Source organism: Streptomyces sp. NPDC005483 (assembly GCF_040606035.1).
In the GTDB taxonomy this organism is placed as follows: domain Bacteria; phylum Actinomycetota; class Actinomycetes; order Streptomycetales; family Streptomycetaceae; genus Streptomyces.
Genome location: NZ_JBEXEA010000018.1, coordinates 70,189 through 182,390, shown reverse-complemented (window position 1 = coordinate 182,390; position 112,202 = coordinate 70,189). Strand labels below are relative to the sequence as shown.

The 112,202-nt window shown below is 70.4% G+C and carries 108 protein-coding genes, 2 tRNA genes, 1 other RNA gene and 3 pseudogenes (1 of these 114 running past the window's edge); 76 read left to right on the top strand and 38 right to left on the bottom strand.

From position 1 onward, the window contains the following. Together prfB and ABZT06_RS31520 are read left to right on the top strand one after the other, a co-directional pair. A protein-coding gene (prfB, locus tag ABZT06_RS31525; RefSeq protein WP_355748469.1) for a peptide chain release factor 2 crosses the window boundary here: on the top strand, positions 1-18 show its final stretch. It extends 1,089 nt beyond the left edge of the window; only the last 18 of its 1,107 coding nucleotides appear in the window; the start codon falls outside the window, past its left edge; it ends in the stop codon at positions 16-18. Between the two features lie 292 nt (positions 19-310). Next, complete coding sequence (locus ABZT06_RS31520; protein WP_355748466.1) at positions 311-988, top strand: hypothetical protein; 678 nt, start codon at positions 311-313, stop codon at positions 986-988. 102 nt (positions 989-1,090) lie between these two features. On the opposite strand, the gene ABZT06_RS31515 is transcribed toward ABZT06_RS31520, so the two are convergent. Further along, positions 1,091-1,282, bottom strand: coding sequence for a hypothetical protein (locus tag ABZT06_RS31515; RefSeq protein ID WP_355748463.1), 192 nt, complete (start codon positions 1,280-1,282; stop codon positions 1,091-1,093). Between the two features lie 236 nt (positions 1,283-1,518). Here ABZT06_RS31515 and ftsE point away from each other — a divergent pair, with 236 nt between their 5' ends. The 6 genes from ftsE (at position 1,519) to ABZT06_RS31485 (ending at position 6,295) form a co-directional block, all read left to right on the top strand. Further along, positions 1,519-2,208 (top strand): cell division ATP-binding protein FtsE, encoded by a 690-nt coding sequence (gene ftsE / locus ABZT06_RS31510; protein ID WP_057610798.1) that lies wholly within the window; start codon positions 1,519-1,521, stop codon positions 2,206-2,208. 42 nt (positions 2,209-2,250) lie between these two features. Continuing rightward, a complete protein-coding gene (gene ftsX / locus ABZT06_RS31505; RefSeq protein WP_031050043.1) occupies positions 2,251-3,168 on the top strand; it encodes a permease-like cell division protein FtsX in 918 nt (305 codons plus the stop codon). Between the two features lie 68 nt (positions 3,169-3,236). After that, on the top strand, positions 3,237-4,406 hold the full coding sequence (locus tag ABZT06_RS31500) for a S41 family peptidase (RefSeq protein ID WP_355748459.1): 1,170 nt from the start codon (positions 3,237-3,239) through the stop codon (positions 4,404-4,406). Between the two features lie 166 nt (positions 4,407-4,572). Beyond that, a complete protein-coding gene (smpB, locus tag ABZT06_RS31495; protein WP_007382420.1) occupies positions 4,573-5,115 on the top strand; it encodes an SsrA-binding protein SmpB in 543 nt (180 codons plus the stop codon). Positions 5,116-5,213: 98 nt separating this feature from the next. Further along, positions 5,214-5,600, top strand: a transfer-messenger RNA (tmRNA) gene (gene ssrA, locus ABZT06_RS31490). Positions 5,601-5,944: 344 nt separating this feature from the next. Next, the gene (locus tag ABZT06_RS31485) at positions 5,945-6,295 is read left to right on the top strand and encodes a hypothetical protein (protein ID WP_355748456.1); all 351 of its coding nucleotides are present in this window, start codon (positions 5,945-5,947) and stop codon (positions 6,293-6,295) included. A gap of 74 nt (positions 6,296-6,369) precedes the next feature. Here the strand turns inward: ABZT06_RS31485 and ABZT06_RS31480 are convergent, their stop codons facing one another. The 6 genes from ABZT06_RS31480 to ABZT06_RS31455 form a co-directional block, all read right to left on the bottom strand. Further along, entirely contained in the window at positions 6,370-7,374 is a 1,005-nt protein-coding gene (locus tag ABZT06_RS31480; RefSeq protein ID WP_355748452.1) for a LacI family DNA-binding transcriptional regulator, read from the bottom strand. Next, positions 7,374-9,623: an alpha-xylosidase gene (yicI, locus tag ABZT06_RS31475; protein ID WP_355748449.1), complete on the bottom strand. Its 2,250-nt coding sequence runs from the start codon at positions 9,621-9,623 to the stop codon at positions 7,374-7,376. The genes ABZT06_RS31480 and yicI overlap by 1 nt, the downstream gene beginning before the upstream one ends. A gap of 13 nt (positions 9,624-9,636) precedes the next feature. After that, positions 9,637-10,461: a carbohydrate ABC transporter permease gene (locus tag ABZT06_RS31470; RefSeq protein WP_355748446.1), complete on the bottom strand. Its 825-nt coding sequence runs from the start codon at positions 10,459-10,461 to the stop codon at positions 9,637-9,639. Beyond that, complete coding sequence (locus tag ABZT06_RS31465; RefSeq protein WP_355748443.1) at positions 10,458-11,405, bottom strand: sugar ABC transporter permease; 948 nt, start codon at positions 11,403-11,405, stop codon at positions 10,458-10,460. The genes ABZT06_RS31470 and ABZT06_RS31465 overlap by 4 nt, the downstream gene beginning before the upstream one ends. Further along, a complete protein-coding gene (locus ABZT06_RS31460; protein ID WP_355748440.1) occupies positions 11,402-12,700 on the bottom strand; it encodes an extracellular solute-binding protein in 1,299 nt (432 codons plus the stop codon). The genes ABZT06_RS31465 and ABZT06_RS31460 overlap by 4 nt, the downstream gene beginning before the upstream one ends. A gap of 743 nt (positions 12,701-13,443) precedes the next feature. Then, a complete protein-coding gene (locus tag ABZT06_RS31455; RefSeq protein WP_355748437.1) occupies positions 13,444-14,790 on the bottom strand; it encodes an MFS transporter in 1,347 nt (448 codons plus the stop codon). Positions 14,791-14,873: 83 nt separating this feature from the next. Between ABZT06_RS31455 and ABZT06_RS31450 the strand changes: the two genes are divergently transcribed. From ABZT06_RS31450 to ABZT06_RS31415, 8 genes are all read left to right on the top strand, one after another. Further along, on the top strand, positions 14,874-15,869 hold the full coding sequence (locus tag ABZT06_RS31450) for a LysR family transcriptional regulator (protein WP_355748434.1): 996 nt from the start codon (positions 14,874-14,876) through the stop codon (positions 15,867-15,869). A gap of 631 nt (positions 15,870-16,500) precedes the next feature. Next, positions 16,501-17,544 (top strand): hypothetical protein, encoded by a 1,044-nt coding sequence (locus ABZT06_RS31445; RefSeq protein ID WP_355748431.1) that lies wholly within the window; start codon positions 16,501-16,503, stop codon positions 17,542-17,544. Further along, the gene (locus ABZT06_RS31440; protein WP_355748428.1) at positions 17,544-19,748 is read left to right on the top strand and encodes a glycosyltransferase; all 2,205 of its coding nucleotides are present in this window, start codon (positions 17,544-17,546) and stop codon (positions 19,746-19,748) included. Before ABZT06_RS31445 ends, ABZT06_RS31440 begins: the two co-directional genes overlap by 1 nt. Further along, positions 19,745-20,950: an acyltransferase gene (locus tag ABZT06_RS31435; RefSeq protein ID WP_355748426.1), complete on the top strand. Its 1,206-nt coding sequence runs from the start codon at positions 19,745-19,747 to the stop codon at positions 20,948-20,950. Before ABZT06_RS31440 ends, ABZT06_RS31435 begins: the two co-directional genes overlap by 4 nt. A gap of 14 nt (positions 20,951-20,964) precedes the next feature. Next, positions 20,965-21,456 carry a hypothetical protein gene (locus tag ABZT06_RS31430; RefSeq protein WP_355748423.1) on the top strand — a complete coding sequence of 164 codons (492 nt, stop codon included), beginning with the start codon at positions 20,965-20,967 and terminating at the stop codon, positions 21,454-21,456. Beyond that, positions 21,449-21,748 carry a hypothetical protein gene (locus tag ABZT06_RS31425; RefSeq protein ID WP_355748420.1) on the top strand — a complete coding sequence of 100 codons (300 nt, stop codon included), beginning with the start codon at positions 21,449-21,451 and terminating at the stop codon, positions 21,746-21,748. Before ABZT06_RS31430 ends, ABZT06_RS31425 begins: the two co-directional genes overlap by 8 nt. A gap of 202 nt (positions 21,749-21,950) precedes the next feature. After that, positions 21,951-23,333: a nitrate/nitrite transporter gene (locus tag ABZT06_RS31420; protein WP_355748417.1), complete on the top strand. Its 1,383-nt coding sequence runs from the start codon at positions 21,951-21,953 to the stop codon at positions 23,331-23,333. A gap of 119 nt (positions 23,334-23,452) precedes the next feature. Then, positions 23,453-24,604: a uroporphyrinogen-III synthase gene (locus ABZT06_RS31415; RefSeq protein WP_355748414.1), complete on the top strand. Its 1,152-nt coding sequence runs from the start codon at positions 23,453-23,455 to the stop codon at positions 24,602-24,604. On the opposite strand, the gene ABZT06_RS31410 is transcribed toward ABZT06_RS31415, so the two are convergent. Then, positions 24,605-25,087: an anthrone oxygenase family protein gene (locus tag ABZT06_RS31410; RefSeq protein WP_355748412.1), complete on the bottom strand. Its 483-nt coding sequence runs from the start codon at positions 25,085-25,087 to the stop codon at positions 24,605-24,607. It lies immediately after the preceding gene. 210 nt (positions 25,088-25,297) lie between these two features. Here ABZT06_RS31410 and ABZT06_RS31405 point away from each other — a divergent pair, with 210 nt between their 5' ends. From ABZT06_RS31405 to ABZT06_RS31380, 6 genes are all read left to right on the top strand, one after another. Then, positions 25,298-25,885, top strand: coding sequence for an ABATE domain-containing protein (locus tag ABZT06_RS31405; RefSeq protein WP_355748409.1), 588 nt, complete (start codon positions 25,298-25,300; stop codon positions 25,883-25,885). Between the two features lie 319 nt (positions 25,886-26,204). Continuing rightward, positions 26,205-26,726, top strand: a complete 522-nt coding sequence (locus tag ABZT06_RS31400) for a sigma-70 family RNA polymerase sigma factor (protein WP_010039908.1) — start codon at positions 26,205-26,207, stop codon at positions 26,724-26,726. A 47-nt stretch (positions 26,727-26,773) separates the two neighbouring features. Further along, positions 26,774-27,553: a zf-HC2 domain-containing protein gene (locus ABZT06_RS31395; RefSeq protein ID WP_355748406.1), complete on the top strand. Its 780-nt coding sequence runs from the start codon at positions 26,774-26,776 to the stop codon at positions 27,551-27,553. Positions 27,554-27,616: 63 nt separating this feature from the next. Continuing rightward, positions 27,617-30,073: a UvrD-helicase domain-containing protein gene (locus tag ABZT06_RS31390; RefSeq protein ID WP_355748403.1), complete on the top strand. Its 2,457-nt coding sequence runs from the start codon at positions 27,617-27,619 to the stop codon at positions 30,071-30,073. A gap of 300 nt (positions 30,074-30,373) precedes the next feature. Further along, positions 30,374-31,789: an NAD-dependent malic enzyme gene (locus ABZT06_RS31385; protein ID WP_355748400.1), complete on the top strand. Its 1,416-nt coding sequence runs from the start codon at positions 30,374-30,376 to the stop codon at positions 31,787-31,789. A 328-nt stretch (positions 31,790-32,117) separates the two neighbouring features. Beyond that, entirely contained in the window at positions 32,118-32,399 is a 282-nt protein-coding gene (locus tag ABZT06_RS31380) for an HU family DNA-binding protein (protein ID WP_007382399.1), read from the top strand. A 308-nt stretch (positions 32,400-32,707) separates the two neighbouring features. Here the strand turns inward: ABZT06_RS31380 and murA are convergent, their stop codons facing one another. Beyond that, positions 32,708-34,054: a UDP-N-acetylglucosamine 1-carboxyvinyltransferase gene (gene murA / locus ABZT06_RS31375; protein ID WP_355748396.1), complete on the bottom strand. Its 1,347-nt coding sequence runs from the start codon at positions 34,052-34,054 to the stop codon at positions 32,708-32,710. Between the two features lie 254 nt (positions 34,055-34,308). Here murA and ABZT06_RS31370 point away from each other — a divergent pair, with 254 nt between their 5' ends. From ABZT06_RS31370 to ABZT06_RS31310, 13 genes and pseudogenes are all read left to right on the top strand, one after another. Further along, entirely contained in the window at positions 34,309-34,881 is a 573-nt protein-coding gene (locus tag ABZT06_RS31370; protein WP_355748393.1) for a YqgE/AlgH family protein, read from the top strand. A gap of 97 nt (positions 34,882-34,978) precedes the next feature. Next, positions 34,979-36,232, top strand: a pseudogene (locus ABZT06_RS31365) (transposase). Between the two features lie 15 nt (positions 36,233-36,247). Continuing rightward, positions 36,248-36,526 carry a DUF3039 domain-containing protein gene (locus ABZT06_RS31360; RefSeq protein ID WP_057610823.1) on the top strand — a complete coding sequence of 93 codons (279 nt, stop codon included), beginning with the start codon at positions 36,248-36,250 and terminating at the stop codon, positions 36,524-36,526. Between the two features lie 182 nt (positions 36,527-36,708). Then, a complete protein-coding gene (locus ABZT06_RS31355; RefSeq protein WP_355748389.1) occupies positions 36,709-38,004 on the top strand; it encodes an extracellular solute-binding protein in 1,296 nt (431 codons plus the stop codon). Then, a complete protein-coding gene (locus ABZT06_RS31350) occupies positions 38,001-38,891 on the top strand; it encodes a sugar ABC transporter permease (protein ID WP_355748386.1) in 891 nt (296 codons plus the stop codon). Before ABZT06_RS31355 ends, ABZT06_RS31350 begins: the two co-directional genes overlap by 4 nt. Further along, positions 38,888-39,721: a carbohydrate ABC transporter permease gene (locus ABZT06_RS31345; RefSeq protein ID WP_355748383.1), complete on the top strand. Its 834-nt coding sequence runs from the start codon at positions 38,888-38,890 to the stop codon at positions 39,719-39,721. The genes ABZT06_RS31350 and ABZT06_RS31345 overlap by 4 nt, the downstream gene beginning before the upstream one ends. A gap of 1 nt (position 39,722) precedes the next feature. Next, a complete protein-coding gene (locus ABZT06_RS31340; protein WP_355748380.1) occupies positions 39,723-41,348 on the top strand; it encodes a beta-N-acetylhexosaminidase in 1,626 nt (541 codons plus the stop codon). 244 nt (positions 41,349-41,592) lie between these two features. Then, positions 41,593-42,486 (top strand): FAD binding domain-containing protein, encoded by an 894-nt coding sequence (locus ABZT06_RS31335; protein ID WP_355748377.1) that lies wholly within the window; start codon positions 41,593-41,595, stop codon positions 42,484-42,486. Beyond that, positions 42,483-44,234, top strand: a complete 1,752-nt coding sequence (locus ABZT06_RS31330; protein ID WP_355748374.1) for a 2Fe-2S iron-sulfur cluster-binding protein — start codon at positions 42,483-42,485, stop codon at positions 44,232-44,234. Before ABZT06_RS31335 ends, ABZT06_RS31330 begins: the two co-directional genes overlap by 4 nt. Continuing rightward, positions 44,231-46,543, top strand: coding sequence for a molybdopterin cofactor-binding domain-containing protein (locus tag ABZT06_RS31325; protein WP_355748371.1), 2,313 nt, complete (start codon positions 44,231-44,233; stop codon positions 46,541-46,543). The genes ABZT06_RS31330 and ABZT06_RS31325 overlap by 4 nt, the downstream gene beginning before the upstream one ends. Then, positions 46,540-46,668 carry a hypothetical protein gene (locus tag ABZT06_RS31320; protein ID WP_355748368.1) on the top strand — a complete coding sequence of 43 codons (129 nt, stop codon included), beginning with the start codon at positions 46,540-46,542 and terminating at the stop codon, positions 46,666-46,668. Before ABZT06_RS31325 ends, ABZT06_RS31320 begins: the two co-directional genes overlap by 4 nt. Continuing rightward, positions 46,668-47,200: pseudogene (locus tag ABZT06_RS31315) on the top strand (AAA family ATPase). The gene ABZT06_RS31320 and the pseudogene ABZT06_RS31315 overlap by 1 nt, the downstream one beginning before the upstream one ends. A gap of 132 nt (positions 47,201-47,332) precedes the next feature. Continuing rightward, a complete protein-coding gene (locus tag ABZT06_RS31310) occupies positions 47,333-48,490 on the top strand; it encodes an SUKH-4 family immunity protein (RefSeq protein WP_355748365.1) in 1,158 nt (385 codons plus the stop codon). A 120-nt stretch (positions 48,491-48,610) separates the two neighbouring features. Here ABZT06_RS31310 and ABZT06_RS31305 read toward each other — a convergent pair. Then, positions 48,611-48,682: transfer RNA gene (locus tag ABZT06_RS31305), tRNA-Cys, on the bottom strand. Between the two features lie 214 nt (positions 48,683-48,896). Here ABZT06_RS31305 and ABZT06_RS31300 point away from each other — a divergent pair. The 4 genes and pseudogenes from ABZT06_RS31300 (at position 48,897) to ABZT06_RS31285 (ending at position 53,488) form a co-directional block, all read left to right on the top strand. Then, a complete protein-coding gene (locus tag ABZT06_RS31300) occupies positions 48,897-50,354 on the top strand; it encodes an MFS transporter (RefSeq protein ID WP_355748362.1) in 1,458 nt (485 codons plus the stop codon). A gap of 47 nt (positions 50,355-50,401) precedes the next feature. Further along, positions 50,402-50,620, top strand: a pseudogene (locus ABZT06_RS31295) (death-on-curing protein); the annotation flags it as partial. Between the two features lie 132 nt (positions 50,621-50,752). Next, positions 50,753-52,543 carry a DEAD/DEAH box helicase gene (locus tag ABZT06_RS31290; RefSeq protein ID WP_355748359.1) on the top strand — a complete coding sequence of 597 codons (1,791 nt, stop codon included), beginning with the start codon at positions 50,753-50,755 and terminating at the stop codon, positions 52,541-52,543. 303 nt (positions 52,544-52,846) lie between these two features. Beyond that, complete coding sequence (locus ABZT06_RS31285; RefSeq protein ID WP_355748356.1) at positions 52,847-53,488, top strand: helix-turn-helix domain-containing protein; 642 nt, start codon at positions 52,847-52,849, stop codon at positions 53,486-53,488. Between the two features lie 139 nt (positions 53,489-53,627). Here the strand turns inward: ABZT06_RS31285 and ABZT06_RS31280 are convergent, their stop codons facing one another. Then, positions 53,628-55,169 (bottom strand): helix-turn-helix domain-containing protein, encoded by a 1,542-nt coding sequence (locus ABZT06_RS31280; RefSeq protein ID WP_355748353.1) that lies wholly within the window; start codon positions 55,167-55,169, stop codon positions 53,628-53,630. 101 nt (positions 55,170-55,270) lie between these two features. On the opposite strand from ABZT06_RS31280, the gene ABZT06_RS31275 reads away from it, so the two are divergent. From ABZT06_RS31275 to ABZT06_RS31265, 3 genes are read left to right on the top strand one after another with little or no spacing between them, the layout of a single operon-like run. Next, positions 55,271-56,035: a chorismate synthase gene (locus ABZT06_RS31275; protein WP_355748351.1), complete on the top strand. Its 765-nt coding sequence runs from the start codon at positions 55,271-55,273 to the stop codon at positions 56,033-56,035. Beyond that, positions 56,032-57,141 (top strand): o-succinylbenzoate synthase, encoded by a 1,110-nt coding sequence (gene menC, locus ABZT06_RS31270; protein ID WP_355748348.1) that lies wholly within the window; start codon positions 56,032-56,034, stop codon positions 57,139-57,141. The genes ABZT06_RS31275 and menC overlap by 4 nt, the downstream gene beginning before the upstream one ends. 41 nt (positions 57,142-57,182) lie before the next feature. After that, positions 57,183-57,974, top strand: a complete 792-nt coding sequence (locus ABZT06_RS31265) for a S16 family serine protease (protein ID WP_355748345.1) — start codon at positions 57,183-57,185, stop codon at positions 57,972-57,974. Here ABZT06_RS31265 and ABZT06_RS31260 read toward each other — a convergent pair. The 6 genes from ABZT06_RS31260 to ABZT06_RS31235 form a co-directional block, all read right to left on the bottom strand. Next, positions 57,971-58,153, bottom strand: coding sequence for a hypothetical protein (locus tag ABZT06_RS31260; protein WP_355748342.1), 183 nt, complete (start codon positions 58,151-58,153; stop codon positions 57,971-57,973). The two genes, ABZT06_RS31265 and ABZT06_RS31260, sit on opposite strands and share 4 nt — an antisense overlap. 9 nt (positions 58,154-58,162) lie before the next feature. Beyond that, positions 58,163-58,738, bottom strand: a complete 576-nt coding sequence (locus ABZT06_RS31255; RefSeq protein ID WP_355748339.1) for a helix-turn-helix domain-containing protein — start codon at positions 58,736-58,738, stop codon at positions 58,163-58,165. Between the two features lie 104 nt (positions 58,739-58,842). Continuing rightward, complete coding sequence (locus ABZT06_RS31250) at positions 58,843-59,634, bottom strand: ABC transporter permease (protein ID WP_355748575.1); 792 nt, start codon at positions 59,632-59,634, stop codon at positions 58,843-58,845. Positions 59,635-59,654: 20 nt separating this feature from the next. Then, positions 59,655-60,899: a betaine/proline/choline family ABC transporter ATP-binding protein gene (locus tag ABZT06_RS31245; RefSeq protein WP_355748336.1), complete on the bottom strand. Its 1,245-nt coding sequence runs from the start codon at positions 60,897-60,899 to the stop codon at positions 59,655-59,657. After that, on the bottom strand, positions 60,892-61,539 hold the full coding sequence (locus ABZT06_RS31240) for an ABC transporter permease (RefSeq protein WP_355748332.1): 648 nt from the start codon (positions 61,537-61,539) through the stop codon (positions 60,892-60,894). The genes ABZT06_RS31245 and ABZT06_RS31240 overlap by 8 nt, the downstream gene beginning before the upstream one ends. Before the next feature lie 34 nt (positions 61,540-61,573). Beyond that, a complete protein-coding gene (locus tag ABZT06_RS31235; RefSeq protein ID WP_355748329.1) occupies positions 61,574-62,056 on the bottom strand; it encodes an Lrp/AsnC family transcriptional regulator in 483 nt (160 codons plus the stop codon). Positions 62,057-62,182: 126 nt separating this feature from the next. Here ABZT06_RS31235 and hppD point away from each other — a divergent pair, with 126 nt between their 5' ends. Further along, positions 62,183-63,328 (top strand): 4-hydroxyphenylpyruvate dioxygenase, encoded by a 1,146-nt coding sequence (hppD, locus tag ABZT06_RS31230; protein ID WP_355748326.1) that lies wholly within the window; start codon positions 62,183-62,185, stop codon positions 63,326-63,328. Here the strand turns inward: hppD and ABZT06_RS31225 are convergent. Continuing rightward, complete coding sequence (locus ABZT06_RS31225; RefSeq protein ID WP_355748323.1) at positions 63,325-64,743, bottom strand: tetratricopeptide repeat protein; 1,419 nt, start codon at positions 64,741-64,743, stop codon at positions 63,325-63,327. The two genes, hppD and ABZT06_RS31225, sit on opposite strands and share 4 nt — an antisense overlap. 92 nt (positions 64,744-64,835) lie before the next feature. Here ABZT06_RS31225 and ABZT06_RS31220 point away from each other — a divergent pair, with 92 nt between their 5' ends. Then, entirely contained in the window at positions 64,836-66,242 is a 1,407-nt protein-coding gene (locus ABZT06_RS31220) for an FAD-linked oxidase C-terminal domain-containing protein (RefSeq protein WP_355748320.1), read from the top strand. Between the two features lie 31 nt (positions 66,243-66,273). On the opposite strand, the gene ABZT06_RS31215 is transcribed toward ABZT06_RS31220, so the two are convergent. Then, the gene (locus ABZT06_RS31215; protein ID WP_355748317.1) at positions 66,274-66,750 is read right to left on the bottom strand and encodes an SsgA family sporulation/cell division regulator; all 477 of its coding nucleotides are present in this window, start codon (positions 66,748-66,750) and stop codon (positions 66,274-66,276) included. Positions 66,751-67,034: 284 nt separating this feature from the next. Here ABZT06_RS31215 and ABZT06_RS31210 point away from each other — a divergent pair, with 284 nt between their 5' ends. After that, the gene (locus tag ABZT06_RS31210; RefSeq protein WP_355748314.1) at positions 67,035-68,657 is read left to right on the top strand and encodes an RDD family protein; all 1,623 of its coding nucleotides are present in this window, start codon (positions 67,035-67,037) and stop codon (positions 68,655-68,657) included. 89 nt (positions 68,658-68,746) lie between these two features. Continuing rightward, positions 68,747-69,373: an RDD family protein gene (locus ABZT06_RS31205; RefSeq protein ID WP_355748311.1), complete on the top strand. Its 627-nt coding sequence runs from the start codon at positions 68,747-68,749 to the stop codon at positions 69,371-69,373. 472 nt (positions 69,374-69,845) lie between these two features. On the opposite strand, the gene ABZT06_RS31200 is transcribed toward ABZT06_RS31205, so the two are convergent. Then, the gene (locus ABZT06_RS31200) at positions 69,846-70,106 is read right to left on the bottom strand and encodes a hypothetical protein (RefSeq protein WP_355748308.1); all 261 of its coding nucleotides are present in this window, start codon (positions 70,104-70,106) and stop codon (positions 69,846-69,848) included. 337 nt (positions 70,107-70,443) lie between these two features. Here ABZT06_RS31200 and ABZT06_RS31195 point away from each other — a divergent pair, with 337 nt between their 5' ends. Both ABZT06_RS31195 and ABZT06_RS31190 read left to right on the top strand, forming a co-directional pair. Then, positions 70,444-72,795, top strand: a complete 2,352-nt coding sequence (locus tag ABZT06_RS31195; protein WP_355748305.1) for an immune inhibitor A domain-containing protein — start codon at positions 70,444-70,446, stop codon at positions 72,793-72,795. 113 nt (positions 72,796-72,908) lie between these two features. Beyond that, entirely contained in the window at positions 72,909-73,253 is a 345-nt protein-coding gene (locus ABZT06_RS31190) for a hypothetical protein (RefSeq protein WP_355748302.1), read from the top strand. 16 nt (positions 73,254-73,269) lie between these two features. On the opposite strand, the gene ABZT06_RS31185 is transcribed toward ABZT06_RS31190, so the two are convergent. Then, positions 73,270-73,857, bottom strand: a complete 588-nt coding sequence (locus tag ABZT06_RS31185; protein ID WP_355748299.1) for an isochorismatase family protein — start codon at positions 73,855-73,857, stop codon at positions 73,270-73,272. 98 nt (positions 73,858-73,955) lie between these two features. Further along, the gene (locus ABZT06_RS31180; protein ID WP_355748296.1) at positions 73,956-75,302 is read right to left on the bottom strand and encodes a nicotinate phosphoribosyltransferase; all 1,347 of its coding nucleotides are present in this window, start codon (positions 75,300-75,302) and stop codon (positions 73,956-73,958) included. A 58-nt stretch (positions 75,303-75,360) separates the two neighbouring features. Here ABZT06_RS31180 and clpS point away from each other — a divergent pair, with 58 nt between their 5' ends. The 7 genes from clpS (at position 75,361) to ABZT06_RS31145 (ending at position 80,110) form a co-directional block, all read left to right on the top strand. Beyond that, on the top strand, positions 75,361-75,678 hold the full coding sequence (gene clpS, locus ABZT06_RS31175; RefSeq protein ID WP_007382360.1) for an ATP-dependent Clp protease adapter ClpS: 318 nt from the start codon (positions 75,361-75,363) through the stop codon (positions 75,676-75,678). 12 nt (positions 75,679-75,690) lie between these two features. Next, on the top strand, positions 75,691-76,293 hold the full coding sequence (locus ABZT06_RS31170; RefSeq protein ID WP_355748292.1) for a DUF2017 domain-containing protein: 603 nt from the start codon (positions 75,691-75,693) through the stop codon (positions 76,291-76,293). Positions 76,294-76,615: 322 nt separating this feature from the next. Continuing rightward, positions 76,616-78,055, top strand: a complete 1,440-nt coding sequence (locus ABZT06_RS31165; protein ID WP_355748289.1) for an amino acid permease — start codon at positions 76,616-76,618, stop codon at positions 78,053-78,055. A 69-nt stretch (positions 78,056-78,124) separates the two neighbouring features. Continuing rightward, complete coding sequence (locus ABZT06_RS31160) at positions 78,125-78,547, top strand: M67 family metallopeptidase (RefSeq protein ID WP_355748286.1); 423 nt, start codon at positions 78,125-78,127, stop codon at positions 78,545-78,547. Between the two features lie 79 nt (positions 78,548-78,626). Further along, positions 78,627-78,722 carry a putative leader peptide gene (locus ABZT06_RS31155; RefSeq protein WP_319256640.1) on the top strand — a complete coding sequence of 32 codons (96 nt, stop codon included), beginning with the start codon at positions 78,627-78,629 and terminating at the stop codon, positions 78,720-78,722. A 152-nt stretch (positions 78,723-78,874) separates the two neighbouring features. Then, the gene (locus ABZT06_RS31150) at positions 78,875-79,153 is read left to right on the top strand and encodes a MoaD/ThiS family protein (RefSeq protein WP_007382355.1); all 279 of its coding nucleotides are present in this window, start codon (positions 78,875-78,877) and stop codon (positions 79,151-79,153) included. A gap of 6 nt (positions 79,154-79,159) precedes the next feature. Further along, positions 79,160-80,110 carry a cysteine synthase gene (locus tag ABZT06_RS31145; RefSeq protein WP_355748281.1) on the top strand — a complete coding sequence of 317 codons (951 nt, stop codon included), beginning with the start codon at positions 79,160-79,162 and terminating at the stop codon, positions 80,108-80,110. Between the two features lie 193 nt (positions 80,111-80,303). Here the strand turns inward: ABZT06_RS31145 and ABZT06_RS31140 are convergent, their stop codons facing one another. Further along, entirely contained in the window at positions 80,304-80,756 is a 453-nt protein-coding gene (locus ABZT06_RS31140; protein ID WP_355748278.1) for a type II toxin-antitoxin system PemK/MazF family toxin, read from the bottom strand. Between the two features lie 234 nt (positions 80,757-80,990). Between ABZT06_RS31140 and ABZT06_RS31135 the strand changes: the two genes are divergently transcribed. Further along, on the top strand, positions 80,991-81,743 hold the full coding sequence (locus ABZT06_RS31135; protein ID WP_355748275.1) for an MBL fold metallo-hydrolase: 753 nt from the start codon (positions 80,991-80,993) through the stop codon (positions 81,741-81,743). Positions 81,744-81,812: 69 nt separating this feature from the next. Here ABZT06_RS31135 and ABZT06_RS31130 read toward each other — a convergent pair whose 3' ends face one another. Further along, on the bottom strand, positions 81,813-83,066 hold the full coding sequence (locus ABZT06_RS31130) for a PTS transporter subunit EIIC (RefSeq protein ID WP_355748273.1): 1,254 nt from the start codon (positions 83,064-83,066) through the stop codon (positions 81,813-81,815). Positions 83,067-83,169: 103 nt separating this feature from the next. Next, the gene (locus tag ABZT06_RS31125; RefSeq protein ID WP_355748270.1) at positions 83,170-84,462 is read right to left on the bottom strand and encodes a PTS transporter subunit EIIC; all 1,293 of its coding nucleotides are present in this window, start codon (positions 84,460-84,462) and stop codon (positions 83,170-83,172) included. Positions 84,463-84,570: 108 nt separating this feature from the next. Here ABZT06_RS31125 and ABZT06_RS31120 point away from each other — a divergent pair, with 108 nt between their 5' ends. The 4 genes from ABZT06_RS31120 (at position 84,571) to rdgB (ending at position 86,763) form a co-directional block, all read left to right on the top strand. After that, positions 84,571-84,822, top strand: coding sequence for a PTS glucose/sucrose transporter subunit IIB (locus ABZT06_RS31120; RefSeq protein WP_355748572.1), 252 nt, complete (start codon positions 84,571-84,573; stop codon positions 84,820-84,822). A gap of 47 nt (positions 84,823-84,869) precedes the next feature. Further along, entirely contained in the window at positions 84,870-85,607 is a 738-nt protein-coding gene (gene rph, locus ABZT06_RS31115; RefSeq protein ID WP_355748267.1) for a ribonuclease PH, read from the top strand. Positions 85,608-85,753: 146 nt separating this feature from the next. Further along, entirely contained in the window at positions 85,754-86,149 is a 396-nt protein-coding gene (locus ABZT06_RS31110; protein WP_355748264.1) for a hypothetical protein, read from the top strand. An 11-nt stretch (positions 86,150-86,160) separates the two neighbouring features. Continuing rightward, positions 86,161-86,763 carry an RdgB/HAM1 family non-canonical purine NTP pyrophosphatase gene (gene rdgB, locus ABZT06_RS31105; protein WP_355748261.1) on the top strand — a complete coding sequence of 201 codons (603 nt, stop codon included), beginning with the start codon at positions 86,161-86,163 and terminating at the stop codon, positions 86,761-86,763. Between the two features lie 43 nt (positions 86,764-86,806). Here the strand turns inward: rdgB and ABZT06_RS31100 are convergent. From ABZT06_RS31100 to ABZT06_RS31090, 3 genes are all read right to left on the bottom strand, one after another. Further along, positions 86,807-86,881 (bottom strand) — tRNA-Leu (locus ABZT06_RS31100). A gap of 15 nt (positions 86,882-86,896) precedes the next feature. Beyond that, on the bottom strand, positions 86,897-87,571 hold the full coding sequence (locus ABZT06_RS31095; RefSeq protein ID WP_355748258.1) for an HNH endonuclease: 675 nt from the start codon (positions 87,569-87,571) through the stop codon (positions 86,897-86,899). Continuing rightward, positions 87,568-88,131, bottom strand: a complete 564-nt coding sequence (locus tag ABZT06_RS31090) for an HNH endonuclease signature motif containing protein (RefSeq protein WP_355748256.1) — start codon at positions 88,129-88,131, stop codon at positions 87,568-87,570. Before ABZT06_RS31090 ends, ABZT06_RS31095 begins: the two co-directional genes overlap by 4 nt. A 180-nt stretch (positions 88,132-88,311) precedes the next feature. Between ABZT06_RS31090 and ABZT06_RS31085 the strand changes: the two genes are divergently transcribed. Beyond that, the gene (locus ABZT06_RS31085) at positions 88,312-88,818 is read left to right on the top strand and encodes a GNAT family N-acetyltransferase (RefSeq protein ID WP_355748253.1); all 507 of its coding nucleotides are present in this window, start codon (positions 88,312-88,314) and stop codon (positions 88,816-88,818) included. On the opposite strand, the gene bcp is transcribed toward ABZT06_RS31085, so the two are convergent. Then, complete coding sequence (gene bcp, locus ABZT06_RS31080) at positions 88,799-89,266, bottom strand: thioredoxin-dependent thiol peroxidase (protein ID WP_355748250.1); 468 nt, start codon at positions 89,264-89,266, stop codon at positions 88,799-88,801. The genes ABZT06_RS31085 and bcp overlap by 20 nt on opposite strands. Positions 89,267-89,359: 93 nt before the next feature. Here bcp and ABZT06_RS31075 point away from each other — a divergent pair, with 93 nt between their 5' ends. Both ABZT06_RS31075 and ABZT06_RS31070 read left to right on the top strand, forming a co-directional pair. Beyond that, entirely contained in the window at positions 89,360-89,689 is a 330-nt protein-coding gene (locus tag ABZT06_RS31075) for a DUF3618 domain-containing protein (protein WP_355748247.1), read from the top strand. 44 nt (positions 89,690-89,733) lie between these two features. Next, positions 89,734-90,084 (top strand): co-chaperone GroES, encoded by a 351-nt coding sequence (locus tag ABZT06_RS31070; RefSeq protein WP_007382341.1) that lies wholly within the window; start codon positions 89,734-89,736, stop codon positions 90,082-90,084. Between the two features lie 71 nt (positions 90,085-90,155). Here ABZT06_RS31070 and ABZT06_RS31065 read toward each other — a convergent pair whose 3' ends face one another. Further along, complete coding sequence (locus ABZT06_RS31065) at positions 90,156-92,591, bottom strand: transglycosylase domain-containing protein (RefSeq protein WP_355748243.1); 2,436 nt, start codon at positions 92,589-92,591, stop codon at positions 90,156-90,158. 203 nt (positions 92,592-92,794) lie between these two features. On the opposite strand from ABZT06_RS31065, the gene ABZT06_RS31060 reads away from it, so the two are divergent. The 4 genes from ABZT06_RS31060 to ABZT06_RS31045 are packed head-to-tail and all read left to right on the top strand — an operon-like array spanning position 92,795 to position 96,154. Then, entirely contained in the window at positions 92,795-93,595 is an 801-nt protein-coding gene (locus ABZT06_RS31060) for an ABC-2 family transporter protein (protein ID WP_355748240.1), read from the top strand. After that, positions 93,588-94,409 carry an ABC transporter permease gene (locus ABZT06_RS31055; protein ID WP_355748238.1) on the top strand — a complete coding sequence of 274 codons (822 nt, stop codon included), beginning with the start codon at positions 93,588-93,590 and terminating at the stop codon, positions 94,407-94,409. Before ABZT06_RS31060 ends, ABZT06_RS31055 begins: the two co-directional genes overlap by 8 nt. 14 nt (positions 94,410-94,423) lie before the next feature. Then, entirely contained in the window at positions 94,424-95,419 is a 996-nt protein-coding gene (locus tag ABZT06_RS31050) for an ATP-binding cassette domain-containing protein (RefSeq protein WP_355748569.1), read from the top strand. A gap of 33 nt (positions 95,420-95,452) precedes the next feature. After that, positions 95,453-96,154 (top strand): DUF1707 domain-containing protein, encoded by a 702-nt coding sequence (locus tag ABZT06_RS31045; protein WP_355748236.1) that lies wholly within the window; start codon positions 95,453-95,455, stop codon positions 96,152-96,154. A 144-nt stretch (positions 96,155-96,298) separates the two neighbouring features. Here the strand turns inward: ABZT06_RS31045 and ABZT06_RS31040 are convergent, their stop codons facing one another. Further along, a complete protein-coding gene (locus ABZT06_RS31040; RefSeq protein WP_355748233.1) occupies positions 96,299-97,633 on the bottom strand; it encodes an SGNH/GDSL hydrolase family protein in 1,335 nt (444 codons plus the stop codon). 323 nt (positions 97,634-97,956) lie between these two features. On the opposite strand from ABZT06_RS31040, the gene ABZT06_RS31035 reads away from it, so the two are divergent. Beyond that, positions 97,957-99,219, top strand: a complete 1,263-nt coding sequence (locus ABZT06_RS31035) for a DUF445 domain-containing protein (protein ID WP_355748230.1) — start codon at positions 97,957-97,959, stop codon at positions 99,217-99,219. 66 nt (positions 99,220-99,285) lie between these two features. Further along, the gene (locus ABZT06_RS31030) at positions 99,286-100,740 is read left to right on the top strand and encodes an MFS transporter (RefSeq protein ID WP_355748227.1); all 1,455 of its coding nucleotides are present in this window, start codon (positions 99,286-99,288) and stop codon (positions 100,738-100,740) included. 406 nt (positions 100,741-101,146) lie between these two features. On the opposite strand, the gene ABZT06_RS31025 is transcribed toward ABZT06_RS31030, so the two are convergent. Further along, entirely contained in the window at positions 101,147-102,532 is a 1,386-nt protein-coding gene (locus tag ABZT06_RS31025; RefSeq protein ID WP_355748566.1) for an alginate lyase family protein, read from the bottom strand. A gap of 137 nt (positions 102,533-102,669) precedes the next feature. Between ABZT06_RS31025 and ABZT06_RS31020 the strand changes: the two genes are divergently transcribed. After that, the gene (locus tag ABZT06_RS31020) at positions 102,670-103,041 is read left to right on the top strand and encodes a VOC family protein (RefSeq protein ID WP_355748224.1); all 372 of its coding nucleotides are present in this window, start codon (positions 102,670-102,672) and stop codon (positions 103,039-103,041) included. A 4-nt stretch (positions 103,042-103,045) separates the two neighbouring features. Here the strand turns inward: ABZT06_RS31020 and ABZT06_RS31015 are convergent, their stop codons facing one another. Beyond that, the gene (locus ABZT06_RS31015) at positions 103,046-103,348 is read right to left on the bottom strand and encodes a hypothetical protein (RefSeq protein ID WP_355748221.1); all 303 of its coding nucleotides are present in this window, start codon (positions 103,346-103,348) and stop codon (positions 103,046-103,048) included. Positions 103,349-103,499: 151 nt separating this feature from the next. Here ABZT06_RS31015 and ABZT06_RS31010 point away from each other — a divergent pair, with 151 nt between their 5' ends. Beyond that, complete coding sequence (locus ABZT06_RS31010) at positions 103,500-103,925, top strand: Hsp20/alpha crystallin family protein (protein ID WP_355748218.1); 426 nt, start codon at positions 103,500-103,502, stop codon at positions 103,923-103,925. Positions 103,926-104,042: 117 nt separating this feature from the next. Continuing rightward, entirely contained in the window at positions 104,043-104,456 is a 414-nt protein-coding gene (locus tag ABZT06_RS31005) for a DUF2267 domain-containing protein (protein ID WP_355748215.1), read from the top strand. Between the two features lie 13 nt (positions 104,457-104,469). On the opposite strand, the gene ABZT06_RS31000 is transcribed toward ABZT06_RS31005, so the two are convergent. From ABZT06_RS31000 to ABZT06_RS30985, 4 genes are all read right to left on the bottom strand, one after another. After that, positions 104,470-104,949, bottom strand: a complete 480-nt coding sequence (locus tag ABZT06_RS31000; RefSeq protein WP_355748212.1) for a hypothetical protein — start codon at positions 104,947-104,949, stop codon at positions 104,470-104,472. Positions 104,950-105,027: 78 nt separating this feature from the next. Then, positions 105,028-106,059 carry an aldehyde reductase gene (locus tag ABZT06_RS30995; protein ID WP_355748209.1) on the bottom strand — a complete coding sequence of 344 codons (1,032 nt, stop codon included), beginning with the start codon at positions 106,057-106,059 and terminating at the stop codon, positions 105,028-105,030. Between the two features lie 10 nt (positions 106,060-106,069). Next, positions 106,070-106,789, bottom strand: a complete 720-nt coding sequence (locus tag ABZT06_RS30990; protein ID WP_355748206.1) for a DUF998 domain-containing protein — start codon at positions 106,787-106,789, stop codon at positions 106,070-106,072. Beyond that, positions 106,786-107,835 carry an aldo/keto reductase gene (locus tag ABZT06_RS30985; protein WP_355748203.1) on the bottom strand — a complete coding sequence of 350 codons (1,050 nt, stop codon included), beginning with the start codon at positions 107,833-107,835 and terminating at the stop codon, positions 106,786-106,788. Before ABZT06_RS30985 ends, ABZT06_RS30990 begins: the two co-directional genes overlap by 4 nt. Positions 107,836-107,910: 75 nt before the next feature. Here ABZT06_RS30985 and ABZT06_RS30980 point away from each other — a divergent pair, with 75 nt between their 5' ends. The 3 genes from ABZT06_RS30980 to ABZT06_RS30970 all read left to right on the top strand — a co-directional run bounded on the left by ABZT06_RS30980 (position 107,911) and on the right by ABZT06_RS30970 (position 109,816). Beyond that, the gene (locus ABZT06_RS30980; RefSeq protein WP_355748200.1) at positions 107,911-108,447 is read left to right on the top strand and encodes a TetR/AcrR family transcriptional regulator; all 537 of its coding nucleotides are present in this window, start codon (positions 107,911-107,913) and stop codon (positions 108,445-108,447) included. Between the two features lie 254 nt (positions 108,448-108,701). Then, entirely contained in the window at positions 108,702-109,277 is a 576-nt protein-coding gene (locus ABZT06_RS30975; protein ID WP_355748563.1) for a GNAT family N-acetyltransferase, read from the top strand. Then, entirely contained in the window at positions 109,274-109,816 is a 543-nt protein-coding gene (locus tag ABZT06_RS30970) for an HAD domain-containing protein (RefSeq protein WP_355748197.1), read from the top strand. The genes ABZT06_RS30975 and ABZT06_RS30970 overlap by 4 nt, the downstream gene beginning before the upstream one ends. 380 nt (positions 109,817-110,196) lie before the next feature. Here the strand turns inward: ABZT06_RS30970 and ABZT06_RS30965 are convergent, their stop codons facing one another. Beyond that, positions 110,197-110,613: an SsgA family sporulation/cell division regulator gene (locus ABZT06_RS30965; protein ID WP_355748194.1), complete on the bottom strand. Its 417-nt coding sequence runs from the start codon at positions 110,611-110,613 to the stop codon at positions 110,197-110,199. Positions 110,614-110,811: 198 nt separating this feature from the next. Between ABZT06_RS30965 and ABZT06_RS30960 the strand changes: the two genes are divergently transcribed. Beyond that, the coding region (locus ABZT06_RS30960; protein ID WP_355748191.1) for a sigma-70 family RNA polymerase sigma factor at positions 110,812-112,202 on the top strand (1,391 nt) is incomplete at its 3' end.

Genomic DNA, 112,202 nt, shown 5'->3' with positions numbered 1-112,202 from the left:
AAGCAGCAGGAGAAGTAACTTTGTCGACTTGACCATCGCTCCGCAACTGCCGCCCACCGGGCGGCAGTTTGCTTTATGTCTGGGTTTTACATCACACTCACAGACCGCTTTCCCCGGCAAAGAGCGCTTACCCGGACATCGCGCCCGCAACGGCCTTGACGTTGCTTTAAAAAATGGGAATGGTGAGGCTCGGCATGCGTATCTCTGGGGCGCATGTGAACCGGGGGACTTGAGCACAGCTACCTTCTCCCGTCGATCACGGCCCCGAGCGCCGCCTCATTGACGATGAGCTACTGGGGGTAGCAACCACATGACGAAGAAGACGCGGATCCGGATCGCGCGCATAGCCGCCGGTGCCGTGATCGCGGCCGGTGCCTCGCTGACCGCTGCCGGCGCCGCTTCCGCGCTGGAGATCGGTGTGAGCGTCGGCGAGAGCGGGGTCGGCGTGAACGTCGACACCGGCCTCGGCGACGACGACCCGGGTGACGGCACTCCGACCAACCCGGGTGACGGCATCCCGACCGTGCCCAACCCGCCCACCGAGGAGCCGCCGACCGAGCAGCCGCCGACCGAGCAGCCGCCCACCGAGGAGCCGCCGGTCACCCAGGAGCCGACGATCCCGTCGGAGCCCACCGAGGAGCCCACCGAGCCCACCGAGGACCCGTCCGACCCGGGCACCGGGAACGGCAATGGGAACGGCAACGGCAACGGCAACGGGAACGGCAACGCCGGGGGTGGCAACAGCAACACCAACCCCGACGGCGGTTCCAACACCTCCGCCCAGGAGGAGGGCTCCTCGGCCCTCACCGAGACCGGCACGGACACCACGTCCAACACGTCGGCCCAGGGCAACGGCCAGCAGCTCGCCGAGACCGGTGCCGGTCAGACCGCCTTCCTGATCGTCGGTGCCGCCACGATGATCGCCGGCGGTGTCGGCTTCCGCCTTCTGCCGCGTCTGGCGGGCGGCCGCGGCGGCGCTGCCGCCTGACGGTGACGTCAGGTAGTCGCGTACCCGCTTAGCGTGCGCATGCTGTACGACGAAGGGCCCGGAGCATTCCGCTCCGGGCCCTTCGTATGTCCTCGGCGCCGCCTAAGCGGTCTGGTGCGCCAGCAGGGCCACCGCTGCGATCAGGACCGCGAGCAGGGCGATGAGGGCCGTCGGGTTCAGGCCCGCGAAGGGGCTCTCCTGCTCCAGCCGCTCGCGGTTCGCCCGGCACACGGGGCACCGGCCCTCGCTCACGGGTGCCGCGCAGTTTGCGCACACCAGGCGGTCGTACGTCATGCGCGTCACCCTTCCTGCGAATACGTTCCACATGGAGAACGCCCCCGGGTCGGAGAACGTTCCCCTCACTACTGTGCCAGGTTCCGCTGGGGGTCGCCTGTGCGCTGCCGAAGAGTGGGATTCCAGGTCGGCACAAAACCGCCCATCCGATACGCAACCCGAACCGGCGCCTGCGCTCGCGCACCCGGTTCGCGTATGGTCACGCTCATCTACCCCCGGCCTACCGTGGTGCATCCGTGATCCGATTCGACAACGTATCCAAGGTCTACCCCAAGCAGACCCGCCCCGCACTCAGGGATGTCTCCCTGGAAGTGGAGAAGGGCGAGTTCGTGTTCCTCGTCGGGTCCTCCGGCTCCGGAAAGTCCACCTTCCTGCGGCTGGTGCTCCGCGAGGAGCGGACCAGCCAGGGGCAGGTGCACGTCCTCGGCAAGGACCTCGCACGCCTGTCCAACTGGAAGGTGCCGCAGATGCGGCGCCAGTTGGGGACGGTGTTCCAGGACTTCCGGCTCCTGCCGAACAAGACGGTGGCGGAGAACGTCGCCTTCGCGCAGGAGGTCATCGGCAAGTCGAAGGGCGAGATCCGCAAGTCCGTGCCGCAGGTGCTCGACCTCGTCGGGCTCGGCGGCAAGGAGGACCGGATGCCCGGCGAGCTGTCCGGCGGTGAGCAGCAGCGCGTGGCCATCGCGCGGGCCTTCGTGAACCGGCCCAAGCTGCTGATCGCCGACGAGCCCACCGGCAACCTCGACCCGCAGACCTCCGTCGGCATCATGAAGCTGCTCGACCGGATCAACCGGACGGGCACGACCGTGCTGATGGCGACGCACGACCAGAACATCGTGGACCAGATGCGCAAGCGCGTCATCGAGCTGGAGAAGGGCCGCCTCGTCCGCGACCAGGCACGCGGCGTCTACGGCTACCAGCACTGACCGCCGTTCGTAGAGTCCCCGGAAAGGCCTGAAGAAGACGCCATGCGCGCCCAGTTCGTACTCTCCGAGATCGGTGTCGGTCTCCGTCGCAACCTGACGATGACGTTCGCGGTCATCGTCTCCGTCGCCCTGTCGCTCGCCCTGTTCGGCGGGTCGCTCCTGATGAGCGACCAGGTCGGCGCCATGAAGGGCTACTGGTACGACAAGGTCAACGTCTCGATCTTCCTCTGCAACAAGAGCGACGCCGAGTCGGACCCCAACTGCGCCAAGGGCGCGGTGACCGAGGACCAGAAGAAGGACGTCCTCTCCGACCTGAAGAAGATGTCGGTCGTCGAGACGGTCATCCACGAGTCGCAGGACGAGGCGTACAAGCACTACAAGGAGCAGTTCGGCGACTCCCCGCTGGCCGCGTCCCTCACCCCGGACCAGATGCAGGAGTCGTACCGGATCAAGCTGAAGGACCCGGAGAAGTACCAGGTCATCGCGACCGCCTTCAACGGGCGTGACGGTGTGCAGTCCGTGCAGGACCAGAAGGGCATCCTGGACAACCTCTTCACGATGCTGAACCTGATGAACCGGGCCGCGCTCGGCGTCATGGCGCTCATGCTGATCGTCGCCCTGCTGCTGATCGTCAACACGGTGCGTGTCTCGGCGTTCAGCCGTCGGCGGGAGACCGGGATCATGCGGCTCGTGGGCGCCTCCGGCTTCTACATCCAGGCGCCGTTCATCATGGAGGCCGCCGTCGCCGGGGCGATCGGCGGCGGACTCGCCTGTGTCTTCCTGGTCGTCGGCCGGTACTTCACCGTCGATCACGGCATGGCCCTGGCCACCAAGCTCAACCTGATCAACTTCGTGGGCTGGGACGCCGTCCTCACGAAGCTGCCACTCATCCTGGCCGCGAGCGTGCTGATGCCCGCGTTGGCCGCGTTCTTCGCGCTGCGCAAGTACCTGAAGGTGTGACGCATGCCAAGAGGGCCGTACGGTCAACCGGCCGTGCGGCCCTCTTGCGTTGTCCTAGACTCACCGGCATGTCGGGCCGAGATCTGTTCTGTCAGCCCCGCCGCATCGGCCGCGGGGCGGCCCTGACATTGGTGTTCGCGAGCGTGCTGGTGGCCGGCGCGGCGACCGGTTCCTTTCCCGAGGCCGACGGCGGCCGGAAGTCCCCGTCGGACACGGCCCGTTCGGCAGCTCCCGCGGGGCACCACGAGGACGTGACCGAGGCGGCCGAGCAGGCCTTGGCCGACGGCAAGTCCCCCATGGAGGCCGCAGAGCGTGCCGTCAGCCGCAGCGGGGACCGCTGGGGGGCCGTCTACTCCCGGGGCGAGTACGAGGAGTTCGAGGAGGCCCTCGACGGCCGCTACACCGGCGTCGGCCTGTGGGCGCGGCGCGAGCGGGACGGCCGTATCGAGGTGATCAGGGTGAGTTCCGACTCGCCCGCGGCGGCCGCCGGGATCCGCGAGGGCGACCGGCTGCGCAGTGTCGACGGGGAGCGGGTGGACGGGCATCCGGTCACCGAGGTGGTCTCCTTACTGCGCGGCGACGCCAAGGACGCGGCCGCCGGTACGGCGGTCCGGCTCGGCCTCGAGCGCGGCACACACGCGTGGACGGAAACCGTCCGGCGAGCCCGGCTGTCCACCGACTCGGTCGCCGTTCGAGAACTCGCCGGCGGGATCACCGTCATCAAAATCGACTCGTTCACCAAGGGCGTCGGGGACGAGGTCCGTGACGCCGTCCGGGACGCTCCGGCCGGGGGCGGGATCATCCTCGACCTGCGCGGGAACTCCGGCGGACTGGTCACCGAGGCCGTCACCACGGCGTCCGCCTTCCTCGACGGGGGACTCGTGGCCACCTACGACGTCGACGGCTCGCAACAGGCGCTGCACGCGGAGCCCGGCGGGGACACCGGCAGGGCGCTGGTCGCGCTGGTCGACGGCGGCACGATGAGTGCGGCCGAGCTTCTCACCGGGGCCCTTCAGGACCGGGGGCGGGCGGTGGTCGTGGGGTCGCGGACGTTCGGCAAGGGGTCGGTGCAGATGCCCAGCCGGCTGCCGGACGGCGCTGTGGCCGAGCTGACCGTGGGGCACTACCGGACTCCGTCGGGGCGAGGGGTGGACGGGCGGGGGATCACGCCTGACCTCGAGGTCGATGAGGGGGCCCTTCGGCAGGCCGAGACGGTGCTTGGGGGATTGGGCGACTAGAGGTTGCCCCTCGGCCGCCGGCCGGTGGGGGCTGGTCGCGCCCACGCGGCGGAGCCGCACATCGACACAGCCCCGCGCCCCTGGCGGGCTGACCTGACGCCCGTCGATAAGGACTGGTCTCCGCCCCCCTCACTAGTGCGAAAATGGCAGCACTATGAGCAAGGGAATGTACGTACCGAAGGAGTCCCAGCCGAAGCAGGGTGGCGGGGGCGGCAAGGCCCGGGACGGGGAGAAGGGCGGCAAGCGGAAGCTGGTCGCCCAGAACAAGAAGGCCCGGCACGACTACGCGATCATCGACACCTACGAGGCCGGGATCGTGCTCACGGGCACCGAGGTGAAGTCGCTGCGTCAGGGGCGCACCTCGCTGGCCGACGGCTTCGTCCAGATCGACGGCGGTGAGGCGTGGCTGCACAACGCCCACATCCCCGAGTACAGCCAGGGCAGCTGGACCAACCACTCCGCGCGCCGCAAGCGCAAGCTGCTGCTGCACCGCGAGGAGATCGACAAGCTGGAGACGAAGGCCCAGGAGACCGGTCACACGATCGTGCCCCTCGCCCTGTACTTCACCAACGGCCGGGCCAAGGCCGAGATCGCCCTCGCACGAGGCAAGAAGGAGTACGACAAGCGGCAGACACTGCGGGAGAAGCAGGACCGCCGGGAGTCGGACCGCGCGATCGCGGCGGTGAAGCGCAAGGAGCGGGGCCAGTAGGCGGGGCCGCCCGGAATACAGTGGCATCGGCGTGCGTTGGTCACGTACGATGGAGTCAACACCGGCCGAGGTCGGTGGGCGCATTGAAAACAAAACATGGGGATGATCGGTTTCGACAGCGGCTGTTGAGGCAGGGGAAGCGTGTCGAGGAAGCGGCAATGATCTCGTTAACCATATGTCGCAACCAATAATCGCCAATTCCAAGAGCGATTCCCGCGCCTTCGCCCTCGCTGCCTAATAAGCAGTGAGTGAAGGCCCTAACGGGTGTCAGCCCGGGAGTGTTCCCGACCCGGACCCTGGCATAATCTAGGGGACTAAACCATTGAGCCCGGTCACGGGGTTCGATGGGAAATCAAACAGTGACTGGGCCCGTCGGCGACTTGTTCGCGTGATCGCCGGGGCCGAGAAAATCGCAGCGAACTGCACACGGAGAAGCCCTGGTTCTGCACCGTTGGACGCGGGTTCGATTCCCGCCATCTCCACTCGCCTCTTCCGGGAGGCAACCCCATGTGGGCGAAGGCCCCGCTGCTTCACGGCAGCGGGGCCTTCGTCATGTCCTGGCCCGGACTGCCCTGGACGTCACATGATCCAGTGTCCACCGAGGGAGGTGACGGACAGTGCGAAGCATCGATGGGTCCGACTTCGGTGTGACCTGGCTGATGAGCATGTTCCACCCGGACTGGACCCATCACGGACCCACCGCGGTCGAGGCGGCGCTGTTGCTGCGCCTTCCCGCGGCGATGATCGAGGTGCTGTGGCCGGGGGTACCGGGACCCGGCCGTCCTTCTTCTCCGGAGGGCGGACCGGTGTCACCTCGGGAACGCGGTGGATGGAGACGCTCACCGGCCTGTGCGACACCTGGCTCTCCAGACACGCCGGGGCCGATGACACAGGCGCCGTCCCCGCGGAGTGGGATGGCACGGACCTGGCGGACGCGGCCATCGCCGAGATCGCAGCGGCGGACTTCCTACCGGACGAGGTCGGTCGCGCGCTGACCGAGTGCGTCCGCCGCTGCACCCCGGACATCGCGTTTCGCATGCTGCTGCGGGCTGTGGGAGAGATCGGTACCGCGTCCGGCGCAGCGCTCTCGCCGCAGCACTACGCACGGCTGGCCGCACTCGCCTCGGCGCTGCAGTACGGCGAGTTCGTGGTGTCGGAGGTACAGCACCTGGTGGCATGACGGGGATCCGGAACAGCGCGAGGGCCCGTACTCGACCGAGTGCGGGCCTTCCGCGTACGCCCTTCGCCGACGGGTCAGGAAACCGTCCGCCACCCCGTGCTGGCCCGCTCCGTCATCCTCGGCGGCAGCAGGGTCGACTCCGGTACGGCCGTCCCGTCCAGCTTCCTCATCAGGAGCTCCACGGCCCGCTCACCCACCTCCGCCGACGGCAGCGCCACCGAGGTGATCGGGACGCGGACCGACTCGGCCAGCTCGTCGGGGCAGATCGCGGTGACCGAGAGGTCGGCCGGCACCCGTAGGCCCAGTTGCTCGAAGGCGTCGACCAGGGGCCCGAGGAGGGCCTCGTTGTGGACGACCACTCCCGTCAACGCGGGCTGTTCGCGCAGCAGTCGCTCGGCGACCTCGCGGGCCGCTCCGGGCTCGCAGGGATGCACGGCGGACGACATCCCGCTGCGGTCGGCGGCGGCCGTGAAGCCCTGGACCACCCGCTGGGCGAAGGCCGTCCGGCGCACGTACACCTCCGGCGGGGAGCCGACCAGGGCCACCGACCGGTGACCGAGCCGCGCCAGATGCTCCACGCACGCCTCGCCCGCCGCCTTGAAGTCGAGGTCGACGCAGGTCAGGCCCTCCGGGGAGGCGGGGAAGCCGATCAGCACGGACGGCAGGTCCAGGGACCGCAGCAACGGCAGCCGGGGATCGTCCAGTTGGACGTCCATCACGATCAGCGCGTCGACCAGCGCCGTGTCCGCGACCCGCGTCAGCCCGTCCTCGCCCTCCTCCTGGGTGAGCAGCAGCACGTCGTGGTCGTGGCGGCGGGCCGTCGTGACCACCGACACCGCGAACCGCATCACGGTCGGGACGTGGATCCCGGCCCGTAAGGGCACGACCAGCGCCAGCACGTTCGAGCGCCGGCCGGCCAGGGCGCGGGCGCCCGCGTGCGGGCGGTAACCCAGCTCACGGATGGCGTCCTCGACGCGCTGCCGGGTCTCCTCGGAGATCGGGCGCTTGCCGCTCAGGGCGTAGGAGACGGTGCTGGGGGAGACCCCGGCCCGCCGCGCCACATCGGTGATCTTCACCATCAGCCCAGCTCCAGGGAGAGGAACCCGGTGCCCGCCTGTGCCCGCGCTGTCCTGTCTCCGGCCGCCAGATTCCAGGGGGCCGACGGATCACCGCAGGACGCCCGCAGCGTGGCCCCTTCGCGTACGACGGTGAAGGCGACCGCGCCGACCCGTACCGTGACCTGCTCGCCCCGCCCGAGGCCGTACGCCCGCAGGGTCACCCCGTCGGCGTGGTCGTAGTCGGGCCGGTCGTCCACCGCGCCGACCGGGAGTACGGCACCCGGCCTGACCAGCAGCGGCACGCTGAGGAAGTCGTGCTTCTCGCGCACCCAGCGCGGGCCGGTCACCGTCTCGCCGGTCACGAAGTGGGTCCAGGTGCCCTCGGGGACGTAGTAGGAGACCTCGCCCTCGTCGTTGAACACCGGCGCGACCAGCAGGTCGGGGCCGAGCATGTACTGCCGCTCCAGGTGCGCGCATCCGGGATCGTCCGGGAACTCCAGGACCATCGCCCGCATCACCGGCACGCCCGCGGTGTGCGCGGTGCGCGCGGCCTCGTAGAGGTACGGCATGAGCCGCAGCTTGAGATGGGTGAAGTGCCGCAGTACGTCCACGGATTCCTCGTCGAACAGCCACGGCACGCGGTAGGAGGAGCTGCCGTGCAGGCGGCTGTGGGAGGACAACAGGCCGAAGGCCAGCCAGCGTTTGAACAGGGAAGGTGTCGGGGTGCCCTCGAAGCCGCCGATGTCGTGGCTCCAGAAGCCGAAGCCGGACAGGCCAAGGGACAGACCCCCGCGCAGGGACTCGGCCATGGACTCGTACGTCGCCTCGCAGTCGCCGCCCCAGTGCACCGGGAACTGCTGGCTGCCCGCGGTCGCCGAGCGGGCGAAGACCACCGCCTCCTCCTCGCCGCGGTGCTTGCGCAGCACGTCGAAGACGGTCCGGTTGTAGAGGTAGGTGTAGTAGTTGTGCATCCGCTCCGGGTCGGAGCCGTCGGACCACTCCACGTCCAGCGGTACCCGCTCGCCGAAGTCGGTCTTGAAGCAGTCCACGCCCTGCGCGAGCAGCGCCTCCAGCTTGGACGCGTACCAGTCACGGGCGGCCGGGCTGGTGAAGTCGACCAGCGCCATGCCGGGCTGCCACAGGTCCCACTGCCACACGCTGCCGTCGGGACGCCGGAGGAGATGGCCGAGCGCCTTGCCCTCCGCGAACAGGGGCGAGCGCTGGGCGATGTACGGGTTGATCCACGCGGAGACCCGCAGGCCCCGCGCGTGCAGCCGCGCGAGCATGCCCTCCGGGTCGGGGAAGACCCGCGGGTCCCACTGGAAGTCGCACCAGTTGAACTCGCGCATCCAGAAGCAGTCGAAGTGGAAGACGGAGAGCGGGAGTTCGCGTTCCCGCATGCCCTCGATGAAGGAGGTCACGGTCTCCTCGTCGTACGACGTCGTGAAGGACGTCGACAGCCACAGGCCGAAGGACCAGGCGGGCGGGAGGGCCGGGCGGCCGGTGAGGGCCGTGTACTTGCGGATGATCTCCTTCGGGGAGGGCCCGTAGATGACGTAGTACGTCAACTCCTGGGTCTCCGCGCTGAACTGGACGCGTGACACGGCCTCCGAGCCGACCTCGAAGGAGACCTTGCCCGGGTGGTCGACGAAGACGCCGTAGCCCGCGTCCGTGAGGTAGAACGGGACGTTCTTGTAGGCCTGTTCGGTGGCCGTGCCGCCGTCGGCGTTCCAGATGTCGACGACCTGGCCGTTCTTGACCAGCGGCCCGAAGCGTTCGCCGAGGCCGTAGACCGAGGTGCCCACGCCGAGGCCGAGCTGCTCGCGCAGGTAGTGGGCGCCCGAGGCGTCCCGCATGATGCCCATGCCCTTGGGGCCGCTGCCGGTCAGCAGCCGGCCGTCCGCCAGGAAGTCGACCTGCCAGGTGTCCGTGCGGGCGACCCGGACCGACAGGGCGCCGGAGGTGAGGGTGGCGTGCTCCTCGTCGTACTCCGCGTGCGCGGCGAAGTCCTCTGTCCGCACCTCGAACTGGGGGCCCCGCGGCTGCTCGCCCTCGAAGTGGGTGAAGGTGACGCCGATGACGTCGGGTATCGGGGCATGGGCGCTGATCGTCACGACCGGTCCCTTCAACAGGTCGCCGCGGCGGCGGATGGGCTGGGTCGGCGCGAGGATGTCCAGCCGGCCGTCCGCCGCGGCGACCTCGTGGACCTGGGCCGGATGCGCCGCGGTGACGCCCTCGCGCAACAGCCAGTAGCCGTCGGTGAACTTCATCTGTGGGGGGTCCTTACTTCACGGCACCCACGGCGATACCGCGGGTGAGGGTTCGCTGGAAGAGGAGGAAGAACACGATCGCGGGCAGGACGCCGAGCAGGGCGGCCGCGTTGGTCATCGTGGCGTCCATCAGACGCTGGCCCTGGAGGACGCCAAGGGCCACCGACACCGTCTGGTTGTCGTTGGAGATCAGCATGACCAGCGGGAGCAGGAACTCGTTCCAGGTCCAGATGAAGAAGAAGACCAGCAGCACACCGAGGGTGGGACGGCTGACGGGAACCACGATCCGCCACAGCACCTGCCACTTGTTCGCGCCGTCGATCCGGGCCGCTTCCAGGATCTCGCGCGGGAACTGGCCGAGCACCGCGGAGAGCAGATACGTGCCGAACGCCGCCTGGATCACCGTGAACACGATGATCACGCTCAACCTGGTGTCGTAGAGGCCGACTTCCTTGCTCAGGTAGTAGACCGGGTAGACCAGCGCCTCCTGCGGCAGCATGTTCGCCAGGACGAAGAAGGCGAGGACCCAGGCGCGGCCCTTGATACGGCCGATGCCGATCGCGTAGGCGTTGAGGACCGAGAGGACCACGGCCAGTACCGCCACCGAGCCGCTGATCAGTACCGAGTTGAGGAGCTTCCGGCCGAAGTCGACGCGCTCCCAGAAGTCCTGGATGCCGTTCGTGTAGAAGCCGTCGGGGAGGCTCAGGGGACCGTGCTGGGCGTACTCCGTGGGGGACTTGAAGGCGTTGACCGTGACGATGAGGAACGGCACGATCATGAACAGGGCCGCGATGCACAGGGCGATCAGGACCGGGTAGCGGCGCAGGGCGGTGGTCATGGGTCGGTCCTCTCCTGGAGCCTGAGACCGATCAGGGAGAGCGCGAGGATGATCACCGTCAGCACGGTGGAGATCGCGGCGCCGTAGCCGACCTGCGTCTTCTCGAAGAACGTGGTGAAGGAGAAGTAGGAGGGCACGTCGGTGGCGCCGCCGGGCCCGCCCTTGGTCAGGACGTACACCGCGCCGAACACCTTGAGCGCGGCGATCGAGCACCAGGTCAGGACGACGTAGATCTCCGGGCGGATCTGCGGCAGCGTGATGTGCCAGAAGCGGCGCCACCAGCCGGCGCCGTCCAGCTCGGCCGCCTCGTACAGCTGCGGGTCGACGCGTTGCAGGCCCGCCATGAAGACGACCAGCGGGAAGCCCAGCTGGACCCAGACCATGACGCCCATGACGCTGTAGAGCGCTAGGTCGGGATCGCCCAGCCAGTCCTGCTGCCGGCTGCCGAGGCCGATCGCCTTGAGGAGGGCGTTGAGGGAGCCGTTGTCGGGGGCGAGGATCCAGCTCCAGACGATGCCGGCGACCGCGATCGGCAGCACCTGGGGGAGGTAGAAGCAGGCGCGCAGCACGGCGGCGATCCGGCTGCCGAAGTGCTTGCCGACGTAGTCGAACAGGGCGGCGGCGAGGACGAGTCCGAGGGCCGTGGGGATCGCCGCCATCGCCACGACCATGAACAGGCTGTGCCGGAAGGACGCCCAGAACTCCGCATCGTCCATCAGCTCGCGGTAGTTGGCGAGACCGGACCATTCGGGGGAGCCCACGCCCTGCCAGTCCGTGAAGCTCACGTACGTGTTCATCACGAACGGCAGGACGATGACCGCGAGGAAGGCGAGGGCACCGGGGAGGAGGAAGAGGGTGTAGGAGTCGCGGGGGCGGCGCGGGGGCCGGGGGGCGCTGCCGCCCTTGCCGACCACCCGCGCACCGCGTTCGACGGTCGCCGTCATTGCTTCGGCGCGCCCTTGTCGTAGGCCTCCTGGAGATCGCCGAGGTAGCCGTCGGGCTTCTCGCTGCTGGTGATCAGCTTCTGGGTCTCGGAGACGAGGACGTCGTAGAAGCCGGGGACCGGCCAGTCGGGGTAGAAGGCCAGGCCGTCGTTCTCGGACAGGGTGTTGAAGTCGTCGATCAGGGTCTTCGACCGGGGGTCGGTGATGGCGGAGGCGTCGGCCGCGACGGGGACACCGCCGGAGTTGCCGAGCAGGTTCTGGATCTTCTTCGACATGGTGATGTCGATGAAGTCGTAGGCGAGGTCCTTGTTCTTCGAACCCTGCGGTACGACCCAGAGGTTGCCGCCGGAGCCGAGGGTGAGCTTCGAGTCGGGCCAGCGGAAGGTGCCCCAGTCGAACTTGTTGTCCGTCTTGAAGCGGCCGTACCACCAGCTGCCGGAGAACAGGATCGGCGCCTTGCCGGAGGTGAAGGAGACACCGGCGGCCTCCTCGTTCTGGCCGCTGGAGGACTTGCTGAAGTAGCCCTTCTTCACCCAGTCGGCGAAGGTCTGGGCGCCGTAGGTCCAGGTCGCGTCGTGGAAGTCGGTCTTGCCCTTGTAGAGCTGGTAGGCGTCGACCCACGAGCGGTCGGCCTTCGACAGCGCGAGCTGGTAGAGGTACTGCTGGGCGGGGTAGGCGGCGCCGCCGTTGGCGAGGGGGGTGACCTTGTTGTCGACGAACTTGTCCATCGCGGCGGTCAGTTCGGCCAACGTCTTCGGCTCGGCGATGCCGTACTTCTTGAAGAGGTCCTTGTTGTAATAGACCATCGTGTACTCGGCGTAGTTGGGGACGCCGAACCACTTGCCGGAGCCCATCACGCCGTTGGTGTCGTAGAGGCTGGTCGTGCGGACGCTGGGGCTGAGCTTCTTGTCCCAGCCGCGCTTGGTGGCCTCCTGCGTGAGGTCGGTCAGCAGGCCCTGCTTGGAGAGCAGGCCCGCGGTCGCGTTGCCCTTGTTGTACTCCATCAGGTCGGGCGCGTCCGAGGAGTTGAGGACCATCGGGGCGGTCTTCTGGATCTGGTCGAAGCTCTTCTCCTCGAACTCCACCTTCACACCGGGGTGCGTGGCCTCGAACTCCTTGATCGCCTCCTTCCAGGCGATGCCCATCGCGCTGTCCGGGCCCTCGTAGTGCCACAGCCGCAGCGAATGGCCGTCGGAGGACCCGCTGTCCGAGCCTCCGCAGGCGGCCATCGTCATCAGCAGCGATCCGGTCAGGACCACCGCCGTCGCCATCACACGCCTTCGTGCCGTCAACATCCCGTACCTCCGGGGAGTCGGATGGTTGCTTCGGGCGGGGCGCCGCGCAGGGGTCGTCGATTCGACTCGGTTCGACGACCCCTGTCGAAGCGCTTCGACGAAGGAACGTATGTGTCGGCTTTGAAGGTCGTCAATGGGTTGTGCAGGATCAGGTGAAGCGATTCGACGACCTGGCGGTGGTGAGGTGGGCGTCAGTGGGGGTGGGGTGCCGGGGGTGCGTGGCGGTGCGCTGGTCGGGCTTGCGGGGGCGGTCAGGGTGGGGGTGTTGTGGCCCGCCGACGGCGAGATGTGTTCCACCGCCCGGCTGCCGGGCGCGCTTCCCAGGGGATCCCGCCGAGCGGGCGGTCACCGCGAGGGCCGGGCCGTGCTCTCGTTGATCTGGTGCAGGTGAGTGCGATCGGTGCCGCCGCGGCCGCAGTGCGCCGGATGCCCGTGCTCCGCCCTTCGGCGTGACGGTCCGCAGGCGTGGGCGCGATGATCAGTGCCGGTGCGGATCGCTGGGGCCGGGATGTCGTAGCCCGCACCGGGGAGATGTCGTCCGCCGTCGGGGCCGTCAGCCTCCTTTTGGGGGTGACCCTGCTGGAGGTGGTTGGTCACTGTGGGCGTCGGTGCGGGCGCGATCATCGGTGCGGCCGTAGATCGCTGTGGCCGGGATGCCGTGGCCCCGCACCGGGGAGGGAGATGTGTTCCGCCGTCGGGGCCGTCAGTGTGCTTTCGGGGGCTGTCCCGCTGGACGGGGTCGGTCACTGTGCGGGCCGTGTTGTCGTGGGTCGCGTCGAGGTGAGCGCGATGATCAGTGCCGCCGCGGCCGCCGTGACCGGGATGCCGTAGGCCGCCGGGGGCGACACGTGTTCCACCGTCCAGCCGCCGGCCGCGCTTCCGCAGGCGATCCCGCCGAGCAGGCCGGTCACGGCGAGGGTCATGCCCTCGTTGAGGCGGCCGGGTGGGGTGCGGCGCTGGACCAGGGTCATCCCGGTGACCATCGTCGGGGCGGTCGCCATCCCGGCGATCAGCAGCGCGGCGGCCAGGGCGAGCAGGGAGCCGGTGAGGGAGGCGGCCAGCAGCGGGAGCGTGAGCAGAGCCGTCATGGCGGCTATGCACCACACGTAACGGCCCTCCGCGGACCCCGTTCCGGTCCGCCGCGTCGCCCCGTAGACCAGCCCCGCCGCGCACGAACCGGCCGCCTGGAGTGCGAGCACGACCCCGGCCGCCGAGCGGTGTCCCTGCGCGTCGGCGAAGGCGATGGTGACGACCTCCATGGAGCCGAACACCGCACCCATGGCGAGGCAGACGGCGAGGAGGGGAGGCACGCCGGGTGCACGCAGGGGCGCCTTCGAGAGGCCGCGCTCCCGCACCGGTGGCTCCGTCGCACGCTGGGCCGTGAACACCAGCATCCCCGTCACCAGCAGCACCACCCCCGCCAGCGTGCCCGCCTCCGGGAAGAACGTCGTGCACAGGAAGGCCGCGAGGACCGGCCCCAGCATGAAGCACGCCTCGTCCACGACCTGCTCGAAGGAGTTCGCGACATGCAGCGACCTCTCGTCGCCGTGGAGCAGGTGGGCCCAGCGGGCGCGGGACATGCCACCGAGGTTGGGGGTCGTGGCGGTGGCGGCGTACGACACGAAGAGCGTCCACGCCGGGGCGCCGAGGCGGACGCACAGCAGCAGCGCCAGCGATCCCAGTGCGGCGAGCAGCGTGGCCGGTACGGCGATCTTGGCTTGTCCGTGTCGGTCGACGAGCCGCGCGGTCCACGGGGCGACGACCGCCGTGGCCGCGAGACCGGCCGCGGTGACGGCGCCGGCGAGGGCGTACGACCCACGCGTCCCCGCGATCATGACGACCGCGCTGACGCTGAACATGCCCATGGGCAGCCGGGCGAGAAGGTTCCCGATGGTGAACGCGCGGGCTCCGGCGGTGGCGAGGAGACGGCGGTAGGGGCCGGGGGTGCGGCGGCGACACGGGGAGCGCTGGGCGCGCGGGCCTCGTGGGGCTCGTGGACCTCGTGCGCCTCGTGGGCCTCGCGGGCTGAAGTCGACGATGACGAGCGCGTCGGCGGTCGTGGTGGCCATCGGTCGGTTCGGTTGCGGCATGCCCTCACGGTCGCGTGGAGACGATCAACGGGTCCAACACCTTCTCCGTACCGATTCACGCACCCGTGTTGTAAGTTCGCCCGATGTCCGCGCCCCGCCCGAGTCCCGGCCCACGCTCCCACCACCTCGACCCCCGCCTCCTGCGAGCCTTCCTCGCCGTCGCCGACGAACTCCACTTCACCCGCGCGGCGGCCCGGCTCTACGTCGCCCAGCAGGCGCTCAGTCGCGATGTACGGCGGCTGGAGCGGGAGTTGGGCGCGGAGCTGTTCGTGCGCACCACCCGGCAGGTGACGCTGACAGTCGACGGCGAGCGGCTGGTGCCGTACGCCCGCCGGGCCCTGGACGCCCAGGACGAACTGCTCGCCGCCTTCGCGCAGGCCCGCCCCCTGCTCGTGGACCTGAACTTCCCCGACCAGGCCACCGCCCGCGCCGTGCTGCTGCGGGCCAGGCAACTCGCCCCCGACCAGGAGCTGATGGCCCGCTACGAGAGCGGGCTGACGGGCGCTGCGGGGGAGCTGCTGGCCGGTCGCCTCGACGCGTCCTTCGGCCGGTTCGCCGGTCTGGACCCGGCGCTGCGGGCGGCCCTGGACCACCAGCCCGTGCGTTACGAGCCCATGGCCGTCGTCCTGCCCGAGGGCCACCGGCTGGCCTCCCTGGAGCGGGTGCCGCTCGCCGCCCTGGAGGGCGAGACCGTGTACGCGGGGGCCGGAAATCCGCGCACCCCGGAATGGACCGATCTCGCTCGTCGGCTGTTCGAAGGACGGGGCATCGAGATCGCCCCGCCGGCCCCGCTCGCGGTCGGCGACGAGGAGTTCCAGCGGATCATGGCGAAGACCCGGAACCCGATTCTCGCGGTCGTGGATTTTCCGGCCATGCCCGCTACCGTGCTGCGTCCGCTGGTCGAGCCGGTACCGCTGTCGCCCGTGTCGTTGGTGTGGCGCAAGGGTCTGGCGCACCCCGCCTTCGACGCCCTCCGACGCGCCGCAATCGAACTGTCCCTCGAACATGACTGGCTTCGTCGGCCCTCTGATGGATGGGTTCCAGCCACCGATGAGGCCGATATGAACATCCATAAATGACACGTGGCAAACACACCTACTTCGTGTGCGCTACCTTCGTCGCCTGAGCACGGTGTGGTAAAGGGGGCGCTCGGACCAGGTGGGGGCCTGGTTCGGCCGACGTGTGCTCAAGGTCGACAGCGCACCCAGATCAGCCCGTGGGGGGATGTGCGTGCGCGTGAAAAAGTGGCGAGAAGACGCCCAACCGGAGTGGCCCGAGGTTGCATCAGGGGCCCAGGACACAGTGACAACCGGGGGCGCCACCCAGGCTTTTCCGGAAGCCGGGGAGATCAGGGAAACCGAGGAAGCCGGAGATGCCGGTGGGGCCGGCGCCCCGTCCTCCGGTGGGACCGGACCCCGGGTTTCCGGTGGGATCGGACTCCGAGCCTCCGGTGGGGCCGGCGCCCCGTCTTCCGGTGGGACCGGACCCGGGGTTTCCGGTGGGACCGGACTCCGAGCCTCCGGTGGGACCGGCGCCCCGTCCTCCGGTGGAACCGGACCCCGGGTTTCCGGTGGAACCGGACCCCGAGCCTCCGGTGGGACCGGCGCCCCGTCCTCCGGTGGAACCGGACCCCGGGTCTCCGGTGGGCCCGTGGCCCCCGGTGGGACCGGACCTCTGGCCTCGGGAGGAATCGGACGCCTGGCTTCCGGTGTGGCCGGACCCCTGGCCTCCGGCAGATCCGGAGCCCCGGCCCCGGTCGGAACCGGAGCCGCCGCCCCGGTCGGAACCGGAGCCCCGACCCCCGGTGGAACCAGCCCCCTGGCCGGGCACGGCAAGGGGGACTTCCCGGGCGCCCCGAAAGCGGACCGGGGCCGGAGCCTTCCCGAGCCGCCCGGCCGCGGAGCCGTCGTACGTGACCCGTGGGACGAGTCCGGCAGCGGCGCCGATGGTGCCGCCGGCACCCACGACCCGCACGAGGTGACCGTCCAGCTCGACGGGATCAGCCTGAAAGGCGACGACCGTATCGAGGGCCGCCCCGGGGGCGACGGCGGATCCGAGGGTTCCGACGGCCCGGTCTTCGTCGACGAGTCGGGCCGGCGCAGCCGACGCTTCCGGCGGATCGGCATCGCCGTCGGTCTGGCCTGCGCGGTCTACGCCGTCGTCATCGTCGTCACCCTGCTGTCGGGCAACTCCAACGCGCCCTGGCTCCCCATGAACGGTCCGAAGGGCGACGCCCCGGCCGGGAAGGTCGACACCAGCCCGGTGCCGGCCGAGTCCGCCGAGCCCTCCGTCGGCGCTGGGGTGATCCCGGGGACCACCCCGACGGTCAGCGGCGGGGCGACACCGGTGCCCGGGACCAGCGGCACCGCGCCCGGTGCCACCGTGAGCCCGGGCAGGCCGGGGGCGTCCGCCGATCCGTCGGCCACCGCCAGGCGGCCGGGCGGCAACCCGTCGGTCAGCGCCGATCCGTCGACGCAGCCGACGCAGTCGGTCAGCCCGCCGCCCAGCCCGTCGGTCACCCCGCCCGTCACCACCAGCCCCGAGCCCTCGGTCGCCCCGACCCAGACCACGGGCGGTGACAGCGCCGGACCCGGCCCGGTCGCCGACGGCCCGGCCGCACCCGTGCCCGTCGCCTCGGAGACCTCAGGCACCGGCAATGGCACTCCGCCCGTCGCCGCGGACCCGTCCGCCCCCTCCGCTCCCGCGCCTTCCGGCGCCCCGCTCTCCTCCCCGTCCCCGGAGCACATCCTCTGATGGCATCCCGCACCCGCCGACCAGGGGCCGCCGCACCAGGAGCCCCCGGCGGCTCCAGGCGCCGTCGCCTGCCCATGCGCCTGCTCTTGCCCGTGCTCGTCCTCGTCGCCCTCATGGCGATGCTGATGCTGCGCGGCTACGTCCACAGCGAGATCCTCGCCGACCACCGCATCCAGCCCGAGGCCGCCACCGACAAGGTGCCGGAGAAGATCCTCGACGGCGGCCCGGTGATCGACACCCGCAGCGGGCGCGCCACCAGCCTGAGAGTGCCCGACCGCCGACTCGTCCTCACCTTCGACGACGGCCCCGACCCGACCTGGACCCCCAAGGTCCTGGACGTCCTCGAGAAGCACCACGCGCACGCGGTCTTCTTCGTCACCGGCACCATGGCCTCCCGCTACCCGGACCTGGTCAAGCGCATGGTCGACGAGGGGCACGAGATCGGGCTGCACACCTTCAACCACCCCGACCTGTCCTTCCAGTCGAAGAAGCGCATCGACTGGGAGCTCTCCCAGAACCAGCTCGCCCTCGCCGGCGCGGCCGGTGTCCGCACCTCGCTCTTCCGCCCGCCGTACTCCTCCTTCGCCGACGCCATGGACGACAGGTCCTGGCCGGTCACCGAGTACATCGGCACCCGCGGCTACATCACGGTGGTCAACAACACCGACAGCGAGGACTGGCAGAAGCCCGGCGTCCGCCAGATCATCCGCAACGCCACGCCGAAGAACGGCAAGGGCGCGATCGTGCTGATGCACGACTCCGGCGGTGACCGCCACCAGACGGTCCAGGCGCTCGACCGGTTCCTGCCCGAGATGAGGGACAAGGGCTACGAGTTCGACAACCTCACCGAGGCCCTCGACGCGCCCACCGCGCACACCGCCGTCACCGGACCCGAACTGTGGAAGGGCAAGGCGTGGATCTTCCTGGTCCAGGCCTCCGAGCACATCACCGACGTGCTCGTCGTCGGACTGTCGATCATCGGCTCCCTGGTCATCGGGCGCTTCGTCCTCATGCTGCTGCTCTCGGGCGTCCACGCCCGCCGGGTGCGCCGCAAGGACTTCCGCTGGGGAGAGCCGGTCACCCAGCCGGTGTCCGTGCTGGTCCCGGCGTACAACGAGGCCAAGTGCATCGAGAACACCGTCCGTTCACTGATGGCGAGCGAGCATCCCGTCGAGGTGCTCGTCATCGACGACGGTTCGAGTGACGGCACCGCGCGGATCGTCGAGGCGATGGGCCTGCCGAACGTCCGGGTGGTCCGCCAGCTCAACGCGGGCAAACCGGCCGCCCTCAACCGCGGCCTGGCGAACGCCCGTCACGACATCATCGTGATGATGGACGGCGACACGGTCTTCGAGCCGTCCACCGTACGGGAGCTGGTCCAGCCCTTCGGCGACCCGCGCGTGGGAGCCGTGGCCGGCAACGCGAAGGTCGGCAACCGGGACTCCCTGATCGGCGCCTGGCAGCACATCGAATATGTGATGGGCTTCAACCTCGACCGCCGGATGTACGACGTCCTGCGCTGCATGCCGACGATCCCGGGCGCGGTGGGAGCCTTCCGCCGTTCCGCCCTGGAACGCGTCGGCGGCATGAGCGACGACACGCTCGCCGAGGACACGGACATCACGATGGCCATGCACCGGGACGGCTGGCGCGTGGTCTACGCCGAGAAGGCCCGCGCGTGGACGGAGGCACCGGAGTCGGTGCAGCAACTCTGGTCGCAGCGCTACCGGTGGTCGTACGGCACCATGCAGGCGATCTGGAAACACCGGAAGGCGTTGGTGGAGCGAGGCCCGTCGGGCCGCTTCGGCCGCGTCGGCCTCCCCCTGGTCTCCCTGTTCATGGTGGTCGCACCCCTGCTGGCCCCCCTGATCGACGTGTTCCTGCTCTACGGCGTCGTGTTCGGCCCGACCGAGAAGACGATCGTGGCCTGGCTGGGCGTCCTCATGATCCAACTGGTCTGCGCCGCCTACGCGTTCCGCCTCGACCGGGAGCGCATGACCCATCTGATCTCGCTGCCGTTGCAGCAGATCCTCTACCGCCAGCTCATGTACGTCGTACTGCTCCAGTCCTGGATCACGGCCCTCACCGGAGGCCGCCTGCGCTGGCAGAAGCTGCGCCGGACGGGAGTCGTCGAGGCACCGGGCGGACCGGTACCGCGGCAGCGGACGCGCAGCGAGAGTGACGAGCGGAGGCCGGTCGGATGACCCAGGAGTACACGGCGGGACAGCGCGAGGCGACTGCCGCGCCCAAGGCACCCGGCCGGGACCGCTACCTGGACCTTCTTCGCTCCCTCGCCCTGGTGCGAGTGGTCCTCTACCACCTGTTCGGCTGGGCGTGGCTGACCGTGCTGTTCCCGTCGATGGGCGTGATGTTCGCGCTGGCGGGCTCGCTGATGGCGCGTTCGCTGAACCGGCCGACGCTGAGCGTGATCAGGGGCCGGATCCGCCGGCTCCTGCCGCCGCTGTGGGCGTTCAGCGCGGTGGTGCTGCCGCTGATGTTCGTGGGCGGCTGGAAGCTTTCGGAGGATCCGGACCACAGCGGTACCTGGGGCCTGCTGGAGATGGTCAACTACGTCATCCCGATCGGCGCGCCGCCGTACCCCTGGGAGGTCGGCTTCCCGAAGGACCTGCTGGAGAGCACGTGGGCGGACCAGGCGGTGGGCCCGCTGTGGTACCTCCGCGCCTATCTGTGGTTCGTGCTGGCCTCCCCGCTGCTGCTGTGGGCGTTCCGCAGGGTGCGGTGGGCGACCCTGCTCGCCCCGCTGGCCCTGACGGCGGTCGTGGGCACCGGAATCGTCACCGGCCCCGGCGAACTCGGCAACGCGGTCACCGACTTCGCGGTCTACGGCAGCTGCTGGATCCTCGGTTTCGCGCACCACGAGGGCGTGCTGGCGAAGGTCCCGCGCTACCTCGCCGTCTCCGGCTCGGTCATGGTGATGTCCTTCGCCCTGTGGTGGGCCTCCGGCCATCTGGGCCCCGAGGGCTGGGACCTGAACGACATCCCACTCGCCCAGGCGACCTGGTCGTTCGGTTTCGTGGTGATCCTGCTCCAGTACTCGCCGTCCTGGCAGGAACTCCCGGGCCGCCTCGCCCGCTGGGACAAGCTGGTCACCCTCTCCAACAACCGCGCCGTCACGATCTACCTCTGGCACAACCTGCTGATCATGGCCACGGTCCCGATCATCGACCAGGCCTACCGCCTCCCCTTCATGCAGAGCGACCGCGCGGTCGCGGCGCTCGACGCGACGGACATGCTGTGGATGTTCTTCCTGGTGTGGCCCCTGATCGGGCTGGCGATCCTGGCCTTCGGGTGGATCGAGGACCTGGCGGCGAAGAGGCGGCCGAGGTTGTGGCCGAACGGTTCACGGCGGTATCGGACCGGACCCACGGCGACCTCGGGACAGTGAGGTAGAAGGGCGGTATGGATACCGCTGTTCTTGAACGGATGCTGGACGAGGCCTTCGATCATGCTGTCGTGCACCACGGTTACACCAACTACATGCGCGACTATGAGGTCATCGCCTACGCCACAGCGGATCCCCGTACCGGCATCACGCCGTCCTATCTCCGATACCTCTTTCGGTACTGCGTCGAGGCCCGGTGCGAGACGTCAGTGCGGGCGGAGACCTGGCGGGTCTCTTTGGACGACCGGCTCATCGAGTCCGAGACCGGCGCCGACCTCGACGGTTACGTCTGGGGCGTGCGGTGGCACTGTTTGTACCCGGGAGCCAAGCTCCTCTCTGAGTCGGAGGCGACCCGCCGCTGGTCGGACGCCCTCGGGATCGACTTCCACGAGGTGCGCATGGAAACCAACGCGCACAACCTGACCCTGCTCTTCTCGGACCTCCAGGTGAGCGAAGTCCCGGTGGGATACGCGCCCTTCGTCGCGACGGATGACGCGGAGAATGGCTGATCTGCAGGACGTCGCGGTCACGGCGATGCGCGCCCTCGTCGACCGCGGTCATCCCCACGACGTGATCGACGTCCACGCGGTCTGCCCGTACTACTCCGTGATCGAGCTGGAGCAGCTGGGCGAGTTCGACCCACGTGAGCTGCGGGAGCGGCTGGAAAGCGTCGTATGGGTCGGCGACGAGGAGTTCGCCGCCCACGGGCTCGCCCCCGAGGAGATCGCCGAGCTGCGGCGATGGGCGCTGGAGTGGGAGTCCGATCTCGGGCTGCGGATCCTCGAGGACTACGACGAGTAGGCCGGGCTCTCACGCCCCGGCCCCCCGAAGCGGAGCTCTTCGTAACAAAAAGCCCCCACGACCTCTCACCCCACCCCTCGCCGGGGTGAGAGCAAAGTTCCTTTCCGGTCACCCGGTGCCACAGGCAGGAAACGCCGCGTCCCTACCTTCGGGGTCAGTCACTCGTAGCAGGAACCGAGCCCCGTCGCACCGTGGAGGCGTCATGACAGCCCCTAGTACAGCCCCCGCACCCCCGAGCAGGGGCGGCCGCTGGATCCAGCAGTGGGATCCGGAGGACGAGACCTTCTGGAAGGAGACCGGAGAGAAGGTCGCCAAGCGGAACCTGCTCTTCTCCGTTCTCTCCGAGCACATCGGCTTCTCGATCTGGACCCTGTGGTCCGTGCTGGTGCTCTTCATGGGCCCGGAGTACGGGCTGACCCCGGCCGACAAGTTCCTGCTGACGTCGATGGTCACGCTCGTCGGTGCCGTCGTGCGCGTCCCCTACACCTTCGCCGTCGCCCTCTTCGGCGGGCGGAACTGGACGATCATCTCGGCCAGCCTCCTCCTCATCCCCACCGTCGCCGCGTTCACCGTGATGAAGCCGGGGACCTCGTTCGACACCTTCCTGCTGGTCGGCCTGCTGGCCGGTATCGGCGGCGGCAACTTCGCCTCCTCGATGACCAACATCAACGCGTTCTTCCCCCTCCGTAAGAAGGGGTGGGCCCTCGGGCTCAACGCCGGCGGCGGCAACATCGGCGTCCCGGTCATCCAGCTGGTCGCTCTCGCGATCATCGGCGCCAGCGGCGGCCCCCGGGTGCTGCTCGGGATCTACATCCCGCTGATCCTCGTCGCCGCCGTCCTCGCCGCGGTCTTCATGGACAACATCGAGAACGTGAAGAACGACACCGGCGCCGCCAAGGACGCCGCGAGGGACGGCCACACCTGGATCATGTCCTTCCTCTACATCGGCACGTTCGGCTCGTTCATCGGCTACAGCTTCGCCTTCGGCCAGGTGCTGACGAACCAGTTCGGCCGGACCCCGCTGGAGGCCGCGTACGTCACCTTCATCGGCCCGCTGCTCGGCTCGCTGATCCGTCCGGTGGGCGGGGCGCTGGCCGACAAGTACGGCGGCGCGAAGATCACGCTGTGGAACTACGTCGGGATGGCCGCCGCGACCGCCGTCCTCATCGCCGCCAGCATGCAGAAGTCGCTCGGACTGTTCACCGTCGCCTTCGTGGTCCTGTTCGTCCTCAGCGGCCTCGGCAACGGCTCGACCTTCAAGATGATCCCCGGCATCTTCCACACGAAGGCCCTGGCCAAGGGGCTCGAAGGAGAAGCGGCCGCCGCCTACGGACGCCGTCTCTCCGGTGCCTCCATGGGCCTGATCGGCGCGGTCGGCGCGCTCGGCGGCGTCGGCATCAACCTCGCCTTCCGGCAGTCCTTCCTCTCCTACGGCTCCGGCACCGGCGCGTTCGTCGCCTTCCTCGCCTTCTATGCGGCCTGCTTCCTGGTCACCTGGGCCGTATACCTTCGCCGTTCGGCCACCCAGGGTCAGGCCTCGACCGCCACTGAGGCGAAGCCGCAGCTCAGCTACGCCGAGGTGTGACGTAACACTGGCGACATGAACCGGAACCGAGCCTGTCACGAGCCGTTGACAGGCTCGGCCGGCATGTAGGGACGACGACGTACGACTGTGTACGACGACTCGAGTGCGGGACGAGAGCCATGTACGAACAGCAGGCAACAGAGCAACACGGCCCCCTCGCGGGGTTCACCGTGGGAGTCACGGCCGCGCGCCGGGCGGACGAACTCGGTGCGCTGCTCCAGCGCCGCGGGGCCGCGGTCCTGCACGCGCCCGCCCTGCGGATCGTGCCCCTCTCCGACGACAGCGAGCTGCTGGCGGCGACGAAGGACCTGATCGACCAGGCACCGGACGTGGTGGTGGCCACCACGGCCATCGGGTTCCGGGGGTGGGTCGAGGCCGCCGACGGGTGGGGGCTCGGTGAGGCGCTTCTCGACCGGCTGCGCGAGGTGGAGCTGCTCGCGCGCGGGCCGAAGGTCAAGGGGTCCATACGGGCCGCCGGGCTGACGGAGGACTGGTCGCCGTCGTCCGAATCCATGGCCGAGGTGCTGGACCGGCTGCTGGAGGAGGGCGTCGAGGGCCGCCGGGTCGCCATTCAGCTGCACGGCGAGCCGTTGCCCGGGTTCGTGGAGGCCCTGCGGGCCGCCGGGGCGGAGGTCGTGGGGGTGCCGGTGTACCGGTGGATGCCGCCGGAGGACCTCGGGCCGATGGACCGGTTGCTGGACGCGGCCGTCTCGCGGGGCCTGGACGCGCTGAGCTTCACCAGTGCGCCCGCCGCGGCCTCGCTGCTGTCGCGCGCCGAGGACCGGGGACTGCTGCCGGAGCTGCTCGCCGCGCTCAACCACGATGTGCTGCCCGCGTGTGTCGGGCCGGTGACCGCGCTGCCGTTGCAGGCGCGGGGGGTGGACACGGTCTCTCCCGAGCGTTTCCGGCTCGGGCCGCTCGTGCAGTTGCTGTGCCAGGAACTTCCCGGCCGGGCCCGGTCGTTGCCCATCGCCGGCCACCGGGTGGAGATCCGGGGTCACGCGGTCCTGGTCGACGGGGGGCTGCGGCCGGTGCCGCCGGCGGGGATGTCCTTGCTGCGGGCGCTGTCGCGGCGGCCGGGGTGGGTGGTGTCCCGGGCGGAGCTGTTGCGGGCGCTGCCGGGCGCGGGCCGTGACGAACACGCCGTGGAGACGGCGATGGCCCGTCTCCGTACGGCCCTCGGCGCACCGAAGCTGATCCAGACGGTGGTGAAACGGGGGTACCGGCTGGCGCTCGACCCGGCCGCCGACACGAAGTACGCGGACGTCTAGTCAGTCGGTCGGGGTGGCGCGGCTGCCGGTGGCCTTCACCAGCAGGCCCAGCGTCACCGTCAGCAACACCGCCCGCACCGCGTTCCACGCCGCCCACGGGTCCTCGAACTTTTTGCGCAGCGCGCCGGGGTCGCCGTTCCTCATGAGGCCGTCGTTGAGCGGGATGTTGAAGACGACGGTGACCAGGAAGGCCAGGGCGGAGGTCGCGAGCGCGGCCCAGACCCACCCGCGGTCGTCGCGGCCCCGCGCCTGCCAGGCCGCCACCGCCGTGAGGAGGGGCGCGCCCAGGAAGCTCAGGAAGAACACCGGGTTCTGGACGACCTCGTTGATGTCGCGCATCACCTCGACGTAGACGCCGTCGTCGCTGCGCGCCAGGGCGGGCATCACGGCGCACGCGAAGACGTAGAAGGCCCCGGCGATCAGGCCCGTGGCGACCGTGGCCGCGCCCAGTACGAGTCGGCTGCTCCTGCTGCTCTGTGTCATGTCTCCAGTCAAGAGGCCCGTCCGTCGCGCCGACATGGCCGAGACGCGCACCCCCATACGTGCCCGTCCAGGCACCGCTCCCGGTACGAGGGGTTCCGGCGGCGAGGGCGGGAAGGCACTGTTAGAGGGAGCCCCGGAACAGTCCCACACAGCCTTCAAGCACCTCACCGACCCCTTACGACCGGGGCACCCCAAGGCGGTGACAGGCACATGGCACTGGGTACGGCCACGGTCGCGTACGAGCTGCGGTTCGACGCCGGACGAATCTGTCTCGACCTCCTCGCGACCACCCACCCCGAGGAACGCCTCGACTCGACGGAGGTGCTCGGCGCCTGGATCGTCGGTTCGGGACTGGTGCCGGAGGGGACGGACCTGACGCACGCGGACCCCTCCTGGCTCGTCGGCTTCCGCGAACTGCGGGGACGTATCGGACAGTTGGTGCGGGGCGGCGCCCCCGGTCACGGCTACGACCTCGCGCTCGCCCACGTCAACGAGGCCGCCCGTGCCGCGCCTCCCGCCCCGCGCGCGGTGCCGGCCGAGGACGGCGCGCTGGTGCGCGAGTTGGACGGTCCGCCGGGCTGCGCGGCACTGCTCGGGGCCATCGCCAGGGACGCCGTAGGACTCCTGACGGACCCGGTCGCGCGGGCCGCGATCAGAGAGTGCGAAGGGGACAACTGCCCCATCGTCTACCTGGATACGTCACGGGGACGCAGGAGGCGCTGGTGCTCCAGTGAGGTGTGTGGGAACCGGGAAAGGGTGGCCCGGCATCGTCGGCGCGCGGCACTCTCGCGCGCCTGACAGGTCGTTATGTCCCTTGTGTGGAGCGGCTGTCGAAGTGATTTCGATTACATCTCGTTTGCCCGCTCAACCTTACGGGCCGTAGTTGCGATCTCGCCCATGTGGTGGAAATGTAAAGATCGCGCGGTGGGAATGTGCGCGCATGTCCTGTCTCGTCACGTCACTCAGAAGAAAACTGTCGTCGCACTTTGAACACCCGACTCCGCACGTCCGTACCCCTCCATGAGCGACCGACTGGGGGAACCCCCGGACATCGGAGGTGGGCGTGCGCAAGGATTCTGTCGTGGCCAATGAACGTGGATCGAGGGCCCGACATCGCATGTCCCAGCCCTCGGAACCTGATGAGGAGCTGATGCGTGCCCTGTACAGAGAGCACGCCGGGCCTCTCCTTGCGTATGTCCTCCGGTTGGTTGCGGGTGACCGCCAGAGAGCCGAGGACGTGGTGCAGGAGACGCTCATCCGTGCCTGGAAGAACGCCGGACAGCTCAATCGAGCGACCGGATCGGTACGCCCCTGGCTGGTGACGGTCGCCCGGCGCATCGTCATCGACGGCCACCGCAGCCGGCAGGCCCGGCCGCAGGAGGTCGATCCGTCGCCGCTGGAGGTCATCCCCGCGGAGGACGAGATCGACAAGGCGCTGTGGTTGATGACGTTGTCCGATGCGCTCGACGACCTGACCCCGGCCCACCGGGAGGTGCTCGTCGAGACGTATTTCAAGGGGCGTACCGTCAACGAGGCGGCCGAGACCTTGGGCATCCCCAGCGGAACAGTCCGTTCGCGGGTCTTCTACGCCCTGCGGTCGATGAAGCTCGCACTGGAGGAGCGGGGGGTGACAGCGTGATGGGTGTTTACGGGGGTAACCAGGGATTCGGCACAGGTGGTTCGGGTATGTCTGGCTCCATGATGGGAACTCCGGTGCCGAACGAGCACGAGACCGTCGGCGCCTACGCCCTCGGGATCCTCGACGACGCCGAGGCGACCGCCTTCGAGGCTCATCTCGCGACCTGCGAATGGTGCGCCCAGCAGCTCGACGAGCTCGCCGGCATGGAGCCGATGCTCGCCGCCCTCGCGGACCTGCCGGGCTCCGGCACCCCCGCGATCGGGGAGTCGCTGTCCGCCAAGCCCAGTCCGCGGATCGTGAACAAGCTCGTCGACGAGGTCGCCGAGCGCCGTGCGCAGAAGCGGCGCCGCAGCTTCTACATGGTCGCGGCCGCGGGCGCGCTGATCATCGGCGGTCCGTTCGTCGCGATGGCGGCGAGCGGCGGCGACTCGGGTGGCGGGGCCAAGCAGGGGCAGGTCCTGGCGGCCACCCCGAAGGAACTCTTCGATTCCATGAGCGACAAGGTGTCCGCGACCGACTCCTCGACCGGCGTCAGCGCGACAGTCGCCATGCAGGAGAAGAACTGGGGCACCTCGCTCGGCCTGGAGCTCAAGGGCGTCAAGGGACCGCTCAAGTGCTCCCTGATCGCGGTCGGCACCAACGGCGAGCGCTGGACGGCCTCCACCTGGTCGGTCGGCAAATGGGGTTACGGCATCCCGAACGGCAAGACCGCGGAGTCCAAGCAGCCGCTCTACATCGGCGGCGCGGTCGCACCGGCCCAGAACGACATCGACCACTTCGAGGTCGTCGACTCCGACGGAAACAAGCTCGTCCAGGTCGACGCGTAACTTCCCGCCGGGGCCCCCTTCGCGTACGGTTGACGGCTGCCCAGCACGTCAGAAGGGGGCCCGGTGGCCGCTCAGGCTCAACCAACTGCGGTCGGCTCGGTTCAGGACTCGGTTCGGGACCGTGAGATCAGCGTCGAACAGGAACATCTGGACCGGGTCTACCGGCGCCTCGAGGAGAAGATCCACGAGGCGGAGTTCCTCATGAGCGACGCCGCCAAGCGTGGCCAGGTCGGCACGCCCGGCGCGCTCGCCGAGCGGGACGCCCAGGTCTTCCGGGCCGGCGTCCACCTCAACCGGCTCAACAACGAGTTCGAGGACTTCCTGTTCGGCCGGATCGACCTGCTCTCCGGCAAGGACGGCAAGAAGGGGCCCGACGGCGCCTACACCGCCCTGGAACCCGCCGAGGGAGCCGTCCGCGAGGACAGCACCGCCGACATCGCGGAGACCCTGCACATCGGCCGGATCGGGGTCCTGGACTCCGAGTACGCGCCGCTCGTCATCGACTGGCGGGCCCCCGCCGCCGCGCCCTTCTACAGGTCCACTCCGGTGGATCCCGGGCGTGTCGTACGACGCCGGGTCATCCGCTCCAAGGGCCGCAAGGTCCTCGGCGTCGAGGACGACCTGATGCGTCCCGAGCTCAAGGCCTTCCTCGACGGCCACGAGCTGCCCGTCATCGGCGACGGCGCCCTGATGGCCGCGCTCGGACAGGCCCGCAGCCACACCATGCGGGACATCGTCGCCTCCATCCAGGCCGAGCAGGACATGGTCATCCGGGCCCCCGCCGCGTCCGTGACGTACGTCGAGGGCGGCCCCGGCACCGGCAAGACCGCCGTGGCCCTGCACCGCGCCGCGTACCTCCTCTACCAGGACCGCCGCCGGTACGCGGGCGGCATCCTCATCGTCTCGCCCACGCCCCTGCTGGTCGCCTACACCGAGGGCGTCCTGCCCTCCCTCGGCGAGGAGGGCCAGGTCGCCATCCGCGCGATCGGCTCCCTGGTCGACGGCGTCGAGGCCACCCTGTACGACTCCCCGGCGGTGGCCCGCGCCAAGGGCTCGTACCGGATGCTGAAGGTGCTGCGGAAGGCGGCGCGGGGCGTGCTGGAGCTGGGCGCCGACGGTACGGCCGCCGGGGCCGCCTCCGGTCGCCGGAGGGCAGCCGGTTCCGGCCGGCCCGACTCCGGGCAACTCGCCTTCGGGGACTTCGGCGACCCCGACGACGGTGCGGGTGGCGGGAACGGCGCCGCCACCGCCGTAGCCCCGCAGCCCCCGGCCGGACTCCCCACCCGTCTGCGCGTCGTCGCCTTCGGGCGGCGTCTGGAGCTGGAGGCGGACGAGCTGGAGCGCGTCCGCCGCAACGCCCTCAGCGGCACCGCGCCCGTCAACCTGCTGCGGCCCAGGGCCCGCAAGCTGCTGCTGGACGCGCTGTGGGCGCGCTCCGGAGCGGGCACCCGGCACACCGATCCGGAGCTGGCCGCCGAGCTGCGGTCGTCGTTCGACGAGGACATCACCTCCGAGGACAGCTTCATCGAGTTCCTCGACGCCTGGTGGCCGGAGCTCACCCCGAAGGCCGTCCTCGCCGCCATGGCCGACGAGCGGCGCCTGGGCCGCTGGGCCCGCCGCATCCTCAACCCCGGCGAGGTCCGCAGGGTCGCCCGCTCGCTCAGGCGTGACGGCCTCTCCGTGCACGACATCGCCATGCTCGACGAGCTCCAGGCGGTCCTCGGCGCCCCGGCCCGGCCGCGGAAGCGGCGTGAGCTGGACCCGCTCGACCAGCTCACCGGCCTGGAGGAGCTGATGCCGGTCCGCGAGGAGTCGCAGCGCGAGCGGGCCGAGCGGCTCGCCCAGGAACGCGTCGAGTACGCCCACGTCATCGTCGACGAGGCCCAGGACCTCACGCCCATGCAGTGGCGCATGGTCGGCCGCCGTGGCCGGCACGCCACCTGGACGGTCGTGGGAGACCCTGCCCAGTCCTCCTGGTCCGACCCCGACGAGGCCGCCGAGGCCCGCGACGAGGCCCTCGGCACCCGCCCGCGGCGCCGCTTCCAGCTCACCGTCAACTACCGCAACCCCTCCGAGATCGCCGACCTCGCGGCCAAGGTGCTGGCCCTCGCCATGCCCGGCGCCACGTCCCCCTCGGCCGTACGGTCCACCGGCGTCCAGCCCCGCTTCACCGTCGTACGCAAGTCGCTCGGGGAGAGTGTCCGCGAGGAGGCCGCCCGGCTCCTCGGCCTCGTCGACGGCACCGTCGGCGTGGTGGTCGCCATGAACCGCCGGGACGAAGCCGCCCGCTGGCTCACCGGACTCGGCGACCGGGTCGTGGCGCTCGGCAGCCTGGAGGCCAAGGGTCTGGAGTACGACGCGACGGTCGTCGTCTCCCCGGCCGAGATCGCCGACGAGTCGCCCGCCGGACTGCGGGTGCTCTACGTCGCCCTCACCCGGGCCACCCAGCAGCTCACCGTCGTCTCGGCGGAGCGCGACCAGCCGGACGCGGAGGGCGTGCCGGATCTGCTGAGAGATTGAACTCTCCGCACGGGAATGGTCTTTCGGGATCCGTTTGTTAGCCTGGATGTGACACCGGCCCGATCCAAGCCCCCGGGCCCAACCTTCGTCGCTACGAGCGACCACTTGCCGCGAGGCGAGCATGGCGGGTCGGTGTCATTGACCTGGTGAGAGGCCCACGTCCATGTGACGTGGGCCTCTTTCGGGTGCCCCCTCCGTGAACAAAACGTCCGCAATCCCGGGCGGCTAACGCCTACTCATCGGTAGGTGCGACCATCGGACGGCATCAGCGCACACAGGTGAAAGCAGAGGAAGTCGGCCATGGCAACGGCGCCCAGCGTCTCCTACTCGATTACGGTCCGGCTGGAGGTGCCCGCGGGTGGTACCGCGGTTTCCCAGATCACCACGGCCGTAGAGTCCCACGGAGGCTCGGTGACCGGCCTCGACGTGACCGCCTCAGGCCACGAGAAGCTCCGGATGGACGTCACCATCGCGGCGAGCTCCACGGCCCACGCCGACGAGATCGTCCAGCAGCTGCGCGGCATCGAGGGCGTCACCCTCGGCAAGGTCTCCGACCGTACGTTCCTGATGCACCTCGGCGGCAAGATCGAGATGCAGTCCAAGCACCCCATCCGCAACCGTGACGACCTCTCGATGATCTACACCCCGGGCGTGGCCCGCGTGTGCATGGCGATCGCCGAGAACCCCGAGGACGCCCGCCGCCTCACGATCAAGCGCAACTCCGTTGCGGTCGTGACGGACGGCTCGGCCGTGCTGGGCCTGGGCAACATCGGCCCCAAGGCCGCCCTGCCGGTCATGGAGGGCAAGGCGGCCCTCTTCAAGCGGTTCGCCGGCATCGACGCCTGGCCGCTGTGCCTGGACACCCAGGACACCGACGCGATCGTCGAGATCGTCAAGGCGATCGCCCCCGGGTTCGCCGGCATCAACCTCGAGGACATCTCCGCGCCCCGCTGCTTCGAGATCGAGGCCCGGCTGCGCGAGGCCCTCGACATCCCGGTCTTCCACGACGACCAGCACGGCACCGCGATCGTCGTCCTCGCCGCCCTGACGAACGCACTTCGCGTCACGAGCAAGGCGATCGAGAACATCCGGGTCGTCATGTCCGGCGCCGGCGCGGCCGGTACGGCCATCCTCAAGCTGCTGATCGCCGCCGGCGTCAAGAACGCCGTCGTCGCCGACATCCACGGCGTCGTGCACGCCGGCCGCGAGGACCTCGTGGACGCCGCTCCGGGCTCGGCGCTGCGCTGGATCGCCGACAACACCAACCCCGAGAACCTGACCGGGACGTTGAAGGAGGCCGTCCGCGGCGCCGACGTCTTCATCGGTGTCTCGGCTCCCAACGTCCTGGACGGCGCCGACGTGGCCGCCATGGCCGAGGGTGCGATCGTGTTCGCGCTCGCGAATCCCGACCCCGAGGTCGACCCGGCGATCGCCCGTCAGACGGCGGCCGTGGTGGCCACCGGCCGCTCCGACTTCCCCAACCAGATCAACAACGTGCTGGTCTTCCCGGGTGTCTTCCGCGGTCTGCTGGACGCCCAGTCCCGCACCGTCAACACGGAGATGATGCTCGCGGCCGCGAAGGCCCTCGCGGACGTGGTGACCGAGGACGAGCTGAACCCGAACTACATCATCCCGAGCGTCTTCAACGACAAGGTCGCGGGCGCGGTCGCGGGCGCGGTGCGGGACGCGGCGAAGGCCGCGGGCGCGACGGCGTAGGGGTCCTCGTCCGGTCTCCCGGCCGCGCGTCTACAGTGGTCGTCGTATGTTTGTTCGGCTGTGAGGATTGCCACGGCGGTTCTCCGGCCCGGCGCGTCGCGAAACCGGGCGCTTCGCGCCACCCTCTAGGGTGGCGCCACGCCCAGGCCTCTGTTCGTGTGACCCCCTAGGGTGTTCATACGAGTCCTACGGGTGCCGGATTGGCTTTCCCGCAGCAGGTAGGGGCAGGATGCGTCCCTGGGCGCGAGCGCATCGGCTTCGCTGTGCCTCGTGTGCGGCACCGCCGCGAGGCACACCCCAACGGCAAGAAGAACACGGGAGTAACAACATGAACCGCAGTGAGCTGGTGGCCGCGCTGGCCGACCGCGCCGAGGTGACCCGCAAGGACGCCGACGCCGTTCTGGCCGCGTTCGCCGAGACCGTCGGCGAGATCGTCGCCAAGGGCGACGAGAAGGTCACCATCCCCGGCTTCCTGACCTTCGAGCGCACCCACCGTGCCGCTCGTACCGCGCGCAACCCGCAGACCGGTGACCCGATCCAGATCCCGGCCGGCTACAGCGTCAAGGTTTCGGCGGGCTCCAAGCTCAAGGAAGCCGCCAAGGGCAAGTAAGCACTCCGCTGTGAGCGCCGGGTGACTGCGGACCGTCCTACGGCTGACGGTACCGCCGTGGCTGGTCGCGCAGTTCCCCGCGCCCCTGAGGGGCGCACAGCACAACGCCGATGGGGCGGTCACCCGGACTCGGGTGACCGCCCCATCGGCGTTCGTACGACTGCAGCGGCTACCCGAGCGCCTTGCCCGGCGGTTCCACCTTCGCGCCGAGCTCCACGAGCTTCTCCATGCTGTGTCTGCCCGGGGGATGACCCCCGGACCGCCGGCCGGGAGCCAAGCCGCCCTGAAGCGGCGCGGCGAGGCTGGGGTCAGCCGAGTGCCTTGCCCGGCAGTTCCACCTTCGCGCCCAGCTCCACGAGCTTCTCCATGAAGTTCTCGTAGCCGCGGTTGATGAGGTCGATGCCGTGGACCCGGGACGTGCCCTGGGCGGCCAGCGCCGCGATCAGGTACGAGAAGCCGCCGCGGAGGTCGGGGATGACCAGGTCGGCGCCCTGGAGCTTGGTGGGGCCCGACACGACCGCCGAGTGCAGGAAGTTGCGCTGCCCGAAACGGCAGTTCGAGCCGCCCAGGCACTCGCGGTAGAGCTGGATGTGAGCACCCATCTGGTTCAGCGCGGAGGTGAACCCGAGGCGGGACTCGTAGACCGTCTCGTGGATGATCGACAGGCCCGTGGCCTGGGTGAGGGCGACCACCAGCGGCTGCTGCCAGTCCGTCTGGAAGCCCGGGTGCACGTCCGTCTCCAGCGCGATGGACTTCAACTGGCCGCCGGGGTGCCAGAACCGGATGCCCTGGTCGTCGATCTCGAAGGCACCGCCCACCTTGCGGTAGGTGTTCAGGAACGTCATCATCGAGCGCTGCTGGGCACCGTGGACGTAGATGTTGCCCTCGGTCGCCAGCGCCGCGGACGCCCAGGAGGCGGCCTCCAGGCGGTCCGGCAGGGCGCGGTGGTTGTAGCCGCCGAGCCGGTCCACACCCGTGACGCGGATGGTCCGGTCGGTGTCCATCGCGATGATGGCGCCCATCTTCTGCAGGACGCAGATGAGGTCCTCGATCTCCGGCTCCACCGCGGCGTTCGAGAGCTCGGTGACACCCTCGGCGAGGACCGCCGTCAGCAACACCTGCTCGGTCGCGCCCACGGACGGGTACGGCAGCGTGATCTTCGTACCCCGGAGCCGCCGCGGCGCCTCCAGGTACTGCCCGTCCGCGCGCTTCTCGATCGTCGCGCCGAACTGCCGCAGCACCTCGAAGTGGAAGTCGATCGGCCGGCCGCCGATGTCGCAGCCACCGAGACCGGGGATGAAGGCGTGTCCCAGGCGGTGCAGCAGCGGACCGCACAGGAGGATCGGGATCCGCGACGAACCCGCGTGGGCATCGATGTCAGCGACGTTGGCGCTCTCGACATGCGTCGGGTCCATCACCAGCTCGCCCGGTTCCTCACCCGGACGGACCGTCACCCCGTGCAGTTGCAGCAGACCGCGTACGACGCGCACGTCTCGGATGTCCGGAACGTTGCGCAGTCGACTCGGCTCGCTGCCCAGAAGGGCGGCGACCATGGCCTTCGGTACGAGGTTCTTCGCACCGCGGACACGGATCTCGCCCTCCAGCGGGGTTCCGCCGTGGACAAGCAGTACGTCGTCAGAGCCGTTGACGGTCATGTATCTCGCGTTCCGATGAGTCGGGCAGGGGCCAGAAGGGTCAAGGGTAATGGCCGCCCACCCCCCTTCTGTAAGCCCAAGTGCCGCCCAGTCACGTCATAGCTCTGTCACAACACGGGCCGTCTCCTGTCGGGCACATGCCGTCACCGGCGCCCAGCGTGCGCGTGGGGCGCACTGGTGCGCTCTGAGCTGCGTCCCCTCCCGAACAGGCATTGGCTCCCCACGCGGAGGGAAGATGCGGGATCATGTCTGGCATGACCGAGGTGTCCTCGCTCACAGGGCGGTTGCTCGTGGCAACGCCCGCCCTGGCGGACCCGAACTTCGACCGCGCGGTGGTGCTCCTTCTCGACCACGACGAGAAGGGTTCGCTCGGCGTGGTCCTCAACCGCCCGACCCCGGTGGACGTCGGCGACATCCTGGAGGGCTGGGCCGACCTCGCGGGCGAGCCCGGTGTCGTCTTCCAGGGCGGCCCGGTCTCCCTGGACTCGGCCCTGGGGGTCGCCGTCATCCCCGGAGGCGGGGCGGTCGACGGGGCTCCGCTGGGCTGGCGCCGGGTGCACGGCGCGATCGGCCTGGTCGACCTGGAGGCCCCGCCGGAGCTGCTCGCCTCGGCCCTCGGCAGCCTGCGCATCTTCGCCGGTTACGCCGGCTGGGGCCCCGGTCAGCTGGAGGACGAGCTGGCGGAGGGCGCCTGGTACGTCGTGGAGTCGGAACCCGGCGACGTCTCGTGCCCGTCCCCGGAAAGACTCTGGCGCGAGGTCCTGCGCCGCCAGCGCAACGAACTGGCGATGGTGGCCACCTACCCGGACGACCCTTCGCTCAACTGAGGCGGGCAGGACGCCTACATCCTGTAGATCACTCTTTCGGGCGCTTGTGGATCTGTTCGCATGCCCTCCCCGAGTGTCGGGACATAGCGTCACGAACATGAAGTTGGTCGTGCAGGTAAGGCTGTCGCCGACGCCCGAGCAGAGGGCCGCGCTCGAGGCGACTCTGCGTGCTTGCAATGAAGCGGCGACCTGGGCCAGCGGCGTGGCCTTCGAGAAGGACGTTAAGAGGAACTTCGCGCTGCGCGAGCACACCTACGGTGAGATCAAGGCGCGGTGGCAGCTGGGTGCCCAGGCGGCTCAGCACGTGATCAAGAAGACGTGCGATGCGTACGCCACGTTGAAAGCGAACTTACGGGCTGGAAATCTGGGTGGGCCCGGATCTAAGCGCTATCAGAAGGCCTCGGGGAAGCCGATTGCTTTCAGGCCTGAAGGCGCTCAGCCGTATGACGACCGGATGCTGTCCTGGCAGTTCCATGAACGGCGAGTGTCCGTTTGGACCGTTTCCGGGCGGCTGAAGGATGTGGCGTTCACGGCGAGCGCCGAGCAGATGACCACCCTGGCTCTGTACCGCAAGGGCGAGTCCGATCTCGTCGTCAGGGACGGCATGTGGTTTCTGCTGGCCACCTGTGAGGTGCCAGAGGCGCCGTTGAATGCGGATCCGGTGGACTTTCTCGGTGTGGACTTGGGAATCGCAAACATCGCGACCACGTCCGACGGCGCGATCGTGTCTGGTCGGGAGCTCAACAGAATCCGCGCGCGGGAGCGCGGTCTGCGGCAGAAACTGCAGAAGAAGAACACTTCGTCCGCCAAGCGCCGCCTGAACAAGCGCAGGCGTAAGTAAGCGCGGCGAGCGCGGGACATCAACCACAAGATCGCCAAACATGTGGTGGCCGAGGCAGAACGCACCGGTCGCGGAATCGCCCTGGAAGACTTGACGGGCATCCGCGAGCGGGTACGGCTTCGCAAGCCCCAACGGGCCACCCACTCCAGCTGGGCATTTGCCCAGCTAGGACAGTTCATCGCGTACAAGGCCCGCCGGGCGGGGGTGCCGGTGGTGCACGTCGATGCGGCGTACACCTCCCGCACCTGCGCCGAATGCGGCCACGTGGACAAGGCGAACCGGGTCTCCCAGGCCCGGTTCGCGTGCCGGTCCTGCGGATTCGTTGATCACGCGGACCGGAACAGCTCCCGCAACGTCCGCGCACGCGCGTGGGAGTTGTGGCGACGCGGGGCCCCATCAACGGCCTCTTTCTCATCACCGCGTCAGCGGGGTGGGGCTGGACGCAAACGCAGCACCATCGCCAGTGGTGCTCGTTGTGCAAGCCGGGGATCCATAGTTCCCGGCGGTTGATTACCCTTGGTCTTTATGAGCACTCTCGAGCCCGAGCGCGGGACTGGTACGGGGACCCTCGTAGAGCCGACGCCGCAGGTGTCCCACGGTGACGGCGACCACGAGCGCTTCGCCCACTACGTCCAGAAGGACAAGATCATGGCGAGCGCCCTCGACGGGACCCCCGTCGTGGCGCTGTGCGGCAAGGTGTGGGTGCCCGGCCGCGATCCCAAGAAGTACCCCGTGTGCCCCATGTGCAAGGAGATCTACGAGTCCATGGGTTCCGGGGACGACGACAAGGGCGGCGACAAGTAGGCGGGCCGCCCGCCTGAGCTTCACAGGGCCCCCGGGGTGCGTACGACGCGCCCCGGGGGCCCTGTGCGTGTCACGGATTGGTTGAGACCTCTTGTGGGCGTGTTCATGCAAGCCATAACCTCCGTTGCGTTGAGCGAAACAGTCATTGCACATGTTGCAACGTGCGCCCGGAGGATCACTCCATGAAGCTCTCCCCCCACCTTCCCGCCCTGCTGCTGGCCGCCCTGGTCGTCACCGCCTGCGCGCCCCAGACCTCCTCCAACTCCTCCTCCGACAAGGACGACAAGACCGGCACCCTGCGGGTCTGGCTCTTCCAGGAGGTCGGCAACAAGCCGAAGGAGAAGGTCGTCGACACCGTGGTCGCCGCCTTCGAGGAGGCGCACAAGGGAACCAAGGTCGACGTCGAGTACATCCCGGTCGAGACCCGCGCCCAGCGCGTCAAGGCCGCCTTCAACGACCCGTCCTCCGCGCCCGACCTGATGGAGTACGGCAACACCGACACCGCCGGCTATGTGAAGGACGGCGGACTCCTCGACGTCACCAAGGAGTTCGGCGCCTGGAACGAGGCCAAGGACACCGACCCCACGGCGAAGACGTCGGTCACCGTGGACGGCAAGGTGTACGGCTCGCCCTTCTACGTCGGCGTCCGCGCGCTGTACTACCGGACCGACGTCTTCCGGCAACTCGGACTCGAAGTCCCGAAGACCATGGCCGAGTTGGCCACCACCGCCCGCAAGATCCGCGCCGCCAGACCCGAGTTGTACGGCCTCGTCGTCGGCGGCGCCTACACGTACGGCGCGATGCCCTTCATCTGGGCCAACGGCGGCGAACTCGCCACCGGCAAGGGCGGCTCGTACGCCTCGGCGATCTCCGGCGCGGCCGCGCAGAAGGGCATCAAGGAGTACACCTCGCTCTTCACCGACGACAACTGCCCCGCCGCCAAGTGCGCCGGCATGGGCGGCAACGACACGATCACCGCGTTCGCCGCCGGCAAGGCCGGGATGGCGATCGGGGGCGACTTCAGCCATACGGCGGTGGAGGCCGGGAAGGTCAAGGGCAGGTACGCGGTGGTGCCGCTGCCGGGAGTCGCCGCGGGATCGATCGCTCCCGCGTTCGCCGGCGGCAACAACATCGGGGTGCTGAAGAGCACCTTGCACCGGACGCTGGCGGTCGACCTGATGGAGCAGCTCACGTCGAAGAAGACGCAGGCGTCCATGTTCGACGCGATGGGGTTCCTGCCGACGTTCGCGGACGTCCGGCAGCAGGCCGCGGCCGAGCAGCCGTACGTCAAGCCGTTCGCGCAGACCCTCGCGGCCGGGACCAAGTTCGTGCCCGCCTCGCCCGCCTGGTCGCAGATCGACTCCTCGCTGGTGCTGCCGACGATGTTCCAGGAGGTCGTCAGCGGCAAGAAGGGGGTGGCGGCGGCCTCCGGGGAAGCCGCGAAGAAGATGAACGACGCGTTCGGCTCCGCCGGGTGACCTCAGTGACCGACCGTGCCACCCGGACCCCCTGGGTCTATCTCGCCCCCGCCCTCGTCGTCCTCGGCGGGTTGCTCGTCTACCCCATCTACCAGCTCGGCCTGATCTCCTTCTTCCAGTACACCCAGGCCCAGGTCAGCGGCGGCCGGCCGGCCACCTTCCAGGGGTTCGGCAACTACTCCGCGCTCTTCTCCGACCCGCAGTTCTGGCAGGTGCTGCTGGCCACGGTGCTGTTCGCGGCGGGTTGTGTCGTCTCGACGCTCGCCGTGGGGTGCGCGCTGGCCGTGCTGCTCACGCGCGTGCGTGCCGTGCCGCGGCTGGCGTTGATGCTGGCCGCACTCGGGGCGTGGGCGACGCCGGCGGTGACCGGGTCGACGGTCTGGCTGCTCCTGTTCGACCCCGACTTCGGCCCGGTGAACCGGCTGCTGGGACTCGGCGACCACTCCTGGACGTACGGCCGGCTCAGCGCCTTCCTCCTCGTCCTGCTCGAAGTCGTCTGGTGCTCCTTCCCGTTCGTGATGGTCACCGTCTACGCCGGGATCAGGGCCGTCCCGTCCGAGGTGCTGGAGGCGGCCGCGCTGGACGGGGCCTCGCAGTGGCGGATCTGGCGGTCGGTCCTCGCGCCGATGTTGCGGCCGATCCTGACCGTCGTGACCATCCAGTCGGTCATCTGGGACTTCAAGGTCTTCACCCAGATCTACGTCATGACCAACGGCGGCGGCATCGCGGGCCAGAACCTCGTCCTGAACGTCTACGCCTACCAGCAGGCGTTCGCCTCCTCGCAGTACGGCCTCGGCTCGGCGATCGGCGTCGTGATGCTGCTGATCCTGCTCGCCGTCACCCTCGGACACCTGCGGCTGCTCCGCCGCCAGGGGGAGGAACTGTGAACCTTCTACGGCGCCCCTGGCGGACGGCCGCGGAGGCCTCGGCGCTGCTCATCGCCCTGGTGGTCGCCTTCCCCCTCTACTGGATGGTGCTCAGCGCCTTCAAACCGGCCGGGGAGATCGAGTCGGCCGAGCCCCGGCCCTGGACCCTCACGCCCTCGCTGGATTCCTTCCGGCGCGTGTTCGGGCAGCAGGATTTCGGTCGGTATTTCGTCAACAGCCTTGTCGTCGCGTGCAGTGTCGTGATCGTCTCGGCGTTGATCGCGTTTCTCGCGGCGACCGCCGTGACACGATTCCGCTTCCGCTTCCGGACCACCTTGCTGATCATGTTTCTGGTGGCCCAGACGGTGCCCGTGGAAGCCCTCACCATCCCCTTGTTCTTCCAGATGCGGGACTTCGGTCTGCTCAACACGCTGGGCTCGCTGGTCCTGCCGCACATCGCCTTCTCGCTGCCCTTCGCGATCTGGATGCTGAGGGGGTTCGTGAAGGCCGTACCGGAGGCTTTGGAGGAGGCCGCGTACATCGACGGGGCGAGCCGCGCGCGATTTCTGTGGCAGATTCTGTTCCCGCTCGTCCTGCCCGGCCTGGTGGCCACGAGCGTGTTCTCCTTCATCTCGGCCTGGAACGATTTCCTCTTCGCCAAGTCGTTCATCATCAGCGACACTTCGCAGTCGACGCTGCCGATGGCCCTGCTGGTCTTCTTCAAGCCGGACGAGCCGGACTGGGGCGGGGTCATGGCCGCCTCGACGGTGATGACGATTCCGGTGCTGGTGTTCTTCGTACTAGTACAGCGACGCCTGGTCTCGGGACTGGGCGGAGCGGTCAAGGACTGACATGGCTGAACTGATTCCGACGGCGCGCGACGTCAGCGCCGGTTCCGGCGAGGTGCGGCTGACGGCCCGCTCCCAGGTCCACGCCGGTACCGGCACGGAGGGCGTCGGCCGCTGGCTGCGCGGCGTCCTGTGGCAGGCCACCGGGCTGCCGCTGCCCGAGGCCCGCGAACAGGGCGACACCGGGGGCGACGGCATCGGGCTGCGACTCGCCCCGGAACTGGGCCCGGAGGAGTACCGCCTCGTCAGCGACGAAACCGGCGTCCTCATCGAGGGCGGCAGCGCGGCCGGAGTCTTCTGGGGCGCCCAGACGCTACGGCAACTCCTCGGCCCCGACGCCTATCGCAAGGCACCCGTCGGCGGCGACCGCACCTGGGCCGTGCCGCACCTCACGGTCCGGGACGCCCCGCGATTCCGCTGGCGCGGCCTCATGCTCGACGTCTCCCGGCACTTCATGCCCAAGGAAGGTGTCCTGCGCTACCTCGATCTGATGGCCGCGCACAAACTCAACGTCTTCCACTTCCACCTGACGGACGACCAGGGCTGGCGCGTCGAGATCAAGAGGTACCCCCGGCTCACCGAGGTGGGCTCATGGCGGGCGCGTACCAAATTCGGCCACGGGGACTCGCCACTGTGGGAGGAGAAGCCGCACGGTGGCTTCTACACCCAGGACGACATCCGGGAGATCGTCGCCTACGCCGCCGAGCGGCATATCACCGTCGTCCCCGAAATCGACGTACCCGGACACTCGCAGGCGGCCATCACCGCGTACCCGGAACTCGGCAACACCGATGTCATCGACACGTCCTCCCTCACGGTCTGGGACAGCTGGGGCATCTCTCTGAACGTACTCGCCCCCACTGACAACACCCTTCGCTTCTACGAGGGGGTGTTCGAGGAACTGCTGGAGCTGTTCCCCTCCGAGTTCATTCACATCGGCGGTGACGAATGCGCCAAGGAGCAGTGGCGGGAGTCGCCTTCGGTCCAGGCCCGGATCGAGGAACTCGGCCTCGCGGACGAGGACGAGTTGCAGTCCTGGTTCATCCAACACTTCGACAAGTGGCTCTCCGCGCGCGGGCGCAGGCTCATCGGCTGGGACGAGATCCTGGAGGGCGGGCTGGCCGAAGGAGCGGCGGTCTCGTCCTGGCGCGGCTACGCGGCCGGCATCGCGGCCGCCCGCGCGGGCCACGACGTCGTCATGTGCCCTGAGCAGCAGGTGTACCTGGACTACCGGCAGGACGCGGGCGGGGGCGAGCCGGTCCCTATCGCCTACGTCCGCACCCTGGAGGACGTCTACCGGTTCGAGCCGGTGCCACCGGAGTTGACGCCCGAGGAGGCCGCGCACGTCCTCGGCGCGCAGGCCAACGTGTGGACGGAGGTGATGGAGGACCAGGGGCGCGTCGACTACCAGACCTTCCCCCGGCTGGTGGCCTTCGCCGAGGTGGCCTGGAGCGCTCTGCCCGCCCCCGCGGAACGGGACTTCGCCGACTTCGAGCGGCGGATGACCGCCCACTACGAGCGGCTCGACGCCCTGGGGGTCGGCTACCGGCCGCCCACGGGCCCACTGCCGTGGCAGAAGCGGCCCGGAGTGCTGGGCCGGCCCATCGAGGGGGCGCCCCCGAACAAGTAAGGGAAAAAGACCTCAAGCGTCACCGAAGAGTGTCAATCGTCATGTGCGGGTGATCACGTACGAAAACGGACCATCTCCCTGATGGGGCGGGCGAAAGCCGCCGAACGACTCCTAGCGGACCCCTGTCTTCGGGTGTTGCGAAGATGTGCCAGAGTTGCCACGTCCGCCCTGTCAGCACGTACCGTACGGCAGCAACAGGCAGGACCAGCAGGACCAGGTGGGGCAGCGGGAAGGGGCAGCCGGTTTGACCACGCACACACCGCAGGCGGCGCAGGCCGTCACGCTGCCCACGACACTGGACGAGGCCGTGGCGGCGCTCACCACCATGCCCGCCGCCGTGCCCGTCGCCGGCGGCACCGACCTGATGGCCGCCGTCAACTCCGGACAGCTCAGGCCCGCCGCCCTCGTCGGCCTCGGCCGGATCAGCGAGATCCGCGGCTGGCAGTACCAGGACGGGCACGCCCTGCTCGGCGCGGGACTCACGCACGCGCGTATGGGCCGCCCCGACTTCGCCGCCCTCATCCCCGCCCTCGCGGCCGCCGCCCGCGCCGCGGGTCCGCCCCAGATCCGCAACGCGGGCACCCTGGGCGGCAACATCGCCTCTGCGGCCCCCACGGGCGACGCGCTGCCCGTCCTCGCCGCCCTCGAAGCCACGCTGATCATCGCGGGCCCGGACGGAGCCCGCCGGGAGATGCCGGTCTCGCACCTGCTGGCCGGCATGGAGATGCTCCGCGCCGGCGAACTCATCGGCTTCGTGCGCGTGCCGCTGCTGCACGCTCCGCAGGTCTTCCTCAAGGTCACAGGGCGCACCGGCCCGGGCCGCGCGATGGCCTCCGTCGCGCTGGTCCTCGACCCGGCCCGGCGCGGGGTCAGATGCGCCGTCGGTGCCATAGCGCCGATGCCGCTGCGGCCCCTGGACGCCGAGCAGTGGGTCGCCCGGCTCATCGACTGGGACAACAACCGCGCGATCGTCCCGGAGGCCCTGGAGGCCTTCGGCGAGTACGTCGCCGCGGCCTGCATCCCCGATCCGGCACCGGCGCCGGACGGCTCCGTGCCGCAGCATCCGCCCGCGGTACTGCACCTGCGGCGCACCGTCGCCGCGCTTGCCCGACGAGCACTGGGGAGGGCACTGTCGTGACCGACGACCAGCACGGAGAGGGCACGCCCCGGGCCGCAGGCCGCTGGGACCCGCTCCCTCAGGGTGACTACGACGACGGCGCGACCGCCTTCGTGAAGCTCCCCGAAGGGGGCATCGACGCCCTCCTGGCCTCCGCCGACAGCCCGCTCGCCGCGCCCGGTCACGGCTATGTGCCGCCGCAGATAACGGCCGCGCCGGGCGACGCGACCGACCCGGCGGGCACGGGCAGCTGGGCCGTGCCGGCCGAGGGCGCGCAGTGGCCCGACCCGAGCACCCTGCCGCAGGGCCACACCGGGCAGTTCACGTACAACCCCGCGACCACCCAGCAGTGGCACGTCGAGGACACCGCGGCCGCGCCCGCGCCGGGCCACGACGTCACCGGCCAGTGGTCGATCCCCGTGGCCGGCGGCGACCTCCCGGACGAATCGGGCGAGTTCACCACATCCTCCCTGGTCGAGCAGTGGGGCGGTACCCCTCCGGCGACCCTGCCGGGCGGTGCGGCAGCCCCCTGGGCGACCCAGCCGTGGGGTGACCAGCCCCAGGGCGGCCCGGGAACGGGGCCCGAGCACGGCGGACCGGCCGGGGAACGGCACGCGCACCCGCCGCACGGTGACGTGCACGGCGGCTTCGACGGCCACAGTGGTCCGGTCGGCGACGCACACGCCCACGTGCCCGCGGCCGAGGCACCGGGCGCCGAGGCCGACGAGCGGCACGGTGACGCGCACGCCCCGGCGGACGAGGCGCCCCCCGGCTCCACGCACCCGCACACCGACGGTCGCGGCATCGCTCTCCCCGAGCCCCCCGACGCGGCCCAGCCCCACGACCCGGCCGAGCCCTACCCGGACAGCACCTCCGCAGCCGCCTCACAGCCCTCGTCCGGCCCCGGTGAGGCGCCGGTGGCCCTCCGGGGCCCCGAGGGCGCCGAAGAGGCCGTAGAAGCCGCTGACGGCCTCGCCGAGCACGGTGGCGAGCCTGGTGCCGAGCACGGTGTCGAGCACGCTCCGGCCGAGGGCGACGACGAACCCTCGCCCGAGGCCACCGAGGAGCGCGCCGCCGACCCCGGTGAGAACCCGGACGACCAGGCCCCCGCGCATCCCGGCGAGGAACACCCCCTCGCCGCCTACGTCCTGCGCGTCAACGGCGTCGACCGCCCCGTCACCGACGCCTGGATCGGCGAGTCGCTGCTCTACGTGCTGCGGGAGCGGCTCGGGCTCGCCGGCGCCAAGGACGGCTGCTCGCAGGGCGAGTGCGGGGCGTGCAACGTCCAGGTCGACGGACGGCTCGTCGCCTCCTGCCTGGTGCCCGCCGTGACCGCCGCCGGCAGCGAGGTCCGTACCGTCGAGGGTCTCGCCGAGGACGGCCGGCCCTCGGACGTGCAGCGGGCGCTCGCCCGGTGCGGCGCCGTGCAGTGCGGCTTCTGCGTGCCCGGCATGGCGATGACCGTGCACGACCTGCTGGAGGGCAACCCCGCGCCCACCGAGCTGGAGACCCGCCAGGCGCTGTGCGGCAACCTCTGCCGCTGCTCCGGCTACCGGGGCGTCGTCGACGCCGTCAAGGAGGTCGTCGCCGAGCGCGAGGCCCACGCGACGGGCGACGGTGAGACGGACGGCGACGAGGCACGTATCCCGCATCAGGCGGGCCCCGGAGGCGGAAGCGTCCACCTTTCGGCGTTCGAGTCCCCGGGGTTCCCGGGCACCGCCGGACCACATGAGGCGTACGGACAGGGACAGGACGGAGGCCAGGCGTGAGCAACGAAGCCGCCACCGCGACCACCGCCGCGGAGGCAGCAGCACCCGCCCCCGAGCCGATTCCGCACGGCATCGGCGTCTCCCTGCCGGCCGCCGACGCGCGCGCGAAGACCGAGGGCACCTTCCCGTACGCGGCCGACCTGTGGGCCGAGGGACTGCTGTGGGCGGCCGTCCTGCGCTCCCCGCACGCGCACGCGCGGATCGTGTCCATCGACACCTCCCACGCGCGTGAGATGCCCGGAGTCCGCGCGGTCGTCACCCACGAGGACGTGCCCGGCAGCCCGGTGCACGGCCGCGGCAGGGCCGACCGCCCGGTCTTCGCCTCCGAGGTCGTCCGCCACCACGGCGAGCCCATCGCGGCCGTCGCCGCCGACCACCCCGACACCGCGCGGATGGCCGCGGCCGCCGTCATCGTCGAGTACGAGGTCCTCGACCCGGTCACCGACCCGGAGCAGTCCTTCGAGGCCGAGCCGCTGCACCCCGACGGCAACCTGATCCGGCACATCCCGCTCCAGCACGGCGACCCCGCCGCGACCGGCGAGATCGTCGTCGAGGGCCAGTACCGCATCGGCCGCCAGGACCCCGCGCCCATCGGCGCCGAGGCCGGTCTCGCCGTGCCCCGCCCCGACGGCGGCGTCGAGCTCTACCTCGCCTCCACCGACCCGCACACCGACCGCGACACGGCAGCCGCCTGCTACGGCCTGGAACCCGAGCGCGTCAAGGTCGTCGTCACCGGCGTCCCCGGCGCCACCGCCGACCGCGAGGACCAGGGCTTCCAGCTCCCGCTCGGCCTGCTCGCGCTCAAGACCGGCTGCCCGGTCAAACTGACGGCCACGCGCGAGGAGTCCTTCCTCGGCCACGTCCACCGCCACCCCACCCTCCTGAGATACCGCCACCACGCCGACGCCGAGGGCAAGCTGGTCAAGGTCGAGGCGCAGATCCTGCTGGACGCGGGCGCCTACGCCGACACCTCCTCGGAGGCCCTGGCCGCCGCCGTGGGCTTCGCCTGCGGGCCGTACGTCGTCCCGAACGCCTTCATCGAGGGCTGGGCCGTGCGCACCAACAACCCGCCCTCCGGCCACGTCCGCGGCGAGGGCGCCATGCAGGTGTGCGCCGCCTACGAGGCGCAGATGGACAAGCTGGCCAAGAAGCTGGGCGTCGACCCGGCCGAACTGCGCCTGCGCAACGCCCTCGCCACCGGTGACGTACTCCCGACCGGCCAGACGGTCACCTGCCCGGCCCCGGTCGCCGAACTGCTCCAGGCCGTACGGGACTTCCCGCTGCCCGCGCTGCCCAAGGACACCCCCGAGGACGAGTGGCTGCTGCCCGGCGGCCCCGAGGGCGCGGGAGACCCGGACGCGATCCGCCGGGGCGTCGGCTACGGCCTCGGCATGGTGCACATGCTCGGCGCGGAGGGCGCGGACGAGGTCTCCACGGCGACCGTACGGGTCCAGGACGGCGTCGCGACCGTGCTCTGCGCGGCCGTCGAGACCGGCCAGGGCTTCACCACACTGGCCCGCCAGATCGTCCAGGAGACCCTCGGCATCGACGAGGTGCACGTCGCCCCCGTCGACACCGACCAGCCCCCGGCAGGCCCGGGCGCGCGCGGCCGCCACACCTGGGTCTCGGGCGGCGCGGTGGAACGCGCGGCCAAGATGGTCCGCACCCAGCTCCTGCAGCCCCTGGCGCACAAGTTCGGCATGTCCACCGAACTGCTCCAGATCACCGACGGCAAGATCACCTCGTACGACGGCGTCCTGTCGACGACCGTCACCGAGGCCATGGACGGCAAGGAACTGTGGGCCACCGCACAGTGCCGCCCGCACCCGACGGAGCCCCTCAACGAGATCGGCCAGGGCGACGCCTTCGTCGGCATGGCGTTCTGCGCGATCCGCGCGGTGGTCGACGTCGACATCGAACTCGGCTCGGTCCGCGTGGTCGAGCTGGCGCTCGCCCAGGACGTCGGCCGGATCCTCAACCCCGCCCAGCTGGAGGCCCGTATCGAAGCGGGCGTCACCCAGGGTGTCGGCATAGCGCTCACGGAGAACCTGCGCAGCGCGCGCGGGCTGATCCGCCACCCGGACCTCACCGGGTACGCCCTGCCGACGGCGCTTGACGCGCCGGAGATCCGGATCGTCAAGCTCGTCGAGGAGCGGGACGTGGTCGCCCCGTTCGGCGCGAAGGCGGCCAGCGCGGTACCGGTGGTCACCTCGCCGGCGGCCATCGCCTCCGCCGTACGCGCCGCCACGGGCCGTCCCGTCAACCGGCTTCCGATCCGCCCGCAGGCCGCGGTGGTGACGGACCGGTGAGCGCTCCCGGCCAGGAGCCCCGCGAGTACGAACCGCCGCCCGGCCTGGGCAAGTTGGCGCTGTGGATCCTGCTCTTCGTGGTCGCGGCGATCGTGGTCGTGGTGGGCGGCGTGTACTTCACGTGATGCGCGGGGTCGTCCTGGTCACGGGGGTGATGGCGGCCGGGAAGTCGACGGTCGCGCAGGCGCTGGCGGAGCGGCTGCCTCGGGCGGCGCATGTGCGCGGGGACGTGTTCCGGCGGATGATCGTGTCGGGGCGCGAGGAGTACGCACCCGGGGCCTCGGCGGAGGCTTCCGCCCAACTGCGCCTGCGCCATCGGTTGTCGGCGGCGACCGCGGACGCGTACGCCGAGGCCGGCTTCACGGCCGTCGTGCAGGACGTGGTGCTGGGCGAGGACCTGACGGCGTACGTCGGGCTGGTCCGGACCCGGCCGCTGCACGTCGTCGTCCTCGCGCCGGACGCCGGGACGGTGGCCGCCGGGAGGCGGGCCGGACGAAGACGGGCTACGACGACGAGGTCTGGACGATCCCCGCGCTGGACGAGGCGCTGCGGACGTCGACTCCGCCGATCGGCCTGTGGCTGGACACCTCCGCACTGACCCCGGCCCAGACGGTGGAGGCGATTCTCGCGGGGCGGGAACGCGCGAGGGTGCTGTGACGTCTCCTTGGTACGGGGGCGTTGTCAGTGGTGGCGCGTAGTGTTTCGAGCAGTGGGGGACGAGCGCGGGCCCGACGGGCCGGCCGTGCCGTACCCGGCCAGGGGACTGCGTACGAAGCACACGGGGGAGCCATGAGCACGACCGATGCCGCCGTAGCGGCGATCAGACTGACCGAGGACGAACTGCAGCCGTACATCTCACATGTGTCGACCCGCCGCTGGCTCAGCGGCCCCGGACTGCCCGGCGACAGCGACCTGTTCACCTTCGAGGAGCTGCGCAGGGAGGGCCTGCGGACGGTCGCGGACTCGACGGCCGACCTGGCCGGACTGCTCAGCGAGGAGCTGCGCGGCCAGCTGGTCATAGGCGGACTCACGGACCTGCGGGGCAGGGAGACGGAGTCGGTCCTGCTCGACGGGGTCACGGGCGAGGTCTCCACGACGGCGTTCTTCCACGCCCGCCCCGGCCTGATGGACCGCACCCCCCTGGCCCCGTCGCTCCCCACCCTGGTCCGCTTCGCCACGGCGACGGACGAACTGACCGAGGTGCGCGGCCAGTTCGCCGCCTACGCCGGCCGCTTCGGTCCTACGGCGGTGGAGGACGCGACGCGCCAGCTGCTGACGGTGTTCGAGGAGGGCACGGGCGGCGAGGTGCCGACGTTCTGGAAGATCGCGGCCCTGATCCGCCCCCTGGCCCTGGTCGCCGGCCCGGGCACGGACTCCGGCCTGGCCCTGGACCTTCCGCCGCGCCTCCTGGACCACGAGTTCGGCCGGAACAGGGTCGCCCGCTTCGAGGACATCGACTTCCCCGCCACGCTGACGCACGCCCCGACCCGCCGCTTCCTCGCCGAGACGGGCCTGCCCGAGGACGGCGTCCTCTTCCACACCGACCCGGACGCCCCGCTCCCGACCCTCGCGGAGCACCGTGCCGACACGCCGGCCACCCTCCCGCCCCGCGCCGAACACCTGATCGTCCTCGGCCACCTGATCGAGGACAACACCCTGGTCGTCGACGGCGCGACGGGCGCGGTCCTGAACTGGAGCGAGCGCGAAGGCACGCTCCACCCCCTGAACACCGACATCTCCACGCTCGCCTTCACCCTCTGGCTGCTGCACCGTGAGCGCCGCATAGACGAGTCACTCGCCCACGAGCTGACGAACACGCTGTACGTCCAGGTCGCCAAGACGATGATCCGCGCCCTGTCCACGATCGACCCCACGGGCACGACGACGGACGCGGACTGGCACTACTGGACGGAGCTGTTCCAGGACGAGGCGGGCGGGGTGCTCTGACCGACCGGGCGGTCGCGACCAGGATCTCGTCGAGCGGCCGGGCTTGGGCCGCGTACCGGATGCAGGGACAGCCGAAGGAGGCGGCAACCTCTGAACGAGGTGCCGCCCCTTCTCACACAGAGGCCGTGGCGGGAATTGAACCCGCGTACCTCGCTTTGCAGGCGAGTCCCTGAGCCACTCGGGCACACGGCCGGGTCGGTGGAGCGTGGGGCTCCTGCCGAGCTCGGTGGGACGACCGTACGGCGGGGCCGGGGGAGGGCTCAAGGGGATCGTGGGGGCTGCAACGGGACTGCCACACGCCGTTCATGAACGGGACCGGGCCGGGGTGGTCGTACGACCAAGGTCTCAGGTCGAGGCGGGCTTTCGACAGGGGTCAACGGGGGCTGTGGCCCTTACTCTGGCGGGCATGGCAGTGCTGGAACCGCGTGACGCCGGTGTCACCGACGAACCTGAGGTCCTGTCCGTCAGCGAGGTGGGGGAGGGGGTGCTGGGGCGTTCGTACCGGGCGCTGAGCATCGGCATCGTGTCCGTCGTGCTGCTCATCGCGTTCGAGGCGACCGCCGTGGGGACCGCCATGCCGGTCGCGGCGCGGGAGCTGGACGGGGTCGCGCTGTACGCGTTCGCGTTCTCCGGGTACTTCACCACCAGCCTGTTCGGGATGGTGCTCGCCGGGCAGTGGGCGGATCGGCGGGGGCCGCTCGGGGCGTTGAGCGGTGGGATCGCCGCGTTCGCCGCCGGGCTGCTGTTGTCCGGGACCGCCGGCGCGATGTGGCTGTTCATTCTCGGGCGGGCCGTGCAGGGGTTCGGCGGTGGGCTGGTCATCGTGGCGTTGTACGTCGTCGTCGGGCGGGCCTATCCGGAGCGGCTGCGGCCCGCGATCATGGCGGCGTTCGCGGCGGGCTGGGTGGTGCCGTCGATCGTGGGGCCGCTCGCGGCCGGGGCGGTGACCGAGCACCTCGGGTGGCGGTGGGTGTTCGTGGGGATACCCGTGCTGGTGGTCTTTCCTCTGGTCCTGGCCCTTCCGCAGATACGGCGGCGGGCGTCCGGACCGGTCGGCGACGGCGACGGGCAGGCATCCTTCGACCGGCGCCGCATCCGGCTCGCCCTCGGGATCTCGCTCGGCGCCGGGCTCCTCCAGTACGCCGCCCAGGATCTGCGTCCCCTCTCCCTGCTCCCCGGCCTCGCGGGCGTGGCCCTGCTCGTCCCGGCGGTGCTCGGGCTGCTCCCGCGCGGCACGTACCGGGCGGCGCGCGGGCTGCCCTCCGTCGTGCTGTTGCGCGGGGTGGCCGCGGGGTCCTTCGTCGCCGCCGAGTCCTTCGTGCCGCTGATGCTGGTGACCCAGCGGGGGCTGTCGCCGACGCTGGCCGGGTTCTCGCTCGCGGCGGGCGGGGGGACGTGGGCGCTGGGGTCGTGGCTGCAGTCGCGGGCGGGGGTGGAGCCGTACCGGGAGCGGCTGATGACCGTGGGGATGGTGCTGGCGGCGGCCGCGATCGCCGGTGCGCCGAGTGTGCTGATCCACTCCGTGCCGGTCTGGATCGTCGCCGTGGCCTGGGGCTTCGGCTGCTTCGGGATGGGGCTGGTGATCTCCTCCACCAGTGTGCTCCTGCTGCATCTGTCCGCCCCGGAGGAGGCCGGGACCAACTCCGCCGCCCTGCAGATCTCCGACGGCCTCTCGAACGCGGTCCTGCTGGCGGCGGGCGGGGCGGCGTTCGCGGCCCTTGGGGGTGGGACGGTGAGCCATACCGTGAGCGAGGCTTCCGGCTCGCAGCATCCGGTGGCCTTCGCGGCGGTGTTCCTGCCGATGGCGGGGGTGGCGTTGGTGGGGGCGTGGGTGACGACCCGGCTGCATGCCAAACCGGAGTGACACCAAGTGGTACCACCTAATTCGAGTGCATCAGGCGAGCCTCCGGTTCACGGTCCCGGTCGAGTGTGTTCGGACAGGACGCCTGTCCGGACGTGTGACAGAAGGCCGCGGGGCTGATGGAGTCCCACGCCCGCAACCACATGAACGGCCACCCGCTGGACGCGGACTTCGACGTCGACGAGGCCGAGCAGTTCGTGCTGGACGTCTGCCAGGGCCGCCTGGACGTACCCAAGATCGCGGCTCATCTGCCGCGTTTCGCACGGTGACTGTGACCTCGGTCCCACCCACCGTCCCCCGGCCCGGTCCGCACGTTGACGCCACCGGGCCGCCGGTAAGGTGACCCGGTCGTCATATCCAGCCGAAGAGACCGCCGAGCCGCTCGACCCTGTACGGAGACCGTGACTACCACCGCCGCCTCCTCCCACCACCTTTCCCCCGCCTTCCCCGGCCGGGCCCCCTGGGGCACCGCCAGCAAGCTGCGTGCCTGGCAGCAAGGGGCGTTGGACAAGTACGTCCAGGAGCAGCCGCGTGACTTCCTGGCCGTCGCGACGCCGGGGGCCGGTAAGACGACCTTCGCGCTCACGCTCGCGTCCTGGCTGCTGCACCACCACGTCGTGCAGCAGGTGACGGTCGTCGCGCCGACCGAGCATCTGAAGAAGCAGTGGGCCGAGGCGGCGGCGCGGATAGGGATCAAGCTGGATCCCGAGTACAGCGCCGGGCCGCTCGGCAAGGACTACCACGGGGTCGCCGTCACCTACGCGGGTGTGGGCGTACGGCCCATGCTCCATCGCAACCGCGTCGAGCAGCGCAAGACCCTCGTCATCCTCGACGAGATCCACCACGCCGGTGACTCCAAGTCCTGGGGCGAGGCGTGCCTGGAGGCCTTCGAGCCCGCCACCCGCCGGCTCGCGCTCACCGGTACGCCCTTCCGGTCCGACACCAACCCCATCCCCTTCGTCACGTACGAGGAGGGCAACGACGGCATTCGCCGGTCGGCCGCCGACTACACCTACGGGTACGGCAACGCGCTCGCCGACCATGTCGTGCGGCCCGTCATCTTCCTGTCCTACAGCGGGCAGATGCGGTGGCGGACCAAGGCCGGTGACGAGATCGCCGCTCGGCTCGGCGAGCCCATGACGAAGGACGCCATCTCGCAGGCCTGGCGTACGGCGCTCGACCCGCGCGGTGAGTGGATGCCGAGCGTGCTGCGCGCCGCCGATCAGCGGCTCACCGAGGTCAGGAAGGCAATCCCGGACGCCGGTGCCCTCGTCATCGCCTCCGACCAGGACTCCGCGCGCGCCTACGCCAAGCTGATCCGCGAGATCACCGGCAACAAGGCGACCCTGGTCCTGTCCGACGACGCCGGGGCCTCGAAGCGGATCGACGACTTCAGCGCGAGCAACGACCGGTGGATGGTCGCCGTCCGCATGGTGTCGGAGGGCGTCGACGTGCCCCGGCTGGCGGTGGGGGTGTACGCCACCACCATCTCCACGCCCCTCTTCTTCGCCCAGGCGGTCGGCCGTTTCGTACGGTCCCGGCGGCGCGGCGAGACCGCCTCCGTCTTCCTCCCGACCGTCCCGGACCTGCTGACCTTCGCCAACGAGATGGAGGTCGAGCGCGACCACGCCCTCGACAAGCCGAAGAAGGACGGCGAGGACGACCCGTACGCCGAGTCCGAGAAGGAGATGGAGGAGGCGAACAAGGAGGAGGACGAGGACACCGGCGAGCAGGAGCAGTTCGCCTTCGAGGCGCTGGAGTCCGAGGCCGTCTTCGACCGGGTGCTGTACGACGGTGCCGAGTTCGGTATGCAGGCGCATCCGGGGAGCGAGGAGGAGCAGGACTACCTCGGCATCCCGGGGCTGCTGGAGCCCGACCAGGTGCAGCTCCTCCTCCAGAAGCGGCAGGCCCGGCAGATCGCGCACAGCCGCAAGAAGCCGGACTCCGAGGCGGACCTGCTGGAGCTGCCCGCCGAGCGGCGGCCCGTGGTCTCGCACAAGGAGATGATGGAGCTGCGCAAGCAGCTCAACACCATGGTCAGCGCGTACACCCACCAGAGCGGCAAGCCTCACGGTGTGATCCACACCGAGCTGCGCCGGGTGTGCGGCGGGCCGCCGAGCGCCGAGGCCACGGCCGGGCAGCTGCGGCAGCGGATCGCCAAGGTGCAGGAGTGGGCCACCCGGATGCGGTGACGCGCGGCGCCTGTCGTGCCGCGGCGACGGACCGTACGTATCAGGACAAACGGAGTGGTCCGTACCGGCAGCTGCCCGGATTCTGGACGGAGGCTTCCGCTGAGCGAACCCGCTTCGCTACTGTCCCGCTACGCACACGCCCCGTGGCAGCGCCGCCGCGGAGCGCAGCCGTGAAGCGACGCGGCCCGGAAAGAGACCGGGCCGCCGGCCGATCGGCGGCCTCTGAAGCGCGTCACCGACGGGACTCGGTGACGCAACGCCGCTCGGAGGTCGCCGACCTCACCACTTGGAGGAGTGGGCGTCGTGACCGCGGAGACCTCTCAGACGCTTGACCGGGGACTGCGTGTCCTCAAGCTCCTGGCCGACACGGACCACGGGCTCACCGTCACCGAGCTTTCCAACAAACTGGGCGTGAACCGGACCGTGGTGTACCGGTTGTTGGCCACGCTGGAGCAGCATGCCCTCGTACGGCGTGATCTCGGCGGGCGGGCCCGGGTGGGGCTCGGGGTGCTGCGGCTCGGACGGCAGGTGCATCCGCTGGTACGGGAGGCCGCGCTGCCCGCGCTGCGCTCGCTCGCGGAGGACATCGGGGCGACGGCTCATCTCACGTTGGTGGACGGTGCCGAGGCGCTGGCCGTGGCCGTCGTGGAGCCGACGTGGACGGACTATCACGTGGCATATCGGGCCGGGTTCCGGCATCCGCTGGACCGCGGGGCCGCGGGGCGGGCGATTCTCGCGGCTCGGCAGCAGGGGTTCGGGGAGCCGGGCTACCTGCTGACGCACGGGGAGCTGGAGGCCGGGGCGAGTGGGGCGGCCGCTCCGCTGCTCGGGGTCACCGGGGTCGAGGGCAGTGTCGGGGTCGTGATGCTGGCGGACGCGGTGCCGGAGCGGGTGGGGCCGCGGGTGGTGGACGCGGCACGGGAGGTCGCGGAGGCGCTGCGCTAGCTGAGCGGTGCGGTGCGGTGCGGTTTCGTCGTCGGCCGCGGGGTCGGTGGGGGCTGGTCGCGCAGTTCCCCGCGCCCCTGAGTGGGTGCGGTCGCCGCCGGCCGGCCCGCCTTCGCTGCCTGCCTGGCCTGCCGCGTGCTCAACCGGCGGCCACCGTGGGCCCGAGCCCCGCCAGCACCCTCAACTGCAGCCACAGCACCAGCCGTTCGTCGGGGTCGTCCAGGTCGATCCCGAGGTGCCGGCGCACCTGCTTCAGCCGGTAGCGGCACGTGTTCGGATGCACGGCGAGCAGCGCCGCCGCCCGCGCCATGTCGCAGCCCGCGTCGAACCAGCAGACCAGCGTGCGGGCGTGGTCCGTCCCGTGCTCACCGTCGTACGCCAGCACCCGCCGCCACGAGCCCGCGCTCAACTCCCGCTGGTCACCGAGCACTTCGGCCAGCCTCAGCAGTGTCACCCGCGCCCGCACCTCCTCGACCGTCGCCACCGGCAGCGAGGGTCCGAGCACCCGCAGCACCAGATCGGCGTCCGTCCGCGACCCGGCCACCTCCGCGAGCCCGGCCACCACCTCGCCCAGCCCCGCCCGCACCGGCACCCTGAGTGCCTGTCCGGCCCGCGCCACGATGTCCTCCGCGAGCCGCTTGTGACGGACCCCGGGGGCCGGCAGCAACGCGTACACCACCCCGTCGACCAGTACGCACGCGTGCCGTCCGTACCGGGCCTCGCACTGCAGCCGTACGACATCCAGGAGCCGCAGTCCGGTCTGCTCGGCATCCGGAAGGCCGGCCGCTTCCAGGGCGAAGGCCGCCACCCGCACCGGGCCCTCCATCCCCAGCCGCCCGGCAGAGGCGTCCGCCGTGCCCTCCAGCACCCGCCGCAGCAGGTCACTGCTCTGGTGCCGGGCCAGCTCCTGCGCCGCCCGCGCCCGCAGGAGGAGCAGGGCCGCCGTCGACGCCCCCTGGACGAGCGTGTCCTCCGCGTCCGCCGCGAGCGTGCCGTCGTCGACGACCCACACCGAGCCGAGGGTCTCCCCGGCGGCCCGGACGGCGACCGCGAGGCGCGGCAGCTCACTGTCCCGCAGCGCGGGCAGTCGTACCGGGCCGTCGGCCGCGAACAGCGTCCGGTACTCGTCGCTGTTCTCCGCGGCCGCCGGTACCTGGAGGCCCAGGATGCCCTGGCGGCGGACCTCGTCGACCGGCTGGCCGGGGACGGTGGAGTAGGCGAGGATCCGCCGGCGTGGGTCCTCCACGGCGGTGGCCCCGCCGGTCGCCGCCGCGATGGCGTCGGCGAGGGCGAAGAGGTCGCCCTGGCCGCCCGTCGACGGGACCGGCCGGGCGCCGATCGCCGAGGCCAGCAGCAGGTGCGCCTGGTGCCAGGCGATGTCCTCGGCGATGGACAGCAGCGCGACGCCGTAATTCTGCGCCTCGGCCGTCGGCCCGTCCGGTCCCCGGACCACCAGCCCGGTCATCCCGGCCTCCGCGGCCACCCTCACCAGCGGCCCGGCCGCGGCCGCCCGCACCCCGACCGCCAGCAGCAGCGCGCCTGGTACCCGGGGGAGCGGGGCGTGGGCGTCGTGGAGGAGCGCCTGTGTGACCGGGGCGGTGAGCCCGGCGGGTGCGGTGTGCAGCCGTACGGAGGTGCCGCCGACGAGATCCAGGAGGTCACCGAGGGTGCAGGTGTCCATGGGTGCCCCCGAGAATGTATTGGCCGATCCGCAAAGAAACCTATGCGTGTGTTGTACGGCCGCACAACCCTGGGCGCTCGACCGGGCCGCACACTCGGCACATGACAGAAATGAGCATCCGTACCGTCCACGACGTCGCAGGCCTCGGTGCCGTCAGCGCGTACTTCGGCGAGGTGTGGCGGTCCGCGCCGGCGGCCCCGCCCTACCCGGCCGAGGTGCTGCACAGCCTGGTCCACGCGGGCGGCGCGGTGCACGCCGCGTACGACGGTGAGCATCTCGCCGGAGCCAGCGTCGCCGTGTTCGGGCCGCCGGGTTCGCAGGAGGTGTACTCCCTGGTCGCCGCCGCGGAGCGCGGCCTCGGACAGGCGGTGAAGCAGGCGCAGCGGGTCTGGGCGCTCGGCCTCGGCGCCCGCACCATGCGCTGGACCTTCGACCCGCTGGTCGGCCGCAACGCCCGCTTCAACCTGGCCAAGCTGGGCGCGGTCGGCACCGAGTACCTCGTCGACTTCTACGGCCCCATGAGCGACGGCGTGAACGGCGGCGACGAGAGCGACCGGCTGGCGGTGACCTGGGACCTGACGGCGCCGGCCCGGTCGTACGACGATCCGGGGGACCGCGAGGCCGCGCCCGCCACCCACCACGCCCCCGACGGAGGAGTCCTCGCCCGCCGCGACCCCGCCGGCCTGCACGTCTGGTGCCGGGTCCCGGACGACATCGTCAAGCTGCGGGCCGCCGACCCGGTGCTCGCGCTGCGCTGGCGGCGGGCCGTGCGCGAGGTGTTCACGGAGGCGTTCGGGCAGGGGTTCCGGGCGACCGGGATGTCCCGGGACGGCTGGTACACCCTCACCAAGGAGGCCGTCGCATGAAGCTGGAGCGCGTCGAGGTCGTCCATGTGGCGATCCCGCTGGTCAGCCCCTTCCGCACTTCCTTCGGCACGATGACCACGAAGGACACCTTCCTGCTGCACGTCGTCACGGACAGCGCCGAGGGCTGGTCGGAGTTCGCCGCCGACCCGCAGCCGCGCTACTGCTCGGAGTTCGTCGCGGGCGCGGAACTCGTGCTGCGGGACTTCCTGATCCCGAGGGTGGCGGCGCTGCCCGCGCTCACGGCGGCGCTGGTCGGGCCCGCCGTCGGCGGGATCAAGGGGCACGAGCTGGCGAAGGCGGCCCTGGAGACGGCGGTGCTGGACGCGGAGCTGCGGTCGTACGGCATGCCGCTGGCGGTGTATCTCGGCGCGGTGCGCGAGCGGGTGCCGGCGGGGGTGTCGGTCGGCATCAAGGAGTCGGTCGCCGAGCTGCTGGACGACGTCGAGCGGTATCTCGCCGAGGGGTACGTCCGGATCAAGCTGAAGATCGAACCGGGCTGGGACCTCGAGCCGGTACGGGCCGTACGCGAGCGCTTCGGCGCCGCCCTGCCCCTCCAGGTCGACGCCAACACCGCGTACACGCTCGCGGACGCGGAGCACCTGCGGCGGCTCGACGAGTTCGGGCTGCTGCTGATCGAGGAGCCGCTGGACGAGAACAACCTGTACGGCCACGCGCGCCTCCAGAGCCGTATCGCCACCCCCGTCTGCCTCGACGAGTCCCTGCACAACGCCCGGGACACCGCCTCCGCGATCGCGATGGACGCGTGCCGGGTCGTGAACGTCAAGCCCGCGCGCGTGGGTGGCTACCTGGAGGCCCGCCGCATCCACGACGTGGCGCGCGCGCACGGCGTGCCGGTGTGGTGCGGCGGCATGCTGGAGACGGGAATCGGCCGCGCCCCGAACCTCGCCCTGGCCGCCCTGCCCGGCTTCACGCTCCCCGGCGACACCTCGGCCTCCGCCCGCTACTTCGCCGAGGACATCACCGAGCCGTTCGTCCTGGCCGACGGCCACCTGCCGGTACCCCGCACGCCTGGCATCGGTGTCGAACCGCGGCCCGACATCCTGCGGCGCTTCACGCGCGCGAGACGGGATCTGTACCCGGCCTGACCGGTCGTGGCCGGAAGTGACCGCCGCGTTAGATTGATCCCGTGCTCTCACGCCTCACGCGCCCCCAGGCCGTCGCCGTATGCGCCCTGCCCGTCGTGGCACTGGTCGCCACGGCCCTCTTCGCGCCGCTGCCGTTCTCGCTGGCGCAGCCCGGGATGACGGCGAACGTGCTCGGCAAGAACGAGGGCACGGCGGTGATCACCATCTCCGGGGCCAGGACCCGTACGACGAGCGGGCAGCTGCGGATGACGACCATCGAGGCGACCGGGCCCGACACGCGCGTCACGCTCGGCGACGTCTTCGACAGCTGGTTCCGCACCGACCAGGCGGTCATGCCCCGCGACGCGGTCTACCCGAGCGGGCAGAGCGTCAAGGAGATCGAGAAGCACAACACCGCGCAGATGAAGGAGTCGCAGGACGCGGCGACCCAGGCGGCCCTCGGCTATCTCAAGCTCAGCGACGACAAGGTCAAGGTCACGCTGAAGCTCGCTGACGTCGGGGGGCCGAGCGCTGGGCTGCTGTTCACCCTGGGGATCATCGACAAGCTCGACGGTGACGGCGCCGGGGGCGACCTCACGGGCGGTCGCACCATCGCCGGGACGGGCACGATCGACGCGGACGGCACGGTCGGCGCGGTGGGCGGCGTGGCGCTGAAGACGCAGGCCGCGAAGCGGGACGGGGCGACGGTGTTCCTGGTCCCCAAGGACGAGTGCGGCGACGCGAAGGCGGAACTGCCGAAGGGGCTGCGGCTGATCCCGGTGACGTCCCTGAAGGGCGCGGTGAGCGCGCTGACCTCGCTGGAGTCGGGCAAGGGGTCCGTCCCCGCCTGCTAGTGCGCGAAGGCCGGCCTGGGGGAGACCAGGCGGAGACCGACCTCCACCAGGGTCCAGCCGAGCCGGGTCCTGATGTCGTACGGCCGCCTGGCCTGCGCGGCGAGACGGTAGGCGTCGGCCTCGGCGCGGAGGTCGGCGGCGCGGGTGCGATGCAGGGCGAGGTGGGTCTCGGGGTGCATGCTGGGGCCTCAGTCCGTCTCGATGGGGAAAAGGTGCGTGTGGATGCGTACTTGCTCCGCGCCGGGGTCCTCGTCGGTGACCCGGCCGCGGTAGTCGGTGATCAGGGCGTGCATCTTGTCGACGAGCTCAGTGGCCAGTTCGGGTGTGAGCTGGAGCGTCATGTCGCTCATGTCGGAACCGCGGGTCCACTCGGCGGACCAGTGGTTCCGGGTGCTGAGCCAGCCGGACATCTCGCGTGCGTGGGTGGCGGCGATCTCGTGCAGGTAGATCTCGGCCATCCCGCGTACTTCCGGTCCCGCGCCGTCGAACTCGGTGGTGTCGAAGGTCAGTCCCTGGTCCACGGCCTTCCACCACCGCTCCCGCCCCTTGCCGTGCTCGGGAGCGTCGGCGATGAAGCCGTGCTCGGCGAGCTGGCGCAGGTGGTAGCTGGTGGCGCCGCTGGACTCGCCCAGCCGCTCGGCGAGCATCGAGGCGGTGGCAGGACCGCGCCGGCGTAGCGCGTTGAGCAGTTCCATCCGCAGGGGATGGGCGAGGCCGCGCAGTGAACGGGCGTCGAGTTTCCGTACGTTGGGCTCTTCCGGCATGCGTACAAAGATAGCTATGCAAAGACTCCTTTGCAACGAGTTCTTTGTAAGTTCCGGTCCCTACTTCACGATGACCGCCGGGGCCGGCGTCAGAGGCATGCATCTCATGTCCCGTCCTCCAACCCCCGTGGCCTCAGCAGCACTTCGGCCAGTGAGGCCAGCCAGTCGACCAGCAGGGCCAGGGTCACCGTGAGAATCGAGCCGAGCATCAGTACGGGCATCCGCTGGTTGGTGATGCCGGTCGTGATCAGGACGCCCAGGCCGCCGCCTCCGCCGAAGGCCGCGAGGGTCGCCGTGCCCACGTCGAGGACCAGGGCCGTGCGGACGCCCGCGAGGATCAGCGGGACGGCCAGCGGGAGTTCGACGCGGGACAGGACGCCCAGGGACGACATGCCGATGCCGCGTGCCGCCTCCAGCAGGGCCGGGTCGTTCGCCTTGAGGCCCGCGATGGTGTTCGACAGGACCGGCAGGACGGCGTAGGCGACGATGCCGATCAGGGACGCCTTCGTGCCCGTGCCCAGCCAGATCACCAGCAGGGCCAGCAGGCCGATCGCCGGGGTCGCCTGACCCATGCTGGCCACCGCCATCGCCACCGGGCTCGCCTTGCGCAAGGCCCTGCGGGTCAGCGCGATGCCCAGCGGGATCGCGATGATCAGCACGAAGAACGTCGAGATCACCGTCAGCTTCACCGTCTGCCACAGCGCTTTGGACACCTGCCCGTTCGACAGCGCGTTCTCCGTGAGCGGGTCCAGGTCGGCCTGCGCGAACCACAGCCAGGTCGCGAGCAGGACCGCCACCAGGAACGCGGGCAGGAGGGTCAGCTTCTGCCAGGTCACCCGCCTCCTGAGCGGGGCCGGAGGTGCCGACGGACGACGGGCGGGCAGGATCTGTTCCACCTGCGAGATCTCCGACGTCGTCACGCTGTCCGCTCCCCTCCGCCGAGGCCCTCCGGCTCGGCGTGCGTCCGGGCGGTCCGGACCTCCTCCAGCTCGTCCTGGTGCTCCACGGCCTCCGGACGGTCGGCCTTCAGGAGCTCGTGCACGGAGTTCATGAGCGTCTCCATGTCGACGACACCCGTGTATTCCCCGCGCCGCCCGGTCACCGCGACCCGCCCCGCCTGGTCGGTCAGCACGGCCCCCAGCGCGTCCCGCAGCGTCGCGTCCCTGGTCACCGTGTCGCTCACCGGCGTCCCGGCCCGGACCAGCGACCCCCTGGCGCGCATCAGGTCCCCGCGCCTGAGCCACTTGTACGGCCGTCCGCGCCTGTCGAGCAGCAGGATCTCGTTCGTCCCGCTGCCCCGCAGCTTGTTGCGGATCTCCTGGAGCGGGTCGTCGACGGTCACCGTCGGGTAGTCGGTGACCTCGACGTCCCGTACGCGGGTGAGGCTCAGCCGCTTGAGCGCCCCCCCGGCGCCGACGAACCCGGACACGAAGTCGTCGGCCGGGTTGGTCAGGATCGCCTCCGGGGTGTCGAACTGGGCGATGCGTGACCGTTCGCGCAGGACGGCGATCCGGTCACCCAGCTTGACCGCCTCGTCGAAGTCGTGGGTGACGAAGACGATCGTCTTGTGCAGCTCCCGCTGCAGACGGATCAGCTCGTCCTGGAGATGATCACGGGTGATCGGGTCGACCGCCCCGAACGGCTCGTCCATCAGCAGGACGGGCGGATCGGCCGCGAGCGCCCTCGCCACCCCCACCCGCTGCTGCTGGCCGCCGGACAGCTGACGCGGATAGCGGCCGTGGAACTCGCCGGGGTCGAGCCCCACGAGGTCGAGCAGCTCCGCCACGCGCTCCTTGATCCGGCCCTTTCCCCAGCCGATCATCCTCGGCACCAGCGCGATGTTCTGCGCGACCGTCATGTGCGGGAAGAGCCCGGCCGACCGGATGGCGTAGCCCACGTTGCGGCGCAGCTCGACCGGATCGCTTTCGGTCACGTCCTCGCCGTCGATCCGGATGCGCCCGCCGGTCGGCTCGACCAACCTGTTGATCATCTTCAGTGTCGTCGACTTGCCGCATCCGGGCGGCCCCACGAGGACGACGGTCTCGCCCGCCTTGATCTCCAGGGTGACGTTGTCGACGGCCGGCTGCGGACTGCCGGGATACCTCTTGGTCAGGCCCTCCAGCTCGATGGACGCACCTGAGGTGCCGGACGTCTCAGACACGGATCCCCCTCGGAATCGTCAGCCGTCCGATCAGGACGTACGCGGCGTCGAACAGCAGGGCGAGGACGATGATCCCGAGTGTTCCGGCGAGCACCTGGTTGAGCGCGTTCCTGCTGCCCAGGGAGGCGATGCCGCGAAAGATCTCGTTGCCGAGGCCGGGCCCGGAGGCGTAGGCGGCGATCGCCGCGATGCCCATCAGTATCTGCGTCGAGACCCGGATCCCGGTCAGGATCGGCGGCCAGGCGAGCGGCAGCTCGACCCGCATCAGGCGCATCACCCCGGACATCCCGATGCCGGAGGCTGCGTCCACCAGCGCGGGGTCGACCCCGCGCAGGCCGACGATCGCGTTACGGACGACCGGCAGCAGCCCGTACAGCGTCAGGGCGATCACCGTGGGCGGCACACCCAGCCCCACGGCGGGGACGAGCAGACCGATCATGGCGAGCGACGGGACGGTCAGGATCGACGAGGTGGCCGTCGTGGCGAGGCCGCCCGCCCATTCGCTGCGATAGGTCACGACGGCGATCAGCACTCCGATCACCGTCGCCACGACCATGCACTGGAAGACGACGCTCGCGTGCTGGTAGGCGTCCGTGAGCAGCTGCTGGTGGCGGTTGCCGAGGTACTCCCAGAAGTTCACACCGCCTCCTCCCGCGATGGCCACGCCGGTCACGTCACGTCCCGTGCGCCTCCTGAAGACTCGCCTGCTCCACCAGCGGGATGATCCGCAGCGGAACGGGGTTCTCCATGACGATCGCGGTGGCGGCCCGGACGATCCCATCGAAACCGACAACCCGGTCGATCACACGTTGGAGATCGGCGTTGGAGCGGGCCACCAGGCGGCACAGCATGTCCCCGCTGCCGGTGGTGGTGTGCAGCTCCAGGACCTCCGGCACGGTCGCCAAGTGCGCCCGCACGTCGGCCCCTTGCCCCTGCCGGATCTGGAGCGTGGCGAACGCGGTCACCGGGTAGCCGAGCGCCGCCGGATCGACCTGCGGACCGAACCCCCGGATGACTCCGTTCGACTGAAGCCGGTCGAGCCGCGCCTGCACGGTCCCCCGGGCCACCCCCAGCCGCCGGGACATCTCGAGGACCCCGATCCGCGGTTCCCGCGCGAGGAGCACGATGATCCGCCCGTCCAGCTCGTCGATCCCCACGGCAGCCTCCTGAAGAGATGGTCATCCTGTACAGAGAGGCCGCCGATACGGCCGTATCGCTGAACACATTGCCCAGTGGATACGCAAACTATTGCGCACCTTGCAGAGCGGAGCCAGGCTTCGGACATGACGCAGACCACACACCACACTCCCGACACCGCACGGCAGGCCGACCCCTTCCCGGTCAAGGGAATGGACGCGGTCGTCTTCGCCGTCGGCAACGCCAAGCAGGCGGCGCACTACTACTCGACCGCCTTCGGTATGCGCCTTGTCGCCTACTCCGGACCGGAGAACGGCAGCCGAGAGACCGCCTCGTACGTGCTGGAGAACGGCTCGGCCCGTTTCGTGTTCACCTCGGTCATCAAGCCGGCCACGCCCTGGGGTCATTTCCTCGCCCAGCACGTGGCCGAGCACGGCGACGGCGTGATCGACCTCGCCATCGAGGTCCCGGACGCCCGCCGCGCCTACGCCTACGCCGTCGAACACGGCGCCCGCCCGGTCGCGGAGCCGTACGAGCTGAAGGACGAGCACGGCACGGTCGTCCTCGCCGCGATCGCCACTTACGGCGAGACCCGCCACACCCTGGTCGAGCGCTCCGGCTACGACGGCCCGTACCTGCCCGGCTACGCCGCGGCCGCCCCGATCGTCGCACCGCCCGCCCACCGCACCTTCCAGGCCGTCGACCACTGCGTCGGCAACGTCGAGCTCGGCCGGATGAACGAGTGGGTCGGCTTCTACAACAAGGTCATGGGCTTCACGAACATGAAGGAGTTCGTGGGCGACGACATCGCCACCGAGTACAGCGCGCTGATGTCGAAGGTCGTGGCCGACGGCACCCTCAAGGTGAAGTTCCCGATCAACGAGCCCGCCATCGCCAAGAAGAAGTCCCAGATCGACGAGTACCTGGAGTTCTACGGCGGCGCGGGCGTCCAGCACATCGCGCTGAACACCAACGACATCGTGCAGACCGTACGGACCATGCGCGCGGCGGGAGTCCAGTTCCTCGACACCCCGGACTCCTACTACGACACCCTCGGCGAGTGGGTCGGCGACACCCGCGTACCGGTCGACACGCTCCGGGAGCTGAAGATCCTGGCCGACCGCGACGAGGACGGCTATCTGCTGCAGATCTTCACCAAGCCGGTCCAGGACAAGCCGACCGTGTTCTTCGAACTCATCGAACGGCACGGCTCGATGGGCTTCGGGAAGGGCAACTTCAAGGCGCTGTTCGAGGCCATCGAGCGGGAGCAGGAGAGGCGGGGCAACCTCTAGTCCCCGGGCGGCTCGTCCGGTACGTCCCCCATCGCCGCCAACGCCTCCCGCGCCTCCCGCACCCGCGAGGGCGAGAACCAGGGGTTGATCCGCAGGGCCTCCTGGAGATGGCGGCGCGCGGGGGCGTACTGCTTCAACGCCCGCTCGGTCATGCCCAGATGAAAGGCGTACGGCGCGCTGCGCACCCCGCCCCCGTGCACCTTGTCCGTCGCGATCCGGGCGTACCGCAGGGCCTCCCGGTCCTGTCCCGCCCGGTGCAGCGCCCACCCCAGCGCGTCGGCCACCGCGATCCCCGGCTGCCGCAGCCACTCGGCCCGCAACCGCCGTACGGCAGCGGCCGGGTCGCCGTGGTCCGCCTCGAACTGCCCGAGCACCAGCTCCTCGTCGGCCCCGCCCGCCGCGGCGCGTTCCACCGCCGCCCACAGCAGGTCGTACTGCACCCCGGCGGCCTGCCACAGCCCAAGCGACTCGTACAACTCGCCTAGCTCCAGGGCGTATTGGGGCAGCGGCTGCTTCGCGAGGGCCATCCGGTAGGCGTTCAGGGCCTCCGTCGTGCGGCCCAGTGCCGCAAGGGCCCGGCCCTGCCCGGCCTGCGCGGCCCGTTGGTCGGGGTCGAGCCGGACCGCCTCCTGGAAGTGCCGCAGCGCGTCCTCGCGGTCGCCGCGCTCCCACGCGAGCTGCCCGGCCCGCTCCAGATACGCGGCCCGCTCGGCCGGCGCCTCCGCCCCCGCCGCCGCGTCGGCGAGCTCGGCCGCCGCGTCCTCGCGCCAGCCCCGGTCCCGGTACACGGCAGCCGCCCGGGCCTTCACCGCCGGCCCCGACCGCAGCTTCGTGAGCCGCTCCAGCGCCCCACGGGCCGCCTTGTAGTCACCGAGCCCCGTGTACGCGTCGATCAGCGCCGGATACGTCGTCCACCGCTTCGGCTCCAGCTGCCGCGCCTCCTCACCCCAGGTCCGCGCGGTCCGGAAGTCCCGGCGCGCGTTCGCGAGGGCGGCCAGACCACCGAGGGCCTGCGCGCTCCTGCGCACCTTCAAGGACGTCCGCAGGCGGTCCTCGGCCTTCACGTAGAACGTCGTGTCGGCCGTCCGCCGCCCCTGCTCGACGTACGCCGTCCCGAGCACCGCCCACGACTCGGCGTCCTCGGGATGCCTGCGCAGATGGGCCTCCCGTTCACCGATCAGGGCCGCCAGGTCGGGCAGCGCGGCCGGCACCCCCGCGGCGACCGCCGTCAGCGCCTGGGTCCCCGGCGCGGGGGCCGGAGCGCGGGTCACCGTCCGCTGCGCGGGCAGCAGCATCAACGCCGTGCCGAGCACCGCGCAGCCCGCGACCGCGGCGATCACCAGACGCCCGTGGAGCCGGGCCCGCCGCTCCTCCCGCCGCTCCGCCGGCCGGTTCTCCGTCGCTTGGTTCTCCATGGCGCTCACTGTGCGCCAGTACGACGACCCCGCCCCGGTATGCGGCGGCTGCCCCTGGTGGGGTTCACACCGATGGCCCCCGGTGCGACGCTGTGATCATGAGCCGTATCGAAGCCCCCCGCGACGAGGTCACCGGCAACCTGGTGGACCGGCTGCTCACCGGCCTGCCCGCCGAAGCCGTTCTCACCGACCCGGACGTCACGGTCTCCTACGCCAACGACATGGCGAGCTTCTGCCCGGCCGGCACCCCCGCCGTGGTCGTCCTGCCGCGCACGGTCGAACAGGTCCAGCACGTCATGCGCGTCGCCACCGAACTGCGCGTCCCGGTCGTCCCCCAGGGTGCCCGCACGGGTCTGTCGGGCGCCGCCAACGCCTCCGACGGCTGCATCGTGCTGTCCCTGACGAGGATGGACCGGATCCTGGAGATCAACCCGGTCGACCGGATCGCCGTCGTCGAACCCGGCGTCGTCAACGCGACCCTCTCCCGCGCGGTGAACGAACTCGGCCTCTACTACCCGCCGGACCCCTCCAGCTGGGAGATGTGCACGATCGGCGGCAACATCGGCACCGCCTCCGGCGGGCTGTGCTGCGTCAAGTACGGAGTCACGGCGGAGTACGTCCTCGGACTGGACGTCGTCCTCGCCGACGGGCGGCTCATGTCCACCGGCCGCCGTACGGCCAAGGGGGTCGCCGGATACGACCTGACCCGCCTCTTCGTCGGCTCGGAGGGCTCGCTCGGCATCGTCGTGCAGGCGGTCCTGGGCCTTCGGCCGAAGCCGCCCGAGCAGCTGGTGCTGGCCGCCGAGTTCTCCTCCGGGGCCGCCGCCTGCGACGCGGTGTGCCGGATCATGGAGGGCGGGCACGTGCCGTCCCTCCTCGAACTGATGGACCGTACGACCGTCAAAGCCGTCAACGACCTGGCGCACATGGGACTCCCGGAGACCACCGAGGCCCTGCTCCTCGCGGCCTTCGACACCACGGACCCGGCCGCCGACCTCGCCGCCCTCGGCGCCCTGTGCGAGGCCGCCGGTGCCACGCAGGTCGTCCCGGCGGAGGACGCGGCCGAGTCCGAGCTGCTGCTCCAGGCCCGCAGGCTCTCCCTGACCGCGCTCGAAGCCGTCAAGGGCACCACGATGATCGACGACGTGTGCGTGCCCCGCTCCCGGCTCGGCGAGCTGCTCGAAGGGACCGAGCGGATCGCCGAGAAGCACCGGCTCACCATCGGTGTCGTCGCCCACGCGGGTGACGGCAACACCCACCCCACGGTCTGCTTCGACGCCGCCGACGCCGAGGAGTCCCGGCGCGCCCGTGAGTCCTTCGACGAGATCATGGCCCTCGGCCTGGAACTCGGCGGCACGATCACCGGGGAACACGGCGTGGGCGTACTCAAGAAGGAGTGGCTGGCGCGTGAGATCGGACCGGTGGGGGTGGAGATGCAGCGGGCGGTGAAGGGGGTCTTCGACCCGCTGGGCATCCTGAACCCGGGCAAACTGTTCTGACCGGCGTCCGGCAGAAGGACCGGCCGTAGGGTCACTCCCCGTCCGCCGACTCGTCGCTCGGCCACGGGTCGCACAGCCAGAGATCGTCGGCCGGCGTCCGGGCCAGCAGCTCGGCGAGGCCGTCGTCGATCCCGAGCTGCGCCGCCTCGGAGCCCGGCGGGACCGCCCTCAGCGTGCGCTCCAGCCAGGCCGCAACCTGCGTGGCCGGGGCCTCCAGGAGGGCGTCGCCGTCGGGGGAGCTCAGCGCCATCAGCACGACACCGCGCCCCTCGACCTTCGTCGGCCACACCCGCACGTCCCCGTGCCCGGACAGGCGGAACACCCCCTCCACGAGGAGTTCGCGGGCGAACGTCCAGTGGACGGGGTGGTCCGAGCCGATGTGGAAGGTGACGTGGACGGCGAAGGGGTCGTCGCTGCGGTAGTCCAGCCGGGCCGGGACCGGGATGCTGCGCTCGGGCGACAGGATGAGTTTGAGCTCCAGTTCGCGCTCTACCACCGTGTGGGGCATGTCGTTCGTTCCTCTCTCGTCTCTCGGCTCTTGGCTTTCGGCCTTGTCCGGGGCCCGTGGTGGGCCCGTACGAGTGGAGAGGGGGGAGGGGGCGGGATCATTACGCGGGTTCGGCGAACTTTTTTCCGGCTGCCGTCACGGCCGGCGTCACGGCCTGAGTCACGGCCGGCGTCAGTTCGTGCTCAAAAGGAGTGGGTCCCGTGGGACTGGCGGTGGGTCTTGCGCCGGTCTGATAGATGTGGAGCCCCCTCTATTGACCCCCGAGCAGATACGGGACGACGGACATGAGCGCCCCAACCCCGGCACCCGGTGACGACAGGCCCCGCGAGGGCTATTACCCGGACCCGTCCATTCCTGGATATGTCCGTTACTGGAACGGTGCCTCCTGGGTGCCGGGCACCAGCCGTCCCGCCCCGGCGGCCGGCGAACCGCTCGGGCCGCCGTCCGGCGCGGGTTCCGCCCCGTCCACGTCTCCGGTGGAGGAGACGGGCCCGCACTTCTTCGACGAGGACCCGGCCGAGGAACCCCCGCACCCCGGCACCCAGCACGGCGGCCGCCCCGAACCCGCGTCCGCGTGGGCGGCCGACCGGGCCCACCAGGCGGGCTTCGGCGGCGACCAGGACCGCCGGGTGTCGTGGGGGTCTCCGCAGGCAGCCGGGCAGGCTCAGCAGGGGGCGCCTCAGCAGGTTCCGCACCAGGGGGCTCAGCAGGGGCCGCAGGGAGCCCAGCCCGGCGTACCGCGGGCTTCGCAGGGCGCCGACCCGCGGGTGCCCGGTCCGGGGCGGCCCGCCGACGGTTCCTCCCCGGCGCAGCCGGACGGTCACGCGGCCCGTACCGACGGCACGGCGACGATCCCGCCCGCCGAGCCGGACGAGGGCGGCGGCACGCGTGTCTTCCGCAGGCCCACGGCCGGGTCCGGGGGAGCGGGGGCCGCCCAGCAGTCCGACGACGGCACGATGAAGTTCCGCGCGCTCTCCCCGCGCACGGCGCAGCAGGGCGCGGGGCCCGGGGCGCAGAACGGAAGCACGCCCGGACCCGGGTATGCCGGGCCCACCGCGCAGCCCTCCGGGGCCGGTGGCACCGCGGGCCCCGAGGCCCCGGGTTTCGGTGCGGGCAAGGCGGCCGCCGAGCGTGCCGCGGCGGCCGCTGCCACGGCCCTCTCCGGCCCCCAGCAGGCCGCCCCCGCGCCCGGCCCGCAGACGGCCCCTCCGGGCGTACCGCAGCAGGGCCCGCCGCACCCGGGCGTCCCTCAGCAGGCCGCAGGATCCCAGGCCGCCGCGACTCCCATGAGCCAGGGCCCCGGTGGCGGTCAGCCCTCCTGGGCCCAGCAGGTGCACCGGCTCGCCGGGCCCGACGAGGAGCAGCCCGCCCCCTGGAAGCCGCCGGTCGAGGACATCTTCCAGGCGGCTGCCCGCCGCCAGGCCGCGGCCAGGCCCGCCGGCCTCGGCAAGCGCCTGGCCGCACGCCTCCTCGACACCCTCGTCGTCGGCGCGGTGACCGCCGTGGCCGCCGTCCCGCTCGGCACCAAGGCGGCCGACCACATCAACGAGAAGATCGACGCGGCCAAGCTCTCCGGCGAGACCGTGACGGTCTGGCTGCTCGACGGCACCACGTCGGTGTACCTCGGCATCGTGGTCGCCGTACTCCTCGTCGCCGGCGTCCTGTACGAGGCGCTGCCCACCGCGAAGTGGGGCCGCACCCTCGGCAAGAAGCTGTTCGGCCTGGAGGTGCGGGACATCGAGGGCCATGAGCCGCCGTCCTTCGGCGGGGCCCTGCGCCGCTGGCTGGTCTACAGCGTGCCGGGTCTGCTCGGCATCGGTCTCGTGGGTGTCGCCTGGTGCCTGTTCGACCGGCCGTGGCGCCAGTGCTGGCACGACAAGGCGGCGCATACGTTCGTGGCGGGCTGAGCGGGTCGCACGAACGGCGTACCGGATTCGGTACTCCGGACGGCCGCTCGCCGGATGCGGGGCCGGGGGGTTCGCGGTCCACTCGGGCCATGAGCAGTGAACCGCCACCCGGCTCCGGCGGGCAGCCGCCGGATGACGACCCGTTCAGGAAGCAGCCCCCGCCCTCCGAGGGCTCGGGATCGCCGTACAGCACACCGCCGCCGCCCTACGGCGGCACTCCGCCCGGCGGCGACCCGTACGGCGGCGGCCCCACGGACCCGCTGGCCGGCATGCCGCCGCTCGCGCCCAGCGGGAGGCGCACGCTCGCCCGCATCATCGACATGATCCTGGTGGGCATCGTCGTCTGGCTGATCACCTGGGGCTTCGGGGTGAGCGAGTACGACGTCAGCAGCGACAACATGCAGGTCGGCAAGTCGCTCGCCCAGTCGGCGCTCGCGGCGGTGCTCTACATCGCCTACGACACCGTCCTGATCTCCCGGTCCGGGCAGACGCTCGGCAAGAAGTGGCTCGACATGCGGGTGGCGAACCTCGAGAACGGCTCCACGCCCTCCGTCCAGACCACGCTGACCCGCTCGGCGGTGCTGTGGATCCCGTTCGCGTTCTGCTGCGCCTGCATCTGGACCGCGATCTCGGGCGGCTGGAGCTACTTCGACAAGCCCTACAAGCAGGGCCTGCACGACAAGGCGGCGAAAACGGTGGTAGTCACCACGGACTGACCCGGACGGGCCCGGTCTGTGGGCTTGGTGGAGCCGGGTGCCTTGACGGTCCGGGGTCAGCGGGGCTGGGCACTGGGCCTGTCCCGGATCGCGTGAGGTCGGGTGCGTCAGTTGCCCGGGGGCCCGGCGGGGTAGGGCGTATCGGCCGTCTGGGTCCGTGAGTCAGGCGGATGAGCGGTCCGGGGCCGGTGCGGTTGTGTGTGTACGACCAACCACCGGCCAGGTGCGGCCCGCCGCAGCCGATCCGGCGGTTCTTGGCGGCGGAGTTCAGGGTGTGTGCGTGCCCGGGGTGGGTGTGGCCACGGATCGGGCGCCCACGGGCGGCAGGGCCCGGCAGGTGAACCCGCGGGGCCCGGTGACGTCCAACGCGTGTGGCGCGGCGGTCAGTCGGTGAACCCAGGCCGTACGACCACGGGCCCGGCTTGCCCCCGACGAGGGCGAACCGGAGCCCACGCTCAAGCCAACGCAGTGCTCAGGCGGCGGTCTTGGAGCCGGAGGCCACCGCGGGTACCGGCTCCTCCGCCGGGCGCTGCACGGGCCTGTTCACTGCGACGACGCGGGACTTGGGCTGCGGCACCGTCATGGCGACCAGCAGGCCGAGGGCGAGCGCCGAGACCGCGATGACCGCGGTCCCCACGGCCGAACTCGTCTGTGACAGCAGCAGCATGGCGAGCGTCGAGAAGATGACGGTGATCGAACCGTAGGCGATCTGTGCGGCGGTCGGACGAGGCATGGCAATCGTGTCCTCGGAATTGGGGGTCCACGGGGGGTGTCGGCCTGGCATTCCGCCGACACCCGGGCGTTCCGCCAATCGACTCTAATCGGCTGTGTGCCCGAGTGGAACGAACAGTAAGCGTGACCTAACCAACAGTGCCGGAGCACAGGGGGCGCACGGAGTCATGACGTCCATCAAGTGGACAGCTGTGCGCGCCTGTCGTGTTGCCGTCACGTGTCCGCAATACGAACACCGGCTCCCAATAATGCACTTGTCGGGTTCAAGTCAAGGTCTGTCTTTTCTCCTCAAACTTTAGTCAAATACCGGTCACTTGCCTGATAGGGGAGAGGTACAAGTGACTGACAGATCCTGGACGTTCAGGACGGCAGCGACGGTCGTGGCGATAGCCGCGGCCTCGGCCACGTTCTCCACGTTCGCCGTGGCTCAGGCCGCGGACAACTCCGCCGGGACCTCCGCGGTCGACCGGCAGGACCCGCAGCCGGCGAAGGCCAGGGAGCACGACTTCGACGGCCCGCTGACCAAGACCCGGCAGGCGCAGCGAAAGGAGGCGCTCGACCAGGTCATATCCGGCGACGCCGCGGTGAAGAACCGCGACGGCTCCAAGGTGGTCGAGCTCAAGAGCCGCAAGGGCGACAGCAAGTACGTCGAACTCGGCCGCGAGAAGACCGACAAGATCTTCACCATCCTGGTCGAGTTCGGCGACCAGATCGACCCCCGCTACGGCGGCACGGCCGGCCCGCTGCACAACCGGATCGCCCAGCCGGACCGCAAGCAGAACAACAGCACGGCCTGGCAGGCGGACTACAACCAGGCGCACTTCCAGGACCTCTACTTCGGCACCGGCAAGAAGACCGAGTCGCTGAAGAAGTACTACGAGAAGCAGTCCTCGGGCCGCTACTCGGTCGACGGCGAGGTCACCGACTGGGTCAAGGTCCCCTACAACGAGGCCCGTTACGGCTCCAACAAGGCCTCCACCGGCGCCTGGTACGCGGTCCAGGACGGCGTCAACGCCTGGGTCGCCCAGCGCGAGGCCGCCGGGGACACCGCCGCCGAGATCAGCGCGGAACTGGCCGAGTTCGACCAGTGGGACCGCTACGACTTCGACGGCGACGGCAACTTCAACGAGCCCGACGGCTACATCGACCACTTCCAGATCGTGCACGCCGGCGAGGACGAGTCCGCGGGCGGCGGCGCCCAGGGCGAGGACGCCATCTGGGCGCACCGCTGGTACGCCTTCGGCACCGACGCCGGCTCCACCGGCCCCTCCGGCAACAAGCTCGGCGGCACCCAGATCGGCGACACCGGCGTCTGGGTCGGCGACTACACCATCCAGCCGGAGAACGGCGGCCTGGGCGTCTTCGCCCACGAGTACGGCCACGACCTCGGCCTGCCCGACGAGTACGACACCTCCGGCGGCGGCGAGAACTCCACCGGCTTCTGGACGCTGATGTCCTCCGGCTCCTGGCTCGGCACCGGCAAGGACTCCATCGGCGACCTGCCCGGCGACATGAACGCCTGGGACAAGCTCCAACTGGGCTGGCTCGACTACGACGTGGCCACGGCCGGCAAGCGCTCCGCCCACAAGCTGGGCGTCGCGGAGTACAACACCAAGAACCCGCAGGCGCTCGTGGTCCAGCTGCCGAGGAAGACGGTCACCACCCCGGTGGTCACCCCGGCGCAGGGCGCGACGCAGTGGTGGAGCGGCAGCGGTGACGACCTGCGCAACACCCTGACCCGCCCGGTCGACCTGACCGGCAAGTCGTCGGCGGCGCTGACCCTCGACGGCTGGTGGGACATCGAGCAGGACTTCGACTACCTCTACACCGAGGTCTCCACCGACGGCGCCAACTGGACGCCGATCGACGGCACTCTGGCCGACGGCACCGCCATCCCGCGTGACGGCAGCGGCAAGCCCGCCCTCACCGGCTCGGTCGACGCCTACCAGAAGCTGACCTTCCCGCTGAACGCCTACGCGGGCCAGAAGGTCCAGCTGCGCTTCCGCTACCAGACCGACGGCGGGGTCGCCCTGAAGGGCTTCGCGGCCGACGAGATCACGGTGACCGCCGACGGCGCGACCCTCTTCTCCGACAACGCCGAGACGGCCGACGCCGCCTGGACCGCGAACGGCTTCTCGCGCATCGGCTCCTCGATCACGGATGACTACGCGCAGTACTACCTCGCCGAGAACCGCCAATACGTGTCCTACGACAAGGTGTTGAAGGTCGGCCCGTACAACTACGGCTTCTCGACGACCCGTCCGGACTGGGTGGAGCACTACGCCTACCAGAACGGCCTGTTGATCTGGAAGTGGGACACCTCCCAGGCGGACGACAACACCAGCCAGCACCCGGGCGAGGGTCTGATCCTCCCGGTCGACTCCCACCCGACCGCGCTGAAGTGGTCCGACGGCACGCTGATGCGCAACCGCATCCAGGCCTACGACTCCACCTTCAGCTGGTACCCGACGGACTCGGTCACGCTGCACAACGCCGACGTCCCGACGAAGATCAAGTCCAAGCCGGGCGTCCCGGTCTTCGACGACGGCACGTCGAGCTACTACGACGCGTCGAACCCGTTCGCCGGCGTCGACATCACTGACACCGACACCCGGATCAAGATCGTCAAGGAGCCCCTGGACGGCTCGACGATCACGCTCCAGGTCGGACCTTCGGCCAAGAAGAAGTAAAACCACAGGTCAGAAGCGTATCGGCGGCAACCCCTGGCGGGTTGCCGCCGATCGTGTTTAGGTGCGTCCTGTGGCTTCCTTATTGACACCGACGCACACGGGGGTATGACCGCATGGCCGCAGGAGGTTTCTGCAAGCTGCCGAACGGCAGGGTGGTGGTGGCGCTGAACCTGCCCCGCCCGCCCGCCGACGGCTACGGCAACGTGCGGGTACTCGTCCACGCCCACAACCGGGCGCGCGCCCTGACCAGGCTGCGCAACCTGGGGCTGCGCGCGGTGTACCTGCGCGGCAACGGCGCGCCCCCGACCCCGGACGAGATCACCGCCGTACTCCACCACCCGGACGGCCTGATATGGCGTACCGCCCCTGACAACGCTGTCGCGGGCGGTCCCGAGCTGGCCCAGGAGCTGTGGCATCCGATCAGGTCACTGCTGAGGAGGCCGACGGCACCGGTCTGAGGCCGCGTGCCCGTCCCTAGACGACGGGCTTCCCGGACAGCTCCACGCCCGCCCCTCGCAGCTCCTCGATCGCCCGCTCGGTCGTCGCCTCGGCGACCCCGGCGGTGAGGTCGAGGAGGACCTGCGTGCGGAAGCCCTCCCGGGCCGCGTCCAGCGCGGTGGCCCGTACGCAGTGGTCCGTGGCGATCCCGACCACGTCCACCTCCGAGACCTCCCGCGCCCGCAGCCAGTCGGCCAGCGTCACGCCGTTCTCGTCGGCGCCCTCGAAGCCGCTGTACGCCGCCGAGTACGCACCCTTGTCGAAGACCGCGTCGATCGCCCCGGAGGCGACGGCCGGCGCGAAGTTCGGGTGGAACCCCACCCCCTCGGTCCCGGCGACGCAGTGCGCGGGCCAGGAGTGCACGAAGTCGGGGTTGTCGGCGAAGTGGCCGCCGGGGGCGATGTGGTGGTCCCGGGTGGCCACCACGTGCTGGTAGCCGGAGCCCGCCGCCTGCCCGATCAGCTCGGTGACGGCGGCGGCCACATCGGCCCCTCCGGCCACCGCGAGACTGCCTCCCTCGCAGAAGTCGTTCTGCACGTCGACGACGATCAAGGCGCGGCGCATGGTGGGTGTCCTTCGACTAAGAGTGAACTTACGAGCCTAGAGACTTCGGGGGCCGTGCGGGAGGGGGCATCACGGGGCGCGTTGGGGACGACAGCCGACTAGCTACCCGTGCGCGCGTTGACATACTCCGTCGGAATGACCGGCTCCCCGCGCGAGAGCTGGGTCGCCGACAGCGGCAGGTTGGCCCGGGCGGCGGCATGCCGGTCCCGTACGACGTCCAGCGGCTCGCGTGCGACGACCTCGCCGCCCTTGACCAGCTCCACCAGCAGCTGCCGGTCCGTGAGCTCCGCCGGGACGGGCCCGGTGCCCACCACCTCGGCCTCCGCGAACCCCTCGGCGTCCAGCCGCCGGGCCGCCCACTTGCGGCCGCCGACCGAGGTCTTGCCCCCGGACGACTTCTTCGCGACCGGGATCAGCGGCGCCTTCGGGTCGTCGGACTCGGCGCGCGCGACCAGTTTGTAGACCATCGAGGCGGTCGGATGCCCGGAACCGGTCACCAACTGGGTGCCGACGCCGTACGCGTCCACCGGGGCCACGGCCAGCGAGGCGATGGCGTACTCGTCGAGGTCGGAGGTGACGATGATCCGCGTCCCCTTCGCGCCCAGCTCGTCCAGCTGCTGCCGCACCCGGTGCGCGACGAGGAGCAGGTCCCCGGAGTCGATGCGCACGGCCCCCAGCTCGGGCCCGGCGACCTCGACGGCCGCACGGACGGCCTCGGTGACGTCGTACGTGTCCACCAGCAGGGTGGTGTCGCGGCCCAGCGAGTCCACCTGGGCCTGGAAGGCGTCCCGCTCCTGGTCGTGCAGGAGGGTGAAGGCGTGGGCGGAGGTGCCCACCGTCGGGATGCCGTAGCGGAAACCGGCGGCGAGGTCGGAGGTGGTGGCGAAGCCGCCGACGTAGGCGGCGCGGGCGGCGGCCACGGCGGACAGCTCGTGGGTGCGGCGGGCACCCATCTCGATCAGCGGCCGGTCACCCGCGGCCGAGGACATCCGGGAGGCGGCCGCGGCTATCGCGGAGTCGTGGTTGAGGATCGACAGGATCACGGTCTCAAGGAGCACGCACTCGGCGAAGGAGCCCTCCACCCGCATGATCGGCGAGCCCGGGAAGTACACCTCGCCCTCCGGGTAGCCCCAGATGTCGCCGCTGAAGCGGTAGGAGGCCAGCCAGTCCAGGATCTCGTCGTCGACGATGGCGCGCTCGCGCAGGAAGCCGAGGACGTCCCCGTCGAAGCGGAAGTTCTCCACCGCGTCCAGGACCCGGCCGGTGCCCGCGACGACGCCGTAGCGCCGCCCGTCCGGCAGCCGCCGGGTGAAGACCTCGAAGACACTGCGCCGTTCGGCGGTACCCGCCTTCAGCGCGGCCTGAAGCATGGTCAGCTCGTACTGGTCCGTGAAGAGCGCCGTCGAGGGAACGTCCACCGGCAGCCCAAGGTCCGCTGTGTTCATAGCAACGGATGCTACCCCACTTCGCGTCAGTGTGACGATTTGTGGGGCGCGTGGCAGCATGGGCCGTGTGACGTCACCCGCTCCCGTAGAGATCGAACGCACCGAGTCGGCGGAAGAGGTCTTCGCCGTCCCCGAGCCGGACGTCCCCTGGGTCACGATCGTCCACAACGACCCGGTCAACCTCATGAGCTACGTGACCTACGTCTTTCAGACGTACTTCGGCTACTCGAAGGACAAGGCCACCAAACTGATGCTCGACGTCCACCACAAGGGCCGGGCGGTCGTCTCCAGCGGATCCCGCGAGGAGATGGAACGCGATGTGCAGGCCATGCACGGCTACGGTCTGTGGGCCACCCTCCAGCAGGACCGGAAGTAGCGACGATCCCTGATGCCCGGAACCTTTGAACCGCTCCCCGGCGGCGGCGCGGCCGTCGCCCTCGACGACGTCGAGATCTCCATCATCCGGTCGCTGGCCGTCCAGCTCCTGGAACTCATCGGCCCGGGGCCCGCGGAGGACGCCTCCGACGACCCGCTGGCCGAGCTCTTCGCGGACGGCCCGAGCCAGCCGCCGTCCGACCCGGTGCTCAAGCGGCTCTTCCCGGACGCCTACAGCGACCCCGAGGGCACTCCCCAGGCCGAGGAGGCCGAGGAACAGCGGGCGTACTCCTCGGAGTTCCGCCGCTACACCGAGAACGACCTGCGGGCCGGCAAGCGCGAGAACGCCCTCGCGGTGGTCCGCTCCCTGGACGCGCTGCGCTCCGGGGGCGACGGCGGGGCCGTCCTCAAGCTGTCGACCGGTGAGTCCCAGCAGTGGCTCGGTGCCCTCAACGACCTGCGGCTCGCGATCGGCTCCCGCCTCGACATCACCGACGAGGAGGACACCGACCTCCTCTACCGGCTGCCGGACGAGGACCCCCGTAAGCCGATGGTGATGGCGTACCTGTGGCTGGGCGGGCTCCAGGAGACCCTCGTGACCACCCTTATGCCGTGAGATGTGACGGTTCTGTGTTCGCTCAGAGGACGCTCAAATCCGGATAACGATCACGTCACCGTGATGGCCGCATATGCCCATCGAGGGTGCTTTTTGTCCGCTTCTTCCTGTGGTCCGCGCCACATCCCGCCCCGGTGATCACTGTGGCGACCGTGATAAATCTGCACGACCGCCCGGCGAACACCACCCGCATGTTCCGCCGGGTGCGCCACCGAGCCGGCAACCGCCGGCCAGGCACCACTCCATCAATCCGGGGGGATCGAAACCCGATCCGAGGCCGACGAGAGGCCCGGTTCGGCATGGAGAAAGGCGCACCACACACATGACCTCCGCTCAGGTCGACAAAGGCTCAGGCCCGGAGAAGACCACCGAAGAGGGGTACGAGCGCGGACTCGGCAGCCGCCAGGTCCAGATGATCGCGATCGGCGGCGCCATCGGCGTCGGCCTCTTCCTCAACGCCGGGGCGAACATCGCCAAGGCCGGTCCGAGCCTCATCCTCATGTACGCCGTCGCCGGCGTGATCATCTTCTTCATCATGCGGGCCCTCGGCGAGCTGCTGCTCTACCGTCCGGTCTCGGGCTCCTTCGCGGAGTACTCCCGCGAATTCCTCGGCCCGTTCTTCGGCTACTTCACCGGCTGGACGTACTGGCTGCTGTGGGTCGTCACCGGTATGGCGGAACTCACCGCCGCCGCGATCTACGTCAACTACTGGTTCCCGGCCGTCCCGCAGTGGACGACGGCCCTGGTCTTCCTGGTCGTCCTGTTCGTGGCCAACCTGATCTCGGTGAAGCTGTTCGGCGAGATCGAGTTCTGGTTCTCGATGATCAAGGTCACCGCCCTGATCGGCATGATCGTGATCGGCCTCGGCGTCCTCACCTTCGGCTTCAGCGCGGCCGGCGACACCGCCGCGGTCTCCAACCTCTGGGCCTTCGACGGGTTCTTCCCCAAGGGCGTCGGCTCGTCCCTGATGACCCTGCAGGGCGTCATGTTCGCCTACCTCGCCGTCGAGCTGGTCGGCGTCACCGCCGGTGAGTCGGAGAACCCCGAGAAGACCCTCCCCAAGGCGATCAACACCCTGCCCTGGCGCATCGGCCTCTTCTACGTCGGCGCCCTCACCGTCATCCTGTGCGTGGTCAAGTGGACCGAGTTCGCGGCCGGCGTCAGCCCCTTCGTGAAGGCATTCGCCGTGATCGGCATCCCGGCGGGCGCCGGCATCGTGAACTTCGTCGTCCTCACCGCGGCCCTGTCCTCCTGCAACTCCGGCATGTACTCCACGGGCCGCATGCTGCGCACCCTGGCCGACAGCGGAGAGGCCCCGCAGGCCTTCAACAAGCTCTCCGTCACGCGCACCCCGGCGCTGGCCATCACCGTCTCCGTGTTCTTCATGGGCATCGGTGTGGTGCTGAACTACGTCGTGCCCGAGAAGGCCTTCGGATACGTCGTCTCGGTCGCGACCGCCGCGGGCATCTGGACGTGGCTGATGATCCTGGTCAGCCATGTGCGCTACCGCCGCGAGGTCGTGGCGGGCCGACTGCCCGCCTCGCCCTTCCCGGCCCCGGGCGGCTCGGTCGGCAGCTGGATCGCGATCGTGTTCCTGCTCTTCGTGACCTGCCTGATCGCGTACGACGCCGAGTCCCGCGTCTGCCTGTACGTGATGGCCGGATGGGCCGCCGCGCTGGGGATCGGCTGGGCCGTCCTGAAGACCCGCAACCCCGAGATCGCGGACCGGCGGGAGCCGGAGTTCGAGAAGGTCGGGGGCTAGCCGGTCCGGCATGTGGGCCGTTCCGTACCGATCCCCGGTACGGGGCGGCCCTCTGCTTATCCTTTCGGCATGCTGACCATCACCCAGGCCCTCGTCGACCAGATCGTCGCGCACGCGCGCAAGGACCACCCCGACGAGGCGTGCGGAGTCGTCGCGGGACCGGCCGGGTCCGACCGCCCCGAGCGTTTCATCCCGATGCTCAACGCCGCCATGTCGCCCACGTTCTACGAGTTCGACTCCGGCGACCTGCTCAGGCTGTACCGCGAGATGGACGATCGCGACGAGGAGCCCGTGGTCATCTACCACTCCCACACCGCGACCGAGGCCTACCCGTCCCGCACGGACATCTCCTACGCCAACGAACCCGGCGCCCACTACGTCCTTGTCTCCACCGCCGACACCGACGGCCTCGGCGACTTCCAGTTCCGCTCGTACCGGATCGTGGAGGGCGAGGTCACGGAGGAGGAGGTCACGGTCGTCACGGCCTACTGATCTCACGTTTCGGTCGCAATCCATCCAGCATGCGAGATCACACTCCGGAACCCGCACTGGGAATCGATACGATGACCCCATGGTTTCTTACGACGTGAGCGAGAAGACGCCGGGCGCCCTGCTCGTGGCGCGGCTGCACGTCGACCTGTGCAGGCTCGCCAGCGCCATCTGTTGACGCTGCCCCTGCCGCCGTTAGGCCGTGAGCCGGTGGGGGCACCGCCCGCGCGAGCGAAGCCGAGCGTGGGGAAGCTCCAGACACGCACGACCTGCTGTTCCAGCGCTGCCGCGCGCCACCGACCAGACACCATCCGACAGGAGCCCTGAGCCATGGCCATCGAGGTCCGCATCCCGACCATCCTCCGCACCTACACCGACGGCCAGAAGGCGGTGGAGGGCAACGGGAACACCCTCGCCGAGCTCTTCGCCGACCTGGAGACCCGGCATGCGGGCGTCCAGGCCCGCATCGTGGACGGCGGTGAGCTGCGCCGCTTCGTCAACGTCTACCTGAACGACGAGGACGTCCGGTTCCTCGACGGCATCAACACCAAGCTCACCGACGGCGACAACGTCACGATCCTGCCGGCCGTGGCCGGCGGTATGGCCTGATCGTCGATGCGTTACGACTCCCCGCTGGCCGCGGTGGGCAACACCCCTCTGGTGCGCCTGCCGCGGCTCTCGCCGTCCGCCGACGTACGCATCTGGGCCAAGCTCGAGGACCGCAACCCGACCGGTTCGGTCAAGGACCGCCCCGCCCTGCACATGATCGAGCAGGCGGAGAAGGACGGCCGCCTCACGCCCGGCTGCACCATCCTCGAGCCCACCTCCGGCAACACCGGCATCTCTCTGGCCATGGCCGCGAAGCTCAAGGGCTACCGGATCGTGTGCGTGATGCCCGAGAACACCTCGCAGGAACGCCGGGACCTGCTCGCCATGTGGGGCGCCGAGATCATCTCGTCCCCCGCCGCGGGCGGCTCCAACACCGCCGTACGGGTCGCCAAGGAGCTGTCCGCCGAGCACCCCGACTGGGTGATGCTCTACCAGTACGGCAACCCCGACAACGCGGGCGCCCACTACGCCGGCACCGGCCCGGAGATCCTCGCCGACCTCCCCTCGATCACCCACTTCGTCGCCGGCCTCGGCACCACCGGCACCCTGATGGGCGTCGGCCGCTACCTGCGCGAGCACAAGCCGGACGTGAAGATCGTCGCCGCCGAACCGCGCTACGACGACCTGGTGTACGGGCTCAGGAACCTGGACGAGGGCTTCGTACCCGAGCTGTACGACGCGTCCGTGCTGACCACCCGCTTCTCGGTCGGCTCCGCCGACGCGGTCACCCGCACCCGCGAGCTCCTCCAGCAGGAGGGCATCTTCGCGGGCGTCTCCACCGGCGCCGCCCTGCACGCGGCGATCGGCGTCGGCAACAAGGCGGTCAAGGCGGGGGAGTCCGCCGACATCGCCTTCGTCGTGGCGGACGGCGGCTGGAAGTACCTCTCGACGGGCGTCTACACGGCGGCCACCACCGAGGAAGCGATCGAGACCTTGCAGGGCCAGCTCTGGGCCTGACCTTCCGCTAGGGCCTGTCTTTTGGATCAGGTCGGCTTGGAGGGACGGCTCCTCCTAGCCGAGTCGAGCGGGGTCTGGTGCGTGCAGCTGCAAGGCGGAGGAGGGCGGCGACGCGGAGCGTCGGCAACCGACGACAACGCGGCAGATGTGCGTGCCAGACCCCGCGACGCCGAGCTGATCCGAAAGACAGGCCCTAGGTCGCCAGGTGACGGACCTGGTCCCACAGGACCGGGTCCACCACCCCCGCCTTCCGCCGGAAATCCCCCACCAGTACCTCCCGCAGCTCGCCCGTCTCCAGGAAGCTCGCGCGCCCCTGAGCGTCGCCCACCGAGCCCGGAGGCAACGGGATCACTCCCACCCGCTCGTCGTGGTACTTGCTGGTGATCTTCGCGACGGTGGCCCGCTTGCCGCGCACCGCCAGCACGAGACACGGCCGGTCCTTGGCACCCGGTCCGTCCTCGAACGGCACCTGCGCCCACCAGATCTCGGCGGGCCGCGGCCGCACCCCCGCCGTACGCCCGGACGGCCGAGTCGTACGGTCCGCACGTCCCCGGGGCCGATGCCCTCGCCCCCACCCGTCCACGAGCGTCGCGACCAGCGCGAGCAACATCACCGCCGCGAGCGCGAGCCACCAGGACGTGTCCATGAGGAGGACGTTACCGGCGCGCGAACTGCCCCGCGCGCCCTCTGTTGAACCCGTGATTCCTCTCTCACTCCCTACGCGCCCCAGGTCCAGCCGAACCGGTGACACCACAGGTGAGTTCGCCCACAACAGCCCTTGGCGGAGGAGCGACCGGAGGTTTTGCGCCTTACGCTCGACGGACCGCACGACCCCCGTCTCCGTCCCAGAAAAGTTCCCGCCAGCGGAGGTTTCTGTTTTATGAAGCTCACCGTCGTCGGCTGCTCGGGGTCGTTCCCGTCCGCGGAATCGGCCTGCTCGAGCTACCTCGTCGAGGCCGACGGCTTCCGGCTGCTTCTCGACATGGGCAACGGTGCCCTTGGCGAGCTGCAGCGCCACTGCGGTCTCTACGACCTCGACGCGATCTTCCTCAGCCATCTGCACGCCGACCACTGCATCGACATGTGCGCGTACTTCGTCGCGCGCTACTACCGCCACGACGGCGGCCGCTGCGACCCCCTCCCGGTCTACGGCCCCGAAGGCACCGAACACCGTCTGACCACGGCCTACGCCGACACCCCCACCGCCTCCTCCATGAGCGAGGTCTTCGACTTCCACACGGTCAAGCCGTCCACCTTCGACATCGGCCCGTTCACGGTCCACACCGAACGCGTGGCGCACCCGGTCGAGGCGTACGGCATCCGGATCGAGCACGGCGGCAAGTCGCTGACCTACTCCGGCGACACGGGTCTCAGCCCCGCCCTGACCGAACTCGCCCGCGACACCGACCTGTTCCTGTGCGAGGCCGCCTTCACGCACGGTAAGGAGAACATCCCCGACGTGCACCTCAACGGCCGCGAGGCGGGTGAGACGGCGACCCGGGCAGGCGCCCGCCGCCTGGTCCTCACCCACATCCCCCCGTGGACCGACCCCCAGGTCAACCTCACCGACGCGCGCGCCATGTTCGACGGCCCGGTGTCCTTGGCGACGCCGAGGGTGTCGTACGAGATCTAGCGCCCACGACGCGAGAGGCCCCCGGAGAGGTTCAAGTCTCCGGGGGCCTCGTCGTACGTCAGCCGGCTGTCACGCCTTGGTGAGGTCCTCGATCTCCTCCTCGGGCTCGCGGCCCGGGGTGGGGAGGTTGAACTTGACGATGGCGAAGCGGAAGACGGCGTAATAGATGGCGCCGAAGACCAGGCCGATCGGGATGATCAGCCAGGGCTTCGTGGCCAGGTTCCAGTTCAGCCCGTAGTCGATGGCGCCCGCGGAGAAGGTGAAGCCCGCGTGGACGCCCAGCGCCCAGGTCACCGCCATGGATAGTGCGGTCAGGACCGCGTGGATCGCGTAGAGCACCGGCGCGATGAACATGAACGAGAACTCGATCGGCTCGGTCACACCCGTCACGAAGGAGGTCAGCGCGAGCGAGATCATCATGCCCATCACGGCCTTGCGGCGCTCGGGACGGGCGGAGTGGGCGATCGCGATCGCGGCGGCCGGCAGACCGAACATCATGATCGGGAAGAACCCGGACATGAACTGACCGGCGGTCGGGTCACCGGCGAAGAAGCGGGTCAGGTCGCCGTGGACGACGGCGCCCGAGGCGTTCTTGAAGTCGCCGATCTGGAACCAGGCGACGGAGTTCACGAACTGGTGCATGCCGATGGGGATCAGCGCGCGGTTGATCAGACCGAACAGCCCCGCGCCGAAGGCGCCGAGACCGGTCATCCACTCACCGAAGTTGGAGATGACCTCACCGATCGGCTCCCAGACCAGACCGAAGAAGACGCCCATGAGGGTGCCGACGAAGGCCATGATGATCGGCACCAGGCGGCGGCCGTTGAAGAAGCCCAGCCAGTCCACCAGCTTGGTGCGGTGGAAGCGCTGCCACAGCACGGCCGACAGCAGCCCCATCAGAATGCCGCCGAGGACACCGGGGTTGTTGTAGGTCGCGGCTATGTCCGCGCCGGCCTGGACCTTCGCCTCGGTGACCGGGAACGCCTTGAGGACGTTGCTGTACACCAGGAAGCCGACCACGGCGGCCAGCGCGGTGGAGCCGTCGGACTTCTTGGCGAAGCCGATCGCGACACCGATGCAGAACAGCAGCGGCAGGTTGTCGAAGATCGCGCCACCGGCGGTGGCGAACACGGACGCGACCTTGTCCCAGCCGAAGCCGTCCTTGCCGAACACATCGGGCTGGCCGAACCGGAGCAGCAGCCCCGCCGCCGGCAACACGGCGATCGGGAGCTGCAGGCTGCGGCCGACCTTCTGCAGGCCCTGGAAAAGGCCCGATCCCCGCTTCTTCGGGGGCGCCGCCGAGGGCGCAGTGGCGGTGCTCATAACGCTTCCTCCATCGGGTGGTGGTCTACACCACTCAGTGGTGTAGACCTGTTGTACACGATGGGGGCGTTATAAGGAACCCGTCAGTTCCGCAACCGGAGGACTACACCCCGGTGACGTCCTCGATCTCCTCCTCCGGCTCCCGGCCGGGCGTCTCGAGGTCGAACTTCGTGATCGCGAACCGGAAGATCACGTAGTAGACGGCCGCGAAACACAGGCCGATCGGGATGATGGCCCAAGGCTTCGTCGCCAGGTTCCAGTTGATGACGTAGTCGATGAGACCGGCCGAGAAGCTGAAGCCGTCATGCACCCCGAGCCCCCACGTCACCGCCATCGACACACCCGTCAGCACCGCGTGCACCGCGTACAGCAGCGGCGCGACGAACAGGAACGAGTACTCGATCGGCTCCGTGATCCCCGTCACGAACGAGGTCAGGGTCACCGAGAGCATCAGCCCGCCGACCTCCTTGCGACGGGCCGGCATCGCGCAGTGCGTGATCGCCAACGCCGCCGCCGGCAGCGCGAACATCATGATCGGGAAGAACCCCGAGGTGAACTGCCCCGCGTTCGGATCGCCCGCCAGGAACATGTTGATGTCACCGTGCACCTCGGTCCCGTCCGGCTTGGTGTACGTCCCGAACTGGAACCAGATGGGCACGTTCAGGAACTGGTGCAGCCCGATCACCAGCAGCGCCCGGTTGGCGACACCGAACAGCCCCGAACCCCACGCGCCCGCGTCGCTCAGCCAGTCGCTGAAGCTCTCCAGACCGTCACCGATCGGCGGCCACACCCACAGACACAGCGCCGCGAAGCCGATCCCGACGAACGCCATGATGATCGGCACGAGCCGGCGGCCGTTGAAGAACCCGAGCCAGTCCACCAGCTTGGTGCGGTGGTACCGCTGCCAGAAGAACGCCGTCAGCAGTCCCATCACGATGCCGCCGAACACCCCCGGGTTCTGGTACGTGAACGCCACCACCGTCTGGTCCACCGTCGCCTGGCACCCGATGCCCTGCACGGCCTTCGCCCCGCTCGGACAGTCGTCCGGGAACTGCCTCAACACCGAGTAGTAGACGAGGAATCCGGCCACCGCCGCCAGCGCCGTCGACCCGTCCGACTTCTTCGCCATCCCGATCGCCACACCCACACAGAACAGCAGCGGCAGCCCCAGCTGACCGTCGAGCAGCGCCCCGCCCGCGCCCGCCATCACCTTGGAGACGTTCGTCCAGCCAAGACCGTCGGCCCCGAACACGTCCGGCTGGCCGAGCCGGGTGAGGATGCCCGCGGCCGGCAGTACGGCGATGGGCAGTTGCAGACTGCGGCCCATCTTCTGCAGTCCCTGGAACGCGGAGTGCCAACGCCGGCGTGCAGGTGAGATCTCCGTCTCTGAACTCATCAGTTGGCGACCGCCTGTCGGGTGGTGTAGACCAGTCACGGACGATTGCTTGCTGTGACGTCATCTTTCGGTACGCACAGCGCGATCGCCCGCGAAGTTCGGCCGACCGTGCATGAGGAGAAGGACATGGCCACCAAGGCAGAGAAGATCGTCGCCGGACTCGGCGGCATCGGAAACATCGACGAGATCGAGGGCTGCATCACGCGCCTGCGCACCGAGGTCCACGACGCGGCCCTCGTCGACGAAGCCGCCCTCAAGGCCGCCGGCGCCCACGGCGTCGTCAAGATGGGCACCGCCATCCAGGTCGTCATCGGAACCGACGCCGACCCCATCGCCGCGGAGATCGAGGACATGATGTGAACTGAGCGCGCGGAACGCTCACCCGGGAGGCCGATAGGCTCGGCGCCATGTCTCGAATCGACGGCCGCACCCCCGAACAACTCCGCCCGGTCACCATCGAACGCGGCTGGAGCAAGCACGCCGAGGGCTCCGTCCTCGTCTCCTTCGGCGACACGAAGGTCTTCTGCACCGCCTCCGTCACCGAAGGCGTCCCCCGCTGGCGCAAGGGCAGCGGCGAGGGCTGGGTGACCGCCGAGTACTCCATGCTGCCCCGCGCCACCAACACCCGCGGCGACCGCGAGTCCGTCCGCGGCAAGATCGGCGGCCGCACGCACGAGATCAGCCGCCTCATCGGCCGCTCCCTGCGCGCGGTCATCGACTACAAGGCGCTCGGCGAGAACACCATCGTCCTCGACTGCGACGTCCTCCAGGCCGACGGCGGCACCCGCACCGCCGCCATCACCGGCGCCTACGTCGCCCTCGCCGACGCCGTCGCCTGGGCCCAGGGCAAGAAGCTGATCAAGGCCGGCCGCCAGCCGCTCACCGGAACCGTGAGCGCCGTCTCCGTCGGCATCGTCGGCGGCGTCCCGCTCCTCGACCTCCGCTACGAGGAGGACGTGAAGGCCGACACCGACATGAACGTCGTCTGCACCGGCGACGGCCGCTTCGTCGAGGTCCAGGGCACCGCCGAGGCCGAGCCCTTCGCCCGCGACGAACTCAACTCCCTCCTCGACCTCGCCGTCCTCGGCTGCTCCGAACTCGCCGCCCTGCAGAGCAAGGCGCTCGACACAGTCCTCGAAAGGTAAAGGGACCGCCAAGAACGGTGGCCGGCGCGCGCAACCCGACCGACCGCCCCGGCGTCTACGGGAGTACGGGCGCCCGCTGTGCACAACGGGCGCCCGGCCAGTCAACGGGGGCCTCCTGAGGCCTGCCCCAGGGAGGGAACAGATCCATGGCCGCGAGCCGACGCCGCCGTACCACCATCGCCGCCGCGGTGGCCGCCGTAGGACTCACGGTCGGCCTCACCACCGGCTGCGACGCCGTCAGCAAGGCACTGGACTGCGTCCAGACCGCCGAGGCCGTCGCCGACAGCGTCACCGACCTCCAGCAGGCCGTGGAGAACGCGTCGAACGACCCCACCCAGATCGACGAGGCCCTCACCTCCATCGACCAGAACCTCGACGAGATCGGCGACAAGACCGACAACGCCGACGTCAACCAGGCGGTCGACGACCTCAGTACGGCCGTGACCAACGTCCGTACGGCGGTCAGGAGCGGCGACGAGACCCCGGATCTGAGCCCCATCACCGACGCGGCCGGCGAACTGACCAAGGTCTGCACGCCGTAATACTGGTGGGCATGACCCGCCTGATCCTCGCCACCCGCAACGCCGGCAAAATCACCGAGCTCCACGCGATCCTCGCCGACGCAGGTCTGCCGTTCGACCTCGTCGGCGCGGACGCGTACCCCGAGATCCCCGACGTCAAGGAAACCGGCGTGACCTTCGCCGAGAACGCCTTGCTGAAGGCCCACGCCCTGGCCCAGGCAACCGGCCTCCCCGCCGTGGCCGACGACTCGGGCCTCTGCGTGGACGTCCTCAACGGCGCCCCCGGCATCTTCTCGGCCCGCTGGGCAGGCAAGCACGGAGACGACAAGGCCAACCTGGCGTTGCTCCTGGCCCAGCTCTCCGACATCGCCGACGAACACCGCGGCGCCCACTTCGCCTGCGCGGCGGCCCTGGCCCTCCCGGACGGCACGGAGCGAGTGGTCGAGGGCCAACTACGAGGCACCCTCCGCCACACCCCCGCAGGCACGAACGGCTTCGGCTACGACCCCATCCTCCAGCCGGACGGCGACACCCGAACCTGCGCCGAACTCACGGCGGATGAGAAGAACGCGATCAGCCACCGGGGGCAGGCGTTCCGGGCGCTGGTGCCGGTGGTGCGGGAGTTGTTGGGCTGATCCTCAGGGGCGCCTCACCTGCTGGTGCGGCGCCCCTGAAAGGTGGGCCCGGTGGGACTCGAACCCACGACACACCGGACCTAAACCGGCGCCCTCTGGCCAGCTGGGGTACGGGCCCGCAGCGCTGCCTACTCTACTGGGCGCTGCGGATCGCTCGTCGCCCTCCTCTGCACCACGTACTGGTGATCGCATGGCAGTTGGGACACAGCAACCGCAGGTTCTCCCCCCGGTCGTCGCTCCAGTCCCCGTTGATGTGATCGACCTCCAGCGTCATGGGCTTGCCCAACCATTCAGGGCCAACCCCGCACGTGGCGCATTCCTCAGCAACTCCGACGTTGCGGAGCGCGCGGCGCAGTATCGAAGCGCTTGTTCGATGTCTTCCGTCATGGTGCTGGACCAGAACCTCCTCAGGTCGTTTGGCAGTGGCGCTCGGCTTGCCCCGCTGGTGGGCTTGTCCCACGAAGTGCGAGGTGTCGAGGCCGTCCTCGGCGGCCCATTGGAGGAACAGTGTGCGGAACTGGCCGCTGCAGGGCTTGCCCAGCGTGCGGAGAGCGCCTGCGATGGACGTCGTCTCGTCGACAGCGCGCCGCAGCTCGTCCCGTGCTGGTTTGGGAGGTGGTACCGCGGCACGGGTTCGACGCGGGAAGTGTGAGATGTCGATGCCGAAGCGCGCGAACCGTTTGTACAAATGGCGGCGAAGATTGCGGTAGGGCTGAGTACCGAAGAAGGCGATGACCTCGTCGATGTCGGAACACCGGGCCGCCGCCTCCATCAGCCGCTCGCGGGTGTAGTGCGTACCGTTGGTCATGCGGCGCGCCCCTTGCCGCGACCCCGGTAACTATCCGTCGTCGAGTGGCAGTTGGGGCACAGCAGCCGCAGGTTTCCGATGCGATTGTTCCGCCAGTTGCCGTCGATGTGGTCGACCTCCAGAGGGAGCGGCTCCCCGAGCCACACGCCCTCGACCCCACACAGGGCGCATCGCTCATCCACCCCCTCCTCGCGCATCGCTCGCTTCAGGCGGCTGCTCGGTACCCGCCGGGCATCGGCCGATGTGTCCTCGACGAGGATCTCCTGGGCGGTCCGGCGTCGCTGGTTGTACCGCTGCCGCTCCGTACGAACCACCAGCGAGAAGTGGGAGGTGTCGATGCCGTGGGCCTTGATGCGCCGCGAGATGTTCGTGTGGTGGCCGCCGACCACCCCCAGCCCGAGCCGCCGTAGGACCTCGTTGACGCTTGTCGACACGGCGACCACTGGTTCAAGGACTTCTCTCGTCCACTTGGTGCCCTCTCGCTCGAAGTGCGAGACGTCCACTCCCAGCTTCTTCATCCGCTCGTGCACATGCCGGCGCTTCCAGCTCTTGGGCTCCACCCCCAACCTTCCGAGCGCCTCCGACAACGTCCGAGCCCCCCGAGCCGCCTCCTCCAGCCGCTCCTTGGTGTACGCGCTTGCCCCATCGAACCCCCTCCGTTCTCGGCCACACGTTCGCGACCTCGTACGGAGTAACGAACCGCTTATCGGACAGTCACGCCCGTCGTGTAAACCTCAGGCATGAACGCGGAACTGGATCTCCGAACAGCGACCCCCGCCGATCGCCCCGCCCTCGAGCGTCTCTGGCTCATGTTCAAGCACGACATGTCCGAGTTCGTCGGCGGAGTGCCGAACCCCGACGGGAGTTTCCGCAGGGAGCGGCTGGAGGCTGCCTTTTCCGGGGTGGGGGACTGGGCGCCGTATGTGATCGGTCTCGGGGACCGGCCCGTCGGGTTCGTCTTCGTGCGGGGGCTCGCCGGGCCCACTTACGTGCTCAACAGCTTCTTCGTGGTGCGGGGCATGCGGCGTACCGGGGTCGGGCTGTGGGCCGTGCGCGAGGTGGTGGCGCGGCACCCGGGGGCGTGGGAGGTCGCGTTTCAGGAGACCAACGTGCGGGCTGTGCGGTTCTGGCGACGGGTCGCAGAGGAGATCGCGCCCGGAGCGTGGACCGAGGAGCGCAGGCCGGTGCCGGAGCGGCCCGACCTGGCTCCCGACTGCTGGATCTCGTTCAGATGCCCAGGTCCTTGATGATCTTCGCCACGTGGCCCGTGGCCCGGACGTTGTACAGGGCGCGTTCGACCTTGCCCTCCTCGTCCACGATGATCGTGGAGCGGATGACGCCCATGTAGGTCTTGCCGTAGTTCTTCTTCTCGCCGTAGGCCGCGTAGGCCTCGGTCACGGTCTTCTCCGGGTCGGCCAGCAGCGTGATCTTCAGGGATTCCTTCTCGCGGAACTTCGCCAGTTTCTCCGGGGCGTCCGGGGAGATGCCGATGACGTCGTAGCCCGCGCCGGCCAGCACCTCCAGGTTGTCGGTGAAGTCGCAGGCCTGCTTCGTGCAGCCGGGGGTAAGGGCGGCCGGGTAGAAGTAGACGATGACCTTGCGGCCCTTGTGGTCCGACAGGGACACGTCGTTGCCGTCGGCGTCGGGCAGGGTGAAGGCGGGGGCCACGTCCCCGGGCTGGAGTCGCTCGCTCATTGGGTCAGCGTAACCGGGGGTCCTGACCGTGCGGCGGCGGACGGAACTGACAGACTGTCCAGGACAAGCAGAAGCGACCCCGGAGGCTCTACCGTGGCGGACACGTCGGACATCAGAACCCCGGCGCAGATCGAGGCGGACATCAAGCGCCGCCGCGACGTGCTGGCCGAGACGCTCGACGAGATCGGGGTGCGGGTGCACCCGAAGACGATCGTCGGCGACGCCAAGGCAAAAGTCGTCTCCAACATCGACCACACGCTCGGGCGGGCGTACGTCGCGGTCAACAAGACCGTCACGGACGTGAAAGCCCAGTTCGTGGACGAGGACGGGGCTCCTCGCCTGGAGCGTGTCGTGCCCGTCGCCCTCGTCGCCGTGGGACTCGTGGGGCTGCTCGCCCTGGGGACCCGGCGCCGCAGGGGCTGACCCGGCCGCGTACCCGGGCACCGAAGACAGGTAGGTTCAGTGGCGTGAGCGCGAAGAGAAACGACACCCCGCAGGACAAGCTGCCCATCCGGATGCTGCACGACCGCGTACTGGTGCGGCAGGAGAACGGCGAGGGCGAGCGGCGTTCGGGCGGCGGCATCCTCATTCCCGCCACCGCGGCCGTCGGGCGCCGGCTGGCCTGGGCCGAGGTCGTCGCCGTGGGGCAGAACGTACGGACCGTGGAGCCGGGGGACCGGGTGCTGTACGACCCGGAGGACCGGGCCGAGGTCGAGGTGCGCGGGACCGGTTACGTCCTCATGCGTGAGCGTGATCTGCACGCCGTGGCGGCCGACCGGTTCGAGGGCTCCGAGGACTCGACCGGCCTGTACCTGTAGAGGCGCCTTTGCAGTGCGGGAAGGGGCCGGTGACTGTCGTCACCGGCCCCTTCCGCCGTGTCGCGGGGTGATCACTCCCGTCTGGACGTGCTCACCAGGCCGGCGCCCTCCGTCGTCGCCCCGCCGCTCGGTGTGTCTCCGGTGGTTCCCCCGGTCGGGTCGCCCGTCGTGCCGCCGTCGGTGGTGGTGCCGCCGTTCGTGGTGCCTCCCGTGGTCCCGCCGGTTGTCGTGCCGCCGTCGGTCGTGCCGCCGCCGGTGGTGGTGTCCCCGGTCGTGCCGCCCGTCGTGGTGTCGCCGCCGGTCGTGGTCGTACCGCCGTTGTCCTGGCCCTGGGTCTGCCCCTGGGTCTGGCCCTGGCCTCCGGTGTCCTGGCCGCCGGTGGTGTCGCCCGTGGTGCCGCCGTCGTCCTGGCCGCCCGTGCTCGGGTCGACGGGGGCCTGGCTGCTCGGGGCCTGCTCCTCGGCGCCCGCCTGGAGTTCGAGGTCGAAGTCGCCGGCCGGCTTCCCCTTGAGGGCGGCCTTGGTGTACTGCGCCCAGATCTCGGCGGGCGGTCCGCCGCCGTTGACGCGCTGCAGGCCCATCGCGCCGTACAGCGACTTGTGCGCGGCGGTCACCGGGTCCTGGCCCATGACGGAGACGACCGTGGCGAGGTCGGGGGTGTAGCCGGCGAACCAGGCCGCGGTGTCCTCCTCGGCGGTGCCGGTCTTGCCCGCGGCGGGGCGGTCGGCGCCCTGGGCCGCGGTGGCGGTGCCGTTCTCGACGACGCTCTGCAGGACCGAGGTGGTGGTGTCGGCGGCCTCGCGGCTGACGGCCTGCTTCGTCTTCTGCCGGGGCAGCTCGACGGTCTCCGCGTTGCCCTTGGTGATCTTGTCGATCATCGTGTACGTGCCGTGCCGGCCGTGGTTGGCGAGGGTGGCGTAGGCCTCCGCCATGTCGAGGACGCTCGCGGTGTTCACGCCGAGCGCGATGGACGGGGACGCCGTCAGGTCCGGAGTGTCGGAGGGGATGCCGAGGTCGATCGCGGTCTGCTTGACCTTGTCGGAGCCGACGTCGACGGCCATCTGCGCGTACACCGAGTTGACGGACTTGTCGGTGGCCTCGCGGACGGTGATCTCGCCGTAGGAGCCCTGGTCCTCGTTCTCCGGGGCGTAGGAGCCGCCGTTCCAGCCCACGACCGGGCGCTTGTTGGTGCCGTCGTAGTAGGTGTTCGGGGTGATGGTCTGGCCGTCCTGCGTCTCGGAGTCGTTCTGGACGGCCGAGGCGAACACGATGGGCTTGAAGATGGAGCCGACCTGGAAGTCGCCGCGGGTCGCGCCGTTCGTGTACTGCTTGACGTAGTCGACGCCGCCGTACATCGCGACGACCTTGCCGGTCTTGGGGTCGATGGAGGCGCCGCCCGCGCGGACGTAGTTGTCGGCCTTGTTGTTCTTCTTGTCGAGCTTCTTCATCACCTGGTCGTTGACCGCCTTCACGAAGGCGTTCTGCTTGCCCTTCTGCAGGGTGGTGGTGATGCGGTAGCCGCCGGCCGCCAACTGGTCCTTGGTGAGGATCTTGTTGTCGAGGATGTAGTCCTCGACCGCGTCCCGGATGTATCCGCGCTGCCCGGACAGGCCGGTGGAGAGGGTCTGCTCCTTGGGCATCGGGAACTTCAGGCCGGTGCGCGCGGACTGGGCGAGCCAGCCCTTCTTGACCATGCCGTCCAGGACGTAGTTCCAGCGGGCCTGGGCCGCCGCCTTGTTCTCGGGGTGGGCGACGACGTCGTACTCGCTGGGCGCGTTGACCAGCGCGGCGAGGTAGGCGGCGCGGGCCGGGTCGAGGTCGACGGCGTCGATGCCGTAGTAGGCCTGGGCGGCGGCCTGGATGCCGTAGGCGTTGCGGCCGAAGTAGCTGGTGTTGAGGTAGCCCTCGAGGATCTGGTCCTTGGACTTCTCGCGGTCCAGCTTGATCGAGATGAAGAACTCCTTGGCCTTGCGGGTGACGGTCTGTTCCTGGGCCAGGTAGTAGTTCTTCACGTACTGCTGGGTGATCGTCGAGCCGGACTGCTTGCCCTTGCCGGTGGCGGTGTTCCAGCCGGCGCGCAGCATGGCCTTCGGGTCGATCGCGGACTCCGAGTAGAAGTCGCGGTCCTCGGCGGCCAGTACGGCGTGCTGGGCGTCCTTGGAGATCTGTGCGAGGGAGACGTTCTCGCGGTTGACCTCGCCGTCGCGGGCGAGCTGGCTGCCGTCGGCGTAGAGGAAGACGTTGGACTGCTTCATGGCGAGGGCGTTGGCCGGCGGGATGTTGACCATGGAGTAGCCGAGGAAGAACAGGCCGGCCAGGGCGACCAGTCCGAGGACGAAGGTGACCAGCACCATGCGCCAGGTCGGGATCGCCCGTCGCCAGCCGGTGCGCCTGGGCCGCTTGGCCTTCTCCTTCGCGTCGGGCTTCTTCCCGTCGGGCTCTTCAGACGCGTGTGGGTCTCTCGGTTCCCAGCCCTCGGTCGTCGGCTGCTGCGGCTGGTCGCTCATCTCGTGCACGGACTCCTGTTTCGCCTCGTACGTTCCCGTACGACCTCGTACGCCTTCTGTGTCCTCTGTTGAAGACTCTCGCACCTCGCGTTCCGTTCCCGGATATGGCGCGTGTCTCGCCCGGGAAATGGGTGGCCCGCCCCGTCACCTGCGCACTAGGCTCCTGCGCTTCGGTGTTCGGCGGGCCGAGGAGGGCTGTTGATGTGGGTTCCTGGCGGTTGTACGCGGCCGTCGCGGCAGGCGGATTCCGACGATACGCGACATATCGTGCGGCCACGTTCGCGGGGGTGTTCACCAACACCGTCTTCGGTGTGATCCTCGTCTACACGTACCTCGCGCTGTGGGACGAGAAGCCTCATCTGGGGGGCTACGACCAGGCGCAGGCGGTCACCTATGTGTGGCTGGGGCAGTGCCTCTACTCGACGCTGGCCATCCAGGGCGGCGGCGCCGAGAAGGACGTGATCGAGCGGATCCGCACGGGTGAGATCGCGGTCGATCTGTACCGGCCGGCCGATCTCCAACTGTGGTGGCTGGCGAGCGACTTGGGCCGTTCGCTGTTCCAGCTGATCGGACGCGGGGTGATCCCCTTCGTCTTCGGCGCGCTGTTCTTCCCGATGGCCCTGCCCACCGACGTCACGTCCTGGGCGGCGCTGTTCGTGGCGCTGCTGCTCGCGATGGTGGTCAGCTTCGGGATCCGCTACCTCGCGGCGCTGAGCGTGTTCTGGCTGATGGACGGCATGGGCATCATGCAGGGCGTGATGATCACGGGCGTCTTCTGCTCGGGCATAGTGTTTCCGCTCAACGCCTTCCCCGGGGTGCTCGGCGACCTCGTGCGGGCGCTGCCGTGGGCGGCGCAGCTCCAGATGCCGGCGGACGTGCTGATGGGGGAGACCGATCCGCTCGGGGCGTACGCCTTCCAGGCGACGTGGGCGGTGGTGCTGCTGGGGGCCGGGCGGCTGCTGCAGTCGGCGGCGACGCGGCGGGTGGTGGTGCAGGGTGGCTGAGACGTCCCGCCTGGGCGAGGGCGCGCGGGCCTACCGGCTGATCGCGGGCATGTGGATCCGGTCCGCCATGACCTACCGCACCTCCTTCGTCGTCACGATGTGCGCCAACCTGGTGATGACCGGCCTGGACTTCGCCGGGATCCTGCTGATGTTCTCGCAGGTCGACTCGCTCGGCGGCTGGCGGCTGCCCGAGATCGCCTTCCTCTACGGCCTCTCGGTGACCGCCTTCGGGATCGCCGACCTGGTGCTCGGCTCGATGGACGTGCTGGGCTCCCGGATCCGGGACGGCTCCTTCGACATCCTGCTGGTGCGGCCGGCGCCGGTGCTCGCGCAGATCGGCGCGGACCGTTTCGCGGTGCGCCGCCTGGGCCGGATCACCCAGGGCACGGTGGTGCTGGTCTGGGCGCTGGCCTCGGTGGACGTCGACTGGAGTCCGGCGAAGGTACTGCTGGTGCCGGTGATGGTGGCCAGCGGCGCGGTGATCTTCTGCGCGGTGTTCGTGGCGGGCGCGGCCTTCCAGATCTTCGCGCAGGACGCGAGTGAGGTGCAGAACGCGTTCACGTACGGCGGTACGACCCTGCTGCAGTACCCGCCGACCGTGTTCGGGAAGGACTTCGTGCGCGGGGTGACGTTCATGCTGCCCCTCGCCTTCGTCAACTGGGTGCCGGCCTCCTATGTGCTGGGCAGGCCGTACCCGCTGGATCTGCCGCGGTGGGCGGCCTTCACCTCACCGCTGGTGGCGGTGGCGTGCTGTGCGCTGGCCGGGCTCGCGTGGCGGGCGGGGCTCGGGTCGTATCGGAGTACGGGGAGTTAGTGGTGGACGTGGGCATGGACGTGGCGACGGACCGGGCGGCGGACGCCTTCATCGAACTGGACCGCGTCGAGAAGGTCTTCGACGTGCGCAAGAAGACCGGCTTCCTGAAACGGGAGCGGCGCCAGGTGCGGGCGGTCGACTCGATCTCCTTCACCGTGGCGCGCGGCGAGATGGTCGGGTACATCGGGCCGAACGGCGCGGGCAAGTCGACGACGATCAAGATGCTGACGGGCATCCTGACGCCGAGCGGCGGGCGCCTGCGGGTGGCGGGCATCGACCCGTCCCGGGAGAGGACGAAGCTCGCCCACCGCATCGGCGTGGTCTTCGGCCAGCGCACGACCCTGTGGTGGGACCTCCCGCTGATCGACTCCTACCAGCTGATGCACCGCATGTACCGCATCCCGGACGCCCGGTACCGCGAGAACCTCGACCGTTGTGTCGAACTCCTCGAACTGGCCGACCTGTTGGACGTCCCCGTACGCCAACTGTCCCTGGGGCAGCGCATGCGGGGCGACATCGCGGCGGCCCTGCTGCACGACCCCGAGGTGCTGTACCTGGACGAGCCGACCATCGGACTCGACGTCATCTCCAAGGCCAAGGTGCGGGGATTCCTGCGGGAGTTGAACACCGAACGCGGCACCACGGTGCTGCTGACCACCCACGACCTCCAGGACATCGAGCAGCTCTGCTCGCGCGTGATGGTCATCGACCACGGCCGCCTGATGTACGACGGCCCGCTCGCCGGCCTCCACGAGGTGGGCGAGAGCGAGCGCACGCTGGTGGTGGACCTGGAGCGGGAGGTGCCGCCGATCGAGGTGGCTCCCGCGCGCGTGGTGAAGGTGGAAGGGCCGCGCCAGTGGCTGGCGTTCCCGGCGTCCGAGTCGGCGGCGGCGCTGGTGGCCCGGGTCGCGGCGGAGTACCCGTTGGTCGACCTGTCGGTGCGGGAGCCGGACATCGAGGCGGTGATCGCGAAAATGTACGCGGGGGAAGCGGAGAAAGCGGTGTCGTAGCCGTGGGGGGAGGTAACTCGTAGGCTGCCTCGTATGACGGAAGAACTCCCGGAGCTGCGTGCTGCCGACGCCGATCGTGAGCGAGTCGCCGAGGTCCTGCGGGACGCCCTCGCGGAGGGGCGGCTCGACATGGAGGAGTTCGAGGAGCGGCTGGACGCGACGTACAAGGCGCGGACCTACGGGGAACTCGCGCCGATCACCCGGGACCTGCCGGTCGGCCAGGTGGCCGCTCCCAGGGTCGACATGGTGAAGCGGCCCGAGCCGGACGGGAGTTGGGCGTCCCGGATCGTCGGCGGCGAGGGCTCCTCCGCGTGGGCCGTGGCCGTGATGTCCGGGTTCCAGCGCAAGGGGCGGTGGACCGTGCCCCGGCGCTTCAACTGCTTCGCCTTCTGGGGCGGTGGGGAGATCGACCTGCGGGAGGCGAACTTCGCCGGCGGCGAGGTCGAGATCAGCTGTGTCGCGATCATGGGCGGGATGCAGGTGATCGTGCCGCCCGGGGTCGAGGTCGTGGTGCGCGGGATCGGGATCATGGGCGGGTTCGACCACAACGAAGAAGGCGTCCCGGGGGAGCCGGGCGCTCCGCGCGTGGTCGTGACCGGGTTCGCGTTCTGGGGCGGGGTCGGGGTCGAGCGGAAGGTCACGCGGGCCGAGCGGCAGCGGATCCGTGAGGAGCGGCGGCAGGAGCGGGTGGAGCGGAGGACGGCGGCCCGGGAGCTGCGTCGGGGGCGGGACTGAGCGGCCGGTGGGCGGGTTCAGGTTCGTCGTGGCTGGTCGCGCAGTTCCCCGCGCCCCCAAACGCGTGGGTGCAGCCAGGCGTGCCTCAACTGCACCCACCCAGGGGCGCGGGGAACTGCGCGACCAGCCCCCACCGGCCCGCACTCACAAGCGCGCCGCCGTCGACCCCTTCAGGTACGCCAGCTCGAAGGAAGCCGCCATCCGCTCGTACCCGCTGTCGTTCGGGTGGAGCGCGTCCCCCGAGTCGTACGCGGGCCGCAGCCGCAGCGGGTCGTACGGATCCCGCAGCGCCCGGTCGAAGTCGACCACCGCGTCGTAGACCGTGCCCGACCGGATCGCCGCGTTGACGGTCTGGCGGACACCCTCCCGGGCATCGTTCCAGGTGACGCGCTCGCCGACCGGCATCAGTGTCGCGCCGACGACCTTGATGCCGCGGGCGTGGGCCTGGCGGACCAGGTCGCGCAGCCCGGCGAGGAGCGTGCCGGAGTCGACGGTGCCCGGGGTGCGGAGGATGTCGTTGATGCCGAGGTCGATGACGACGATCTTGACGTTGGGGCGGTCGAGCACGTCCCGCTTGAAGCGGCGGATGCCGGCCTGGTTCTCCATCGGGCGGCCCCGGGCGTCCGCGAGGACCCGGTTGCCGCCGATCCCCTCGTTGACGACGCTGTAGCGGGGCAGATCCCGGCCGGCGGCGAGCGCGGTGCGCAGGCGCCGGTTCAGGTAGTCCGGCCAGCGGGCGTTCGCGTTGACGGTGGAGTTCTTGCCGTCGGTCAGCGAGTCACCGAAGGCGACCACCGTGCCGTCGGCCTCGGCGCTGAGCACGTCCAGCGCGGTGAGATACCGCCAGTGGTCGACCTGCTCCGTGTACCCCGTCCCGGTCTCGTCCCCGGTGAGGTCGCCCTCGCCGGCGTACGAGGTCTGCCGGGCCGTGGGGTGGTAGGTGACCGGGCCCGACAGGCTGGGGGAGTAGGTGGTGACGAGGACGTCGCTGCCCGCGGGGACGGCCAGGGCGACGGCGTCGCTGAGGGCCTGCGAGCCCGCGGCGATGACGACCGTGGTGCTGCCGCCGAAGGTGAGCCGCCGCGTGGTCCCCACCTCCGCCGCGGGGGTCGCCGTGCCGGCGGCGAGGGCGAGGGACGCGTGGGTGATGGTCAGCGCGGTCCGGCCGTAGAGATTGGACAGCGTGATACGGGCACTCGTACCGCCGACGCTGGTGTGGACGACGTTGCGGACGGAGCGGCCGGTCATGCCCTCGGTCCCGGTGCCGGGCTCCGCGCCGACCGGGGAGGCGGACCAGGTGCCGACCCAGACTCCGGCGGAGGCGGGTGCGGCGGAGGGACGGGCGGGCCGGGAACCGGACAGCGAGGTCCGGTCCGTGGTGCCGTTGCCGGCCGCCGCTCCGACGTAGATGGCGGTGGACAGGGCCACGATCACTGCGACGATCGTGGCGAGCAGGGCGTAACCATGACGCCGAGTCATGTGGTGCTGTTCTCCTAGGGCGATGGGAGCCCGAGGCTCCGATCTGATGAACCCATGATGAGGCATAAATCCGGGGAGAAGTGACCAGACCCCTCCGGTTCCCTCGTCCGGACCGCCGCCGGGAACTCCTGTTCTGCTTCGGGAGTCCGTCAGGAAGGGACAATGTGTGAGGGATCACCGAACGGGTGGAGCGGATGGAACGCACGAAACCTGAGGGAGCGGGACCGTCGGGGACGGGACCGTCCGACGCCGAGCGGCAGGCCCGGGAGGACGGGGCCGTGACGTCCGCGAGCCGTGCCGTCCCCGCTGCGACCGTACGTGCGATGAACACCTTCAGCGCCGCCGACGTGGAGAAACAGCGCGGGGTGCGGCGCATGAAGCTCACCGCGACCGGGCTGCTGCTGTTCGTGGCGGTGGTGTACGTGCTGGCCAAGTGGGCGCACCACTCCGGGGCGGGCCCCTGGGCCGGCTATGTCGCCGCGGCCTCCGAGGCGGGCATGGTCGGCGCGCTCGCCGACTGGTTCGCGGTCACCGCCCTCTTCCGCCACCCGCTGGGCCTGCCCATCCCGCACACCGCGATCATCCCCACCAAGAAGGACCAGTTGGGGGTGTCGCTCGGCGAGTTCGTCGGCGAGAACTTCCTCTCGGAGGACGTCGTACGGCAACGGCTGCGTGCCGTGGGGATCGGCAGCCGGCTCGGTGCCTGGCTGGCCGAGCCCGAGCACGCCGACCGGGTCACGGCGGAGCTGTCGGCCGCGCTCAGGGGCGCGCTGACCGTCCTGCGGGACTCCGACGTCCAGGCCGTGGTCGGTGAGGCGATCACCCGGCGGGCCGACGCCCAGGAGATCGCGCCCGGCATCGGGAAGATGCTGGGCAAGGTCGTCGCCGACGGCGGGCACCGGCGGGTCGTCGACCTGGTGGTGGCCCGGGCCCACGACTGGCTCGTATTCCATGACGAGCAGGTCATGGACGCGGTGCAGGGGGGCGCGCCCGGCTGGACCCCGCGTTTCGTCGACAAGAAGGTCGGCGAGCGGGTCTACAAGGAGCTGCTGCGGTTCGTGACCGAGATGCGGGACATGCCGTCCCATCCGGCGCGCGGGGCGCTGGACCGGTTCCTGACGGACTTCGCCTCCGACCTCCAGTCCGACACGGACACGCGCGCGCGTGTCGAGCGGCTCAAGGGCGAGGTGCTGGGGCGCGGCGAGGTCCAGGACCTCATCGCGTCCGCCTGGACCGCCGTACGGTCGATGATCGTCTCCGCCGCCGAGGACGAGCGCAGCGAGCTGCGGCTGCGGGTGCGGGCGTCGCTGCTGTCGCTGGGCGCGCGGATGGCCGTCGAGCCGAAGGTGCAGGCGAAGGTCGACGGGTGGGTGGAGGGGGCCGCGGTGTACGTGGTCACCACCTACCGGCGGGAGATCACCTCCCTGATCACCGACACGGTGGCCGGGTGGGACGCCGAGCACACGACGCGGAAGATCGAGGCGAACATCGGCCGGGACCTGCAGTTCATCCGGATCAACGGCACGGTGGTGGGTTCCCTCGCCGGGTTGTTGATCTATACGGTGTCGCGGGTGCTGGGGGCGTAGCCGGGCAGGCCGGGGGCATACGGGTGTGGTCGTTCGAGGATCGCTCGACGAGGAGGGAGCCCGTCCGTGACCACCACCGCCCCGGCCGATACCGGCCGCACCGTGACGACCAACATCCCCGCCAGACTCGACCGGCTGCCCTGGTCCCGCTGGCACTGGACGATCGTCATCGGGCTCGGCACCGTGTGGATCCTCGACGGCCTGGAGGTCACGGTCGTCGGCAACATCGCGAGCCGGCTCTCGGAGCCGGGCAGTGGTCTGTCCATCTCCTCCGGTCAGGTCACCGGTATCGCGGCGGCGCTGTATGTGGCCGGGGCGTGCCTGGGGGCGCTGTTCTGGGGGCGGCTGACGGACAAGTGGGGCCGTAAGAAGCTCTTCATGATCACGCTGGCGGTGTATCTGGCGGCCACGGCGCTGACGGCGGTGTCCTTCGACTCCTGGTGGTTCTTCCTCTTCCGCTTCCTGACCGGCTTCGGCATCGGTGGCGAGTACGCGGCGATCAACTCCGCGATCGACGAGCTGATCCCGGCGCAGTACCGCGGGCGGGTCGACCTCATGATCAACGGGAGCTTCTGGCTGGGCGCGGTGGGCGGCTCGCTGCTGTCGATTGTCGCGCTGAACACGGACATCTTCGCCAAGGACGTCGGCTGGCGGCTCACCTTCGCGCTGGGCGCCGTGCTGGCCTTCGTGATCCTTCTCGTACGGCGACATGTGCCGGAGAGTCCACGGTGGCTGCTGATCCACGGGCGGGACGAGGAGGCCGAGCGGATCGTCACGTCCATCGAGGAACGGGTCGAGGCGGAACAGGGGTCCGCGCTGCCGGCGCCCGAGGGGGAGCTCACGATCCGCCAGCGGCGCAGCGTGACGTTCGCGGAGATCGCGCGGACGGTGTTCTCGGACTACCGGCGCCGTTCGGCGCTGGGCTTCTCCCTCTTCATCGGCCAGGCCTTCCTCTACAACGCGATCACCTTCGGCTTCGGCGCGATCCTCACGACGTTCTTCGACGTGCCGACCGGGAACACCGGGTACTACTTCGCGGTCATCGCGATCGGCAACTTCTGCGGGCCGCTGCTGCTGGGGAAGCTGTTCGACACGGTCGGGCGGCGGGTGATGATCTCGTCGACCTACCTGCTGTCGGGGCTGCTGCTGTTCGCGACGGCGTGGCTGTTCGACCGGGGCTCCTTGAGCGCGAACACGATGACGGCCTGCTGGTGTGCGGTGCTGTTCTTCGCGTCGGCGGGCGCGTCGAGCGCCTACCTCACGGTGTCCGAGGTGTTCCCGATGGAGACGCGGGCGATGTCGATCGCCTTCTTCTACGCCCTCGGCACGGCCGCGGGCGGCATCAGCGGACCGCTCCTGTTCGCCGACCTGACGAGCACGGGCAAGGTCGGCGACACGGTGCTGGCCTTCCAGATCGGCGCGGGTCTGATGTGCGCGGCGGGTCTGGTGGCGGCGTTCCTCGCGGTGCGGGCGGAGCGGCGGTCGCTGGAGGACATCGCGAAGCCGCTGACCGCGACGTGATGCCTCCGGCGGTGGGGCGGGTGGGGTTGTGCGTTTGGCTGCGGCTTGGTGGGGGCGGGCGTTTGCGCAGTTCCCCGCGCCCCTGAATGCCTGCGGCGGCCTGTGCGGGTTCGGTGGGGGCGGGTGTGGGGCGTGCGGTGTGTCGTGGCGCGCGAGGAGTGGCGAACGGTCCGTCGTGGCGCACGGTGACTGCAACCCCTTAGGGGCGCGGGGAACTGCGCGACCAGCCACAACGGACCGGCACTCGCCTGACAACCGCACCTGGCCCGTCGTGGTGGACAAGGCGGTGATGGGCCCGTCGTGGCGCAGGGTGACTGCATCCCCCTAGGGGCGCGGGGAACTGCGCGACCAGCCACAACGGACCCGCACCCGCCCGACAACCCGACCCGGCACCCCCGTAGGCGGCCTACTCCCCCCGCCGTACCCGATCCCGTCGCCGCAGCAGAAGCAGTCCCCCCGCCACCGCAGTGACCCCCGCGGCCGCGGACCACCCGACGATGTCGCCGGGACCCGTGGCCGCGAGGTCCTGACCCCCGGTCTGGGGCCGCGCACCGGAGTGCGAGGGTGCCGTCGCGGCAGGAGAGGCCCCCGTGTCCGCTACCCGGTCCCGCGTGAACGCCAGCGTGCCGAAGCCCAGTTGGTCGTAGCCCCCGCTGTTGGGGCCGTAGTCCCCGCCGCCCCCCTCCGGCGAGGACTTCGCCGCGATCCGGGTGACGTACGACGCCGGGAGCCCCCGGCGTTTCGTGTAGTGGTTGGCGATCATCGCCCAGATGGGGCGGGTCATCGCGGGGTCGACCCCGGCCGCCGCGGACGCCGTCTCCCTCCCGGACCAGCCCCCGATCGCGCCCTTCGCGCGGGTGTTCGCGGTGTAGGAGACCTCCCCTCCCATGCTCCACTTCGCCACGTACTGGGCCCCCTTGAGGAACCGGCTGTCGTCGTAGCCGTACAGGTCGTACCCCTGGTTCCACGCCATCTCGCAGAACGTGCCCATCAGCCCGACGCCGAGGAGCGCGTGCCCCTGGTCCCGCCCCGCCTCCAGCCACTCGGCGAGGCCGTCGTCGGACACGACGGGGATGGCGTGCCTGATCGCACCGAGGCCGTCGCCGTGCTTGAAGTAGTCGACCGCGCGGGTGACTTGGGCCCTGTCGTCGCAGAAGATGCCGGTGGCCAGGACGCACGCCATGGCGCACAGGTCCCAGTTGGTCCAGTAGTTGGTGACGACGGCGCCGTTGTGCCGGACCAGGAAGTCGTCGCTGAGCGGGGCGAAGACCTTGGTGAGCATCTCCTGGAAGCGGGCGAGGTCGAAGTCGGGGTGGTCGCGGACGAGTTCGGCGGCGTTGGCGAACTGGTAGCCGTAGAGACCCGCGGCGAGGAAGCGGTCCGCGCTGCCTTCGACGGAAGTCAGCTTCGCCGACCAGGCGTTGAGGATCGACACGGCGGTGTCGGCGTGCGCGCTGTCACCGCTGACGTGGTACCGGAGACCGTTCTGGTAGGCGGCGTGGACGTCGTTGTACAGGGTCGCGTAGTTCTGAGGGCTGCCCGCGCCCCGGTACACCGTCGCCTGCGGGTTCGGCGTCCAGCCGCTCTGCGCATGGCGGTTGGCGGTCAGCTTGGCGAACCCGGCCGTGTAGGGCGCGGCGCCCGCCTTCACCTTGGCGGCCATCCGGGCGAGGTCGGCCCCAGTGTGCAGCAGGCCCGGGTGCGCGAAGGCGGAGTCGGCGGCGGCAGCGGTGCCGGGCAGGGCCGTGGCGGCGGTCACCGCGGCTCCCGCGGCGCCCGCCGCCTTGAGCATGCTGCGGCGGCTGATCTGAGAAGTCACGAACGTCATTCCTCGCGTGCCGGTGGCTGGGGACGCTCAGGAGACGCGAGGGTGGAACCGCTGATAACAGAAAACAGAAGCAGACAAGGGAACAGAAAGGAGTCCCGCCCATGAGCATCCGCAGGATCATGCCCGACATCCACGTCGAGTCAGCGGAGGCCCTGACCGCCAACCGTGACTTCTACGGCCTGCTCGGCTTCGAGGAGGCCATGGACATGGGGTGGGTGGTGACGATGGCGTCGCCCGCCAACCCGACCGCCCAGATCAGCTTCCTCACCGAGGAGCGCACCGCGCCCGTCGTCCCCGACCTGAGCGTCGAGGTCGAGGACGTCGACGCCGTGTACGCGCAGGTCGTGGCGTCGGGTGCGGAGGTCGTACGGGAGCTGCGGGACGAGGAGTGGGGCGTACGGCGCTTCTTCGTCCGCGATCCGAACGGCCAGGTGGTGAACGTACTGACGCACCGGGCTCAGGGAACCCGGTGAGCTGTCAGGCGTTGCGGTCCGCCACCGCCCAGGACGCCAGCGCCACCGCGCCCGCCACGCCGAACACCGCCGGCCACGCGCCGACCTTCTTGGCCAGCGGGTGGGATCCGGCGAAGGCGGCCACGTACCCGGCCGACAGTGCCCCGGCGGCCTTTCCGCCGGCCCGTTCCCGCCACTGCTGGGCCGCCGCGGCCCCGGCGACGGCCAGCACCGCCCCGCCCAGCTGCCGCTTCTTCGTCCAGCGGGCCACGCCGTACCCGCCGACGAGCCCGCCCGCCGCGACCAGCGCGCTGGGAACCTTCGCCATGTCTGCCTCCTGACACTCGTGGCAAGGCTAACTCCGGGCCGGATCCCACCAACGAACCTGAGTCGGGGCTTGTCAAGTTTCCTGGCTTCGAGCTATATAAGAAGGCGTAGGGCATCGCACCGCAGAGTCTGTGGAAAGGAGATGGACTGTGATGCTCATGCGTACCGACCCCTTCCGCGAGTTCGACCGGCTCGCGCAGCAGGTTCTCGGTTCCACCGGTCGTCCCGCCGCGATGGCGATGGACGCGTACCGGTCGGGGGACGACTTCGTCGTCCACTTCGACCTCCCCGGTGTCGACCCCGAGACGATCGACCTGGACGTCGAACGCAACGTCCTGAACATCCGCGCCGAGCGCCGGGTGCCCGCCCCCGAGGGCGCGGAGATGATCGTCGCCGAGCGCCCCACGGGCTCCTTCACCCGCCAGCTCTTCCTCGGCGACACCCTCGACACGGAACGTATCGACGCCTCGTACGACGCCGGTGTCCTCACCCTGCGCATCCCCGTGGCCGAGCAGGCCAAGCCGCGCCGCATCCAGATCACCGGCGGCGACAGCGGCCGCAGGCAGATCAGTCGCTGACGCAGACCCCCGTACAGGCGGTGGCTGCCCCGAGCCCCGCGTAAGACAGCGGCGTCCCGCGGGCTGATGTGTCCGTCCCGCGGGACGCCCGGAGCAACAACCCAGGAGACCCCGTAGATGAGCGCGAACCGACCCAGATGGACCGGCCTCGTCGAGGCGGTGCAGGACGCCGGACAGTACGCGACCCCGGCGGAGGCGGAACACGTCCTGCGCGTCGTCCTGTCCGCCCTCGGCGACCACGTCACCGGCGAGGAACGCGTAGACCTCGCCCGGGCCCTGCCCGAGGAGGCGGCCAGGGTCCTCGCCTCCCGCATCCCGCTCAACACGCCCTTGTCGGCGCCGGAGTTCGTGGACGCGGTGGCCGCCCGTCTCGAGGACGCGACCCCGGCGACGGCCCGCTGGCACGTCAGCTCGGTGCTGAGCGTGCTGCCCGGGCTGGTGGGCCACGAGCTCGTGGACCGGGTGCTGGACCGGCTGCCGTCCGGTTACGCCCTGCTGTTCGGCAAGGCGGAGCTGGTCCTCACGGCCTGACGCTCACGCCCGCTCATCGGTCCTCGCCCTTGCGCGCTTCGGCCCGCAGCCGCAACTCCGTCACATACGCGGAGGAGACGGCACAGCCGACCGCCGCGAGGGCGAGGCCCACGGCGGCGGGATTGACGTACCCGGGGATCGTCCCGGCCGAGTAGCTGCCGCCGTCCGTCAGCTCGCAGTCGAAGGAGAGAGGGAGGAAACTCACCGAGTAGTCGATGACATGGGCGGCCTGCTCGTTCCCACGACACGGGGGCAGCGGCGCGGAGTTCGCGCCGCCGTCCTCCGCCTCCAGGACCGCGCCGCCGACGCCCAGGAGGCCCCAGGCGTACATCGCGGCCGCCGCGGCACCCGCCAGAGCGGCCGATCCGCGCAGGGCGGTGGGGAATCGGGCGCGGTGGGCGAGCCAGTCGGCGATCCGGCCACCGCCGTAGCCGAGCAGCGCGAAGGCCGTGATGGCGAGCACCAGGATGAGCAGCGGAACCAGCAAGAACACCCCGGGCCCCCGTCCGATCGTCTCCGTGTCCCTCAGGGGTGAGCGTAACCGGGCGGTGGGGCGGGCGCGGAGGGCCGGTCACACGGGGTGTTCCGCGATGCCGTGGGCGAGGAGGCTCTCGGCGGTGTCCGCGACGGTGTCCTCGATGGGGCGGGCCCGCCAGCCGAGGAGGCGCTCCGCCTTCGCGCTCGTGGCGTCGAGGTCCCGGCCGAGCTGGTGTCTCAGCAGGCGCAGTTCGGGGTTGACGGTGCCCAGCGCGCGTGCCAGCCACACGGGCAGTTCGCGGGTCGGGGCCTTCGCGGCCCGCCCACCCAGGCGCTCGCGCAGTATGCGAGCGATCTCGACGACACGCAGGCTGTGCCCGGCGATGGCGAGGAAGCGCTCGCCCACGGCCGCCGGATCGGTCATCGCGCGCAGGTGCAGATCCGCTACGTCACGCACGTCGACGAAGCCCATCCCGAAGGGAGGGCACGCCGGAACCCGTCCCTCCAGCATCCTGCGCACCAGCCGCAGGGAGGGCGGGTCGTCCGGACCGAGCAGTGGCCCGAGGACCCCGACGGGATGCACCGCCACGAGTTCCAGTCCCCCGCCCTCCTCCTCGACGAACTGCCAGGCGGCGCGCTCGGCGAGCGTCTTGGACCGCTGGTAGGGCGGGATGTCGCTGTCGACGTCGGTCCAGTCCTCCTCGGTGAAGGGCGTGGACCGCGGGGGGTGACCGATACCGACGGCACCGAAGGCGCTCGTCAGGACGACCCTGCGAACGCCGGCGTCCCGGGCGGCGCGCAGCACCCGCAGGACGCCCTCCCGTGCCGGGACCACCAACTCGTCGCCGGTCGCCGGGGTGTTGCGCAGCGTCGGCGACGCGACGTGGAGGACGAACTCGCAGTCCGCGACGGCGTCCTTCCAGCCGTCGGAGTGTTCGAGGTCGGCGCGTACGACCGTGAGGCGCTCGTCGTCGAACGACGTGGCCGTGTGCAGCCACGACCGCAGCGTCGCCTCCCGCCGCAGGTCGCGGGCGGTGGTGCGGACGGTGTGCCCGGCTTCGAGCAGGTGCAGGACGCACCAGCTGCCGATGAATCCCGTTCCCCCTGTGACCAGTACCTGTGCCATTCCTGTCTCCTCAGCTCACGACTCGTGCATCAAGGGGTGCCCGCGGGCGCGTCGCGGGACGGCGGTGGGCGGCGGCCACGCTGCTCCCGAGGAGGACGTGGCCGATCATGATCGGGTAGATCACCGCGCGCTCGAACAGGCCGACGTTCCACATCCAGCCGGTGACCGCGTCGGCCATGAACAGGGGGAACGCGATCAGTCCTGCGGTGCCGAGCGCCATGCTCGCGACCGACCTGCCCCTGGTGAGGCCGATGCGGGCACCGTCTGCTCCCACGGCGATCGCCATGGCGTTCCCGGCGAGCATCACGCCCTGCGCGCCGAAGGTGTGGAACGCGATCAGGCCGTTGTCGACGTTGGCGTTCGAGCCCTGGAAGACGCCGACGAGCGAGACCCCGGCACCGGCGAGGACGGCGAGGACCAGGATGACGACCGGGCGGGCGCCCTTGCGCGGGTCGAACAGCAGGAACGCACCGACGATCAGGAGGCTGCCGTAGAGCACCCAGCCGGTGTCCATGACGGCGCCGAGGGGGGAGTGGGCGACCTGCCCGAACGCGGTCTGCCGCGGGCCGGTCAGGCCCAGGTGGCTGACCCAGTTGTAGAGGGGCGAGTACGGCGGGTCCTGCCAGGCGGCGGCGGTGACGAACTCGGCGAGCCAGGACACGAGCGGGCCCAGGAGGATGAGCAGGGCTCCGGCGCGGGCCGTGGCGCCGGAGCGGACGATGGGTTTCATGCCAGGGCCATACCGGGGACACGCTGACGTATGGCCTCCATCTCGGCCTCGTCGGAGACGCCCTGCCAGTCGTAGCGGGGGGTGTACGGCGCCTCCAGCGCACGCACCTCGTCATCGGTGAGTACGACGTCGAGGGAGGCCACCGCCTCGTCGATCTGCCGGACCGAGCCGGCCCCGACCAGCGGCGCGGAGACGACCGGTTGGCGGCGCAGCCAGGCGAGCGCGATCTGGGCGCGGCTGACGCCGTGGGCGTCGGCGACCTGGCCGACGGCGTCGACGATCGCCTTGTTGGACGCTTCTTCGGCCGGGGAGTAGAGCAGGTCGGCGTAGGCCCCGTCGGTCTCGGAACGCCGGGTGGAGCGGGCGTCGTCCCAGGCGCGGGCGAGGCGGCCGCGGGCCAGCGGCGACCAGATGATCGTGCCGACGCCCTCGTCCAGGCACAGCGGGATCATCTCCCGCTCCTCCTCGCGGGCGAGCAGGTTGTAGTGGTTCTGGAGGGACACGAACCGCGCCCAGCCGTGCTGCTTCTGCAGGTGCAGTGCCTTCGCGAACTCCCAGGCGTGCATGGACGAGGCACCGAGGTAGCGGACCTTGCCGGCCTTCACGAGGTCGCTGAGCGCCTCCAGCGTCTCCTCCCACGGGGTCGCGTGGTCGTTGCGGTGGATCTGGTAGAGGTCGATGTAATCGGTTCCCAGGCGGCGCAGGGAGTGGTCGACCTCGGTCATGACCGCCTTGCGGGAGAGCCCCCGTCCGTTGGGCCCCAGCCGCATCGGATGGCGCAGCTTGGTGGCGATCACCACCGCGTCCCGGTCGGCGAAGTCCTTCAGCGCCCGGCCGAGAATCTCCTCGCTGGAACCGTTGGAGTACATGTTCGCGGTGTCGAAGAAGTTGATCCCCGCTTCCAGCGCGTGCCTGATCAGCGGGCGTGCGTCCGCCTCGCCCCGCGACCAGACGGGGTGCCCGCGGTCGGGTTCGCCGTAGGTCATCGCGCCGATCGCGATCGGGGACACGTCGAGGCCGGTCATGCCGAGCTTGATGTATCGCATGACGCTCCTTAGAGTATGTGGAGAGCTCTCCGCATAACGTAGTGGAGAACTCTCCACTTATCAAGGTGAGGTCCCGTGGTCCGCTCGGACGCCCGTGAGAACAGGGCGCGCATCCTCGCTGCCGCCCGCGAAGCGCTGACCGCGGACGGTGGCACGTCGATGAACCAGATCGCGCAGCGCGCCGGGGTCGGCGCGGGCACCCTGTACCGCAACTTCCCCACCCGCGAGGCGCTGGTCCTGGCCGTCTACCAGGACGAGATCACCCGCATCACCGGCACGGTCTCCGACCTGCTGGCCCAGGAGCCACCGCTGGAGGCGCTCCGCCGCTGGGCGACCGACCTCGTCGAGGCGATGCGCCGAAAGCACGGCCTCGGGGACGCCCTCAGCCCGGGCGCGCACCAGGCGATCAGCGAGCAGAGCTACGGTCCGGTCGTCGCCGCGATCACCGAACTCCTCGACGCCGGCAAGAAGGACGGAAGCATCCGCAAGGACGCCGACCCCGGCGACTTCCTCCAGCTCACCGGCGCGCTCTGGCGTGCCGCGTCCGGTCCCGAGGACCGCGCGCCCCGCATGCTCGCGCTCATCCTCGACGGACTGCGTACGCACCAGTAGGCGCCGGGTATCTTTCGTGCGGACGGTGACGGGGCTTCTTCGGCCGGGCGGACGGTGGAGTCGTCGGGCGGTCCGCGGGCCGGCGCTCGAGGACCGGTGCGAGGGCCGTGACCGTGAGTGCGCTGGACGCGTGCGGTCCGCTGGACGCGTGCACAACCTCGCGGGCCGGGCGCGGAGTTCGAGAATGCCCTCAGCCGACGTACGACGGGTGCGGCGAGCGCGGCGCGGGCGACGAGGGCGACGAGGAGGGGCCGGTGACGTACGTCTTCCTGGAGACCGGACGGTTGCGGCTGCGGGCGTTCACCGAGGCCGACGTCGGGCATCTCGTGGCCCTGGACGGTGACCCCGAGGTGATGCGCTTCCTCACCGGCGGGGTACCGACACCCCCCGAGACCATCCGCGCCCGCACCCTGCGCCGCCTCCTCCACGACCACCCCGGCCCAGGCACCCGCGGTTACTGGGCGGCCGAGGAGAAGTCCACCGGCACCTTCCTCGGCTGGTTCGAGTTCCGCCCCCTCGACGACGACAGCCCGGCCGTCATCGAACTGGGCTACCGCCTGAACAGGGCTTCCTGGGGCCGGGGTTACGCCACGGAAGGCTCCCGTGCCCTCGTCGACAGGGGCTTCACCGACCTCGGCGTGGAACGCGTCACCGCCAACACCGTGACCGTCAACCGGGGTTCGCGTCGCGTGATGGAGAAGTCGGGCCTCACCTGCCTGCGCACCTTCAACAGTGACTGGCCGGAGCCGGTCGAGGGCTCCGAGCAGGGCGAGGTGGAGTACGAACTCACCCGGGCGACCTGGGAACGACGCCGACGCGAGCAGCCATGAACGCCGGCCGCCCTCTCCTCTACCTCGACGTCGACGGCCCCCTCAACCCGTACGCCGCCAAGCCCCACCGCCGCCCCGAGGGCTACACCACCCACCGTATGAAGCCCGAGGGCTGGATCGCCCAGCACCCCGGCCTGCCCCCTGCCGCGGTCAAGCCCCTGCGGGTCTGGCTCAACCCCGACCACGGACGCGCGCTGCTCGCCCTGACGGACCGCTACGACCTCGTCTGGGCGACCACGTGGCGCCACGAGGCGAACACCTACATCGCCCCCGTCCTCGGCCTCCCGTCCCTCCCCGTCGTCGACTGGCCGACGATGCTCACCCCCGGCCCGAACGGCACCTTCTGGAAGACCCGCCACCTGGTCACCCACGCCGCCGGCCGCCCCTTCGTCTGGCTGGACGACGAACTCGACGACAGAGACCGGGAGTTCGTCGCTGACCACCATGACGGCCGGGCTCTGCTGCGTCGGGTCGACCCCCGAGTCGGCCTGCGCGCAACGGATTTCGAGGCGGTCGCGGACTTCGCCAGGGACCTGTGACGGCGAGCGCCGGGCCTCGCCGCGTGTAGGAGACCTTGGCCGAAGTCGACCCCGACCACTCGTAGCAGGTCAGGTGTTGCGGGTGTTCGTCGAAGTCCCTGGCGGCCGCGGGCTTGTCCGTGCTGAGACAGATGTGACGGACGTGCCGCGGAGCACGGCACCGGTCAACGGGTCGCTGACGGCGGCGGCAACGGCCGGTGGAACAGCAGGTCTTCGCATGGGCAGCTCCATGGAATCGCCGATGCGAATCCTCGATGCTTGTCGTCGATGGGCCACTCTTCGTGACACGGCCGCGCGGGCTTCCATAGGGCGGGTGCGGGCGGGTGCGGGCGGGTGCGGGCGGGTGCGGGCGGGTGCGAGCCCTCCGCCCGAGCGCCGCCTCACACCTCGTCGAGCAGCGACGCGAGGCCGTGGTCGAGGTCCGGGCCCAGGTCCTCGGCGCCGGGCTCGACGACGTCGTAGGAGCGCAGCAGGAAGCGGCGGAGGGTCGCCGTGCCGAAGCGGATCACGGCGATGCCCAGTGGTGAGTGGAACTCGATGACGGTCCCGGCCCATCCGTACGGCCGTATCCGCACGTCCCCCTCCCCGGCGGGCGTCTCGAGCCCTTCCTCCAGCAGTGCCCGCCCGAACATCCACGTCACGCCCATGCCGTCGGCCGAGACGTGCGCGGGGAAGTCGATGTGCACGGCGAAAGGCTCGGCGGAGCTGTAGCGCAGCGTGGGGCGCACCGGGAGTTCCGGGTGGTCGGCGGTGATCAGGCGGGCGCGGACGGTCTGTCTCAGGGTGGTGAGGCGCATGAGCGGCGGTCTCCGTCTCTGGGTGTGGCGATATGAGTCGCTTGCCCTGTCGAGCCGCAGAAGTGCCCATCGATTACGCCGGGCCAGAGTTCGGGCCTGTGATCTGAATCACGGCCGGAACTGATTGCTTGAAAGTTTTGTCATCTACGCTGACGAACCCGTCCGCCCCCGCACCGCCGGGAACTGGAGCGTTCCTGTATGACCGACCGACCGGCCAGAGTGCCCGCTCAGGCGTCCCCTTCCGCGACCGCCGCGTACGTGCGGATCTACGAGCAGGAGCAGCCGCGCCTCGTCGCGTATGCCCGCTCGCTCACCCGCAACACCTGGGCGGCCGAGGACCTCGTCGCCGAGGCGCACTTCCGCGTGTGGCGGCGGCTGTCCGCCGGGCACGAGATCGACAACGTCCCGGCGTACCTCATGACGACCGTCCGGCACCTCGCGTCCTCCGTCGCGAGCGCCACGCACGAGACCCCGCGAGACCCGCAGGTCCCTGAGCGGGGCCCGGAGCAGGTGACGGCCGGGCAGGTGACGGACCCGGCCGAACAGGTCTCCGCCACCGACCTGTTGGTACGTGTCCTCGGTGAACTCCCCGAACGCTGGGTGCGGGCCCTGTGGCTCGCCGACGCCGAGGGCCAGCCACTGGAGACGGTCGGCCGGCAGATCGGCGCCAAGCAGGGCGCGACGGCCGTACTGCTGCACCGCGCCCGCGAAGGCATGCGCCAGGCGTTCCTGCGCGCGCAGACCGCGGCCCCCGACGACCCCGCCTGCGAGGTCCACTGGGCCCGCATGCCGGCCCACGTCCGCGGCAACGCGACCCCGCGCCAGTCCGAGCGCCTCCTCACCCACGTCGACGCCTGCGACGAGTGCCGCGGACGCCTCGCCGTCCTGATCCGCGCCAACAACCGGCTGCCCGCGCTCGCTGGGCCGGCGCTGCTGGTGTTCGCGGTGGGGGGTGGCGGTACGGGGAAGTTCTTGGCGTGGCTTACGGCCGGGTCTGCGGGTGCCGGGGGCGCTGGAGGTTTTGCGGGAGCTGGGGGAGCTGGGGGAGCCGGGGGGTCCGCTTCCGTGACCACCGGGCCGGGTGTTCTTCGTACGGCCCGTGCGGCGGGCCCGAAGACCAAGGTCGCCCTCGCCTCGGGTACGGCGGCCGCGGCGGCGGTCGCTGTCGTGCTGGTACTCGGCGTGAACGGCTCTCCCGCGACGGTGACTTCGCCCGGGCGGGTGCCGGTGGCGCAGGGGCCGGTGGTGGGGCCGTCCGCGGGGGCGGTGGGGGAGGCGCCGGGGGGTGCTCGGTCGGTTGAGGCCGCGCAGGACCAGGATCGGGATCGGGACCGGAATCGGGGCGATGGTGTGGGGGCCGTCTTCGCCGAGGGTGCCGGGGGGTCCGAGAACACGGGGGACTCCAGGGGCGGTTCGGGCGGTACGGGCGACGGGGGAGTCGTCGGCGACCCGGGAGAAGCTCCGGAGCGGCCTGCGCCGGTGGTGCCGGACCCTGAGCCCAGTCCTGTGGAGCCTGCGCCGGTGGTGCCGGATCCCGAGCCGAGCCCTGTGGAGCCTGCGCCGGTGGTGCCGGATCCCGAGCCGAGCCC

Coding starts and splice junctions, on each gene's coding strand:
- ABZT06_RS31520 (WP_355748466.1), top strand. CDS start 311: ATGACGAAGAAGACGCGGATCCGGATCGCGCGCATAGCCGCCGGTGCC.
- ABZT06_RS31515 (WP_355748463.1), bottom strand. CDS start 1,282: ATGACGTACGACCGCCTGGTGTGCGCAAACTGCGCGGCACCCGTGAGC.
- ftsX (WP_031050043.1), top strand. CDS start 2,251: ATGCGCGCCCAGTTCGTACTCTCCGAGATCGGTGTCGGTCTCCGTCGC.
- ABZT06_RS31500 (WP_355748459.1), top strand. CDS start 3,237: ATGTCGGGCCGAGATCTGTTCTGTCAGCCCCGCCGCATCGGCCGCGGG.
- smpB (WP_007382420.1), top strand. CDS start 4,573: ATGTACGTACCGAAGGAGTCCCAGCCGAAGCAGGGTGGCGGGGGCGGC.
- ABZT06_RS31485 (WP_355748456.1), top strand. CDS start 5,945: ATGGAGACGCTCACCGGCCTGTGCGACACCTGGCTCTCCAGACACGCC.
- ABZT06_RS31480 (WP_355748452.1), bottom strand. CDS start 7,374: ATGGTGAAGATCACCGATGTGGCGCGGCGGGCCGGGGTCTCCCCCAGC.
- yicI (WP_355748449.1), bottom strand. CDS start 9,623: ATGAAGTTCACCGACGGCTACTGGCTGTTGCGCGAGGGCGTCACCGCG.
- ABZT06_RS31470 (WP_355748446.1), bottom strand. CDS start 10,461: ATGACCACCGCCCTGCGCCGCTACCCGGTCCTGATCGCCCTGTGCATC.
- ABZT06_RS31465 (WP_355748443.1), bottom strand. CDS start 11,405: ATGACGGCGACCGTCGAACGCGGTGCGCGGGTGGTCGGCAAGGGCGGC.
- ABZT06_RS31460 (WP_355748440.1), bottom strand. CDS start 12,700: ATGTTGACGGCACGAAGGCGTGTGATGGCGACGGCGGTGGTCCTGACC.
- ABZT06_RS31455 (WP_355748437.1), bottom strand. CDS start 14,790: ATGCCGCAACCGAACCGACCGATGGCCACCACGACCGCCGACGCGCTC.
- ABZT06_RS31450 (WP_355748434.1), top strand. CDS start 14,874: ATGTCCGCGCCCCGCCCGAGTCCCGGCCCACGCTCCCACCACCTCGAC.
- ABZT06_RS31440 (WP_355748428.1), top strand. CDS start 17,544: ATGGCATCCCGCACCCGCCGACCAGGGGCCGCCGCACCAGGAGCCCCC.
- ABZT06_RS31435 (WP_355748426.1), top strand. CDS start 19,745: ATGACCCAGGAGTACACGGCGGGACAGCGCGAGGCGACTGCCGCGCCC.
- ABZT06_RS31430 (WP_355748423.1), top strand. CDS start 20,965: ATGGATACCGCTGTTCTTGAACGGATGCTGGACGAGGCCTTCGATCAT.
- ABZT06_RS31425 (WP_355748420.1), top strand. CDS start 21,449: ATGGCTGATCTGCAGGACGTCGCGGTCACGGCGATGCGCGCCCTCGTC.
- ABZT06_RS31420 (WP_355748417.1), top strand. CDS start 21,951: ATGACAGCCCCTAGTACAGCCCCCGCACCCCCGAGCAGGGGCGGCCGC.
- ABZT06_RS31415 (WP_355748414.1), top strand. CDS start 23,453: ATGTACGAACAGCAGGCAACAGAGCAACACGGCCCCCTCGCGGGGTTC.
- ABZT06_RS31410 (WP_355748412.1), bottom strand. CDS start 25,087: ATGACACAGAGCAGCAGGAGCAGCCGACTCGTACTGGGCGCGGCCACG.
- ABZT06_RS31405 (WP_355748409.1), top strand. CDS start 25,298: ATGGCACTGGGTACGGCCACGGTCGCGTACGAGCTGCGGTTCGACGCC.
- ABZT06_RS31400 (WP_010039908.1), top strand. CDS start 26,205: ATGTCCCAGCCCTCGGAACCTGATGAGGAGCTGATGCGTGCCCTGTAC.
- ABZT06_RS31395 (WP_355748406.1), top strand. CDS start 26,774: ATGTCTGGCTCCATGATGGGAACTCCGGTGCCGAACGAGCACGAGACC.
- ABZT06_RS31385 (WP_355748400.1), top strand. CDS start 30,374: ATGGCAACGGCGCCCAGCGTCTCCTACTCGATTACGGTCCGGCTGGAG.
- ABZT06_RS31380 (WP_007382399.1), top strand. CDS start 32,118: ATGAACCGCAGTGAGCTGGTGGCCGCGCTGGCCGACCGCGCCGAGGTG.
- murA (WP_355748396.1), bottom strand. CDS start 34,054: ATGACCGTCAACGGCTCTGACGACGTACTGCTTGTCCACGGCGGAACC.
- ABZT06_RS31370 (WP_355748393.1), top strand. CDS start 34,309: ATGACCGAGGTGTCCTCGCTCACAGGGCGGTTGCTCGTGGCAACGCCC.
- ABZT06_RS31360 (WP_057610823.1), top strand. CDS start 36,248: ATGAGCACTCTCGAGCCCGAGCGCGGGACTGGTACGGGGACCCTCGTA.
- ABZT06_RS31355 (WP_355748389.1), top strand. CDS start 36,709: ATGAAGCTCTCCCCCCACCTTCCCGCCCTGCTGCTGGCCGCCCTGGTC.
- ABZT06_RS31340 (WP_355748380.1), top strand. CDS start 39,723: ATGGCTGAACTGATTCCGACGGCGCGCGACGTCAGCGCCGGTTCCGGC.
- ABZT06_RS31310 (WP_355748365.1), top strand. CDS start 47,333: ATGAGCACGACCGATGCCGCCGTAGCGGCGATCAGACTGACCGAGGAC.
- ABZT06_RS31300 (WP_355748362.1), top strand. CDS start 48,897: ATGGCAGTGCTGGAACCGCGTGACGCCGGTGTCACCGACGAACCTGAG.
- ABZT06_RS31280 (WP_355748353.1), bottom strand. CDS start 55,169: ATGGACACCTGCACCCTCGGTGACCTCCTGGATCTCGTCGGCGGCACC.
- ABZT06_RS31275 (WP_355748351.1), top strand. CDS start 55,271: ATGACAGAAATGAGCATCCGTACCGTCCACGACGTCGCAGGCCTCGGT.
- menC (WP_355748348.1), top strand. CDS start 56,032: ATGAAGCTGGAGCGCGTCGAGGTCGTCCATGTGGCGATCCCGCTGGTC.
- ABZT06_RS31260 (WP_355748342.1), bottom strand. CDS start 58,153: ATGCACCCCGAGACCCACCTCGCCCTGCATCGCACCCGCGCCGCCGAC.
- ABZT06_RS31255 (WP_355748339.1), bottom strand. CDS start 58,738: ATGCCGGAAGAGCCCAACGTACGGAAACTCGACGCCCGTTCACTGCGC.
- hppD (WP_355748326.1), top strand. CDS start 62,183: ATGACGCAGACCACACACCACACTCCCGACACCGCACGGCAGGCCGAC.
- ABZT06_RS31225 (WP_355748323.1), bottom strand. CDS start 64,743: ATGGAGAACCAAGCGACGGAGAACCGGCCGGCGGAGCGGCGGGAGGAG.
- ABZT06_RS31215 (WP_355748317.1), bottom strand. CDS start 66,750: ATGCCCCACACGGTGGTAGAGCGCGAACTGGAGCTCAAACTCATCCTG.
- ABZT06_RS31210 (WP_355748314.1), top strand. CDS start 67,035: ATGAGCGCCCCAACCCCGGCACCCGGTGACGACAGGCCCCGCGAGGGC.
- ABZT06_RS31205 (WP_355748311.1), top strand. CDS start 68,747: ATGAGCAGTGAACCGCCACCCGGCTCCGGCGGGCAGCCGCCGGATGAC.
- ABZT06_RS31200 (WP_355748308.1), bottom strand. CDS start 70,106: ATGCCTCGTCCGACCGCCGCACAGATCGCCTACGGTTCGATCACCGTC.
- ABZT06_RS31190 (WP_355748302.1), top strand. CDS start 72,909: ATGGCCGCAGGAGGTTTCTGCAAGCTGCCGAACGGCAGGGTGGTGGTG.
- ABZT06_RS31185 (WP_355748299.1), bottom strand. CDS start 73,857: ATGCGCCGCGCCTTGATCGTCGTCGACGTGCAGAACGACTTCTGCGAG.
- ABZT06_RS31180 (WP_355748296.1), bottom strand. CDS start 75,302: ATGAACACAGCGGACCTTGGGCTGCCGGTGGACGTTCCCTCGACGGCG.
- clpS (WP_007382360.1), top strand. CDS start 75,361: ATGGGCCGTGTGACGTCACCCGCTCCCGTAGAGATCGAACGCACCGAG.
- ABZT06_RS31170 (WP_355748292.1), top strand. CDS start 75,691: ATGCCCGGAACCTTTGAACCGCTCCCCGGCGGCGGCGCGGCCGTCGCC.
- ABZT06_RS31165 (WP_355748289.1), top strand. CDS start 76,616: ATGACCTCCGCTCAGGTCGACAAAGGCTCAGGCCCGGAGAAGACCACC.
- ABZT06_RS31160 (WP_355748286.1), top strand. CDS start 78,125: ATGCTGACCATCACCCAGGCCCTCGTCGACCAGATCGTCGCGCACGCG.
- ABZT06_RS31155 (WP_319256640.1), top strand. CDS start 78,627: ATGGTTTCTTACGACGTGAGCGAGAAGACGCCGGGCGCCCTGCTCGTG.
- ABZT06_RS31150 (WP_007382355.1), top strand. CDS start 78,875: ATGGCCATCGAGGTCCGCATCCCGACCATCCTCCGCACCTACACCGAC.
- ABZT06_RS31145 (WP_355748281.1), top strand. CDS start 79,160: ATGCGTTACGACTCCCCGCTGGCCGCGGTGGGCAACACCCCTCTGGTG.
- ABZT06_RS31140 (WP_355748278.1), bottom strand. CDS start 80,756: ATGGACACGTCCTGGTGGCTCGCGCTCGCGGCGGTGATGTTGCTCGCG.
- ABZT06_RS31135 (WP_355748275.1), top strand. CDS start 80,991: ATGAAGCTCACCGTCGTCGGCTGCTCGGGGTCGTTCCCGTCCGCGGAA.
- ABZT06_RS31130 (WP_355748273.1), bottom strand. CDS start 83,066: ATGAGCACCGCCACTGCGCCCTCGGCGGCGCCCCCGAAGAAGCGGGGA.
- ABZT06_RS31125 (WP_355748270.1), bottom strand. CDS start 84,462: ATGAGTTCAGAGACGGAGATCTCACCTGCACGCCGGCGTTGGCACTCC.
- rph (WP_355748267.1), top strand. CDS start 84,870: ATGTCTCGAATCGACGGCCGCACCCCCGAACAACTCCGCCCGGTCACC.
- ABZT06_RS31110 (WP_355748264.1), top strand. CDS start 85,754: ATGGCCGCGAGCCGACGCCGCCGTACCACCATCGCCGCCGCGGTGGCC.
- rdgB (WP_355748261.1), top strand. CDS start 86,161: ATGACCCGCCTGATCCTCGCCACCCGCAACGCCGGCAAAATCACCGAG.
- ABZT06_RS31095 (WP_355748258.1), bottom strand. CDS start 87,571: ATGACCAACGGTACGCACTACACCCGCGAGCGGCTGATGGAGGCGGCG.
- ABZT06_RS31085 (WP_355748253.1), top strand. CDS start 88,312: ATGAACGCGGAACTGGATCTCCGAACAGCGACCCCCGCCGATCGCCCC.
- bcp (WP_355748250.1), bottom strand. CDS start 89,266: ATGAGCGAGCGACTCCAGCCCGGGGACGTGGCCCCCGCCTTCACCCTG.
- ABZT06_RS31065 (WP_355748243.1), bottom strand. CDS start 92,591: ATGAGCGACCAGCCGCAGCAGCCGACGACCGAGGGCTGGGAACCGAGA.
- ABZT06_RS31050 (WP_355748569.1), top strand. CDS start 94,424: ATGGACGTGGCGACGGACCGGGCGGCGGACGCCTTCATCGAACTGGAC.
- ABZT06_RS31045 (WP_355748236.1), top strand. CDS start 95,453: ATGACGGAAGAACTCCCGGAGCTGCGTGCTGCCGACGCCGATCGTGAG.
- ABZT06_RS31040 (WP_355748233.1), bottom strand. CDS start 97,633: ATGACTCGGCGTCATGGTTACGCCCTGCTCGCCACGATCGTCGCAGTG.
- ABZT06_RS31035 (WP_355748230.1), top strand. CDS start 97,957: ATGAACACCTTCAGCGCCGCCGACGTGGAGAAACAGCGCGGGGTGCGG.
- ABZT06_RS31025 (WP_355748566.1), bottom strand. CDS start 102,532: ATGCTCAAGGCGGCGGGCGCCGCGGGAGCCGCGGTGACCGCCGCCACG.
- ABZT06_RS31020 (WP_355748224.1), top strand. CDS start 102,670: ATGAGCATCCGCAGGATCATGCCCGACATCCACGTCGAGTCAGCGGAG.
- ABZT06_RS31015 (WP_355748221.1), bottom strand. CDS start 103,348: ATGGCGAAGGTTCCCAGCGCGCTGGTCGCGGCGGGCGGGCTCGTCGGC.
- ABZT06_RS31010 (WP_355748218.1), top strand. CDS start 103,500: ATGCTCATGCGTACCGACCCCTTCCGCGAGTTCGACCGGCTCGCGCAG.
- ABZT06_RS31005 (WP_355748215.1), top strand. CDS start 104,043: ATGAGCGCGAACCGACCCAGATGGACCGGCCTCGTCGAGGCGGTGCAG.
- ABZT06_RS30995 (WP_355748209.1), bottom strand. CDS start 106,059: ATGGCACAGGTACTGGTCACAGGGGGAACGGGATTCATCGGCAGCTGG.
- ABZT06_RS30990 (WP_355748206.1), bottom strand. CDS start 106,789: ATGAAACCCATCGTCCGCTCCGGCGCCACGGCCCGCGCCGGAGCCCTG.
- ABZT06_RS30985 (WP_355748203.1), bottom strand. CDS start 107,835: ATGCGATACATCAAGCTCGGCATGACCGGCCTCGACGTGTCCCCGATC.
- ABZT06_RS30970 (WP_355748197.1), top strand. CDS start 109,274: ATGAACGCCGGCCGCCCTCTCCTCTACCTCGACGTCGACGGCCCCCTC.
- ABZT06_RS30965 (WP_355748194.1), bottom strand. CDS start 110,613: ATGCGCCTCACCACCCTGAGACAGACCGTCCGCGCCCGCCTGATCACC.